Below are 108,545 nucleotides of genomic sequence, written 5' to 3' on the forward strand. Positions count from 1 at the left end.
ATGGGTGCGCTCTACCAGAGTGGCGGGTTCAGCGCTTCGCTGGACTACTACAATTTCGACTTCAGCGACCCGATCATCGTCGAGGAGCAGGCCAACATTGTCGCTGCCGCGCTTGCCGCCCTTGCAACGCCGACGACAGATGATGACGCGGTCCTGAGCCGGATCACCTTCGACGGAACGCCCGCGCCGAATACGATCTCGCGCATCCGCACCAATGTGGTGAACGGTCCCGATATCGAGACCTCGGGCATCGACCTGAGAGTCGAGAATGTCTGGGATAACTTCATGGGCGGAGAGTTCGCACTCGGCCTCGATGCTACCTATGTCATCGAGTATGTAGTTGATCCCTACTTCGTCGAGGGCGTGGCGATTGGCGGGGGCGATTATGTCGACCAGTTCAACCGGTCGAACTTCACTCGTTCGATGCCGCAGTGGAAAGCGAACGTCTTCGCCAATCTTGCCCTCGGCAACCACAACCTGCGCGGCGTTGTGCGCCATGTTGACAGTTATGCTGACGAGCGTCCGGCCGCCGCACGTGGCGGAGTGTATCCGGAGATCGACAGCCAGACGACTCTGGACCTGTTCTATAACTGGGAAGCTCCGCTTGGCCTTGATCTCGGCCTCTCGGTGGTCAACGTGTTCGACGAAGATCCGCCGGCTGCGGCCTTCGACACGAACTATGATCCCTACACGCACAACCCGTTTGGCCGCACCATCAAGATCAGCGTGAGGAAGGCATTTGGCCCGGGAAGCTGATCGGCGATACGCCTGACTGACAGTAGTGGCCCCCGGAAACGGGGGCCGCTTTCTTTGCTATCAAAGAAAAGGGCGGCCCGGAGGCCGCCCTTCTGGATTGCTCGTCTTCGGGCCAGATGGCCTCCAGACCTAGTAGACGTAGGTCAGTTCCAGGCCGAGCAGGCGACCTTTCTTCAGCGGCGAGAAGGTGCCGCCCGACGGAAGCGTCTGATAGGGGTTGTTCACGCCGGTCGAATTCGGGCCGGGGAAGGGCAGTTGCGTATCATTCCCGAGCTGCACTTCATCCAGCAGGTTCTTGCCGTAGATTGAAGCCGAGAGGCCTTCTATCGGCGTTTCCCATGTAACGTTGACATCGATCATGTCTGCTTCCTGGATCCAGCCGAAGTTGCTGTCAGTGTAAGCGATCCGGTCTCGGTGCTGGTAGTTGGCCTGGGCGACGATTGCGCCGGAAGCGCCAAGGTCGAAGTCCTTGATGAGGCCGAAGCCGTAGGTCATAGGCGGCACGCGCGGGAGGTCGAGATTGATGTCATCCTGATCGACAATGCCATCGGCGTTGAGGTCGAAGAACACGTCGTCATACCCTGCATCCATGAAACCTACATTGAACGAAGCGAGCAGCGTTTCGGTCAGGGCAACGCGGCCATCGAACTCGATGCCGTAGATCGTGGCATCGGCCGTGTTCACGATGTTCTGAACAACACCTGATGCGCCTGCCGTGTTGACCTCACGCTGCATGTTGCCGACTTCAGTCATGAAGGCAGCGCCGTTGACCTGGACGCGGCCATCTTCGCTCTGGGCCTTGAAGCCGATTTCGTATGAGTCCACTTCTTCTTCATCGAAGCCGAAGCTGCCGGTCTGCGCCACGAACTGGTTGAAGATCGGCAGGTCGGTGATGCGGAAGTTGTAGCCGCCCGAACGGAAGCCCTTGGTATAGTGGGCGTAGGATTGAACATTGTCGTTCCAGAAATACTGGATGCCAACCTTGGGGGTCCAGTTCTTCCATTCATCAGGTCGCTGAACCCATTAGGCTCCTGCACGGCGCCGCCTGTGATGAGGCTGATCAGGGAGTTGAAGCCATCAGGCGAACAGGTGCCCTGAACGACACTACAGGGCATGCGGGGACGGATGTAGATAACATCGCCAGCTTTCTCTTCGACCGAATAGCGCACGCCCAGAGTGGCGATCAGCTTGTCCGTGAGCGAATAGTCAATGTTTGCGAAGGCGCCCCAGACTGTATGGTCCAGCGTGCCGCCGCCATAGAAGCCCCACGGAATGCTGGCCGGCAGCGTCGGCGGCCGCGTGGTGGGAAGGTTTCGGATCTCTGTATAGTCGAGCGTCTGCTCGAAATAGTAGAGGCCGGTGGTCAGGTCGAGCTTGTCGAACGTGCCTGCATAGCGCAGCTCGTTGGAGAACTGCTCCTGATCAAACTCTGCATTGGAGTGGAACAGGGTGAAGGGTGTTGCGTCAATATCGGCGCTCGAGGTGGACTCGTAATTGCGATAGCCGAAGATATTGGTGATCACGCCATTGCCGAAGCCGACATCAAGGTCGGTGCGCAGCGAGCCGAGGATAGTTTCAGATTCGCCGAATCCTGGATTGTTGATCGACATGTCGAAGTTATCGCGGTCAAAAAACGCATGGTTCTTGCCAGAAGGTCCGTCGGAGCGGGAGTCTGTGTATTCCAGCTTGCCGAGGAAAGTCAGTGCATCGGTCGGCATGAACTCGAGCGCGCCGCGATAGGTGACCGACTGAAGCTCGCCGTGATTGTCGCCGTTGAACTCATTTTTGAAGTATCCAGCGTCCGTGTTGTAGGAAACACCGAACTTGCCGTTCAGCAGGTTCTCGATCAGCGGGCCGGAAACGATCGCCTGAACGTTGGCATTTGCACCGCCGCGATCGCTGTCGACCGGGCCATCAACGCTGGTGCGAGCCTTGAAGCTGAACTCGTCGGTCGGGTTGGCCGTGTTGACCACGATCGCGCCGCCGGTTGTGTTACGGCCGAAGAGCAGGCCTTGCGGGCCGCGCAGGACTTCGATGCTGTCGAGGTCGAACAAGTCGACGACAACGCCGCTGTTCACGCCCAGATAAACGCCGTCGACGAACACGCCGACTGCCGGGTCGATCGACGGGATCGACGAGTTCACGCCAAGGCCGCGGATTGCGAAGTTCGCGGTGCCGCGCGCAGTACCCACATCATCCAGGGACACGTTCGGCGACGAATAGCTCAGGCTTTCGAGTGTAGTGACATTGAGGGCGTCGAGCGTGTCGGCATTGTAGGCAGTCATTGCGACAGCAACAGTCTGCACGTCTTCAACGTCAGCTTTCTTGGTCGCCGTTACGGTGACCGTACCGAGCACGCGCTCAATAGCGGATTCGCGCGACGCGGTTTCTTCAGCAGCTGTGCCTTCCTGCGCGTAGGCAGGCGCGATCAGGACGAGGGCTGCAGATGCAGACGTCATCAGCATTTTATTGAACGTCATTTCTGGGAGTTTCCTCTAATACTTATGAGTGTCAGCGGTGTCTGACACTTGCGGACTAAATAGACGGTTATCCAACATTTGAAATATTTGCTGCGGCGCAGCAAATATGTTTGCTTGCTGGGTGTTGCCCTGCGGTCACGCAAACTTAAAGTACCTTTTAGGAACTAAATTTAGTTGCTAAAAGGCACTTATGGCATTTCCCGTTATTCTACCGGCATCTCGTATCGCAGAACGGGCTGTTGCTGAAATGTGAGTAAGGTTCATAAATCCGTGTACCATCGATGCATACTCGACCTCACTGACCTGGACGCCTACGGCACGGAGTTTTGCCGCATAGGCGAGCCCTTCATCATGCAGAGGATCCCAGCCGCACACCACAACATGGGCCGGAGGCAGCGGCTTTAACTCCTCTGCTGAAGCAAAAAGCGGCGATATCCTCGGGTCCATATAAGTTTTCGGATCAGGCAGGTAATGCCCCCGGAAGAACTCGAACAGGCTCGCAGAAATGAAGAACCCACTTTCTTGCGGTGACATCTTCTTTCTGCGAATATCCGCGAACTGCAGGAGTGGATAGAGGAGCAGCTGAAAGGCAGGCATAGGTCCGCCGCTGCGGCTCATCTCCTGGCAGAGAAAAGCGGCGAGGTTTCCTCCTGCGCTGTCTCCTGCAACGGCGATCCGCCGGGGTCGATTCCGATCTTCCCACCCTGTTCGCTCAACCAGCCCCAGGCGGCGAGCGCATCCTCATGCGCGCAGGGAAAACGGGTCTCCGGCGCCAAGCGATAATCGATTGCCAGAACCCTGCAGCGCGATCCTTCGGCAAGACGCCGGCAGATCATGTCATGGCTGTCAAGGTCGCCCAGGACAAACCCTCCGCCATGAAAAAAGAGGATGCCTGGACCGGGCGGCACGCCCGCACCCAGCGGGACATATAGGCGCGCCTTGAGTGGGCCAGCCGGGCCCGGGACAGTCAGGATACGAACGTCGGCAAGCTCCGGCGCGTCAGGCTCGGCCGAATAGTCCATACGAAAAAACTGCTGACGTAGCCTCTCAATAGGCAGGCGGAGATCAAGGGGCTGCATCTCGGGGAGATGCAGTTTTTCCCTGAAGCTGCGGAAGGCATCGTCGAACGTCATGGCCACACATCTGCTGGTCAATTCCGGCGATGTGATGGCGTCTCAGCGGCGTTACAAGCTCCAGCCTGCCGGCTGTTTCTCAAAGTTGAAGAACGCCCGCCCCCGGAGGCTCTGAATAGAGCGCCTGAACAAGATTCGTGCGGCGGGAAATTACCAGTCTCTGGTTGACATATCCCTTATCGGTAATTTCGCCTGCATCAATGCTGGGTGCCTCGGTCATGACCATCACGCGCTTGATGCGGCGGGAGGAGCCAGGCTCGCCGGAATTGAAAGCAGCTGCCTTGCGCGCAAGATCGGCCACGAGGGCAGCAAACCCCTTGGCAGGATCACCGGCCGCCTTAACGTACTGCTCTGCGGTTACCGGAGACGGCCATACCAGAGCTGCAGCAAAATCCTTGTCCTGGCCGCAAATGACGGCGTCGAAGATAAGGGGAGAGCAGGCCGCCACGAAGTCCGGCCTCAATGTCCCGACCGACACCCAGGTGCCTGACGAAAGTTTGAAGTCCTCGCCGACCCGGCCATCGAAGATGAGGCCTTTGTTGGGATCGGATTCGTCGACGAACTTGACGGCATCTCCCAGGCAGTAAAATCCTTCCTCGTCGAAAACCTCAGCGTTCTTTTTAGGATCGTTGAGGTATCCTGGCATGACGCTGGGGCCCTTCACACGGACTTCCAGCTTTTCGCCATTCGGCACTAGTTTGAGTGTAGTGCCGGGAAGGGGCAGCCCGACAAGGCCGACACGCTCGGCCTCCCAGTGGACTACTGTAATGCCCTGCGTTTCTGTAGCGCCATACATGGTGATGATCGGTATCCGGCGGCCGGTGGCTTTGATCGATAGCGCCTGCAGGCGGTCATAGAGATCATCGGACAGCGTGGCGCCGCCATAACCGATCGAGCGCATATTCTTGAAGAACGCCTTGAGCAAAAACTCGTCCTGTTCCATCGCTTCGGCCAGCATGGCGAGGGCGATGGGGGCAGTCCCGAAGGTGGAGGGGTTGCATTCATGAATGTTGCGGATCGTTTCATGGAATAGGGCAGGGGTTGGCTTGCCGCCATCGATCCAGAAAGTGGCGCCGTTCCAAAGCGCGCCATTGAAGTTCACATTGGAGCCGGATATGTGGTTCCAGGGAAGCCAGTCCAGGACATTGGCGACCGTATCCGGATCATAATCAGGATCGCGGGCATCATCCCGAAGCCCCTCCTGGCCCGCGATCATTGCGCACATTGACCCTTGCGTCTGGGGGACAGGTTTGGGCATCCCTGTGGAGCCGGAAGTAAAGAGATATTTGGCGGTTGATGCGTCCGACAACTTTGACATTGCCACACCAACTGCCGCCGTAGGCTCTTTTGATACCAGCTCGTCGAAATTGAGAACGGAATTGTCCCCGCCTGTTTCAGCGCTCACTATCGTTGCTGCGCCAGCTCCCAGAGCCGTTATGGCTTTCTGGAATGGGGGGAGATGTTCTGCAAAGATGATGGCCGGTTTGACCGTATTGTAGCAATGCTTGAGTTTGTCGAAGTCGTTCGACATGGTCGCATAAGGAACAGAGATTGGCGCGGCTGGCGCGCCGATCTTCTGCGCAGCCAGTATGATCAGGGCAGCCCTAATGGAGTTGCCTGACAAGATCATGACCGGCGCATCCGGCCCCGCACCAAGATCAAGAAAGGCCTGGGCCAGAGAGTCGGTGAGGCGGTTTGCCTCGCCATAGGTTACCTCAACCCATTGATCCGTATACGGATCCCGTTCCTTGATAAAAACCCTTTCAGGGTGGCGGACGGCTCGTTCCACAAGGGCGTGCGGAATGGTTGAAGGTCGCAAGCCCGGAGCCTGGCGGGACTTAACGTATATGGCTTCGCCTTTGCGGACCACTTCCACATCCGGTGCCTTTTGCGGCAGGGGGCGAAACGGGGAAGGGGTTGACCTTCAGCCATGGCAAATTCCTCAGATGTCTGGTGTCGCTGCATCAAGGATAGCGGGCATGCTCCGCCGCGCAACAGGTGACGCAGCGCCAAGACAGCTTCAGCTGCGCTCGATCTCGGCTTTCACGGCGCTGGAAACGCAATCAAGCGCCCTTTCCATCAGCGCTTTATCAAGTGCTTCGGCCATAACGCGTATCAGGGGCTCGGTTCCTGACTTGCGTACAACCATCCGTCCACGTTCACCAAGCATCTCGCCGGCCTGTGCAAGCGCTTCCTTCACCCTATCACTTTCGACAGGGTTCGGGCCCGAATATCTTATGTTAATGAGTTTTTGAGGCGCAGGTTCAAAAACCCGCAACATCTCCGATGCCGTTCCGCCGCGCGTTGCAAGGACTGACAGTACATGCAGGGCGGCCAAAAGGCCGTCTCCCGTTGTGGATACGTCTGAAAGTATGATGTGTCCGGACTGCTCTCCCCCGAGATTAAATCCGTATGCGCGCATATGCTCGCCAACATATCGGTCACCAACCTTGGTGCGGGCGAGGATCAGTCCTTCGGCCTTGAGAAACTCCGATAGCCCCATGTTGGACATCACGGTTGCCACCATGCCTCCCCCCCTGAGGCGGCCGCTGCGATGCATCTCTCCGGCGATCAGCCCCATCACCTGATCGCCGTCAGCCTCATTTCCTCTTTCATCGATGACGATCAGACGATCGGCATCTCCATCGAGTGCTATGCCGATGTCAGCGCTTGATTTCAGTACAGCAGCTTTCAATGCATCAGTCGCCGTTGATCCGTAGCCGGCGTTGATGTTGACACCGTCAGGCGATGCACCGATCACGGTTAGCTGGACACCGAGCTTCCGAAGCGCAGCGGGGGCAGCTTCAAAGCCGGCTCCATGAGCGCAATCGAGCACGACTTTGAGGCCCGAAAAATCGCGTTTGCCGGGAAGTGTTTCGAGGCAGCGCCGGACATACCGCGTCGTCGTGTCGTCCACTGTGCGGGGTAACGTTATGTCGGTGGGGGAGGCGTACTCTCCTTCAAAGGCCGTCGCCATGCTGGCCTCGAGGGCTTCCTCAACATCATCCTCAAACTTCACGCCCTCGGGACTGAAGAGTTTGAGACCATTATCCTCAAACTTGTTGTGGCTGGCAGAGACCATCACGCCTAGGGCGGCACCTGTCTCGCGCGCCATTAATGCTACAGCCGGAGTGGGAACTATTCCCAGCCTGACCGGCGTAAATCCCATCGAGGAGAAGCCTGCGATCAGGGCAGCCTCGATCATTTCACCAGAGCGGCGCGTATCGCGGCCAATCACAACTTCCCGTCCGGCTTTGGATCCAAATGTCCGGGCAGCTGCGATGGCAAGGCGCAGCGCCGTCTCGGCGGTCATCGGGTTCTGGTTGACCCGGCCCCGGATGCCGTCTGTTCCGAAATATTGCCGCGCCATGTTCTCCTCCGGGATCAGCCGGTCATACCGGCGTCACGTCTCCAAAGACCACAAAATGAGGGTTGTCGTATCCCCGCTCCCTCTTTCCGTAGAGCAGGGAGTTGCCATCCATCGTCAGTACACGGCCACCTGCAGCTTCAACAACTGCCTGTCCTGCCGCCGTATCCCACTCCATCGTCCGGCCATGACGTGGATATACGTCTGCCTCTCCCGCCGCGACCAGGCAGAACTTCAAAGAGGAGCCTGCGCCTTTGATTTCTGCAATGGGGTATCGCGCCAACCATTCCTCCGTTTCCGGACTGCGGTGGGACTTTGATGCGACGGCTGTCAGGCCCTCTGACGGTGAGGGACGCACTTTCAGGGGAGAGCGCTTTGCCGGAACAGGACCGTCAGGCGCTGCTTCGGCCTGCCAGGCGGAGCTTGGGCTTTCTGCAACGAACAGGCGATTTAGCGCAGGCGCGTAGACGACCCCCATGACAGGCCGGCCATTCTCAATGATGGCGATATTCACGGTGAATTCGCCGTTCCTGGCGACAAACTCCTTGGTGCCGTCCAGCGGATCGACAAGCGCAAATCGTGTTCCGTGCTGCGGAATGTGACCCCCGGCAACAGCCTCTTCTGCGATCACTTTCAGGTCAGGTTCAGCTTCAGCGAGGCCCTTGAGAATGATCGCTTCAGCAAGGCCGTCTGCTTCGGTCAGGATTGATTTGTCGTCCTTGTGGCTGACACTGAAATCCGTGCGGTAGACCCGCATGATTTCCTTGCCCGCGGCGAGTGCGATTGTAGCGAGTGTGTCGGCGCTGACGGTCATCTGAAACTGCCCGCCTTCAGCGCATTACGTCGATGAGTTCGACTTCAAACTGAAGTGCCGTGTTGGGCGGGATGGGGCCACCTGGCGTGCCTTCTTCGCCGTACCCGAGCTCGGAAGGAATATACAGCATCCAGCGATCACCCGGCTTCATCAGTGCGAGGGCTTCGACCCAGCCGCTGATCATTGCGTTGGAAGGAAAGACTTCCGGATCGCCGCGCTCGTAGGAGGAGTCGAAAAGTTCACCTGTATCTGCAATGCGGCCCTCATAATGGACGACGACCAGTTGACCACCTACGGGAGGCCCACCAGAAGCGTCTCCACTTTGCAGAACCACATACTGCAGTCCGGACTCGGTCTTCACGACGTCGGAAAGTTCCGGATTCCAGGGATAGTATTTGGCCCAGGCGGCTGCGTCGGACTTCTTCGGCTCTACGATGTCGAGCAGCGACACAAAGAATACAAGATCATCACCGGCCTTTATCACGTTGCCGCGCGCCTGATTGCCATAGGCAAGCTGGTTGGGGATGTAGAAGACGTATTCGTCGCCCTTGCTCATTTCCTGAAGGCCGATGGTCCAGCCGGGAATGACCTGATTGAGCCTGAATTCCGACGCGCTGCCGCGATCGAAGGAGGAGTCAAACTTCTCGCCGGTCGGCAACCGGCCGTCATAGTGAACCCGAACCCGATCAGTCGGGGAGGGCTGCTTGCCGCCCTTGGGGCCTTCCTTAACGACGATGTACTGGACGCCGCTTTCAGTTGTCTGAATGCCTTTAGCGTCCGGGTTCCAGGGAAGGTATTCATCAACGGGAGAAGTCATGGTGGTCTCGTCTGAAGCGCCGTCAGCGCCGGGGGATGTAGGTGCGCAAGCAACCAGCGAAACACTGAAAACTGCGGCGGCGAATAGGGCACGGAACATGGAGCAAATCTCCTGAATGGGCAAAACCGTCGCCTGCTCTTTAGGCGGCTTTCTAGGGATAGTCACGCGCCCCTGACGCTCAGAGCGCCCTCGGCGGATAACCCGCCTGCGCCAGGGCATCGATGACTTCCTGAGTGTGCTGGCTGTCACGCGTTTCCATCAGAATGTCGAACTCAGCGCCTTTGGCGGGCACATCCAGCGCAATCCGGTTATGGGCGACCTCCATGATGTTTGCGCCATTGTCACCGATGATCTTCGAGACAAGCGCAAGCAGACCAGGGCGATCATCTCCGACAATGCGGATGCGGGCCAGGCGATTTTCGCGTACGAGTGCCCGTGTCAGGACCGAAGCGAGAAGGCGCGTGTCGATATTGCCACCACAGAGTACGAGGCCTACCTTGCGGCCATAGAAGCGCGAGGGGTGCGCCAAAAGCGCGGCAAGTCCGGCAGCGCCAGCGCCCTCTGCAACGGTTTTCTCGACTTCCACAAAGAGTGTGATGGCTCTCTCGAGATGTTCTTCCTCGACCAGTACGATGTCATCCACGAGTTCCTGCGCGATGCGGCGGGTGATCTGGCCAACTTCCTTTACCGCAATGCCTTCAGCGATGGTGGCGCCGCCCATCTTGGGAGATTTGCCTCTCAGCGCTGCGTGCATGCAGGGATACATCGCCGCCTCAACACCAATAATTTTAATGTCCGGCTTCAGGGCTTTGGCGGCAATGGCAATCCCGCTGATCAGGCCACCGCCGCCGATTGGCACGACGAGGGTATCCAGGTCCGGGTTGTCTGCAAGCATTTCGAGCGCGATCGTGCCCTGGCCCGCAATGATGTCAGTGTCGTCAAAGGGATGAATGAAGGTCAGGCCCTCCTTCTCGCCGAGCTTTAGGGCGTAGTCTTTTGCCTCGTCAAAGATCAGGCCTTCCAGAATGACGCGTGCGCCGTGGTCGCGCGTGTGCTCGACCTTGTTGAAGGGGGTTGTCTCCGCCATGACAATGGTTGCCGGGATGCCGAGGCGACGCGCGTGATAAGCAACGCCCTGCGCATGGTTGCCCGCGGAAGCTGCGATCACACCGGCTTTCTTTTCCTTCTCCGAGAGTTTAACCAGCTTGTTCAGGGCGCCGCGCTCCTTGAAGGCCGCTGTAAACTGGCGGTTTTCATGCTTCACCCAGACCTCGGCGCCTGTGATCGCCGAGAGGGTCTTTGAATGAGACAGCTCTGTGCGCTCGATCTGACCATCTAGAACATCTGCTGCTGCCTGGATGTCGGCCAGCGTCACGGGCAGGGGAGAAGTCAGGGAATCGGGCATGGGAAAGGGTTCCGGCGAAAGCGGGCGCACCCTATGCGGGCAGGGTTTAATTGACAAGCAATCCTGCAGCGCCAGGCGCGGGATCATGTTCCGCCACCCAATGGTCCGGAGCGACCTGAACCAACTGGGGCTGGTACTGGTCGGCTTCCGGATCATCCGTCAGTTTGGACTTGAGGAACCGGAGGGCTGCGCGGCTGTCCAAAGGACTTGGCAGGTCGCCCGTCAACCGAACGCGCTCCCGGGCGCGCTCGCCCCGGGGATCAGCATTGGGAACTGCTGCGATAAGGCCCTGAGTATAGGGATGGCGGGCGTCCTCATATATTTCGTTGCGACCTGCAAGTTCGACGATGCGGCCAAGATAGAGCACCATAACCCGGTGGCTGATCTGGCGGACGACAGCCAGATCGTGACTGATGAAAATCATCGCAAGACCGAACTCTTTCTGGAGCTCGATCAGAAGGTCTACTACCTGGGCCTGTACAGACACGTCCAACGCCGAGACCGCTTCGTCGCAGATGACGAGTTTTGGCTTCAGGATCATTGCGCGCGCAATGCCGACACGCTGGTTCTGTCCACCCGACAGCTCGTGCGGGTAGCGGTTGATCAGGTTCGGATCGAGCCCGACGCGTGGAAGAATTTCCCTAACTTTTGCCTCGCGCTCAGACCTGGATAGCCCAGGCTCGTGAACCAGAAGCGGCTCTGCCACCGAGGCACCGATCGTCATGCGTGGATCAAGACTGGCGAGCGGATCCTGAAACACGATCTGGAGGTCATCCCTCAGACTGTCCATCTCACCGCGGCTCGCCTTGGCGATGTCGCGCCCAAGCCAGGCGACTTTTCCGGCAGTCGGCGGAATCAACCGCAGAACACCGCGCGCGAGCGTAGACTTGCCGCAGCCCGATTCTCCGACGACGCCCAGTGTCTCCCCAGGCTTCAGGTCAAAGCTGACACCGTTCACAGCTTTCAGAGGCTTCTGCCTGCCAAACAGGCCGCCTTTCACCTGGATTGGGAAATGAACCTTCATGTCTTCAACGCGCAGGACAGGCTCGATGCCGGGTCCGGGCTGACTGGAAAGGGGAGGTCGGCCGGGAGGGTCTGGAAGGTCCAGGCGAGGCACGGCGGCCAGAAGCATTTTCGTATAATCGTGCTTGGGCGCGTAGAAAATCTCGTCGGTCGTGCCCTGTTCGACGATCTCGCCATGACGCATGACAACAACGCGGTCACACATCCGCGCGACAACACCCATATTGTGCGTGATCAGAACAATTCCCGTGCCGGTTTCGCGCTTCAACTCGTCCATGAGTTCTAGCACCTGTGCCTGGACTGTAACATCCAGCGCGGTGGTCGGTTCGTCAGCGATCAGAAGTTTCGGCCCGCACAGCATGGCAATGGCGATCATGACCCGCTGGCGCATGCCACCTGAAAGCTCATGCGGGAATTGCTCCATCCGGCGCTCTGCTTCCGGAATGCGGACGTGTTCCAGCCATTCCACGCACTGCTTGTTGGCTTCGGTGCCCTTGAGCCCCTTATGTAGCGCCAGAATTTCCCGCATCTGGGCACCGACTGTCATGTGGGGGGTCAGGCTGGTCAGCGGGTCCTGGAAGATCATCGACATTTCCGCGCCGCGGATCTTGCGTAGTTCAGTCGTCGAGGCCGTCAGCATTTCTGTGGCGCCAAAGCGCATGCTGCCCGTCGCCTTTCCGTTTCCGGCCAGCAGACCCATTGCAGCGAGTGCGGATTGGCTCTTTCCCGAGCCGCTTTCCCCTACAATGCCAACACACTCACCAGAAGAAACTGCAAAGGAGATTCCCTTCACAGCGTTTACTGTGCCGTCCGGCGTCTCGAATTCGACCTTGAGGTCTGTCACAGTCATAAGCGTCATGGCGTTGACGAGTAACGGTGTAACGCTGGGGCGCAAGAGGCAGGTGCAGATTTCAGGCACAGAAAAATGCCGCGTCCCTCCAGGAACGCGGCGTTCTGCCTCGGCAATGCCAGTCTGGTGTAAGTCTTGAGTCTGGCGCTGCCTCTGCCTGATATTGGCTGGATCAGAATTTGTAGCCGAGACCAATCCCTATGATTAGCGGGTCTATGTCCACGTCAGCGTTCACGCTTGCGCCGAGAGCCGTTGTGAAGTCGACCGTAACATCGGTGTTGATCCAGACTTTCTTGATATCTGCGTTCAGGGCCCAGCCACCTTCCTTGCCGTCAAGGTCATAATCGAAGCCAGCCTGCAGGGCAGGACCGAAGCTGGAGTCATAGTCTACCCCGTCAGCAACTGGGCCAGCATCTTCGTTGAAGAAGAGCGTCGCGTTCACGCCCGCTCCAACATAAGGTTTGAAACGGGTCCCATTCTGAAAGTGATATTGAAGCGTGAGGGTGGGTGGCAGCAACCACACGTCTCCAAGATCGATATTCGCATTAGTCAGCGCGCCTGGGACCGTGACATCTGTCGCCTTTACGTCATGGGGCGTAACCGCGAGTATCAACTCGGCCGCAATGTTCTTGTTGAAGAAATAGGTGATATCGATTTCGGGGACATATTGGTCGCCGATATCAACACCGCCCTGCAGACCGGTACCGCCAACGGACAAGGCGCCAGCTTCGTCGGGAAGGACACCAAGGACGCGCGCGCGCACCATCCAGGGATTTTCTTCGGCAGTGGCTGTGCCTGCAAATCCCATTATTGCTGTACCCGTCATAAGGACGACTGCGAGGAGCTTTTTCATGTTTGAAACCCGCTGGTTCTGTGAGTGATGCTGTCTGGTTAGTGCTCTGGAATTAAAGGCGAAATACACCAGTTTGCCGCGCGGCTGCGGGCCGCGCGGCACAAGCGCTCAACTAGGTACTCGTCCGTATTGAGATGGAATTTCCAAACTGCAAAATTGCAATTGCTTGCGCCCGCAAAGACGGGTGCCTCCGCTAAGGCTGCGGCACTGTGCCCTAGGGAAAGGCTTGCCTTGATGCGGCGCAGTTGGGAACATGCCTCTGTCCCTGCGCTCTGGAGTTCCCTATGCCGGTCATGAATTTTCTCACCCAATGCGTTTTCGATGCAGGCGCGTTGAAGCAGCTTTCTAAACTTGCCAAGGCACGAGGCATTACGCGTCCTTTCATCGTGACGGATGCCGGCATCAAGGCGTCCGGTATCCTTGCAAAGGTTGAGGACGCGCTCGGGGTTGCGCCGGCAGGCGTTTTTGCCGAGACGGTTCCCAATCCAACAGAGACACAAACCAGGCTTGCGACATCGCTTTACAAAGAGTCGGGCGCAGACGGCATTATCGCTGTCGGCGGAGGCTCTTCGATGGACCATGCGAAGGCCATTGGCCTCATGGCGAGCCATTCCGAACCGCTCGAAACCTATGCTGCAATTGTTGGGGGCGCCAAGCTGGTCGGCAAGATACCGCCGCTGATTGCCATTCCGACCACTGCGGGTACCGGCTCGGAAGTGTCAGTGGGCATGGTGATCATCATGGAAAATGGCAGGAAGGAGACCTTCGCGTCCCCAAATCTCATTCCACTTGTCGCGCTGTGCGATCCCGATCTGACGCTTGGCCTGCCACCGGGACTGACGGCTGCGACCGGCATGGATGCATTGACCCATTGCATCGAAGCGGTCCTCACCCCTGCCATAAACCCGCCCGCAGAGGGCATCGGGTATGACGGCGCGCATCGCGCGTTCGGGATGGGCATGCTCAAGCGGGCCGTTAAGGACGGGTCTGATGAAGAAGCGCGCTGGCACATGATGATGGCGAGCTATGAAGGCGCGCTTGCCTTTGTGAAGGGGCTCGGCGGAGTACACGCACTCAGCCATGCTGCCGGCCGGCTTCAGGACAAGAAGCTGCACCACGGGACACTGAACGCCGTGTTCCTTCCGCACATCCTTCGGTTTCACAATGGCGCCGCAGATGAGAAATACGTCCGCTTGCGGCAGGCAATGGGCCTGAAGCCTGGCGCCGATCTTGCTGACGCAATCCAGGATTTGAACGATGCCATCGGGATTCCAAGGAACCTCAGCGCGATGGGGCTTAGCGGATCAGACGGCCCGGGGATCGTCGAGTACGCGCTCAATGATCTCGCGCATGCTGGAAACCCCCGCCCGATGAGCGCAGATGATTACGCCAGGGTTTATGAAACCGCACTGAACTGAGTGGCGACATGCCGCGCCGGTTTGCCGCCATACTGAAGATGGCTGCCCTCCATCATGGCGGAGAGGCGGCGGCGCTGGAAAAATCCCGGAACACGCATCGGGCTCAGGACCTTGAGCGTGTTCCGGGTGACCGGCTTCTATCCGTGATGACGCGGTGCGTGTTCAATGCCGGGTTCAACTGGAAGGTCGTCGAGGCGAAGTGGGACGGGTTCGAGGCGGCGTTCGAAGGGTTTGATCCGGCGAGGCTCACATTCCTGGGCGATGAGATAATGGATCGTCTGATTACGGATGAGCGCATCGTCCGAAACGGGCAAAAGATCCGGGCAACACTCGAAAATGCGCGGTTCGTTGCCGAACTTGAAAGCAAGGAAGGCGAGTTTGGACGATTCCTTGCCAGTTGGCCAGGCGAAGACCAGACAGGCCTTCTGAATGTTCTGAACAAACGCGGCTCACGCCTCGGCGGCGCAACGGGTCAGTATTTCCTGCGCTTTGCGGGATGGGATGCCTGGATCGCGTCGTCCCATGTCTGCGCAGCTTTGGTGCGGGAGGGTGTTCTTGAAAAACCTGAAGCTACGGGAAAACGGGACCTGCAAAAGCTTCAGGATGCCATCAACGAGTACCACGACAACAGCGGCTTACCCCGTGCACAGATAAGCCGCCTTCTCGCAATGAGTGTCGGGTAACCGAGATTACTCGGCTTTCAGGGCGGGCAGGCCCAACGCCGCTTCGACATCAGCCCAGTTCACAATCTTGAAGTTCTGGTCCTGTCCGGAGCGGGGATTGCCATCATCCTGTACAATCAGGACACCTCTTGGAAATCCGGGCAGGACGCCGGAGAAAACATCGAGGCCATCCGTATGGGTGACTTCATCGATGCCGAGTGGTTCGTTGGCAGCGATCGAGAAACTGCCGCGGGGGGCGTGGGGTGCCTGGCGATCGTATACAACAAAACGATCCTCCGATTGGGCGGACGCAACGACCCAGCCTTGCCCCTCTGCGCCTTTCCAGATCGAAACGCCTTCTACGTCCGCGACCAGTCCGGTGGGTCCGCCGACAGTATCGACAAGGGCTGGAACCGGCGCATTTTCCTGGTAAGCGACTGTCCAGAGGCCTCGGTTTTCCTCGCCGACGAACATTATACTGTTTGTTTCATCAAACACGCACCCTTCAAGTTGAGCTTTCCAGTTTGATGGTTTTCAGGAGTTCGCCGGAAATGCCGGAATGCTCTACGGTCAGATCCCAGATCTGCAGCGTTCCATTCTTGTAGGTGACGCCCGCGAGGTCGCGGCCATCCTCGCGTGCCTGACAGATGCCGTAAGGCTCGACTGTACCTGTTGGAACATCTCCGCCATGACTGACCAGGCCTGATACGCGATCAATCAGAAATACAGAAATCGCGTTGACCTGATCATTGCTTGCAACGGCGACATCAAATGGACGATCCGCCAACTGACGAACATCTATGTTGTTGATGAGGCCGATCGGGAGGTTTTGAACTTCCGATCCGTCCAGCGCAAAGACGACAAGTCCGACTTGTTTGTTGGTGCCCAGAACAAGGGTCTTGCCAGGGTCTGACGGATGAAGCCAGAGCGCAGGATCGTCGGCTGCATCTCCCTGAGCGCCTGCAGGGGCGGTTTCCACGCTCGCCATGACAAATTTCTGGCCGTCAATCACCGGAGGCGGCGCGGACACGCACGCGGCAGCAGATAAGGCAAAGGTAGATACGAATGCGTTCCGGAAGAAGGGCACGGGGAAGCTCCTGTAAATCCGGGAGGTTTGAGCAATAGATCCCACTTTGTCTCTTCTGCATGACAAAATCGCGACGGCCCAGTGCTCAGGAAACTGTCGTATCCCAATAAGCGGCCCATCTTGCCGTAAGCGCTCCAGGCTTCTCGGCCGTCAGCAGGCCGGAAAAGCGCTGCGCTTTCATAAGCAACCGTTTCTGATGGCGCAGGGCCGACCGGCGGGCCAGTTTAAGCACATCCTTGTCGATAAGATCTGCCGGAGTTGCCTCCAGGGCCTCCAACAAAAGGCCGCAATCGCGCCAGTCACCCAGGCTTTCGGAAAGCCGGCTTGCCATCCTGGCATGAGCATCCAGGGCATCCGGGCAAATTCGGTTGAGCAAAAGGGTCTGGTGCCAATGGGTCTTGGCACTCTTGCGCCAGTTATGAGTTGCCTCTTCTTCGCCGGTTTCGATGGCTGCAGCGAAATCCCCGCGCAGCCGCTTGTAACTCCGCTTCAGCCCTGGCCTGATGGCGTCAAACCCCTCTGCTGAAATTCTCCAGTGCGCGGCTCTTTTTGCTGCCGACCGCATATCGCGCCCGAACGCTTTGAGAAGTTTGGTGTGTGCCTTCGCATCTGCGGTGTTGGCAAAGTCCGGTTTGAGGACACCTTCAATGGCGAGGAAAGCTTCTGCCGGAAGTTTCAATCGCGTCAGACTGTCAAGGATCGCGCCTGAGTCTCGCGCCTCGGAGAGGCTTCGTGCAGCGTCCCGGAGAAGGTTGTTCTCTGCAGCGGCGCCTTCAAAGACGGGTGTAATCAGGCGCAACAGCGAGCGGAGTCGCTTCGCCGACTTGCGGACCTCGTGGACCTGTCTGGGAACTGGAAGATCGGCTTGAGCCAGGATTGACGCGATGCGTCCGAATTCCTCTGCAGCGATCCGCCGGATGTCAGCCTCAACCGTTTCGTTGCCCGGCTTAAGTCTGTACGTCATGTCGTCGAACCCGCTCCTCTTTCATATCCGGCGGCGCAAACTCCCACATCTGTTGCCAAGCCGCCAATCCGATCGCTTTAAGGGCGAGTGCGCAGCTACAGGAAACTGGCGAAATAGGTACATGTCTTCGCCGCGAATCCGGCGATAAGAGGCAATGATCGAAAGTTTCCAGGCCCTCTTCAACGGCATCGCCCTTATCACCTGCGCCATGGCGATCGGAGCCTCCTGGGTCGCATCCATCGCGTCTCCAAATTGCAGCTTCGACAAGCTGACGGGCGCAAGAGCCGATTCCCATGTCAGGGAGCTTCTTTACCGTACAGCTTCACCAATTGCCGGCTTGATGCTGGTTTCCGGCGCGCTCTTCCTCTTGGCGACCAGCTGGGTGTCTGGCACGATTGCCCTGATTTCTGCTTTCGGCTTCTTTTCAACCCGTCTGATGCTTGCGCCAAAGGAAGGGAAGAACCCTCAAGGCGTGCGCACTCGCCGAAAGGAGCAGCGGGGCAGCTCTGTCATGCTGTCGCTCATGTTCACTATGGCCGCCGTAGCCGCTGCAGTACTGGGATTGTTTGGCCTCTAGGCCATAACGAGCCAGAGACAGCCCATTTCGTGAAGCTTTCGGAAGCTCTCAGACGATCTCTGGGCGGCCGATCGGGCAAGCCGGCCGGCAGTTTTCCGGTTCGCAGCAAGCATCATAACGCAGATTACCAGCCCAAGACCGGCCATCCACCAACCCACGACAAGCGCTGTGATGACCCCAGTCAGGCAGGCTAGGTATGCCATTGCATCCAGAACCCTAAGGCGGATGTGTAACCAGCGCCCGAAAGGTTTGAGTAGTTCCGGATTACGGTGAAGCGTTTCTGCATCGATTGCAAAGCGCGTCCCCGGCGTATTCTCGAATACGAGGGCGCGCGTCATACGCCCGGCATCATGTGGATTTGGCTGGCAGCTGAGAAACATTGGCCTGGCTCCTAGAAGAACTCACCTGATTGGCGAATAGTTACCTGCCGGATGTTAACCCGGTGCGGGTCCGGGCACGGAAGTTTCAGGGTTTTTCAAGACTTTCAGTTAACCGTGAGCTTTCCCCAACGGCATATTCCGGCTGGCGAAAACAATTGCCGGAGCGTTTTTTGAGGCGTACGCTGCACTGCAGCAAAAAGGGTATGAAAAGAAGATGCTCTATTCCCTTGTCGAATTGAACCGGGTTGCGATGGCGCCGATGCGGCTCGCCGCGCGCGCTGGTTTGGCGGCGCTGAATTCACCTTTCAATCCGATGGGTCAAACCAGCTACGGCAAGTCGCTTGCCGCGATGGCTGATGTGTTCGAGAGCGCAACGCGCTACTATGGCAAGCCGGAATGGCGCATAAATTCGGTTCGGATCAACAGTATTGATGTCCCAGTAGAGCCACAGGTTGCCTGGCGGTCGCCGTGGTGCGGACTTGTTCACTTCAAGAAGGACGCAGACCGGTTGGCACAAGCGCGCCGCAAAGGCGCGGCCCCTCTGCCGCGTATGTTGATCGTAGCGCCGCTGTCTGGACATTACGCGACGCTCCTGCGAGGCACCGTCGAGGGCTTTCTCGAAACCCATGACGTCTACATAACTGACTGGACGGATGCGCGCATGGCGCCGGTGTGGCTCGGCCGGTTCGACCTCGACGACTATATCGACCACATTCGCAAGATTCTGACCCGTCTCGGGGGCGGGGCGCATGTTCTTGCAGTCTGCCAGCCCGGGCCGCCCGTACTGGCGGCCATTTCCATGATGGCGGAAGATCAGGACCCGGCGCTTCCCGCGACAATGACCTTCATGGGTTCACCTATCGATGCCCGCCGATCGCCGACCATCCCGAACAAGCTTGCTGAAGAGCGGCCGTTTGAATGGTTCGAGCAGAACATGATTTACACCGTGCCCGGCCCTTATCCGGGTATGCTGCGGCGTGTTTATCCCGGTTTTGTGCAGCTTTCATCATTCATGAATATGAACTGGGAGCGCCATGTTGATGCGCACTGGAAGTTCTTTAATCATCTGGTCGGCGGGGACGGCGACAATGCGGGCCGCCACCGGGAGTTTTATGATGAGTACCTTTCCGTACTTGATCTGACGGAAGAATTTTACCTGCAGACGATCCAGCGCGTCTTCCAGGAGCACCATCTTTCCCGCGGCATCTACAGCTATCGCGGCGAGCGGTTGGTAAAGCCAGGCGCTATCCGGAATGTGGCGTTGATGACAGTTGAGGGTGAGAAGGACGACATTTCCGGGATCGGCCAGACACAGGCTGCCCATGATATCTGTACAAACATTCCGGAAGATATGCGTACGGATTACATTCAGCCGGGTGTCGGCCATTATGGCGTGTTCAACGGCTCACGCTTTGAGACAGAGATTGCGCCCCGCGTTACGCAGTTCACGCGCCGGTTTACCAGCCGGGACAAGGAAGAGGCGGCGCTTTCCGGAGAGAGGGTGTCCTAGTGGCCTTGCTCCGGGATGTGGAACATCAGTTCCGGGGTTAGGCAGCTGGCGAGAGGTTCGCCCGGCGCTGTTCGGGTCAGCCCTTCGGGCTTCCTGAGGTAGTCGCGCATTGCTTCGCTCGCGGCCCTGTCGAAGCTTTCTATCGCAGCAGGCTGCGCCGTTTCGCGCAGGATTTTTGCGCTCCGGCAGGTGCGTTGCTCAAGGATTGTCAGCGCTGCTGTTTCACGCCCTGTTCGCAAGGCCCGCAGTGAAGCGCGCATCTGGTCCGGCCGAAGCACCGCTGCAGCCGGCATCCCCGGCCCATCAGGAACGGCCAGCCATAAGGCATTGACAGTGGCGCCGCCGTCTTGCTGAAGAAAGCGGACTGCCACAATCACCCCGCCCCGGGATTTCCGGATGTCAAAGTTCGCCCGGCCCTCCGCTGCCAGCTTCTCCATCCATGCTCCAACGGCAAGATTGCGGACTTCTATGGCTTCGCGAGGATCACCCGCTGCCATCAAAGCGACGGATTGATCAAGACGCTGCACAGGTGAGAGCCAGGCGCCGCGCGATACGGCGCCTTCGAAATGACCCACCGCTTCAGATGGGCGGCCTGCATCCATTGCGCCGCGCGCGGCAATCAGGTGGGCCTCTCGGGTTTCAAATCGCTCCGGGCAGTGAGAAATGAAAGTTTCGGCAGTTCGCTGCATGTAGGCGGGGGTGGCTTCTTCAGCGGGTTGCGCCACGGCTGTCTGGAAGCGGGCAACCTCTCCGAGGCCGCAACCCTGATCTGCCATCGCGGTCATCGGCGCGATCAGCGCGGCAAGAACAAGTCTCGTCATCCTGAGGAGTGTCATCCGGTTCACCATACAAGCCGACGTCCACACCGGAGCGGCTGTTTAGGTTGAAACGGTGCAAGCCCTGTGCCGGTTCCCTCAGTCTGGTGGGTGAATGCCGGACGGATCTTTCAGGACATGAATATGCTCGTGCTCGTGCTCGTGCTCACCTGCGGCGCCATGAATATGGCCATGGATCGGCAAGAGCAGCAGCAGAAAGGCAATCAGGACACCGGCACCAAGGGCGGCGAGACCGCGAAGGGGTGGTTCCTCTTTCAGGGGCTGCATCAACGGGCCCGTGGCGACGTAGATCAGAAGCCCCGCCGACAAGGCGTAGAGAGCCGCTACAACGCCTGGTCCAAGGCCTGTCAGGAAAACGCCGCTCACCAGCGCGCCCAACGGCGTCGTGGCGCCGGCCGCGAGGAAGGCCCAGATCAAGGCTTCCCGGACCCGGAAACCGTGCCGGGAAAGTATGGCAAAAGCGATCACGCCTTCGGCAAACTCATGCATGATCAGCGAGGTCGATGCGTAGACGCCAGCTTCAAAGCTTGCTGCGAAGGTGACGGAATAAATGACCCCGTCCAGGAAAGAATGAAGACCCACCGCCAATAACGGTGTCAGCGCCAGGGCCCGGCCACCCGATTTTTCGGGAAAAGCAATGTTGATCCCTGATGTCAGCATCAGTCCGCCGAGGAAGCCGCAAAGCATGAAGAACGGCGCGCGGGCATTCATCTGGAGTGCTTCGGGCGCAATATGCAGCAGTGTCAGCGAGATCAGCATTCCGCCTGCCGCCAGCGAAAACAGACCGGACTGACGCGCGGTCCATTCGCTGCGTACCGCTACTGCGATCAAGCCGAACGACGTCACAAGGGCTGCAAGAAGCCCGAACAGGATCGGCGCCTGAAGAGAAAGGGGCATTCGGGGCCAGTGTCCGGTTTGCTGCGCCTGGATCGGGGCAGGGGGTGGTTTGAGGGCTGCACGACGTGCGCGCAGGCACCTTGCGAAATGTGTTATAATGTTTCACTCTGCGGCTTGCCAGAGATTTTTACGGTCACCTCAGTTGTTGCGCTTAATGCACGGACCAGTTGCCAAATATCAGGAGACCCATCGTGACTGATTTTCTTCGCTCCTCCCGCTTTCTGCTTGCCGGTGCAATGCTAGGCATTGTTGCCTCCTGCGGCCCGGGCGCTTCGGCGCCGGCAAGTGATGCAGGGGTTGAGCCTCAAGAAGTGGTTCCTTCTGCTGCAGCGGATGGAAGCGCTCCGGCAGATCAGGCCGACGGGGGATCAGAAAGTGAAGTACATGCGCATGAAGACGGTGAAGGGCATGAGCATGATTATGACGAAGTGCACGAACATGCGGGCGGCACAGCGCATGTTCACGGCATCGCTGACCTGGCTTTTGTCGTCGAGAACGGCAGGCTGACGGCAGAGATGATCTCACCCCTGGCCAATTTTGGCCTCTCAGAAGCCGATGGCGTGTTCACTCAGGACGTCATCTCAGCGCTGCCCTCCCTTATCGAACTTTCCGGGGGAAACTGTTCGGCTGAAGCACCGGTCGGCGAAGTTGATACCTCAAGTGGTCACACTGATGGGCAGGTTGAGTTTTCTTGGGTTTGCGAGAACCCGAACGCCGTGACGGCCGCCCGTTTTACCGGATTTGGGACCTTCCCGGGATTTGAAACAATCAACGCTGTCTTTGTTGGGGATACAGTCCAGAAAGCCGCAGAGCTGACGCCTTCCTCTCCGGAACTTTCCCTGAAATAAGAATGCTATGGCTGATCATGTGATCGATATCGAAGGGCTGCGCTTTGCCTGGAAGAGCGGCCCGCAAGTGCTCGACATTGAAACTTTCCGTGTCGGGGCTGGAGAGCGGGTGTTCCTGCGGGGTCCGTCGGGATCTGGCAAGTCGACCCTTCTTGGCCTGATCGCAGGCGTGCTTGAGCCGCAAGCTGGACGCATCTCCGTCATGGGGCAGGATATGGGCGCGCTTGCTGCCGCAAAGCGGGACCGGCTACGGGCGGACCGGATGGGCGTCATCTTCCAGATGTTCAATCTGGTCCCCTATCTTTCCGTGACCGGGAACGTCCTCTTGCCGCTCCGTTTCTCCCCTGCACGGCGGAAGGCGGCTGGTACTGATCCGCAGGCGGAGGCTCGCCGGTTGCTCGCCCGCCTTGGCCTGCAGGATGAAAGCCTGCTGGATCGGCGTGTTTCGGACCTTTCCGTCGGACAGCAGCAGCGCGTTGCCGCCGCCCGGGCCCTCATCGGCAGCCCCAGCCTGGTGATTGCGGACGAACCAACCTCCGCTCTTGACGCAGATGCGCGCGACCGGTTCATCAATCTCCTTTCCGAAGAAGTTGAACGCTCCGGAGCCAGCCTCCTTTTCGTCAGCCATGACGCGTCTCTCGCCGGCCTATTCACCCGCGCGGTCGATCTCATGGCTATGAACAAGGCCGGAGCGCCGGCATGACCGCCTTGTTTTCACTCGCCTGGGCGAGCCTGCTTAACCGGAAAGGCTCTGTAATTCTGACCATCGTGGCTGTTGCCCTGTCGGTGGCGCTTTTCCTGGGCGTGGAAAAGGCAAGGAGCGGCGCACGCGAAGGCTTTGAGAATACGATTTCCGGTACAGACCTTATCGTTGGCGCGCCAACAGGCACCGTCAATCTGCTGCTCTATTCCGTCTTCCGCATGGGCTCGGCAACGGCGGAAGTATCCTGGCCGACTTATCGTCAGATTCTGGAACGCCCGGATGTGGCCTGGGCGGTCCCGATTGCCTTGGGTGACAGCCATCGCGGCTTCCGGGTCATGGGCACAACGGTGGATTATTTCGATCATTACAAATACGGCGGCGGGCAGCCGCTCGCGCTTTCCGAGGGCTTGGTTTTCGATGATCTGTTCGATGCCGTCATTGGCGCCGATGTCGCACGGGATCTTGGCTATGCGCTGGATTCTCAGCTTGTGCTGACCCACGGCCTTGGCGCGGCAGATCTCGGCTCGGGCCATGAGAACCGCCCTTTCCGTGTATCGGGTATCCTGAAACCGACCGGCACGCCCGTGGATCGCACGGTGCATGTGTCGCTGGAGGCGATCACCGCAATTCATGTCGGCTGGGAGACGGGTGCCAAGAACCCCCTTGCCGATTCCATTCCGACCGAGGTGATCCGGTCATTCGATCTGACGCCGAAAACGGTGACTGCCATATTCGTTGGTCTGGAACGCAAGGGAACAATCCTGACGACGCGCCGGCAGATCAACACCAATCGGGGCGAACCGCTCATGGCGATCATTCCCGGTGAGGCGCTGCGCGAGCTTTGGGGCGTTACTTCGATTGCCGAGCGCGCGCTATTGGCGGTTTCCGGCTTCGTGATTGCGGTCGGTCTTGTTTCAATTCTGACATCGATACTGACGAGCCTGAATGAGCGGCGGCGGGAAATGTCCATCCTGCGGGCAACCGGCGCGCGGCCCGGTCATATCTTTTCCCTGCTTGTCCTGGAGTCCGGCCTGATCGGTTTCATGGGCGCGGTCATCGGGATTGTCATCGTTCATGGTCTGTTTGCGCTGGTCGCTCCGGCGCTTCAGGCGCGTTACGGCGTGGCATTCGGTGGGGGAGGGCCGGGTCTGCTGGACCTCTACGTGCTGGGTGCTGTGACACTGGCATCGCTGTTGATCGGGGCTGTTCCGGCACTCGCGGCCATGCGTCGCTCGCTGGCGGATGGCCTGAGCGTCCGAATGTAACAGCATTGTGCTCTGGAACTGGGCGCACGCCCGTTTTAAACAGAGTGCATGAAAACGACATCTCTCCCGGGTTTTGCCCTCGCAAGTTTCGCTTTTGCTTTGGCCGCTGCCTGTGGCGGCGCCTCTACATCCGGTACGGCTGAGGCCGCTCCGGCCAAGCCGGCAAAGGAGGCAGCCGCTGAAACCAAGGCAGATGGCCCCAAAGTTGGTGACAAGATTGGACAGAGCGCGGCGGAGCGCGCTGCGGCCCGCGCCGAAGCGGCCAAGAAGCGCGCAGAAGACCAAGCCCGCAAGGACGCAGAACTGGCTGCGCGCGGGGTTGAGCGGATCGGTTGGGAAGACCTGATGCCTGAAGGCGAGGAAGAACGCCTAGCCCAGATGTATCAGGCCCAGATGGCAATGCTCTATTCCGGCGCAGGCGTGGCTGAAGGTTCTGCGGCAGACATGGCTGTCCAGATTGGCACCTTCAACACGGTGAAGGAGCTCAACGGCAAGAAGATCCGGATACCCGGTTATACCGTACCTTTCGAATATGGCGCAGACGCCCAGATCAAGGAATTCCTGCTGGTGCCTTACTTCGGCGCCTGTATCCACGCGCCGCCGCCGCCGCCCAACCAGACTGTGTTCGTCATGTCTGACAAGCCGATCAAGATGCAGGACCTTGCCCAGGCTGTCTGGATCGAAGGCACGATCCACACACAGACACAGGAGAGCGAGCTGGCTGACGCTGCCTACACGATCACCCTGACGGGAATCGAAGAATACACCTACTGAGGCAGGACAACCTGAAGCTGGACGCCGTTCAGGTCATCGCCTGGGATTTCGATGGCGTCCTGAACCGCAATATCCAGGATGGCGTCTTTGCCTGGTCCCGCCAGTTCGAACAGGATATTGGCCTCTCGCTGAAATCGTTCTCCAGCTATCTCTTTGGCGGACGTTTCCAGAAAGCCATGGTTGGGCAGGCATGCCTTGTGGAGCTCGTTACACACTGGGCCGAGGCGAATGACGCTGCAGGCCGTGTAAGCGAAATCCTCGACTACTGGTTTACGCGGGATGCGCTTCCGGATGAGAGAACTCTGGCATACTTTGAGCCTTTGAAGGCGCGGGGCCTGCGTCATTTGATGGCGACGAACAATGAAGCCCATCGCGGGGCCTTCATTGAGGACGCGATGAGTTTCTCAGATCGGGTGGAGCGTATCTTCGCCGCGGGCCGGATTGGCATTGCAAAACCGGATACGGCCTACTTCGCCCACATCGAGGCACAGCTTGATGTCGCGCCAGAGGCCCTGCTTCTTGTTGATGATCTGGAAGAAAACGTGCTGTCCGCCAGGAGCCGGGGTTGGCAGGCCTTTCACTTCCAGAAAGGCGCTCACGACCTGCTGGAGCAGGCTCTGGGCCTTCAAGAGTAGTCCCTTGATCCAATGAGAGCGATAAAAGCAAGAAGGGCGGCCCGACAGGCCGCCCTTCCGCACTCTACGCGGTACTCTACTGTCCACAAAGTAGCAGCGGACTGCTTAATACTTTGCGAACCTAATGCCGCAGGCGGATCCTACTGGCTTTTGGCCAGAAGGTTGCGGATTTCTTCCAGAAGCACTTCCTGGCGCGGCGGGGCCGGCGGCGGAGCAGCTTCTTCCTTCTTTTTGAGTGTGTTCATGCCCTTGATCACAAAGAACAGGGCGAGCGCCATGATGATGAAAGAGATCACGGCATTGATGAACTTGCCATAGGCAATCACCGGGGCGCCGGCTTCGGTCGCTGCCACGAGTGATACATATTCCGTCCCGTTCAACGAGATGAATAGGTCTGCAAAGTCGACCCCACCCATGAGCATGCCCAGCGGCGGCATCATGATGTCGTTGACCAGGGATGTTACGATTGTACCGAAAGCGCCGCCGAGGATGAAGCCGACCGCAAGATCGACAAGGTTTCCCTTAAGCGCGAATTCTTTGAATTCTTTAAGCATTATTGCCCCTTCCTGTTGGCGAGACGCCTTCAGATGTCCGATTATAGTTCGCTTTGTTTGATCACCGCGTCAAGCTGCAGCATGGGTCGCGTGAAGCGTTGAGAGACTTATCTAGCCTCGGGATCGCTTCCGCCATTTACGCGCGCGCGCAATTCCTTGCCTGCCTTGAAGAAGGGGACTGCCTTGGCGGGAACCTTGACGGGTTCACCTGTCCGCGGATTGCGCCCTTTGCGGGCGTCGCGCTTGCGAACAGAAAAGGCTCCGAAGCCGCGCAACTCCACCCGGTCTCCCCGGGCTAGGGCATCGCCGATCTCGCCAAGGATGACGTTAATGACCTTTTCAACGTCTTCGTGACGAAGGTGCGCGTTCTCAGCCGCGAGTTTCTCTATGAGTTGGGACTTCAGCATCGCATTGATAATAAACGCATTTGCGGCGAGAGCGCTAGGCCCTCGCCGCAAACATTTCGGGAAATTTAGGTTGCCGGCCAGCTTTTAGGCTGCCCGGCCCCAATTCATGTGACCATCAGGCCAGGGAATCAGCCTGTTCTTTCCAGCCATCGCGCTCGAAACGGCCCTGGATAGCCAGTTCCTCTTCGAGGTCAGCGATCTGCTCATCGGAGAGCGCAGCGACCTGCCAGAAATGGTAGACGCCTGCTTCATTGAGCTTTTTCTCGAACGCCGGGCCGAGACCCTTCAGCTTCTTGAGGTCGTCTGCATCGCCCTGCGGCGCTGCCAGGCGGCCACGGTCGTCGAGAGAGCCTGCATCGGCATCAGCTTTTGGCTTGCCTTTCGACGAAGCCAGGGCTGCGCCCAAGATGTCGCCCAGAGAGGCGCCGGCGTCTGCCGAACCGTACTGTGCCACGGCTTCGGCTTCTTCGGCGATCTCCAGAGCCTTGATCGAAAGCGAAACGCGGCGTGTTGCGCGGTCCACCGTGATGATCTTGGCGTCGACCTTGTCACCGACAGCAAAGCGCTCGGGGCGCTGGTCTGCCCGGTCACGCGAGAGGTCGGAGCGGCGGATGAAGGATTTCACAGCCGGGGTGCCGAATTCGACTTCGATACCGCCGGAGGTGATTTCCGTCACGGTGCAGGTCACGGTTGCGCCGCGCTTGAGGCCGCCACCGCCAGCGGACTCACCACCGCTGCTGCTGCTGACGGCCGATTCGATCGGATCACCCGAAAGCTGCTTGATGCCAAGCGAGATGCGCTCTTTGTCGACGTCGACATCGAGGACCTTCGCTTTGACACGGTCGCCCTTGGTGAAGGCTTCGATCGCCTGGTCGCCGGATTTGTCCCAGGCGATGTCGTTGATGTGCACCATGCCGTCGAGGTCCGGGCCGAGGCCGATGAAGAGTCCGAACTCGGTGATCCCGCGGACTTCGCCTTCGATTTCGGTACCGACAGGGTTTTCAGCGAGGAAGGCGCTCCATGGATTGTCCATGGTCTGCTTGAGGCCGAGCGATATGCGGCGCTTCTCGCTGTCGACGTCCAGCACTTCCACATCGACTTCCTGGGAGGTCGAGAGGATCTTGCCGGGATGGACGTTCTTCTTGGTCCAGCTCATTTCGGAGACGTGGATCAGGCCTTCGACACCATCTTCCAGCTCCACGAAGGCGCCGTAGTCGGTGATGTTGGTGACGGTGCCCTTGAGGCGGCCGCCGACCGGGTAGCGGGACGAGATATTGTCCCACGGATCGGTGCCGAGCTGCTTCATGCCGAGCGAGATACGCTGGGTTTCAGGGTTGATCTTGATGATCTGGACTTCGACTTCCTGGCCCACTTCAACCACCTGGGAGGGGTGGTTGATGCGCTTGTAGGACATGTCGGTGACGTGCAGCAGGCCATCAATGCCGCCGAGGTCAACGAACGCACCGTAATCGGTGATGTTCTTGACGATACCTTTGCGGACGTCGCCTTCAGCCATGTCGGAGACGATCTCGGCGCGCTGTTCGGCGCGGCTCTCTTCCAGGATCGCGCGGCGCGAGACAACGATGTTGCCGCGAACACGGTCGAGCTTGAGGACAGCGAACGGCTGGACTTCGCCCATGAGCGGACCGACATCGCGCACTGGGCGGATATCGACCTGGCTGCCGGGAAGGAAGGCGTTGACGCCGCCGAGGTCGACGGTGAAGCCACCTTTGACGCGGCCGGAGATGGCGCCCTTGACTGGCTCGCCTTTGGAGAAGCTGCGCTCCAGCTTGACCCAGCGCTCTTCGCGGCGGGCCTTGTCGCGCGACAAGACGGCTTCGCCGAGCGCGTTCTCGATCCGGTCGAGGTAAACGTCGATCAGGTCGCCGGGGGCGGGCTGCTTGTCTTCAAGCATGAATTCTTTGGTGGGGATGCGGCCTTCGGTTTTGAGGCCGATGTCAACGACGACAGCGTCGTTGTCGATGCGCAGGACAGTGGCCGGGATAACCTGGCCTTCCTGCATGGCAGAAGCGGCTGCCGACGTCTCGAACATCGAGGCGAAGTCGGCGGAGGAGGGGTTCATTTCGTTGGTCATGGGGTCTCCGGAGAGGGCCAAATGGTTCAGTGGCAGGCTGGCACCATTGCCCCCTGCGCACATCCGACCCGTCGCGTGGTCTTTCAATATCTGAAGCGGGCACCGTCTGTTTGGATTGAAGCGAACCCTTACGGGCGCCCCTCAGGCGGTCGTTCCCTTGGCGAGTGCGGCCTCTACGGCAGCCATCGCCCTTTCCACAGCCGCGTCTATAGTGAGATCAGTCGTATCGATCAAGATGGCATCATCCGCCATGGCGGCAGGGGCATCGGCGCGCCCCTGATCGCGGGCGTCCCGGATCTTCAACTGGTTGATCACCTGATCAAGGGTCACTGTCTCGCCGTTGCCAATGAGTTCCCTCCACCGGCGCTCGCCCCTCTGGCTTACGTCGGCGTCCACCCAGAGCTTCACGTCGGCATCCGGGGCAATGACAGTGCCGATGTCGCGCCCGTCCAGCAGGGCGCCGCCTTCACGTGTGGCAAAGGCCCGCTGTAGCTCAAACAGTGCCTGACGCACCGAAGGGATCGCCGCAACGACGCTGGCGGCTTTACCGGCCTCGGCCGATCTCAGCTCGTGCTCAATGAAATCGGTGAGGTCCAGCATCCGGGCAATGTCTGACAGCGGCCCGGCGTCGTCCAGCGGGACGTCCTGTTTCCGGGCCGCGACGGCGACGGCCCTGTAAAGCCGTCCTGTGTCCATATGGGGCAGGCCGTAATGCGCAGCCAGGCGCCGCGCGATGGTGCCCTTGCCGGAAGCTGTGGTGCCGTCGATTGCTATGATCATGAAGCCGGGGAGTGATCCACCCCCGGCTTCAAGTCAAGTATGGCTCAGGCCGTGGCCTCTTCCGCCACAAAGCCCTTCCAGGTCTTCATGTAATTGACGAAGATCGGCCCTAGCCCTTCGGCTACCAGATGGGCTTCGGGGACAGGCAGGGCGATGGGCTCGAAACAAGGGTTTGCCTCGATCTTTTTCGGAAAGTCGTGATGCAGGATCGCGCCGCGTCCGATCACCACATAATCGAGTCCGGCTTCCATGGCCCGCAGGCAGCTTTCGCCCGTGGTCAGTTTGCCTGCTGCGCCTAGGCGGCAATTGCCGCGTGGCAGGCCAGTGAACCAGTCAACCAGCGAACGGCCCTTGAAGCTCGGGTCTTCCGGTTCCTTGAACGTGTCCCACAGCGACATGTCGAGATAGTCGATCTCGCCCCCGGTCATGAGCTCGCTGGCAAGGCGCCGGATTTCGCCGATGTCCATGCCGAAACGCTCTGGCGAAAGGCGCACGCCGAGGGAGAAGTCTTTCCCGCATGTCGCCCGCACGCCCGCGATGATGTCGCGTAGCAGTTTCGTGCGGCCTTCATAGTCGCCGCCATACTCATCTTCGCGCTTGTTGATGTCGGCGCTGATGAACTGGCAAAGCAGGTAGCCGTGTGCGCCGTGCAGTTCGACGCCATGAAAACCAGCCTGTTCGCTGCGACGGGCGCCGGCGATGAAATCATCGGCAACCTGCTTGATTTCATCCAGCGTCATGGCCCGGGCGCCGGTTTCTGCGTCGGCCGAGGGGCAGAGCGGCGCGCGTCCGCCGATCAGCTCCTTGGGTGTGCGCATGCCGGCATGATGAAGCTGCACGACCGAATGGGTGTCGTTGGCGTTCAGCTCCTTGGCGAGGCGGAAGAGGCCGGGCAGGTGTTTGTCATCGAAGACGCCAAGCTGGCCGGGAAAGCCCTGGCCGTCTGCCTGCACATGCGCGGCGCAGGTCATCGTCAGGCCAAAGCCGCCCTCGGCGCGTTTCACCAGCCAGTGAAACTCGTCATCGCTGAGCGTGCCATCGGCACGGCTCTGCATGTTGGTGAGCGGGGCGAGCATGAACCGGTTCTTCATGGCCGGGCCGCGGGTGAAGGGCAGGGGATCAAACAGCGTTGTCATCCTGCGAGTGTGGCGCGGAAATCCGGTTCGTCAATTTTGCCCCTGCGGCAGGGTCAGCTTCGGATGTCCGCGCCCAGCGTTGCCATATGCCCCATGAACTCGGGATAGCTTGTGTCGATCATGCTCACGTCGTCGACGCTGACAGGCTTCTGCGCGGAGGTGCCCATGACCAGCGCGCTCATGGCGATGCGGTGGTCGTGGCGAGTTTCGACGAGTCCGCCGCCCGGCACCAGGCCGGCGCAGCCCTGCACAGTGAAGCCGTCCTCGGTCTCTTCGACCCCCACGCCGTTGACACGCAGCATGGCGACAACTGCGCCGATCCGGTCGCTTTCCTTGACGCGCAGCTCCTCGGCGCCCGTTACCTGGGTCTCACCGGTCGCAAACGCCGCCAGCACGGCGAGAATCGGGAACTCGTCGATCATCGAGGCGACAAGCCGCTCGGGCACGGCAATGCCCTTCAGCCCCGCATAGCCGGCATGCAGGTCGATCAGGCGCTCGCCGGCCGCTTCGCCGCGCTCTTCGGCGCCAAGACCGGCGCCCATCATGTCGGCCACATCATAGAAACCGGAACGGGTGGGGTTGGACATGACCCCTTCCACCGTCACGTCGCCCTGCGGCGAGAGAAGCCCCGCGGCAATTAGGAAGGCAGCGGAGGATGGGTCGCCCGGAATCTCTGCGTCGAGACCCTGCAGGCGCTGGCCGCCCTTCAGCGCGATCTCATGCGCGCCGCTCGGTTCCATCTTGAAGGACAAGGTGGCGCCGAAGCCTTGCAGCATGCGCTCGGTATGGTCGCGGGTGGCCTTTGCCTCAACCACGACCGTTTCGCCCTCGGCATTTAGACCGGCAAGCAAAACGGCAGATTTCACCTGCGCGCTTGCCTGGGGCGGGGCATAGCGGATTGCCTTGAGGGTTTTCGATCCGGTGAGCGTGAACGGCAGCTTGCCATCCTGCCCGGCAGTATCCTTCAGTCCCATCTGGCGCAGCGGGTTCAGAACCCGGTTCATCGGGCGCGAGCAGAGCGAAGCATCACCCGTCAGGGATGCAGTGAGGTCATGTCCGGCCATTACGCCCATCAACAGGCGTGAACCGGTGCCGGAATTTCCAAAGTCCAGCACGCCCTTGGGCGAAGCTAGGCCCTTGCTGCCAACACCGGTCACTTCCCAGGCCCCGTGGCCGGTGCGCGTGACCATCGCGCCCATTGCCTGCATGGCCTGGCCGGTGCGCAACACGTCGTCGCCTTCAAGCAGCCCGGTAAAGCGGCTTTCGCCATCAGCGAGGCCGCCAAAGATCAGGGCGCGGTGGCTGCAGGATTTGTCTCCGGGCGCGCGAATGGCGCCGGCGAGGCGTTTGACCGGGTGGCTGGTCCATACCATTGGGGAAGGTCTCGTCGGAAAGGCAGGTTGCAGATGACAATTGGGGCTTTGACAGCGCGGGGCGTTCATGGCAAGCGCGCCGCCAACTTCCAATCGGCTTTTTGCCCCAAGAGGAGCGCGCAAGCCCCATGTCCAAGGACAAGCTCGGAACCAAGCAGGTCTGTCCCTCCTGCGAGTCTCGGTTTTACGATCTGAACAAACGCCCGGCCGTCTGCCCGAAGTGTGGCAACGAGTTCGATCCTGAAGATGAAGTAATCCGCACGACCATCACCAAGGTGAAGGCGAAAGCGGCCCGAGCGGCTGTAAAGGCAGCTGACGAGGACGAAGAAGACAACGAGGAAGAGGAAGACGCCGTCATCCGGGATGACGACGAAGACGACGTCGTCGAAGCCGACGATGAAGTCGAGGAAGATGAAGAAGACGCCAAGGAACTTGGCGGCGAAGAAGACGATATCGTTCTGGAAGGTGCGGATGAAGACGAAGAAGAGGGCAAGGTGCCTTCCGGTTTCTCTGAAGACGGCGTCGACGAAGATGACGAGGACGATATCATCATCGCGGATGATGATGAGGACGAGTTCGAAATCGACGAAGACGAGGACGGCGACGACGACCTCGAAATCGCGGATGATGAAGAAGACGATCGGTGAAATAGGGACTTGAAAGCGGATCAGCGCTCGTTTAGTGCATCCGCTTCCCGGTCCGGGGCCATAGCTCAGTTGGGAGAGCGCTTGCATGGCATGCAAGAGGTCAGGGGTTCGACTCCCCTTGGCTCCACCAGGACCCTCTTTCCAGATACACTGAAAAGTGAACACAGAGGCCGTCCCGCAAGGGCGGCTTTTTGCTGACCAGACCCCCCCAAGGAGGTGCCATTTCCGGCCATTTCGGGACAATCCTGACCGTTTTGCGGTCAGGCTGGGCACATTTCGGGCAATCCGTGGCCGGGTAACGCCCGTTAAACCCTTGCCGCTATGATGCCGCATCATGGTGCTTGAACCGGCCACAATGCAGGCCCACCTTTCCTGCATGGCAAGGTGGCCAGCGAGCCCTCTGCCAGCTGCCCCAGGTGGGGCGCGGAAAGGAGTGGACTGATGACGACCGAAATCAAGACAGACCTGTTTGAGAAAGAAGCTCTCGTCTATATCCGCCACATGGATGTCGGCGAGGTAAGCGGGCTTCTTCCGCCTGATGCGCTTGCAGACGTCGATGACCCTGAAGACCTCTTCATGGTGTTCTCCGCTGACGGCCAGCGCCTCGCGATTGTGGAGGGGCGCGACGCGGCCTTTGCGGCCTGCCACGCCAACGATCTCCAGCCACTCAGCGTCCACTGAGGCAGGTTCAGGCCGGGCGCGGACAGGTCCGCCGCGCCCGCTCTTGCTTTTCCCCGGATTGAAGTTGACACTTGCGTCATAACAACCCCGGGGAGGGAAGACATGTCCACATATCTGTGCGCCCTGGGGGGCGCTGCGACCCTGCTGGCGCTTGGCGCCTGTTCTCCTTCCACGCCTGATCCTTCGGCAGCAGTCATTGAAGCACCCGCGCCGCTGTCTGCGGAAGGCGATTTCGGCGCGACCCTTCAGGCCGCGCTGATTGCGGCAAAGCCGGGTGAAACGATCCTCCTTCCCGAAGGCACGTTCCAGCTGACAGACGGACTGTCGCTGGATGTGCATGGGGTCACCCTGCGCGGGGCAGGGCAGGACAGGACGATCCTGGATTTCGCCAGTCAGGAAGGCGCTGGCGAGGGCCTGCTGGTGACGTCCGACGATGTGCTGCTCATGGACTTCGCCGTGCGCAACACCAAGGGTGACGGCATCAAGTCCAAAGGCGCTGACCAGATCATTTATCGCTATCTCACCGTCGAATGGACGGGCGGGCCAGACGAGGCCAACGGCGCTTACGGGGTCTATCCCGTCGAATCCAAAAACGTGCTGGTGGAGAATGTCACCGTGCGGGCGGCATCGGACGCCGGTATCTATGTCGGCCAGTCGGAGAACATCATCGTCCGCAATTCCGTTGTCGAATACAATGTGGCTGGCATCGAGATAGAGAATTCTATGAACGCTGATGTCTATGGCAACATTGCCCGCAACAATACCGGCGGCATCCTGGTGTTCGATCTGCCCGACCTGCCGGTTTCAGGGGGCAATTCCACCCGTATCTTCGACAATGAGATCATCGAGAACAACACGCGCAATTTCGCGCCTGCCGGAAACATCGTGGCGAGCGTTCCGTCGGGCACGGGTGTCATCGTGATGGCCAACCGGAACGTGCATGTGTTCGACAACAACTTTGATAACAACCGCTCGGCGCATGTGCTGGTCATGTCCTACTCCCTGCCGTTCACGGATGAGCGCTATAATCCGCTGCCGCGCGATCTTGTCTTGCGCGACAATACTTACGGCGCAGGCGGAAATGACCCACAGGGCGACCTTGCGCCCCTGGCTGCGGCGCTCGGCGGCCAGCTGCCCGCTATTGTCTGGGACGGGGTGGACCGCTGGGGTGAGGGCGAGGCCCAGCCTGTGAACCTGGCCGTTCAGGAGGCGCCAGAAGTGGGCTTCATCAGCTTTGGGCTCGGCCAGTATCCTATAGAACCAGCTGCCATGGCGCCCTCTACGGACCGCCCCGCCGGAACTCCGGCGGCAGAGCCTGCCGCGATTGTTCTGCCGCACGCGGACCGCTGAGGCAGTTCATTCATGAGTCGGCTAGCCCATCTCGCGGCGTGTCTTCTGCTTGCCGCGTGTTCGGCTGCAGGGAGGGACGTTCAGCGACCTGATCTGAAAGTGATCCTGGCGGAGACGCCACCGCCGGTTCTATCGGACTACGGATTGTTTGCAGATGTCGCAAGCGCTGTGCCGGCTGAAGGCGTTATGCCTTATGATCTGATCAACCCGCTGTTCACCGACCACGCGGCCAAGCACCGGCTGATCTTTGTGCCTGAGGGAAAAGCGGCGCAATTTGACGACACAGATGTTTTTAGCTTTCCGGTCGGGTCGGTCCTTGTAAAGACGTTTGCGTTTGCGCCGGACATGCGCTCGCCTGATGAAGGCGCCTGGCGCGCAGAGACGCGCCTGCTGATCCACAAGGCAGACGGCTGGGCGGCCTATCCCTATGTCTGGAACGAGGATCAGACCGACGCGGTCTACGCGCCGGCGGGCCAGCGCCTGGCGATCGAAACGGTCAGCCCCTCGGGCGAGCCCCTGAAGCTTCGCTACAGCGTGCCTAATCAGAACCAGTGTAAGACCTGCCATCAGGCCGGCGATGACATTGCCCCCATCGGTCCCAAGGCCCGCCATCTGGCGCATGAAGGCCAGCTCACGCGCTGGGTGAGCGCGGGCACTCTGGAAGGCGTGCCGGACAGCGTGGAGGCGGAGCCCTATGCGTTTGACCCGTCAAAGCCGCTGGGCGCCCGGGCTCGGGCCTGGCTCGATGTAAACTGCGCGCATTGTCACAAGGCGGACGGATCTGCGTCCAATTCTGGTCTCTGGTTGTCGGCGACCGAAGAGAGCGGCGCGCGGATCGGCCTGCTCAAGCACCCGGTCGCTGCCGGGCGGGGCTCTGGCGGACTTGCGCAGGTGATCGTGCCGGGAGACCCCGATGCCTCGATCCTTCTCTACCGCATGGCTTCGACCGAGCCCGGCGTAGCCATGCCGGAGCTGGGTCGCAGCGTGAATGATCCTGAAAGCCTCGCCTTGATCCGGGAGTGGATTGGCGCGATGGAGACACCTTAAAGAGGCAGAGTTGCTGGTATCTTGCTATGGCCTACTTCTGGTGACGCGCGCTTTTGTGCTCAGGAGAATGCGCCCCATGAAAGTTGCCGCCCTGTTTGTCGCTGCGTGCGCCACTTCACCGGAAACGGCCCCTGTGCTTGCCCGGGCACAGCAGGCAGACATGGGGGTGAGCCTTGAACCTTCTGACCTGAACGGCACCTGGGACGTGACGCTGTTCTGGTCCCCTACCTAACCGCCCAGCGCGACTGTCATGGTCCTCAATGTCGACGAGGCAGGCGTACTTTCAGGCTCTTTCTGAGACTCCGAATTTCTTCAAGCTCAGTGTTCTTTGCGCGGAGAGACATTGGCTTTCGGATCTGTGACAACTGATGGATCGGAACCCTACAGCCATTCGGGGCGCTTGATTGAAGGCAAAATCGAAGGCCAGACCTTGTCCAAGGGCCGTGACTTCCTCATGGTCTGGGTCGCCGCCCGGCGCCAAGGCCCCGCGCCGGGCTGAGAGGATCTGAAATGACGCCCAGTATACTGGTCGACGGCGATGCCTGTCCGGTGAAGGACGAGATCTATATGGTGGCGCTGCGCCACCAGTTGCCGGTGATTATTGTCTCCAACTCCTATTTTCGGATACCCGAACACAAGCTGATCTCCCGAAAGATTGTCAGCGATGGGTTTGACGCCGCCGACGACTGGATCGCGGAGCAGGCAAGCGCGTCTTCGATCGTGGTGACAGCGGATATTCCGCTGGCCGACCGGTGCCTGAAGGCCGGGGCGCGGGTGCTGGGTCCTTCGGGCAAGCCGTTTACGGATGACTCTATCGGCACCGCGCTGGCAACCCGGTCGATCATGGCAGACCGCCGCGTGGGCGTTGCCGGGATCGGGGCGGGCGGGCCAGCCCCGTTCAGCAAGGCCGACCGGTCGCGGTTTCTCTCGGCCCTGGATGCGGCCATCACGGCGGTCAGGCGGGCGCCGGGCTAGGCGACTTTGACTTGCGCTTAACCCGCGCCGTGCTAAGGGCCGGATGATGAACCAGATCACCCTCCATAAGGGCGACCTTCCTGAAGGTCTCGACCTTGGCCCCGTGGTGGCCGTTGACACCGAGGCGATGGGCCTCAATGCCATGCGCGACAATCTCACGCTCGTGCAGGTTTCCTCCGGCGACGGCACGGCCCATCTCGTCCAGCTTACCCGTGACTATGACTGCCCCAATCTCAAGGCGCTGCTGACCGACCCCAAAGTGCTAAAAATCTTCCACTTCGCCCGGTTTGACGTGGTGATGATGAAGCGCTGGATGGAGATCACCTGCGCGCCGATCTGGTGTACCAAGATCGCCTCGCGCCTGGCGCGCACCTATACCGACCGGCATGGCCTGAAGGATGTGGCGCGCGAAGTGGCCGGCGTGGACATGTCCAAAGCCCAGCAGAGCTCTGACTGGGGCCAGGACAAGCTGACGGACGCCCAGATCCAGTATGCCGCCAGCGATGTGCTTTACCTGCACCAGATCAAGGCAGGTCTTGAGGCCATGCTGGAACGGGAAGGACGTCTTGAACTCGCCCAGGCCTGCTTCAGCTTCCTGCCAGTCCGGGCCGATCTCGATCTGGCCGGATGGCCGGACGAGGATATTTTTGCTCACAGCTGAGCAAGGCGCCTGCGGGAACCTGCCTTCTCGTGCTTTCGCCGCAGGCACATCACGGTTAAGACTGGTGTCGTTTCGCCGATCTGCCGGATTTTACCGCCTCCATGGAAGCTGCCCGCCACAATGACCCGATCTCGCTCTGGGCGCCCCGCCGGCAGTTAACGCTGGCGCAGGCGCGGCGCCGGTCGCAGCGCGTGCGGTATTTGAGGATACTGTTTGTGGGCGCGGCCGCTGTCGCGATCGGGCTGTTCCTGGGATATATCCTGCGCAGCGCCATCACCCAGGAAACCCGCGCCCAGCCGGTCGACGACAGCCAGGCCGTGACGATGATCAATCCGCGCTTTACCGGGCGGGACGCGGCCGGCGAGATTTTCACGATTACTGCCGAGGCGGCCACGCGGCGCCGCGCGCGCGACGGGGCGGTTGACCTCATCGGGCCAATCCTGCGCGACGCCAATGGCACGGAAGTTCAGGCGCCTTCAGGCTTTTATGACCGCGATACCGGCGTTCTGGAGCTCTATGAAGACGTCCGCATTTCGGACGCAGCCGGTTACATGTTCAACTCGCAGGGCGCCCGGGTACATGTCGCCGAAGACCGGGTTGAGGGGCTATCGCCCCTGCAGGGCAGCGGTCCCCTTGGCGATATCAAGGCGGACTCCTATGAAATCCTTGATGGCGGTGACCGCATCGTCTTCAAAGGCAATGTGCAGACAGTGATCTATCCCAGCAAGCCCGAGGAATCGGCAGGAACGCGTGAAGGTGAAGAAGATGGCACTCCTTAAGGCAGCCGGCGCGGGTCTTTTTCTCGGCCTGATGATGGGCCTGCCCGCTCAGGCGCAGATTTCGTCGGATGGCGGGCCGATCTACATCAACTCCGAGCGGACCGAGAGCCTTGAGCGCGAGCGCAAGGTACTGCTGGTGGGCAATGTTGACATCCGCCAGGGGACAGCGCGCCTGCGGGCAGACACCGTAACGATCGTATTCAGCGGCCAGCCAGAAGGGCAGGCGGCCCCCGCTGCGCAGGGCGTTGCAGGCGGTTTCGGGCAAGTCCAGTCGATCCTCGCCGAAGGCAATGTCTACTATGTGACCCCGGAGCTGAAGGCGAAGGGCGATCGCGGCAACTATGAACTGGCGACCGACACGATCACTATGACCGGAAATGTCGCCCTGATGCGGGAGCGGGATGTTGCCGAGGGCCAGACGCTCCGGATGGAGGTCGGCAACCGGCGCACGACGCTGGAAGGCGGCGGCGGGCGGACCCGCATGGTCATCGATCCGGAAAACCAGTCTCAGTCGAATCCGTGAAATTTGAGGAAATCCTGAAGCCGATCTTAAGCATGGTGAGTTAGGGTAAATGAGGGCGGCAGTTCCGCTCCGCGTAAAGGAATTGACCAGATCATGAGCGAACCGGCCGAAGGCCTCGTCGTAAACAACCTCGCCAAAGCCTTTGGCAAGCGTCAGGTTGTGCGCGATGTATCGCTGTCCCTTGCGCGGGGAGAAGTTGTCGGCCTGCTTGGACCCAACGGGGCCGGCAAGACCACCTGTTTCTACATGATCATGGGGCTGATAGGGGCCGATTCCGGCTCGATTTCCATCGATGGTGAGGATGTGACCCGCCTGCCGATGTATCAGCGCGCCCGTCTGGGCGTGGGATATCTCCCGCAGGAAGCGTCGATCTTCCGGGGAATGACTGTAGAAGAGAATGTGCTGGCAGTTGCCGAACTGGTCGAGAAAGACCGGGCGGCGCGCATGGCACAGGTCGATGGCCTGCTCAGCGAGTTGCATGTCGAACATCTGCGCAACCAGCCTGCCACCTCCCTGTCGGGCGGTGAACGGCGGCGCGTGGAGATCGCCCGCGCGCTCGCATCGCGTCCAAGCTTTATGCTACTGGACGAACCGTTCACCGGCATCGACCCGCTCGCCATTTCCGACATTTCCGAACTTGTCCGCTATCTGAAGCAGCGTGGCCTGGGTGTTCTGATCACAGATCACCAGGTGCGCGAGACGCTGCAGATCGTGGACCGGGCCTATGTCATGTACGATGGCGAAGTCCTCTTCACCGGCACACCGGAAGATGTGCTGAAGAACGAGGATGTGCGCAGGGTCTATCTGGGTGAGCAGTTCGCCGCTTGATCTCAGGGGGCGCGGCTTATGGCCATGAAACAATCACTCGACATGCGCCAGGGCCAGTCCCTGGTAATGACGCCGCAGCTTCAGCAGGCTATCAAGCTCCTGCAGCTGTCGAACCAGGAACTCTCCGAATTCATCGAGGCTGAGCTTGAGCGCAATCCGCTGCTCGTGAAGATCGAAGATGAGAGCGCCGCGTCCACGTCCACGGAAGGAACCGACCCCAAGACCCGTGAGCAGCTGACGCTTGACGACAGCTCCGGCCTCGGAGAAGCGCGCGACCAGCTAGACGCGCCAGGTGAAGACGTGTTCGAGCCGGGCACCGGTTCTGATGCCGGCCTCTCGGCCGAAGGGCGCGGGCCCTCGGCAACCACTGACTGGTCCTCTGCCTCCAGCGGGGGATCGTCGGAAGAATACGACTATGCCGCAAACGTTTCCGGCGACATCACGCTGCACGAGCATCTGCATGCGCAGCTGAACTTTGCCGGCCTTGCGCCGGCCGACCGGCTGATCGGGGCGCGCCTGATCGACGAGATGGACGAGACCGGATACCTGCGCGCGCCTCTGGAAGATGTGGCCAAGGCGCTGGGCGCCGACATCGCCAATGTTGAAGCCGTACTGACCGTCTGCCAGGGGTTTGACCCGACCGGCGTAATGGCCCGCTCAGTGCCCGAATGCCTTGCGCTGCAGCTGAAGGAGCGCGGTCGCCTTGATCCGGCGATGCAGGCGATGCTGGACAATCTGCACCTAGTTGCCAAGCATGACATGAAGGCGCTGATGGATGTGTGCGGCGTAGATCGCGCCGACATCCAGGATATGCTGCTGGAGCTGCGTCAGCTTTCGCCCAAGCCGGGCGCAGGATTTTCCAGCGACACCACCGTTGCCGTGGCGCCCGATGTTTATGTCCGTGAACTGCCAAATGGAATGTTTGCGGTTGAGCTGAATTCCGACAATCTCCCCCGAGTGCTGATGGACAAGGCTTACTACGCCGAGGTCACCGCCCTGCCGATGCGCGACAAGGAGAAGGAATTCATTTCCGAGTGCGCAGCGTCCGCCAGCTGGCTGGTGAAATCGCTCGACCAGCGCGCCCGTACGATCCTCAAGGTGGCGAGCGAGATCGTCCGCCAGCAGGATGGTTTTTTTGCCCATGGCGTTGCCCATCTTCGCCCGCTGAACCTGAAACAGGTGGCCGATGCGATCGAGATGCACGAATCCACCGTTAGCCGCGTGACAACGAACAAATACATGAACACGCCGCGCGGCCTGTTCGAGTTCAAGTATTTCTTCTCTGCGTCCATCCCGGCGACCGGGGGCGGGGAGGCCCATTCGGCCGAAGCCGTCCGTCATCGGATCAAGCGGCTGATCGATGAGGAAACGCCCGAAGACGTTCTCTCTGACGACCAGATCGTGGAAATCCTCACCGGGTTCGGCATCGAGATTGCCCGCCGCACGGTGGCAAAGTATCGCGAGAGCCTGCATATTCCCTCCAGCGTCCAGCGCCGGCGGATGGGCAAGGCGGGCTGATGCTGGCTCAGGGTCATGTTGCAACCATAACAGGATGCAGCCCCTGTCCGGATTTTCATGACAGAGACTTTAATTACAATCCCCTCACATAAGCGCTGCGGGGGTTGAGCCGCCGCCGAGCATTTGTTTGGCTGGCCGTCTCGGTGACCTGAGAGGAGACCCAGTCATGCCCATGAATAAACTCCGTACACGCGCAGCATCGGTCCTGCTTGCCCTGTCCGTCCTGGCCGGCGCCGGCGCAGCAATGGCCCAGGCGGCGGACCCTCCGGCCGTGGCAATTGCGCCGGTAAGCGATGCAGAGGCCACCAAATTCGTCGCCGCCAACAAGAAGGTCACCGCGGTTGCCAACTCCATGACGGTCGAGCTGCAGGGCGCTGCGAGCGAGGAAGACGCCGCCGCCATCCAGGCCAAGGCGGAGAAGCAGATCGTGGCGGCCATCCAGAAGGAAGGCATCACACCGACCCGCTATACCGAGATCATCCGCCTTGCCGAAACCGACGCTGCGACGCTTGCAAAGCTTCGGGCGAAGTTCGGCGGCTAAAGGCCGCCTGATCGCCAGACTTTCAAGGGGCCGCTCCAGCCGGGGGAGCCCGTGTTCGCGGTCCATGTCTGATGTGTCGTTTGACTGTGTGTCCTGCGGCGCCGGCTGTTTCAGCCGGAACCCCCGCTATCTCGAACTCCTCCCCTGGGACGCCGCGCGCGCCCTGTCACCGGAAAGCCTCTTCACCGAAGAGGGCCGCACTTTCGTCCGCTTCGACTGCGACCACTGCATCCACCTGGACCTGTCAAACGGCAAGGCCGCCTGCAGCGTCTATGAAGACCGCCCCGAGGCCTGCCGCGCCTTCCGTACCGGGAGCTTTTAATGCGCGAAAGCGAGACGGGCAAACGGTGTAATAGGGGCTTTGGTGCGAGAAGCCTCGTAGGGCGGGTTGGCCGAAGGCGTGCACCGCCAAGTGGTGCTAGCGACGGGGCAGCACGCTGGGTATCGCTCCGCTCAACCCACCTATGCTCGCTGGCCCAAGAGGGCGCGGTAGCGGAAGCGCAGCATTTCAAAGAAAATTTCCTTTCGCAGAAAAAAGGCGGCAGCTGCCTGCCGCCTTTCCGGTGTTGTGCCAGCCTATTCTGCGTTGGCTGCGTTATACTTGCAGTCGGAACTGTACTGGCCCGACGGCGTTGTAAGCTCGCTTCCGGTGCAGCCGGCCTCGAAGCTGGTTTTCAACGCCTTGCTGGGGAAAGCTGCACCTTCGGGCAGCTGGCCCTTGTCTTGATAATGATAGAGCGTGATGTTGCCGTCCGCGTCTGTCTTCCGGGTCAGCGTCCACTTGCAATCGGTGTCGAGCGAGTAGTTGCCGTCTGCGTCGCGCACCAGGCAGCCGGTGCCTGAATCCACGGTTGCTGCCGTGACCGGTTTGTCCGGTTTGGCCGCAGCTGAGCCTGCAAATGAAAGCCCAAGGCCGCCCGCAAGGCAGAGTCCCTGCAGTATCTTGAATTTTATCATGGTCGTCCCTCCTTAAACACCAGCGTACTTTTCCCCCTCAAGGTCGCTGGTATGCTAAACAGGGACGCCGGAATTCCGCCTAGGTCAATAGTGTGGCCATGTCAGGCCTGATCCACCTTGATGTAGATTTCCGCGCCGAGGGCTGAAAACTCCCTACTTTTCTCTTCCATCCCCTTGCGCGCTTCGGCGGCCTGTTTCTCCAGGTCAAGCCGTTCGTTCTCGGACATTCCGGCGGCGTAGTCGCGGACTTCGGCGGTGATCTTCATCGAGCAGAATTTCGGGCCGCACATGGAGCAGAAATGGGCGACCTTATGGGCGTCCTTTGGCAGGGTTTGGTCGTGGAAGTCGCGGGCTGTTTCGGGGTCGAGCGCGAGGTTGAACTGGTCTTCCCAGCGGAACTCGAACCGCGCGCGGGAGAGGGCATCGTCACGCAGCTGCGCCGCCGGGTGGCCCTTGGCGAGGTCTGCGGCATGGGCGGCGATACGGTAGGTGATGACGCCAACCTTCACATCATTCCGGTCGGGCAGGCCAAGATGCTCCTTGGGCGTCACATAGCAGAGCATGGACGTGCCAAACCAGCCGATCATCGCTGCACCGATGCCAGAGGTGATGTGGTCATAGCCTGGGGCAATGTCGGTGACGAGGGGGCCGAGCGTGTAGAAGGGGGCCTCGCCGCAGGCCTTTAGCTGCTTGTCCATGTTGATCTTGATCTTGTGCATCGGCACATGGCCGGGCCCTTCGATCATCACCTGGCAGCCCTTGGCCCAGGCAACCTTCGTCAGTTCACCGAGGGTTTCGAGCTCTGCAAACTGGGCGGCGTCATTGGCGTCGGCGATGGCGCCGGGGCGCAGGCCATCTCCCAATGAGAAGGAGACATCATAGGCGCGCATGATGTCGCAGATGTCCGCGAAATGGGTGTAGAGGAAGCTCTCCTTGTGATGGGCGAGCATCCATTTCGCCATGATCGAGCCGCCGCGCGAGACAATGCCGCAGACACGCTTTGCCGTGAGGTGGATATAGGCAAGGCGCACGCCGGCATGGATGGTGAAATAGTCGACACCCTGTTCGCACTGCTCGATCAGCGTGTCTCGGTAGACTTCCCAGGTGAGGTCTTCGGCGACGCCGTTGACTTTCTCCAGCGCCTGATAGATCGGCACGGTGCCGATCGGAACCGGGCTGTTGCGGATTATCCATTCGCGGGTGTTGTGGATGTTGCGCCCCGTAGAGAGGTCCATCACATTGTCGGCGCCCCAGCGGGTCGCCCAGACCATTTTCTCTACCTCTTCCTCGATGGAGGAAGCAACGGCCGAGTTGCCGATATTGGCATTGATCTTCACAAGGAAGTTGCGCCCGATGATCTGGGGCTCAAGCTCGGCATGGTTGATGTTAGCCGGGATTATGGCGCGGCCACGGGCGATCTCGTCACGGACGAATTCGGGAGTGATGAATTCCGGAATGTCGGCGCCGAAGGAATTGCCCTGGTCGATCTGTGCGCGGGCGTTTTCCAGCGCCTGGCTGCGGCCGAGATTCTCGCGCTCGGCCACATAGATCATCTCCTTGGTGATGATGCCGGCCTTGGCGAATTCATATTGCGTCACCTTCTGGCCGGGCAGTCCGCGCAGGGGCCTGTGCTTCACGGGGAATTCGCGGGCAAGATATTTGCCGGTGGCGCCGCCATTGTCTTCGGGCTTTACGTCCCGGCCTTCATATTCCTCAAGGCCGCCGCGTTCGAGCAGCCAGTCGCGACGGTGGCGGGGGAGGCCTTTCTCCACATCGATCTCTGCGGTGGGATCGGAATAGGGGCCGGACGTGTCATAGACGCGGACAGGCGGTTCGTTTGCCGACGGATGAAGGTCGATCTCGCGGTGGGGCACGGCGAGGGCGGGGTCGCGAGCCGGGCGGGAGTAGACCTTACGGCTGGCGGGCAGCGCGCCGGTGGTGACTTTAGGGGCGTCGAAATCGCCGGGCTTGGTGGGCTTGTTCATATGGGTCTCCATTGACTGCAGAAGACCCGGGATAATCTAGCGTTCGGTTCCGTCCCTCGCGCCGGCATGACCCGGATCAGGTTCAAAGGGTAACTCTCAGCCCGGCCCCATGCCGGACACCCCTCGGATTTGGGACAACATAAGCGCGTTGGCCCGCGCAGGAAAGGGGGCTGCAATGGAACCTGCCCGCTGCCTGCGCATTATGGGAATGACACGTTCTGGAAAAGGGGCCCGTGAACCATGAAATTCCTGCATGCCATTATAACGATCATCCTCGCCGTCTTCTTTGTCCTGATGGTGACCTTCCGCCTGGTCGATGGCTCATTTGAAGCGGCCGGTGAGCGGATGGACCGCCTTACGGGCGTTACGGCTTCGGAAATGAGCGATGTGGCTGACAGCGTGGCAGAAACTACCGGCGCGGTCGTGGACGACATTGCTGACGGTCCCGACGAATAAGCCTGTCTGGACTCCGGCCAAAAGAAAGGCAATCGCCTAAGTGTATTGACCTTCGCGTCGCCTGATATCAGTTAGGCGGATGTCTAAATGTTCTGCCCCAGACAATCAGGAACTTGATCGCGGCTTTCAGGCGCTCGCGGACGCCACGCGGCGCGCCGTGATCGCGCGCCTGACGGCGGGCGAGGCGAGTGTGGCCGAGCTGGCGGGGCCGTTCGACATGGCCCTGTCGAGTTTCCTGCAGCACGTTCGCGTGCTCGAAGCGGCCGGCCTGATCACCACAGTCAAGAAGGGCAGGGTGCGCATGTGCCGGCTGGAGGCAGAGCGCCTCGCCGTGCTTGAGGGCTGGATCTCCAGATACGAAGCCGCCTGGCACTCCCGCCTCGACCGGCTTGGCCAAATGCTCGAAACCAAGGGAGATACCCAATGAGCCACAAGACTATGGTTCACCGGACCACAACGCTCGAGCGGACCTATGCCGCCAGCCCGCAGCGTACATTCCATGCCTGGGAAAATCCGGAGATGCGGCGCATCTGGGGCTCGCCTTCAGATCAGGTCGAAATCCGCAACGACGCGGCAGACTTCCGAGTCGGCGGGGAAGATATCCAGACCTGTCTGGTGGAAGGTCATCCTGTTGCCACCGTGCACGGACGGTACCATGACATCGTGCCTGATGCTCGGATCGTCTACACAGAAGTGATCCGCGATGACGCGCAGCTTCAGGGCATGAGCCTCGTTTCTGCAGAATTCATAGCCGAGGGTACGGGCACACGCCTTGTCGTGACCTTGCAGACCATCGCAGTCGACGGGTCCGAGCTCCTCGCCGAAGTCGAAATTGGCTGGATCAGCGCGCTCGACCGTCTTGGGGCCTTGTTTGTAGAGGCTTAACGGCCGCTCACTTCTGGCTGTTGAAGAAGGCCAGAAGGGCCTCTTCAATCCGGTAGTCCGTTTTTGGACGGGCAGGCCATTCATGGCCGCCGCTGCTGGCGGTCGTGGCGATGAGGACAGATCCACCGGCGCATTGGCGTGTGGTGACACCGACGCCCTCGGGCGCTGACGCGGCTGAGCCCGGCCCGCAGGATTTCAGTTCTGCCAGTTTTGCTTCGGCTTTTGCGAAACCCAGATGCGGCTGTGTCCGCCAGCGCTCAGCCTTGTCATCGGGATTTCCGGAATAACTCAATACGTCGTCGTCCGCGGCGTGATACATGAAGATAGAGGTGCGGTCTGGTACACCCGGTTGATCGGCGAAAATCGCGCCGCTGATCGGGGCGATGCCGCGTGGGGTAACCTTCATGGCGCCTGCGAGCCGGTAGGATAGCATGGCTCCATTGGAATGACCGGCAAGAAACACCCGGGAGCGGTCGATCCCCAGCCGCTGGTCGAGCGCTTCGATGGCTGCGTCGGCATAGTCGGCTTCATTGATTTTCTTGCGCTGGGCATAGGCACAACAATGGGCCGCGTTCCAGGTGCGCAGATTATCGCCGCCGCGCCGGGAGGAGCCGTTCATATAGGCAACGGCGTAACCGGCGGAATTCATCGTCCGCGTGAGCTCGCGCGACTTTCCGGCCATCCAATCTGCGCCCCCGCCGCCGCCATGGAAGACCAGCACCACTGGGACAGGGCCATCCGCTTTTGCAGGCGCGTAAAGGATCAGCTCGCGGGTATCGCGTCCGGCCTGTACAGAGAGGGTTTCACCCCGGGCAGGGGCGGCTGGGGCAGCTGACGCGCAGCCGGTTGTCTGAACAAAGGCGCACGCGAGGCTGGCAAAGAACAGGCGCATCAGGAACTCCGCAGTCAGCGACCAGCCCATTCAACGCAGGCCGGGAGACAATTCCGTCGCGCCGATTAAAAACTCCTCGTATCAGCCGATCCGGGCTTTGGTCTCCGCGCTCCAGCCCACAAGAACTTCCTCGCCCGCTTCGATGACCGGGCGTTTGATCAAGGTCGGGTTGCCGAGCAGCAGGCCTTCCAGGCTGACGCCGGAGGCCCGTGCCTTGTCTGCGTCCGACAGGCTCCGCCAGGTAGTCGAGCTGCGATTGACCAGCTTTTCGCCGACCGCGGCGATCCAGCGGGGGAGTTTTGAGGCCAGATCGGCCTCGGCCCGGATATCGACGAAGTCGGCGGGTTTGCCCTCAGCTTCGAGTTCCCGGAGGGCCTTCTTGCAGGTGTCGCAATTCTTCAGGCCGTACAAAGTTGGTGTCATCGGGGGCTCTCCGTTTCAGGTTGTCCGGGTCTGCCGGCGAGATATGGCGCGCCCGCCGCGTGTGCAACCTGCTAACCCGACCTGTGAGGCTGGCTGAGGGATCAGCCGGGATCATCCGCAAAGACTTCGCCATCCAGTTCATCCAGCCGCCGCTGGAGATTTACGCGCACATCCTGGACGGCCTCGTTGTAGACCGCCGGACCGATCAGGGCTGTCATCCGGTCGACCAATTCGCCTGCCTGAAAGTCGCTGAGCAGGATGTCGAAATCGCGTTCGGACATCTTGCGGAGCTCCCCGATCAGGCGCTGGCGGCGTTCCGGGGAAAGGGAAAGCTTTTTCATTCCCGCACGACGCCGACGATCGGGCCCATATCGAGGCCGGTTTCGCTGCGCTCCAGTGCCGGGACATAGACCTTGGACACGGCGCCATCGAGATAAAGCGCGTTGGGCGTGCCAAGATCATCGCGGAACAGCCGGGCGAAGGAATGGAAGTTGACCGGCACATCGCTGATGGCGAAATAGACCTGACGGCCGTCTTCGCTGACCCCCACACCATTGCGGCGGCGCAGGCTGGTGCCGTCCGGATTGAGGGCCGGGTGAAGAGCGCCGTCGATAACCAGCATTGGCCCTGACTGGGTAGCAAAGCGGGGCGGTGCCGCCTTGAAGCGCTGGTCAAAGGCGAGCGTTTCGGAAACGCCCACTTCTCCGCCTTCGATCCAGAAAACCCCGTTGGGTAGCATGCCGAAATTGCCCGGGCCGGCAGAGCGGACGAGGCCCATCTCGGCCTGACCCTCTTCAATATAGAGGCCCACCGGGCGGCGGTCCTCATGATACATCCCGGCATTCATCGCGAAGACGAGATTGCCGCCCTGGGAGGCAACATGGTTGGCTAGGCGGTCAAACTGGCCGAACGGTACCCCTGCCTCGTCCCTCAGGAACAGGCGGACATCTTCCCGGGAGGTGTCGAAGCTGCAGACCAGGTAGGGCAGGTTCTCGAAGGTACGGCTCTGGCAAGGGCCCTCTTCAGGGCCGCTGCAAGCCCAGAGGGCTGCGCTGCATAGGGCAATTAGGCGGGTGCTTAGGCGCATGGTCCACAGGTTAGTCATCGGCCCGGGATTCGCAACTGCGCCATATGCAACGGCGAAAGCGGTTCCTTTACCCGATCGGGTTAACGTACCCCAAAAGGGGAAGCTCATGAGCCAATTTCCAGCAGCCGGCACCTTGCCGACCGGATCCGTCCTCAACCGGCTGGGCGGCATGCCCTATGCGGTGACCGTGTTCCTGTCGGCCGCGCTGGTATTTCTTGTGCAGCCGATGTTTGCGCGGATGGCAACGCCCCTGCTGGGCGGCTCGCCCAATGTGTGGAACGTGTCGCTGGTCTGTTTCCAGGCCGCGCTGCTGGCCGGCTATGCCTATGCCCATCTGCTGACGCATCTGGTGAAGGGCCTGCGCACGCAGGTGATCGCACATGGCGCGCTGCTGGTGGTGGCAGCCCTCGTCCTGCCATTCGAGCTGACGACGTTTTTCGGCAGCCCGGATCCGGCCCGCCCGGCGCTTTGGCTGATAGCCGTTTTTGCCGTGTCGATTGCCCCGCCTTTTGCCATCATTTCGGCGACTGCGCCGCTGATCCAGGCCTGGTATGCCCGCACTGGCCGGGCGGACGCGCATGATCCCTATCACCTCTATGCTGCGAGCAATGCCGGGTCCCTCCTGGGGCTTGCCGCCTATCCGTTGCTGCTCGAACCGCTCGCGCCGTTGGCCGGGCAGGCGATGGCCTGGTCTGGCGGCTATATGGTCCTCCTGGTGATGCTGATCGGATGCGGCCTTCTCACGATGCGCTCGCCGTCGGCTGCTGGCCTTCACGCGCCAGCTGCACCCGTTTCGGCAAGCGCGGCCCAAGGGGCAAGCCTCTGGCGCCAGCGTCTCTGGTGGCTGGTGCTGGCTTTCGTGCCTTCCAGCCTGCTGGTGGGGGTTACGACCCATATTGCCACCGACGTCGCCAGTGCGCCCTTCCTCTGGGCGCCGCCGCTGATGCTTTACATCGGCAGCTTCATCGTCGTCTTCTCCAAACGCCCGGTGATTGGCCGCGCGCTCGCGGCGACCATCCTGCCGGTATTCGTTGGCCTCGCCCTTTTTACGCTGACAAAAGTCTCCGGCGTTCCCACCTTGCTCAGCTTCTTCGTGCATCTTGGCGCGCTTTTCTTTGCGGCCGTTGCGTGCCACGGGCTGCTGGCCGATGACCGGCCGGAAACCGGACGGCTGACGGAGTTTTATCTCCTCATGTCGCTCGGCGGTGTGCTCGGCGGGGCGTTCAATGCGCTTATTGTCCCGGTGATCTTCACCAGCGTTGCCGAATATCCGCTGATGCTGATAGCGGCCCTGCTGCTGCTGCCGCAGCGTTACTGGCTGGGTCCGACATGGATGATCGTGCTGGCGGGGGTTGCGGCCGGGGCAGGGTTCATTGCCCTCTTTGTCTATCAGGTGCCTGCCCTTGCGGCGCAGGATAAGCGGGCCTTCTTCATCCTGCTGACTATTGCGCTCGTAGCGCTTTATTTCGTGCGCAGCTCACGGCTTGCAGGTGCGGCAGCCGCCGCTTCGCTCTGGGTGGTTGGCCTTGCTGCCAGCCCGACAGCAGGGGCTTATTCCGAGCGCGGATTTTTTGGTGTAGTGAAGGTACACGAACAGGAAGGCTACCGGGTGATGGTGCATGGCACGACGCTGCACGGCGCGCAGGCCATCGGCGAGGATGCCTGGCGCCCCTCCACTTATTATGCGCCCGAGACGCCCATCGGACAGGTCTTTGCTGCGCACAACCGCCCAGGCAGGGTCGGTGCGCTGGGCCTCGGCGCCGGATCGGTCGCCTGCTATGCTTGGCCAGGCCAGCAATACACCTTCTACGAGATCGACCCCATCGTGGCGCGCCTCGCCGGTGACGGGGAGACGTTCACATTCCTCTCTGAATGTACTCCGGATGCGGATATTGTCTTGGGCGATGGCCGCCTGACCCTGGCTGAAGAGCCCGAAGCGGTGTTCGACATTCTTCTGATCGACGCCTTCTCCTCGGACTCGGTTCCGGCCCATCTGATGACGCGCGAAGCGGTAGCGCTCTATCTCTCGCGTGTGAAGGAAGACGGCGTTGTACTGATGCATGTATCCAATCGCTACATGGCGCTGGAAACGGTGGTTGGCCGGGTGGCGGGCGAGCTCGGCATGCCGGCCCGGACGCAGTACTTCACCTATCCTGGTGGGGGTTACCGCGTTCAGTCAAGCACGGTGGTGGCGCTTGCCCACAACGACCTTGCGCTGGCATCTCTGGACGCGACTGGCGCCTGGTCAGTGCTCGAAAGTGATGGCCGGCGTGCGTGGACGGATGATTATTCCAACATCCCCGGCGCGATCTGGGACCGGCTGGTCGGCAAGAAACGCTAGAGGGCAGAGACTGCTTCAAGTCTGGCCTTTGGAGTCCTCTGCCGCCAGCTGCTGCTTGCGCAGCTCGCTGGCGCGGACCTTGACGCTTTCCGAGCGCAGCTGCCCGCAGGCGGCAAGAATGTCGCGTCCGCGCGGGGTCCGGATCGGGGAGGCAAAACCTGCCCGGTTCAGCACTTCGGCAAAGGCCTCGATCGTTTCCCAGTCGGAACACTCATAGGGCGAGCCCGGCCAGGGATTGAACGGTATGAGGTTGATCTTGGAGGGCACGCCCTTCATGAGCTTCACAAGATCGCGCGCTTCGGCCAGCGTGTCATTGACGCCCTTGAGCATGACATATTCGAAGGTCACTCGCTTGGAGTTGCCAAGATCAGGATAGGCGCGGATCGCCTCGAACAGCGTCTGGATGTCATACTTCCGGTTGAGCGGAACAAGCTCATTGCGCAAGTCGTCATTCGTTGCGTGCAACGAGATGGCGAGCATCGCGCCGGTGCGTGCGCCGAGTTCGGGGATCTTCGGAGCAACTCCGGCGGTCGATACGGTGATCCGGCGCCGGCCGATGGAGATGCCATCACCGTCGGAGATCGTGTCGATCGCCTCGGCGACATTGTCGAGATTGTAGAGCGGCTCGCCCATGCCCATGAAGACGATATTGGTCAGGCGGCGCTCTTCGATGGAGCTTGGCCATTCAGACAGCGCGTCGCGGGCAATGATCACCTGCTGGACGATTTCCTGCGCGGTGAGGTTGCGCACCAGTGCCTGCGTGCCGGTATGGCAGAAGGTGCAGTTGAGGGTGCAGCCGACCTGGCTAGAGACGCACAGCGCGCCAGCCTTGCCGACATCGGGGATATAGACGCTTTCGCCCTCGATGCCGGGGGCATACCGCGTGAGCCATTTCTGGGTGCCGTCGCGGCTGACCTGGTGATCGGCGGTTTCCGGGCGCTCGACCTCGAACCTCTCGGCGAGCTGGGCGCGCAGGTCCTTGGCGATGTCGGTCATCGCGGCAAAGTCGGTGGCCCCGAAATGGTGAATCCAGCGGCGGATTTGGCGCGCGCGCATGTTCGCCGCCTTAGGCTCGAGGCCAAGGGCTTCCATTTCTTTCTTGAGCGCTGGAACCGACAGCCCGGTCAGGCGTTTCTTGCCTGGCAAAGCATTATTCCGGCGGCTGAGGTCGAGGGTCACAGTCATGGGCGGGCCTATAGCATGAGCAGCTGGACAAATAAAACGGCGCAAACATGGACAGACTTTAACGCGCCAGTCTTCGAAAATCCCTTCATTTCAGGGGCGAAATCCAAAAACAGCGGCCCGGTTGGTTTCCATTCAGGTTGGTCATGCGACAGGCGGCTGTGAAACAACTTCATGCAAAGGGAGTCATTCTCATGAAGAAATCAGTGCTTATTGCGGCCGCGCTAATGCTGCCGATCCTGCAAGCTTGTGAAACCGGTCCGAGCCAGCGCGTGCTGACCACTGGCGCAGCAGGCGCAATCCTTGGCGCAGGCGCAGGCATGATGGCCGGCGGAGACGACAAGCGCAACGCCGCCATCGGCGCAGCTGTCGGCGCCATCGCCGGCGCCTCGGTTGGCGTCTACATGGACAAGCAGGAAGAGAAACTGCGCCAGCAGACGGCAGGCACCGGCATCGAAGTCGAGCGTCAGGGCGACCAGATCGCGCTGACCATGCCGTCGGGCATTTCCTTCCAGCAGGGCAGTGCCCAGATCCAGCCCGCTTTCTTCCAGACGCTGAACCAAGTCGCCGCAACGCTGAACGAGTATCCCTCGACCGCCGTTGACATTCGTGGTCACGCTTCTTCGGAAGGTGCCCGCGACTTCAACCAGCGCCTGTCCCAGCAGCGCGCTGATGCGGTCCGCAGCTACCTCACCAATCAGGGTGTCCAGTCTGTCCGCATGACGGCTGTTGGCATGGGCATCGACTATCCGGTGGCTGACAACTCGACCGAAGCAGGCCGGTCGCAGAACCGCCGGGTCGAGATTATCCTGACCCCGGTTACGCAATAATCCCTTTTGCCCGGAAGGGCAGAGATGACCTGACGGGCGGCGGCCGCGAGGCTGCCGCCCGCTTCCGTTGAGACGAAGGCCCGATTTCTGCTGCAATTCCCGCAGGAGTAGGTGGCATCGCTCCGCGAATACCTGATCGTGGCGAAATGACGATCCGCGATACACAGCCGCCCTCGCGCAAAGGTCCCTTCGGGAAGAGCGCACCTTATTGCGGCCTCTGGTCAGAATTCATGCGCGGGGTATCGTGGCTGTATCTGAAGGCGACGGGCTGGCGTATCGGCTCCGACTGGCCGGACATTCCAAAGTCGGTGATCGTCGCGGCGCCGCACACATCCAACTGGGACGGACTGACAATGCTGGCGGTGGCAGGCTGGTACCGCGTGAAACTCAGCTGGATGGGCAAGGCGGCGCTGGTGAAAGGCCCGTTCGGATGGCTGGTGCGCCGGGCAGGCTGCGTGCCGGTGGAACGGTCAAGTTCGCATGATGTAGTCGAGCAGATACGCGTGGCATTTGCTGAGCGCCCGGTAATGCATCTGGCTGTGGCGCCGGAAGGTACCCGCCAGGCCAATGCGGACTGGAAGACGGGCTTCTATCACATTGCCCGCTCGGCCGGTGTGCCCCTGATCATGTCAGTTCTCGACTACAAGACACATGTTGTGCGCCTCGATGGGCCAATGGAGGTGACCGGCGATATGGCCGCCGATATGGCGAAAGTTCTGGACAGTTACCGCGCGGCGGAAGGGAAGTTTCCGGATCAGTTTGTTTTGCCGCGCGGAGAATCCTAGCGACAAGTCTCTGCAGCCTTCTCGATGGCATCGGCCGAGCCGCTGAGCGAGAATTTGTAGGTGACATTGGTGCCGCGGGCAGACCGGCCTGTCACGGTCAGATTGGAGCCCTTTTTGAGGGCATCGACGATCCGGGGGTCATCGGCGTCATCGGCAAACGCTTCCTGCCCATGGGTGAACATCTGCCAGGAGGAGCGCCCGACCGCCGTTTTGGGCGCTCTGCTGGAGCTCAGATCATAGGTGACGCGAAAGCTCGGCTGGTTCTTTGCCTGGCCGGACTTCCAGCTGGTAACGTAGTACCACACATCGCCGTGCTTGACCGAGGAAGGCGCCTTGGAGGTCGCCTGGGTTGCCGCGTAGCAGATAAGATCGCCGCCCTTTTCATCCGTGAAAACAGCCCAGTCCTTGAACCGGCCGACCGCAGTCGGCTCGGCAATGGCGGCGCCTGCCAGCACACCAGAAACGATCACGAGACCGAGAGGGCGGAAAAGACTTGCCATTTCTTGTTGCATGTTGGATAAAATACTCACACATTACCTCCGACGCTCCCAGACCCATACACCGGGGGCAGGCCCAAGCAAAACACCTCACGCGAGCATTACAGGGAAATTACAAGCGCCATGGTTGCCTTTAGCTTCATGAAGACAGACACTGCGCGTCCGTTCCCCGGAAAGGCCAAACGCGTGTTCGACCATACCGTGCGCATAGCAGACCCTGTCCAGCGGGAGCATCATGCCGATCTGATGACAGCGATTGCCGACCGCCGGTGCCGCAAGGCATTTGCCGAGATGTTCAGTTTCTATGCGCCGCGCGTGAAGGCGTTCATGCTTCGGCTGGGCGCCGCAGACTCCGAAGGCGAGGAACTGGCACAGGAAGTGATGATCACCGTCTGGCAGAAAGCTGGCATGTATGACCGGCAACAAGCTTCTGTTTCGACATGGATTTTCCGGATAGCGCGCAACCGCCGGATCGATGCGCAGCGCCGTCAGCGCCGGCCGGAACTGAACGGCGATGATCCGATGCTGCAACCTCCTGAAATCGAAATGCCGGATGAAACCGTCTCGCGCAATCAGCTCGACACTGTTGTGCGTGAGCGCCTGACGTGCTTGCCGCAGGATCAGCGGATCCTGATCCAGGCGGCCTTCTATGATGGGCTCTCCCATTCCGAGATTGCGCGGATGTTCAATCTGCCTTTGGGCACGGTGAAATCCCGGATCCGTCTTGCATTCATGCGGCTCAAGAGTGAGCTCCAAGGGGGTATATGACCAGCGTTACTGCAATCTCCGGCTGATCTGGCTTGACGAGGCCGCAAACCGGACAATCTCCTGCAGGGACAATGGGACTTCCTGACGACATGACTTCTGCCCGGCAAAACACTTTCAGCGAGCTTTACAGTGCCTATGCGGCCGGGTGTATAGACCCGGCTTTTGCATTGATGCTGGAAACGCAGAGCCTGATGCGCGCCGATGTGCGCGCCTCCGTGGCCTTGAGCGAAATGATAGCGGGCCATTTTCTCGAGGCGGCGCCCGCCGCCCGCATGAGCGAGGGCGCGCTCGACCGGACCCTAGCCGCTATTGACGCTCTTGAAGCGCCTCAGGCGATGCAGCGCGCGGCCGGTGAGGCTGCCGGCGATGCCTTGAGCGAAATCCTCAGACTGCCAGAGCCTGTTCGCGGCGCCGCGATTGACGCCGCCGGAAAAGAGGGTTGGCAGATGATGGGCCTTGGCCTGAAGCGGCTTAAGCTTGATGTCGGATCTGCGATGGAGGTCGAGCTTTACCGGATTGCGGCCGGATCGAAGATCCCGCGGCATTCGCATGGTGGCAATGAATACACCATGGTGCTTTGCGGCGGCTTTACCGATGAACGCGGCAATTATGGGCCGGGCGACGTCTGTGTGAACGGGCCAGCCGATACGCACCAGCCCGTCGCGGATGACGATGAGGTCTGCTACGCGCTCGCCGTGCGGGATGGCGGGCTGCGGTTTACCGGCGTCCTGGGAATGGTTCAGAAACTGGTCGGCACACGCTGACCTGCCGGGTCAGCTGCCGGGTTTCATTCTGTCCGGACCCGGAACATGTTTCCGCCGCCGCGAACCGTCCGGCCCGCCCGGCATGATCGGCCTAGGGCCATAGCCCCCCATCGAGAGGTGGCGATCATACATTACCAGCGCGCCTGCCAGGCTGACATTAATACAGAAGCGCGTGGGGATCTTGACTACATGGGCGCAGCGCTCGATGGCGACGGCCGAGAGGTTTCCCTTCTCCGGGCCAAGGATATAGGCCGCCTGGGGAGGATGCCGGAAAACCGGCAGTTCCACGGCTTCATCGGTCAGCTCGACGCCGACCAGCTGGCAACCCTTGGGAAGCTGCATCTCGTCTATGGAATCCCATTGGTAGTAGGGGATCTGGCCGGCTGATTTAGACGTGTCGGCGGCGTAGGCTTCCTTGAGGTTTCGTTCGGCATCGATGGAGAAGACAAAGCTCGCGCCGAAGGCATGGCCCGTGCGCATGAGGGCGCCGAGGTTCATCGGTTTGGATATGCGCTCTGAGCCGATGGCGAAGAAGCCGCGCATCAGTAGGCTCCCAGACCGAAGCGGCCAATGGCGACGACGATCAACAGCGCCAGGGGGCCGGCCAGCGAGACCTGGCGGGCGAGCTTCATCTGCGTGACCGGATTGGGATATTCCGTTTCGAGATGTTTCTCGGCGTCGGTTGTGGCTGGGCCACGCCCGAGCGAGAGGATCGCAGCGCGGTAGTCGACATCATTCGGGCCACCGCCGAACTTGGCTGCGAGCGCGCGGCGCAGGGCCATCGATATGATCATCCGCATCTGCGCGGCGAGCGCGATGGCGAAGACGAGGATGACGGAGAGGGTCCAGAACAGGATCGTCACAGGAAGGTTGCCACTTCAAATCGGCCTTTCCAGTCGGCGAGGCCACGTTTCAGTCCGCTGGAATTGAAACCAGCTGCGAGATCGCCATTGGCGGAGACGCCAATCATGCCGCCACTGCCGCCGAGGCGTTTGACATCATCGAGGGCGCCCTTGAGGGCGGGGCCGAGCGTGTCGCCACCATAGCGGATGCGGGCGGAGACGTCGGCGGCGGCGTTGGCGCGGATGAAGTATTCGCCAAGGCCGGTGCAGGAGATGGCACAGCGTTCGTCTGCCCAGGTGCCTGCGCCGATGATCGGCGTGTCACCGATCCGGCCCTGGGTCTTGGAGAGGACGCCTCCGGTGGAGGTGGCGGCGGCCATGTCGCCATAGATGTCGAGCGCGACGGCGCCGACGGTGCCCATCTGGACGCTGCCATCCTGGACGGTGTCTTCATCCACGGCACCGTAATAGCTTGCCGGATCGCTGACGCGGGCGAGGCCAGCGGCGCTGGCGATGGCCTCTGCGCCCTTGCTGACGATCAGCACGTTGGGGGTTTTTTCCAGCACAACGCGGGCGGCCCGGATGGGGCTTTCAAAGCCCTGCAGCGCGCCGACGGCGCCGGCATTGCGCGTGCGCCCGTCCATTATGGCGGCGTCGAGTTCCCATTCGCCGGCGGTATTGGGGCTGGCGCCTTTGCCGGCGACATAGAGACCGGAGGCTTCCAGGTCGATGACCATCGATTCGACCACATCGAGCGCGGCTTCGCCCGCCGCGAGCGCCTGCGCCCCGCGTTTCAGGAGGCTCGCAATGTTGGCTTCTTCGGGGGCATAGTCGCGGCCCGGGATGGGTCCGGCGCCGCCATGGATGGCGATGGCCCAGATTTTCGACATCGCAATGGTTCCTTTCCCCTCGCGTAAGGCTTGGCGCCTGCTCGCGGCATGGCTACCGTCTGGAGGTCGAAACAACAAGCTTTGAAGGGAGAGGCCTATGAAAGCCGTATTGTCTAAAGTGGTCGGTGGACCAGAGACGCTCGTTATCGAGGATGTGGCTGTGCCCACCCCTGGCAAAGGTCAGGTTCTGGTGCAGGTGAAGGCCTGCGGGGTGAACTATCCTGATGTACTGATCATCCAGGACATGTACCAGTTCAAGCCGCCGCGCCCGTTCTCACCGGGCGGGGAAGTGGCCGGGATTGTCTCGGCCGTGGGCGAGGGCGTCGCCCATGTGAAGCCGGGCGACCGGGTTCTGGCCTCCACCGGCAATGGCGGGATGGCAGAATATTGCCTCGCCGCAGCCCATGGCGTGATGCCAATCCCCGAGGGGATGCCGTTTGAAGAGGCCGCGGCTTTCCTGATGACATATGGCACCTCCTATTATGCCATCAAGGACCGGGGCGATCCCAAGCCCGGCGAAAAGCTGCTGGTGCTCGGCGCGGCCGGCGGGGTCGGCATTGCGGCGGTTGAGCTTGGCAAGGCGATGGGACTGGAAGTGATCGCGGCGGCCTCAAGCCGGGAGAAGGTGGATTTCTGCCTTTCAAAGGGCGCTGATCACGGCCTCGTTTATGAACGCGAGCTCGACCGGGACGGCCAGAAGAAATTCTCCGAGGACATCAAGGCCATTTCCGGGGGCGGGGTCGACATCATCTATGACGGGGTGGGCGGCAATTATGCTGAGCCGGCCGTGCGCGCGATGAACTGGGAAGGGCGCTTCCTGGTGATCGGCTTCCCGGCAGGCATTCCGAAACTGCCGCTGAACCTGACGCTGCTGAAAAGCTGCGATGTGCGCGGGGTTTTCTGGGGCGCGGCAGTGGCGCGGGACCCGAAGGCCCACCAGCAGAATGTCAAGGAACTGTTTGACCTCTACAAGGCCGGGAAGATCCGCCCGCATGTTTCGGGCACCTATCCGATGGAGCAGGCAGCCAATGCGATCCGTGAACTGCAGGACCGCAAGGCACAAGGCAAGGTCGTCGTGACGATGTAGCCAGCAGCTTTGCCCGGCGCAACCCCTGGGCTGTCCGGCAAAAGCGCTGATCCCCTGTGATCCGGGGACGGCAAATGAGCCTAAGACGTGTCGGGGTGGGCTGTTGCAGCCTGCCCCGATTGCGTTTGGGGCATCGCGGATGGGATTGCGCGCACCGACGTGGGCGCTGGCGGAGAGATTTATTCGATGCAGGTGGCGGCGAGCGCAGCACCCGTCTGGCCTGAGGTGTAGCGATAGCCGAAGCGCTCTTTGGACACAGGCGCGGCGTCGCTGAGGGTAAAGTCCGTTGGCAGATGGATCAGACGGACGCGGCCGAACTTCGAGATGCTGAACCAGAAGGGCACGTCGCGACCATATTCGACCCCCAGATAGTCACGCAGGGCGATCAGCTGCAGAAAGATCAGCGGCCGGAGGAGGCGCTGGAGCAAAGTGAGGCCGGGCAGCGGGGTTGAGAGGGCGTAGTCCATTGCGGGAGGATAGACGGAGCGGGAAGCCGGGCGGATTGGGCGGGGGGATATGGTCCGTGATCTGTTGGCGCGCTGGGGGTTTCAAGTGCTTTGGGGTTTTGGATAAGGGTGGAGCTGTCCATCTTTCGCAGGAAGAGCCTCAGAGGCGAAAGTTTCGGACAATCTCGGCCCTTGGGGCAATCCGGGACAGTTGCGTGCCGCTTTGCGGCCAGCGGCGACCTGATCTAGAAAAGGGGCCCAGAGTGGAGAGCCATGATGAGTCAGTTGCGCAGCCTTTACCCCGAGATCGAACCTTTCGAGACCGGTTTCCTGGATACCGGGGAGGGTCACCTTGTCTATTGGGAGCGGGTGGGGACGAAGGGGGCCAAGCCGGCCGTGTTCCTGCATGGCGGGCCGGGCGGCGGGTTTTCAGAGAGGCACCGGCGGCTGTTTGATCCGGCGCGTTATGATTTGATACTGTTTGACCAGCGCGGGTGCGGGCGCTCCACGCCGTTCGCGAGCCTTGAGAACAATACGACCTGGCATCTTGTGGCGGACATCGAGCAGCTGCGCGAGACGATGGGCGTGGAGAAATGGCTCGTCTTTGGCGGCTCTTGGGGATCGACGTTGGCGCTGGCCTATGCGCAGACGCACACTCAGCGCGTGAGCGAGCTGGTGGTGCGGGGCATCTACATGTTGAGCAAGGCAGAGCTCGACTGGTACTATCAGTTTGGCGTCTCGGAGATGTTTCCGGAGAAATGGGAGGGCTTCCTCGCGCCGATCCCGGAAGCTGAACGCGGCGACATGGTGGCGGCCTATCGAAGGCGCCTTGTGGGCGAGGACCGGGAAGAGCAGTTACGCTGCGCCAAAGCCTGGAGCCTCTGGGAAGGCGAGACGATTACGCTGCTGCCTGAACCGGAAACCTCCGGGGCGTTTCATGTCGCCGATTATGCGCTCGCCTTTGCGCGTATCGAGAACCATTACTTCACCCATGCCGGATGGCTGGAGGAGGGGCAGCTGTTGCGGGACGCGAGGCTGCTGGCAGATATTCCGGGCACGATCGTTCATGGCCGCTACGACATGCCCTGCCCGATGCGCTATGCCTGGCTCTTGCACAAGGCCTGGCCAAAGGCGGATTTCCACATGATCGAGGGAGCGGGACATGCCTATTCGGAGCCCGGCATCCTAGACCGGCTGATCCGGGCGACGGATAATTATGCCGGGAAGGGGTGAGGCAGATACCTGACCCCGAAACGAAAAGCCCCGCCGGAGCGATCCGGCGGGGCTTTGTCTTCAGACGGATGACCGCAGATTACTTGCGCTCGTCGACTTCTTCAAAGTCGGCATCGACGACATCATCATTGCCGGACTGGGGCGCATCATCGCCGTCAGTCGCGCCAGCGCCCGAGGCGGCATAGATGGCTTCGCCAAGTTTCATCGCTGCATTCATCAGGGCCTGATGCTTGGCGGTGATATCGGCAGTGTTGTCGCCGGCAGCGGCCTCTTTCAGGTCTGCGATGGCCTTTTCGATCTCGCCCTTGACCGCGTCGGAGACTTTCGAGCCATGCTCGATCATCTGCTTCTCGGTCTGGTGGACGAGGGCTTCGGCATGGTTTTTCGCCTCGACGAGTTCGCGGCGAGCCTTGTCCGTGCTGGCGTTGGATTCAGCTTCTGCCATCATCTTCTTAATGTCGGCTTCGGAGAGGCCGCCATCTGCCTGGATGGTGATCTGCTGTTCCTTGCCGGTGGCCTTGTCCTTGGCCGAGACCGAGACGATGCCGTTGGCGTCTATGTCAAAGGTGACTTCGATCTGCGGAAGGCCGCGCGGGGCCGGGGCAATGCCTTCGAGGTTGAACTGGCCGAGCTGCTTGTTGTCAGAGGCCATTTCGCGCTCGCCCTGGGCGACCTTGATGGTGACCGCAGGCTGATTGTCTTCGGCGGTGGAGAATACCTGGGACTTCTTCGTCGGGATGGTCGTGTTGCGCTCGATCAGGCGGGTGAAGATGCCGCCGAGGGTTTCGATGCCGAGCGAGAGCGGGGTCACGTCGAGGAGGACCACGTCCTTCACGTCGCCCTGCAGGATGCCGCCCTGGATCGCGGCGCCGATGGCGACGACTTCATCCGGGTTGACGCCCTTGTGGGGTTCCTTGCCGAAGAATTTCTTCACCGCTTCCTGCACGGCGGGCATGCGGGTCATGCCGCCGACGAGCACGACTTCGTCAATGTCGGCCGCGGTCTTGCCGGCGTCTTTCAGGGCCTTTCGGCAAGGCTCGATGGTGCGGTCGACCAGATCCTGGACGAGGCTTTCGAACTTGGCGCGGGTCAGCTTGATGTTGAGGTGTTTCGGGCCGGTCGAGTCAGCGGTGATGAAGGGTAGGTTCACTTCGTATTGCGAGGTGGACGACAGCTCTTTCTTGGCTTTCTCAGCTTCTTCCTTGAGGCGCTGGAGGGCGAGCTTGTCGGCCTTCAGGTCGATCCCCTGATCTTTCTTGAATTCGGCTGCGAGGAAGTCGACGATCCGAATGTCGAAGTCTTCGCCGCCAAGGAAGGTGTCGCCATTGGTCGAGAGGACTTCAAACACGCCGTCGCCGATTTCCAGCAGCGAGACGTCGAACGTGCCGCCGCCAAGGTCGTAGACGGCGATGGTCTTGTTGCCGGACTTGTCGAGGCCATAGGCGAGGGCTGCGGCCGTCGGCTCGTTAATGATGCGCAGCACTTCAAGGCCGGCGATCTTGCCTGCGTCCTTGGTGGCTTGGCGCTGGGCGTCGTTGAAGTAGGCCGGCACGGTGATCACAGCCTGGGTAACCTTGGCGCCAAGATAGGCTTCCGCGGTCTCCTTCATCTTGGTGAGGATGAAGGCGGAGATTTCCTGCGGTGCGTAGTCCTTGTCGCGGCCTTTGACCCAGGCGTCGCCGGCCGGGCCTTTTACGATGGCGAAGGGGGAGAGCTCCTTGTCCTTCTGCGCGGTCGGGTCATCGAAGGTGCGCCCGATGAGGCGCTTGATGGCGTAGAAGGTGAAGTCCGGGTTGGTGACGGCCTGGCGGCGGGCGGGCATGCCGATGAGGCGTTCGCCGCTTTCGTTAAAGGCGACGACAGACGGGGTCGTGCGGTTGCCTTCCGAATTCTCGATGACCTTTGCCTCGCCGCCTTCCATAACGGCGACGCACGAGTTGGTGGTGCCAAGGTCGATGCCGATGATCTTGCTCATGTATGTCTCTCTCTTTTGTCAGCCGCCACTGGCTTCGTTTGGGTTCGGTCTGCTCAGCAGCCCCGCGCCGCCAGATGGCTCTATCAAGGGTTCGTTTTTGAGCAGCGAGTTGGGGTGTTCATTCCGCTCGCTTCTTTGGCCGTCGATATGGGGAACTCTGTGTCAGGCTCAAGAGGCCAATACAGATTTGCCCCATAGGCGCGCTCTATGACGCGGGCAACCTGTATCTATTTGAAAACGGTTCTCAAAAAGAGCATTCTGGGGCGATGAGATTGAGGTTTCCGCCCATGCCGCGCCCCGCCCTGAAGACGCTGACCTATAGCGTGATGCACTTTGCTGTCGCCATGACGGTGGTGTTTGCGTTGACGCGCAGCTGGCAGGCGGCCCTCGCCATCGGCCTGATCGAGCCGCTGGTGCAGACGGTGGCCTATACGCTGCATGAGCGCGTTTGGGAGAGGCGGGGCATCCGGGCGGCGGCGGCCTAGCAGGCCCCGCTGCAACGGCAAGACTGGCCAGTGATCCGCGGCTGGGGCAGGGTGGCGTCTCAGGAAAGCTGGGAGGATTTCATGCGCCTTATTGCTGCAGCTGCCGGTCTGGCAGCGCTTTCGATTGCCGTTTCTGCCTGTGGCGGCCCGGAGGCGCCCGCGGATGCGCCCGATGCGGTGGAAGCGGCTGTCGCTGAAGAGGTGGCGGCAGAGCCCGAGACAGCGGCTTCCGATACGCCGCGGCTCGAGCAACTATGGGTGGCGACGGGTTTTGACGCGCCTGAGGGCGCCGCCGTGGGGCCAGATGGCAATTACTTCATCTCGAATGTGGCCGGTGAGGGCAGCGCCCGGGACGGCAATGGCTTCATCTCCAAGGTCGGGACTGACGGGACGGTGCTGATGCAGCGCTGGGCCGAGGGTCTGGACGCGCCCAAGGGCATGGCTGTGCTGGGCGACACGCTTTACGTGGCCGACAATGACCAGGTCGTGACATTTGATGCCCACAACGGGACAAAACAGGACACGATTGCCATCGACGGCGCCCAGTTCCTCAACGACATGACGGTCTGGAACGGGGAGGTGCTGGTGTCTGATTCCGGCACCAGCAGCATCCACCGGCTGACGCCCGAGGGGCCGCGCCTGCTGGGATATTCGACCGATTGGGCCGGGATCAACGGCATCCTCGGGGATGGTGACCGGCTGCTGATCACGACGATGACCGAAGGCTATCTGATCGACCTGCACGGGACCGAGACAGAAAACATCATCGCGCGCGGGATGATCGACGCAGACGGCGTGGGCCTGGTGCCGGGCGGGGGGTATCTCGTGTCGAGCTGGCCTGGGCAGATCCATTATGTCAGCGAAGACGGGCAGGTGACGACCCTGCAGGACACAAAAGCGGATGGCGTGCTGCAGAATGATCTCTCGGTGTTCGGGGATGTGGTGATCGTGCCCAACTGGATGCCGGGGACGGTGACGGCGTGGCGGGTGGCGCGCGACTGAGGCTTGCGCCCTGCGACGCCCTGTCCGGGCGGAAAAGGATTGCCGTAAGGGAATGCGTGCCCATTTCAGGCATGGAGGTAAGTCCATGTCCCACGATAAGCTGTCTGGCCCCATTTCGAGAGATACCGTGCCGCTGGAATGGCGCCACAAGCCGGGCGATATGTCAGACCGGGTGGCGTATGCCCTTACGCGGATGCTGCGCGCTTTTGCGGATCTGTTTTTCCGCAAGCGGTATGGCCATCGGGCGGTGGTGCTGGAAACGGTTGCGGCTGTACCGGGCATGGTGGGCGGGATGCTGAACCATCTCAAAAGCCTGCGACGGATGAAGGATGATGCCGGCTGGATCAGCACTTTGCTGGAGGAAGCCGAAAATGAGCGTATGCACCTTATGACGTTCATTGCGGTGGCAAAGCCCAACTGGTTCGAGCGGCTTCTGATCATCACGGCGCAGGGCATCTTCTTCAACGCCTTTTTCGTGCTCTATATCGTGCACTCCCGGACGGCTCACCGGCTGGTCGGGTATTTCGAGGAAGAAGCGGTTGTCAGCTACACCCAATACCTGGCCGAGATTGATGCTGGCCGGCTGCCCAACCCTGAAGCGCCCGAGATTGCCGTCGACTACTGGAAGCTGCCGAAGGACGCGCGCCTGCGGGACGTGGTGATCGCCGTGAGGGCGGACGAAGCCAACCACCGGGACGTCAATCACGCGTTTGCAAATGAACTCAAAGGCGGCGACGCCCCGGGCGAGAAGCTCGCCGAGGGCGCCGACCCAAGCGAGCTTGCGCGCTAGTTCGCCGGTCTTAGTTCGCAGGGCCGAGGCTGACCGCGACCATGGCGGCGCGCAGAGTGCGCTCGCCGATGCGCCAGCCTGGCTGGAAGAGCTGGGCGATAGTGCCGCTGGGATGCTCCGACGGGATCTGGGCCACGGCCTGATGCACGTTGGGATCAAACGGCGCGCCCGGATCGGCCGCCACCGGCACGACGCCGTGGCGGGAAAGGGCAGTGTTGAGTTCCTTGGCTGTCATTTCGATGCCGCCGAGGAGGTTCTTCCCGGCATCCGTAAGGTTTTCACGCTCACCATCGGGTAGGGCGTCGAGGGCGCGGGAGAGGTTGTCCGAAACGCTCAGAAGATCGGCGGCGAACCTCTCGATGGCGTAGACGCGCGCTTCGCTGACCTGGCGGTCGGCGCGCTTGCGAGTGTTGTCGAGGTCTGCCAGCAGGCGCAGGATCTGGCCGTTCATGTCGGCCTTTTCCGCTTCGATGCGGACAATCAGCTCTTCGACCGAAAGCGTGGCTTCGGTCTGGGCTTCGGGGTTAACGGCTGCGTCGAGTTCAGCGGCCTCACCCGGTTTGGTTTCGTCGCTCATCATTTCCCATCCTTTCCGCGCCGGTGAGAGAGGATATCCCCGACCACTTTGGCGGTATAATCAACCATCGGGATCACCCTTGCATAATTGAGCCGCGTTGGCCCGATCACGCCGAGTGCCCCGATCACATGTTTCGTGCCGCCCATATAGGGTGCCACAATCACACTTGAACCGGACAGCGGAAAAAGCCTGTTTTCCGATCCGATGAACAAGCGCACGCCGCCCGCTTCGCGCGTTGTGTCGAGAATTTCAAGCAGGCTTTGCTGGCGTTCCAGCTCGTTGAACAATTGCCGCACCCGGTCGAGATCCTGGGCGGCCTTGGCGTCTTCAAGAAGATTGGCGCGCCCGCGCACGATCAGGCTGCGCCCCCGGCCGGGCGCGTCCCCGCCCCATTCGGCAAGGCCGGCCTCGACCAAGGCAGAGGTGGCCGCGTCCAGCATCGCGCGGCGCTCCTGCAGCTCGGCGCGCACTTCGGTGGAGGCTTCGGCCAGTGTGCGGCCTTTTAGCCGCGTGGAGAGGTAGTTGCCTGCCTCGATAAGTGAGGTGGCGGGCAGGCCGTCGGGCACCTTGAGGATGCGGTTTTCCACATCGCCATCTTCGGTGACGAGGACGCAGAGGGCGTCTCCGCCTGCCAGCGGCACGAACTCGACATGCCGGACGGCCGCGTCGCGCGCTGGAGAGGCGACGAGGCCCGCCCCGCCCGCCAGGCCGGAGAGTATGTCGGAGGCTTCGCCGAGCACGGCTTCAAGGTCTGTGCCTGCTGAGGCTAGGCGGTCGTCGATCTGTTTCTTGTCTTCCCGCGAGGGGTCGCCGTATTCGAGAAAGCCATCGACGAAGAGGCGCAGGCCCTTATGGGTGGGCGCGCGGCCAGCCGAGATGTGCGGGGCGTCGAGTAGGCCAAGCTCGGTGAGGTCGGCCATGACATTGCGGATGGAGGCGGGGGAGAGGGCAATGCCCGCCTTTGACAGGGTGCGAGATCCGACGGGCTCTCCGGTGGCCAGGTAGCCCTCGACGATCTCCCGGAAGATGTCCCGGGAGCGTTGGTCGAGACGCTGCATGAGGCTGAGGATGTCCGATTGATCCGCCATGCATCTGGATTAAGCGCGGTAGATGCGCGGTACAATAGCGTTGATGGCGCGCGCCCTAGATGGTGAGGCCCGTTCCGGCCTCCCGGTCGCTGGCTTTACGCCAGGCGAAGTAGGAGTAGATAGCAGAGATCAAGGCCGCGGACACAATCAGAACCGTGAGTTGAAGGGCCAGCCAGATGCCGCTGAAGAGGAAGGCGCCCACCATACCGAGCGCGCCCGCCGCCATGAACAGCGGCCCAGCGAGGCGGTGGGTCTTCTCCCAGGCGATATCTGACGACAGGGTCCAGGGTGTGCGGACGCCGAATATGAAGCTGGAGCGTGTCTTGGGCAGGTAGTTGCCGATGACGATGAAGAGGGCGCCGCAGGCGGCGATCACCAGCCGCACCATTGTGCCGGAATAGACCGTCTCGGAGCCGGTCCCCAGCATGCCGAGCGCAATGCCGCCCTGCAGGAAGGTATAGAGCAACAGGACGCCGATCCAGGTGGCCAGGTAGGCCCGCCGCCCGGTTTCGATATTGCGCTTGCGCGGATCGATCTGCGGGACGAGGGCGAGGAGGAGACCAGTCAGGAGCACCGTGCCCGGAAGGATGAGCAGGTAGACCCAGGCGTCGCTCTTCTCGGCGAACTGGTCTGGCTGGCCGTCCGGGCCCCAGTGAATCGGAATGCTGCCGGTTTCCGGCAAGGCGGTCCAGGCCGTGTAAGCGATGCCGGACGTGAGCAGAAAGGCGATGGCCGAAGCAATTAGTCCGGTGCGGATATAGGGTTTCATTCGGCTGCCTCCTTAAGGTCGTCATCGCCATTGTCGCGGCCGAGCAGCCCGAGCAGGGCGGTGGCCGCGTCTTCCAGAACGCTTGTGTTCACGCGGTAGAGGATCTGGTTTCCCTGCCGCTCGGCGGTAATCAGCTCGGCCTCCTTCAGCACCGCCAGATGGCGGCTCATGGTCGGCCAGCTTGCCTCGAACTCTGCGGCAAGGTCTCCGGCGAGGCGGGGACCCTTGCGCAGCAGGGCGAGAAGCTGCCGGCGGGCCGGATGGGCCAGGGCTTTGAAGACGCTGTTTTCCATGCCTGCTAATTAGCAATTATGCTAATCTCTGGTCAAGCGCTGTTTTCGGTTTTGGCTAAATAGTTTTGTTAAGCGCCCCGGGCCGGGCCCGCGCGAGGTCAGTTCAGGCCTTCGATCTGGCCCTGATCGTTAAGGTGTATGTGTTCGGCGGCGGGGCGGCGGGGCAGGCCGGGCATCGTCATGATGTCGCCGCAGATGGCGACGACGAAGCCCGCCCCGGCAGCGAGGCGCACTTCGCGCAGGCGCACGACATGGCCTTCGGGGGCGCCCAGCAGGGCGGGGTCTGTCGAGAAGCTGTACTGGGTCTTGGCCATGCAGACGGGCAGGTGGCCGAAGCCGGCCTTTTCCCAGGCGGCGAGCTGGTTTTTGACGGCGCGGGTGGCCTCCACGCGGCCTGCACGGTAGATCGATTTTGCGACGGTCTCGATCTTTTCCAGCAGCGGCATGTCATCAGGGTAGAGCGGCTTGAAGGCGGCTTCGCCCTTTTCGATGAGGGCAACGACGCCGCGCGCGAGGTCTTCGGTACCTTTTCCGCCTTCGGCCCAATGGGTGCAGAGCGCGACCGGTACGGAGAGTTTCTCGCAACTGACCTGAAGCGCGTGGACTTCGCCTTCGGTGTCGGTGGTGAAGCGGTTGATAGCGACGATGACCGGCAGGCCGAAGCTGCGCAGGTTATCGATATGGCGGGCGAGATTGGCGAGGCCTTTTTCGAGCGATTCATAGCTGACCCGGCCAAGCTCGGCCTTGGCGAGGCCGCCATGCATTTTCAGGGCACGGATGGTAGCGACCAGTACCACGGCGTCTGGCGCAAGGCCCGCCTGGCGGCATTTGATGTTGAGGAATTTTTCGGCGCCAAGGTCTGCGCCAAAGCCGGCTTCGGTGACGACATAGTCGGCCATCTTGAGGGCCGCGCTTGTGGCCATGACAGAGTTGCAGCCATGGGCGATGTTGGCGAAGGGGCCGCCATGCACGAGGCAGGGATTATTTTCGAGCGTCTGGACAAGGTTTGGCAGCATCGCGTCGCGCAGGAGCGCCATCATTGCGCCGGTGGCCTTGATGTCGGCGGCGGTGACAGCTTCCTTCTCGCTTGTGTAGCCGACGATGATTCGGGATAGGCGGGCTTCGAGGTCTGCTGCGTCGGTTGCGAGGCAGAGGATGGCCATCACTTCGGAGGCGACGGTGATGTCGAAGCCGGTTTCGGACGGGCTGCCATTGCTGGGGCCGCCGAGGCCGGAGACAATATTCCTCAGGCTACGGTCGTTCATGTCCATCACGCGGCGCCAGCTGGTGCGAACGGCCTCAAGCTTTGGCTCGCCGCCCCAGTGGATGTGGTTGTCGACAAGGGCGGAGAGGAGATTGTGCGCTGAGGTGATGGCGTGGAAGTCGCCGGTGAAATGCAGGTTGATGTCTTCCATCGGGACGATCTGGGCGAGGCCTCCGCCGGTGGCGCCGCCTTTCATGCCGAAGCAGGGGCCCAGCGATGGCTCGCGCAGGCAAAGGAGGGTGTCTGCGCCGATGCGGTTCATCGCGTCAGCCAGGCCAATGGAGGTGGTGGTCTTGCCTTCGCCGGCGGGGGTCGGGTTTATGGCGGTGACGAGGATCAGCTTGCCGGAAGGCTTGTTCGCAAGGCTGGCGAGATGGGCGGCAGAGATCTTCGCCTTGTCATGGCCGTAGGGGATGAGGTTTTCCGGCGCGACACCAATCTTTGCGGCGACCTCCTGGACCGGGATTTTCTTCGCGCTACGCGCAATCTCGATATCGCTCGCCATTGTTGAATTCCTCCCACACGCAGCCCCGATGTAGACAGGCGCTGCAAAACCCGCAAATCAGACCTTCAGCTAGAAGGATTCCCCGAGATGCCAAATCTTGTCCGCCCGACGGGCCGTGCTTTTGACGAGCTGCGCCCGGTTTCGCTCGAAACCAATGTAACCCGCTATGCCGAAGGTTCGTGCCTCGCCAAGTTCGGCCATACGCATGTGCTGTGCACTGCGAGCTGGGAAAAGGGCGTGCCTGGCTGGATGAAGGGCAAGGGCGAAGGCTGGGTGACGGGCGAGTACGGCATGCTGCCGCGCGCGACGCATACGCGCGGGCGCCGCGAAGCGGCGGCTGGCAAACAGTCTGGCCGCACGCAGGAAATCCAGCGCTTGATCGGGCGCTCGCTGCGCTCGGTTGTCGACCTCAAGGCGCTCGGCGAAAACACGATTACGATCGACTGTGATGTGGTGCAGGCCGATGGCGGCACGCGCACGGCCTCAATCACCGGCGGCTTTGTGGCCCTCGCCATGGCCTGTCGTTACCTTCAGACCGAAGGCGTGATCAAGGCGAGCCCGATCCAGAAACAGGCCGCGGCGATCTCCGTAGGTCTCTTCCAGAACCATCCGGTTCTGGATGTCGATTATCCGGAAGATTCCGACGGCGAAGCCGACATGAATGTCGTGATGAGTTCCGATGGCGGGTTCATCGAGGTGCAGGGCACGGGCGAGTCGCGGCCGATGAGCCGGGCCGAGCTCGACGAGATGATGCGCCTCGCGGAGAAGGGCTGCACCGAGCTGTTTGCAGCGCAGCGGGCCGCGCTGGGGCTCTGAGGCCTATTCAGCGGCGACTTGTCTCTCGTCTTCTTCGCCTTCGGTGTCGAAGACGAGGAGGTCGCCAGGCTGGCATTTGAGTTCACGGCACAGCGCTTCAAGGGTGGAGAAGCGGATCGCCTTGGCCTTGCCGGTTTTCAGGATCGACAGGTTGGCGAGGGTTACGCCCACACGTTCCGAGAGCTCGGTCAGCGACATGCGCCGCTCCAGAAGCACACGGTCGAGGGTCACGCGAATGGTCATGGCCTTCAGTGCTCCTCAGATCGTCATTTTTTCTTCGTCACGAAGGCGAGTGCCTTCACGGAAGACTTGGGAAAGGATGAACAGCGCCGCCACGGAAATCCACAGTATGAGCTGGGTAGAGAGCTTGGGGGGCGCGTCTCCGACAAGGCTCGGCATGGCGCGGACAACAAGAAGGGTGGCAATCCGGATGATCTCCATTGCCGCAATCGCAATACCGATGCGCGAAAGCCGCCCGGCATTCTCCGGCACGAAGGGATCGCCCTCCACCAGGGTCAGCAGGATGCGGCGCATCTGGATACAGATGAAGATCACGCCCGGCACGATGACGCAGAGCAGGCCCAGCGCGATGACGAAGCTGCCCGGCGACACGCCGTCTGCGAGCGCTTCGATCCCGGGAAGGGAGGCTTCGCCATTCGAGAGACTGGCGATAAGGCCGAGGCTGAGTACGGGAATGCCGATAATGCCGAATGCCCCGGCAATCCACATTGCGACGGTGACCAGTATGGTCATCGCCTCTGCCATCGAATTCCGGCCTGTCTTTGTCATACCCGGCCTTTTCACCCCGTTCGGTTGATGGTTTATGAAACAGAACTTTGCCAGTGCGCTGTCCCGTTATTACCGAATAACGATATATGTATTCCCGCATAAAGCAAGAATGGAGCCACATTACTGTGAATAATGCTACGGCTATGCCCCGCCTTGTGCCCGGAAAACTCGTGGCAGCTACACACAACAGAGGCAAGGTGTCCGAACTGAAAGATCTGTTCGTGCCCCATGGTTTTGAGGTGGTTTCGGCCATTGAGCTTGATCTGGCCGAGCCGGAAGAAACCGAGGATAGCTTTGCAGGCAACGCTTTGTTGAAGGCGCGGGCCGCGGCTCTGGCGACGGGATTGCCGGCGCTGTCAGATGATTCGGGGCTGGCAGTGACCGCTCTGGGCGGGCAACCTGGCATCTATTCGGCCCGCTGGGCTGGGGAGCCGCGGGATTTCTACAAGGCAATGGAAAAAGTCGAGGCGGAGCTCCAGGCATCAGGCTCGGCTGACCGGTCGGCCAAATTCGTCTGCGCGCTGGCGGTCGCCTGGCCGGACGGGAAGGAAGCTGTCTATGAGGGCGAGGTTTACGGGAACCTTGTCTGGCCGCCGCGTGGCGAGAAGGGTTTTGGCTATGACCCCGTATTCGTGGCCGAGGGCGAGACAATGACATTTGGTGAAATGGCGCCTGAGCGCAAACATGCGATGAGCCACCGGGCCCGCGCGGTCGAGAAGCTGCGCGCGGCGCTGCTCGCATGACCCAGGTATTTGCGCCCTTCGGTCCGCATTTCGGCTTCGGCCTTTACATACACTGGCCCTATTGCACACGGATCTGTCCGTATTGTGATTTCAACGTCTACGCCGCCAAGGACCGGGCGACCGAGCCGCTGGTCACCGCGATTGCCGATGACATCCGCAGCCACCGGCGCAAGCTGCCCCAGCACCGGGCGCTGGACACGGTCTATTTTGGCGGGGGCACGCCCGCCTTGTTGAAACCGGAGCAGGTGGCGGTAATCCTGAAGGCTGCCTCAGATACGTTTAGCATCAAGGCCGGCGCGGAAATAACGCTGGAGGCCAATCCCAACGATATTCTGAGGGCGGATCTTCTGGCCCTGCGGGCGGCGGGCGTGACGCGCCTGTCGATCGGTGTCCAGTCGATGCGGGATTCGGCTCTGGCATTCCTGGGGCGAGACCATACCGCCGAGGCAGGCGGCGAGGCGGTCAAGCGCGCGCTGAAAGTGTTCGAGTCCGTTTCGATGGACCTGATCTATGCGCGGCCCGGCCAGTCTCCGGCAAACTGGGAGGCAGAGCTTGCCGATGCGCTGGCGCTCGAGGCGCCCCACCTCTCGCTCTATGAACTGACATTTGAGCCCGCGACCGCTTTTGGTATGGCCGCGGCGCGCGGTGATATTGTTCCGATGCCGGATGATGCGCAGGCCGACCTTTACGAGCTGACCCAGCAGATGACGGCGCGGGCCGGGCTTCCGGCATATGAAGTGTCCAATCACGCGGCTTCACCCGCACATCAGTCGCGGCACAACCTCATCTACTGGCGGGGCGGGGACTGGATCGGGGCAGGCCCCGGCGCGCATGGGCGGGTGTCTGTGGCGGGAAACCGCTATGCCACCGAGGCCGAGAAGCGGCCGGAAGCCTATATGGCCGGCGTGCAGATGCTGCAGGAAGGCTGGGCGGACGCGGCGAAACTGCCGCCGCTGGACATAGCCCGGGAACTCCTGGCGATGGGCCTGCGCGCAGCCGAAGGCGTGGACCTGCGCCGGGTGGAGCTTGTTTCCGGCAAGCGGGTGCCGCGCGACAAGATCGACGTGTTCACCGAACAGGGCTGGGTGAAACTTCAGGGATCTGAGCTTTCGTTGACCGAGAGCGGGCGGCTGCTGGCCGACGCGCTGACGGCGCAGCTCGCGCCCTGAGGCGATCTCAGGCGCGCGGATGGGCGGCGGCGTGAACCTCGCGCAGGCGCGAGGAGTCGATGCCGGTATAGACCTGCGTGGTTGAGAGCGACGCATGACCCAGCAGGGTCTGGATGGCGCGCAGGTCTGCCCCGTTTGCCAGAAGATGGGTGGCAAAGGCATGGCGCAGGGCGTGGGGCGTGGCCGTTTCCGGCAGGCCGAGATAGCCGCGCATCCGCTGCATTGCGCCCTGGATGAGGCGCGGATTGAGCGGCCCGCCCTTGGCGCCCCGGAAGAGGGGCTTGTCGCGGGTCAGGGCCCAGGGGCAGATGTCCGTATACATATGAATGGCGTCGCGCACGGCCGGGATCAGCGGCACGATGCGCACCTTGCCGCCCTTGCCCTTGATGCGCAGGCGTTCGGGCGCGGGCACATCGGCGCCGGTCAGGCTGAGAGCTTCGGAGATACGCAGGCCCGCGCCATAGAGGAGGGAGAGAACAGCTGCGTCGCGCGCGCCGATCCAGGGCTCCTGGTCAGGCTCGCTTTCGGCTTCGGAGATGAGATCGCGGGCCGCATCTATGGATACCGGGCGCGGCAGGCGCTGGGGCCTTCGGGGGCCCTGCAGGTATCCTACCTCAGCATTATTGATGCCATGGGCCCGGTCGAGCCAGCGATAGAGCGCCTTGATGGAGGAGAGGATGCGGGCGACGGTCGCGTCCGACAGGCCCTCGCGGCGCCGTTCGGCGAGATAGGCGCGGATGTCGCGCGCGCGAACGTCGGCCAGCATGGAGGGGGAGGGCTCGCCGCCCATATGCACGCGCAGGAACGCCAGGAAGAAAGAGAGGTCGCTGCCATAAGCCTCGACGGTCTTGACCGCCATGCGGCGCTCGCGCGTTAGGTGATCCAGAAAGGCGGGCAAGACATCCATCGCGCCAGACTGCCATAGCGCTGTTAAGGAGGACTGAAGACAGCGGCCGCGATCTAGGGCTCGGTGCCTTCCCAGTCGATGACCCAGTCGATCTCGTCTTCCTCGAAGACGGTTTCTTCCGAGACGGTCTGTCCGCGTACGGAATGGCCGAGTTCATGGATCCGTTCGCGGTCGCCGCAGACGAGGTGGTGCCATTGGGGTAGGGGTTTGCCTTCGTCGATCAGGCGATAGGCGCAGGTGCGGGGCAGCCAGTCGACCTGCTCGACGATTACGGGGGTGAGCTGGACACAATCTGGCACGTGCTGGCGGCGGTTTGTGTAGTCGGAGCATTGGCAGGTGGCGCCGTCCAGCAGCTTGCAGTGGAGGCGGGTATAGGCCAGCGCCCCGGTGTCCTCGTCCTCAAGCTTCACGATGCAGCATTTGCCACAGCCATCGCAAAGGCTTTCCCATTCCTCCGGGGTCATCTCCTCCAGGGTCTTGCTCTTCCAGAAGGGTTTCTCCCTTGGCATCCCGTCAGGCTTTCAGGGCCGCCCAATCAGGCGTCTTGTCGATGAGGGCGCTGGCATACCAGCAGGAGGAGGCTACTTTTTCCCCGTCTGTCTTGATGTCGTCCATGATGGCGGTGACGAGCTTCTTGCCGATGCCGCGCCCGCCGATGGCGTCAGGCACGATCGTGTGGGTGATGTGGCGCACGCCCGGCTGGCGGCGCTCATAGGTGAGGTAGCCTTCCACCCCGTCGATAATCAGGCTGTAGCGCTGGCGGGCGGCGTCGCGGGTGATGGCTGGTCTCATGCGAAGATGTCCGTCTGTTTGCTGGCGAGCTGTTTACGGATCCAGCCCGGCAGGAGGAAGAAGGCAATTCCAGTTAGCCAGATTGGCATTGCCACGATCCCGGCCCCGATAATTGCGCCGAATGTGTGGGCGGCATCATTGCCGGCGCTGGCATCCGGTGAAACGCCAACTACTGCCGCCGCCACGATCAGGGCGCCTGCTATGATCCAGATAACCCCAAGTATCCTTAGTAGAATGCCCATGGTTCAATCCTCCCCCCTAACCCTGCCTCAGGCCAGTACGTCCTGCCATTCGGGATGTTTCTCGATCTGTGCCTTGGCGAAAGGGCAGAGCGGGATGATCTTAATGCCGGCGGTGCGGGCGTCTTCGACAGCGCGTTTTACCAGCGCCTGGCCAGCGCCTTTGCCGCGCAGGGCATCCGGCACGCCGGTATGGTCGATGATGATGCGGGTGGCCCCAGCCTTGGAATAGGTCATTTCGGCGGTGTGGCCGTCAATAGTGACCAAGTATCGCCCGCCTGTTGCCCCGTCTTCGCGTTTTAAATCCATGACGCTCATTGGCGGGCTCCTGTTCCAGGGGGTTAAGAGGCGAAAGTGGGGCAGGCGCCTCGAAAGCGCAATGGGATGGCCGGTTTGCATTTTTGCGCCGCCGGGCTAGGGCAGGGCGTATGACGCGGCTCTTGACCCATCCGGAGATCGAGTGGCGGGAGGATGGTACTCCCGTTGCCGCCGCGTTTGGCGATGTTTATTTCTCGGTTCATGACGGCCTTGCCGAGACGCGGGCAGTTTTCTTCAGGGGCTGCGGCCTGCCGGAAGCCTGGGCCGGGCGGCGCCAGTTCACGGTGGCCGAGACGGGCTTTGGCACAGGCCTCAACTTCCTTGCCCTCTGGCAGCTCTGGCGGGAGCACCGCCCGCATCCCGATGCGCGGCTCAGCTTTGTCAGTTTCGAGGCCTTTCCCCTGAAAGCCGAAGATGCGGCCCTTGCGTTTGCCGCCTGGCCGGAACTTCATCCGTTGGCAGAGCAGCTGCTTGCGCGCTGGCCGGGGCCGGTAAAGGGCGTGCGACATCTCTGCTTTGACGGGACCGGCGTCGAGCTGATCCTGCATCTGGGTGATATCGCTGAGACCCTGCCCACCAGCCGCTTCCGGGCCGATGCCTGGTTTCTCGATGGGTTCAGCCCGGCGAAGAATGCCGGGATGTGGGCCGGGGATATCTATCCGTTGATTGCTGCGCGGTCTGCTCCCGGCGCGCGGGCGGCGACTTTCACGGTAGCGGGCGAAGTTCGGCGCGGGCTGGCAGAGGCCGGGTTTGACGTGCGCAAGGCTGAAGGTCATGGACGCAAGCGCCAGAGGCTGGAAGCTGTCCTGCCGGGCGCAGATGAACCTTTGCCGGTACGGGTGAGGCGGGTGGCGATCCTCGGGGCCGGTATCGCGGGCGCGACCATCGCGTATCGCCTCGTTCAGGCGGGCATCGAGGCGGTGGTCTTCGATCCGGCGCCGGAAGCGGCGAGCGGGGCAAGTGGCAATCCGCTCGCCCTGATGATGCCGCGGCTTGATGCGGGCGAGACGGCCGAGGCGCGCCTGTTGATCGATGCCTATCTGGCGGCGCGGGAATTTTACAAGGGGCGGCCGGGCGCCGAGCTGACTGACGTTCGCCAGGTTCCGCGCAATGAAATCGAAGTGAAGCGGTTCGAGAAGCTTCTGGATGATCCGCCTTTCCCGCTGGAAGACCTTGAGGCGATTGCGGGCGGCGGACTCCTGCACAAGCGTGCCAAGATCCTCCGTCCCCGGCAGATCGTGGGGGCGCTGCTGGAGGGATGCGAGCTGCGTACCGGCGCGTTACCGAATGTGGACCTCGCGGCGCGCACGGTGAACGGCGAAGTGTTCGATGCCATCGTGCTGGCCAGCGGTATGGGCATCCGCCGCTTCCTGCCCGCGCTTGAGCTGACCGGCCGGCAGGGGCAGGTGGAGCATGTTTCAGGGGCTGTCGAGGCGCCGCCTTCCGCGCTCACCTCGGGCACGTATGCCATTGCCCTGGGTGGTGAGCGCCTCTGGGGGGCAACGTTTGAGCCTGCCGGGGAGGGCGACAGAGCGGCTGTCAGCAAGGCTGCGCGGGCGGAGAACCTTGCGGGTGTTGAGGCGCTCTCGCCCTGGTGGGTGCGCCAGGCGCGGGACGTGGCTGCGGTGTCACGCGCGTCGGTACGGGCGACGACGCCGGACCGGCTGCCACTCATCGGGCCCGCGCCTGACGCAGACGCGATTGCGGTTTTGCGGGGAGGCAAGGTGGAGCGCGAAGCGTGGCCCGTGATGCTAGGCGTACATGTTGCGGGCGGCTATGGCAGCCGGGGCTTTACCTGGGCGCCCTGGGCGGCTGGATTGATTGTGGCGGAGCTGTGCGGAAGCCCGCCGCCGGCTGACCTGCCATCCATCCAGGCTGTGAGCCCGTCCCGGCAGATCCTCCGGCGTCTGAGGAAGCAGCGCTAGGCGTCAAGGCGCCTGAACGAAGAAGACGCGCACGCCGCCGTTTTCGTGGCGCTCCAGGCTCATGGAGACGCCGGCGACTTCCAGTTTTGCCTGGCCGGCGACGGCGCTGAGGATGACGGTGGCCGCCAGGATTGCGACGGCCAGTCCGCCGAGTAGCCAGTTATTGTGCACGATATGCCCCTGTTTCATTGGTCCGGTCCCTTGGGCGGAGTTGGCGTGGGTGGGCTGTATGCCCGGTCAGTTACCTTTTTCGAGGTCACGGAATTCCTGGCGCAGGCGCCATTCATCCGACGTCACGGTCCGTTCGATGTTCTTCAGGCGCTCATCGAGATCCATGAAGGTGTACTTGATGGTGCCGAAGGTGGCGCGCGGGCGGTCCTGTACGCCGCGCCAGAAGGCATCCTCATCTGGGCTAATCGGCCCGTAGCCCAGCGGCGTGCGGGGCGTGATCATCCAGATGACCACATAGGTCACCACTGCGACGGGGCCGAGGCCGAACAGTGTCAGCAGAACAAACAGTATACGGACAAGAAGCGGGTCCCAGCCGAAGCGGTCAGCAAGGCCGCCGCAGACTCCGCCCATCACGCTGTCCTGGCGCGAGCGGTAGAAACGTTTCGGGTTGGGGGAGTTGTAGGGGTCGTAGGGGCGGGACATTTCCTGTCTCCTTAATCGTCAAGATGGGAGTGGGTGGGGCGCGGCGGGCGGCGATGGGTGTCGGTGTCCCGGGCGGCGAGGAGCGATTCGAGGGTCTCGATACGGTGCTCCATTGCCTTTGCGGAGCGCCAGAGGTCCTCGAGCATCCGCTCATCGTCCGGCTGGAGGGTCTTCTGGCGCCGCCAGAGCGTGATGTAGTGAAACACCATCCCCGGCAGCACCACGAAGAGAGCCAGGATCGCGACGAGAGGGATAATCATCTCGTCCATGATCACTCCTTGCCGGCGGCAGAAGCCGCAGAGCGTTCCTCACGCGCCTGGGCGATGAGCCCGGGCGTGCAGATCACAGCGAGAAAACCGAAGAGGCAGACCAGAGAGAAAATCATGGATCAGCCCTCCGACTTCTTGGCCGCTGGCTTGCCCTTGCGGGCCTTCAGCGCGGCGAGTTCTTTCTCGATCGACTCGTTTTGCTCGAGCTCGGCGAATTCCTGCTCCAGGCTCGGCTCACGTCCACGGATGGTATCGGCGTAGGCCTCCATCTCGTCGACCTTGCGCTCCAGCTGGTTGTAGCGAAGGATCGCTTCATCGGCGCGGCCATCATACATCTGGCTGCGCATGCGGATGCGCTGTTCGGCGGCTTCGCGGCGCATGACGAGGGCGCGGTGCTTTGCCTTGGCTTCGTCGAGTTTTGCCGAGAGCTTCGTGAGGTCTTCCTGGCGGCGCTCGAAGGCTTCCTCGGCGATCTTCATCGCGTGATGGCGGCGCTCGACTTCGGTTTCGCATTTCTGCTTGGCGATGAGCGCGCCGCGGGCGAGGTCTTCGCGGCCCTTGTCGATTGCGAGCTCGGCCTTGGCAGCCCAGTCATCGCGGGTGGCCGTGAAGTGGGCGATTTCGCGCTCCATTTCTTTCTTGTCGGCCATTGCGCGGGCAGCGGCGGTGCGCACTTCGACCAGCGTGTCTTCCATTTCCTGGATGATCAGGCGGGCGATTTTTTCGGGGTTTTCGGCGCCATCAAGCATCGCATTGAGGTTGGAGTTGATGATGTCGCCAAGACGGGAGAAGAGACCCATGGGTTAATCCTTTCGTGACTGGAGATCAGAAGAAGAGGCCGCCGAGCAGCACGCCGGCAGCGAAGAACATCCACGTCTCCGCCCGGCGCGAAGCGAGCCAGCGGCCAAAGCGGCCGGCGTCCGTGCGGGGTGTGTAGGGATCGTCCTGGTAGCTCATTTCTGTGTCGTCCTTGGTTTGAGTGGGTTGGCAACGCCCGTCGCCCTGATGGCATCTTCATTTCAAGAGCTGTGCCAGTTCAAAATTAATTTCATTAAGCCTTGTTTTTAAAGAGTAAAAAAGTTTTTCAGGGCTCCGAGTTAAGAATGTATCGGTAAGAAAAGCCAAAGGAATGGTAGAAATAGCCATTCATATTGGCTAAATAGACCAAATGGAAGAACGCACAACGCACCTGATTGGCGAATCTGCCCCCTGGCTCAGCGCGCTGGAGCAGGCCAGCCGGCTCGCCCCGCTTGACAGGCCTGTCCTCGTGATCGGGGAGCGGGGCACCGGCAAGGAGCTGGTGGGGGAGCGCCTGCACTTCCTGTCCAAGCGCTGGGAGGGCCCGTTTGTGAAGGTCAATTGCGCGGCGCTTTCGGAAACCCTTCTGGATTCAGAGCTATTTGGCCATGAGCGGGGCGCCTTTACCGGCGCGACCGATATGCGGCGCGGCCGGTTCGAGCTGGCGGACGGGGGCACAATCTTTCTGGACGAGATCGCGACAGCGTCCCAGCAGGTGCAGGAGAAGCTGCTCAGGGTCGTGGAATACGGGGAATTTCAAAGGGTTGGCGGGTCCAAGGTGCTTACCGCCAATGTCCGGATCGTGGCGGCGACCAATGCGGATCTGCCCGCGCTCGCGGATGCGGGCAAGTTCCGCTGGGACCTGCTTGACCGGCTGTCCTTTGAGGTGGTGACGCTGCCGCCGCTGAGGGTGCGGCATGGGGACAAGACCCTGCTGGCGCAGTTCTTTGCGCGGCGGATGGCCGTTGAAATGGCTCAGGATTTTCCCGGATTTGGCCCCTCTGCGCTGGAGGCTATCGAGGCCTGGCACTGGCCTGGTAACATACGCGAGCTGCGCAATTTCGCCGAGCGCTTGGCCCACCGCGCCATCGTGTCTGCGCCGCACGAACCGGTGCGATTCGAGCCCTCGGCGCTCGACCCGTTTGCCTCTCCCTGGCGGCCAAAAAACACTCCAAAAAACTCCAACCCAGTTGGAGTTTTCAGGGTGCCTCGACCCATTCAAGCGCGGCCGAGCTTCAGCCGGCCGACCGGCCGCAAAGCCCGGCGCGCGGCTTTGAAGATGCCGTCCGCCTCTTCGAGATGCAGCTGATCGATGGCGCGCTCGCCGATACCGGGGGGCATCAGGGCAAGGCGGCAGACGCCCTCGGCCTGACCTATCACCAGTTGCGCGGGCTGCTCAAAAAGCATGGCTATGCCAAGCGTGCGGAGTGAGCCGGTGCCCGCCATCCGGCGGGCACCCTCAGGGTTAATCCCTAAATCGCGGGGGGCATGAACACATTAGATTTCAGACAGATGCGGCGGCGCTGCACGGAAGGGAGTCGCCACTGGTGGCTTCCTGATGCATACTTATCTTCAGGATAGCTCTTATGGTCACACGCAAAGGAGACGCCCATGCAGATTCAGATCACCGGCCGGCATATGGAATTGGGTGAGGCACTGCGAGGGCGGATCGAAGAAGGGCTTGAAGCGGCGGTATCCAAATACTTCAGCCGGACGGGCGATGCCAACGTCTTCGTGTCCCAGCAGGGACCGTTCGTGGAAGTCGACTGCAATGTTCACCTGCTATCGGGGATCGTCCTGCAATCGTCAGGCAAGGCGAACGACCCCTATGCCGCGCTCGAGGTGAGCCTCGAAAAGATGGAGAAGCGGGTGCGCCGCTACAAGCGCCGCCTGAAGGATCACCACACCAACGGCCAGCCGTTGCTTCCGGCAGAAATGGCAGCCGAAATCCTGATCCAGGCAACCGATGATGAAGCCGAGGATTCGGTGGATACGGGAATGGAGATCGGGGAGGCGCCCCTCACGGTTGCAGAAACCAAGGTCCAGATCCGGACAATGAGCGTTTCTGAGGCAGTCATGCAGCTGGAATTGCAGGATGTCCCGGCACTCATGTTCAGAAATGCTAGCCATGATGGCCTGAATATGGTCTACCGCCGCCCCGATGGGCATATTGGCTGGGTTGACCCCGCCAACACGCCCCGGAATTAGCGCGACGTGCTACGGAAAGTAGTTTGATGGCCACCGATTTGAGTGCCCTGCTGCAAGGCGGGGTGATCATTCCCTTTCACGAGGCGACCAGCCGCAAGCAGGCGATCCATGTCCTGTGCGAGGCGCTCAGCGAAGCGACGGGGATCGGTCCGCGCGCGATCGAGGACGCTGTGATGGAGCGCGAACGTCTCGGCTCGACCGGGGTGGGCGAAGGCGTTGCCATTCCGCATGCGCGGCTCGCGGGACTTTCCGCGCCGGTCGGCGGGTTCCTGCGCCTCGTGCATGGCGTCGACTTTGAAGCCATTGATGACCGGCCGTGCGACCTGATCTTCATGCTGCTGGCGCCCGATGGCGCGGGCGCCGATCATCTGCGCGCGCTCGCCCAGGTGAGCCGCTTCTTCCGCCAGCCGGCCGTGCGCGACGGCCTGCGCAAGGCGCGCAACGAAAACGAGATCAAGTCGCTGATCTGCAAGGATCCGGTGACCGGGGGCTGATCATCTGGTTCAGTTTAATCCGGATACGAAAAACCCCGCCTCGATGAGACGGGGTTTTTTGTTTGGGCGCTTAGGGCCGGCAATCAGCCTTCGGCTGGCGAGGGCTCGGCAAAGCCACGATTGCGCAGCAGCGGCTCGATGCCGGGGTCCGATCCGCGGAAGTTGCGGTAAAGCTCGTCGGTCTCGCGCAGGCCGCCGGATTCGAACACCCACTGTTTCAGCTTCGCGGCAACTTCCGGATTGAAGATGTCGCCCGATTGCTTGAAGGCGTCAAAGCCGTCCGCATCCAGAATTTCTGCCCACAGGTAGGAGTAGTAACCGGCCGAATAGCCGCCGGCGAAGATGTGGGAGAAGTAGGTCGAGCGGTAACGCGGTTCGATGATTTCCGGGATGTTGTACTGGGCGAGGACGGACTTTTCGAACTCACGGGAATCGGTGATCGCATTGGCTTCTTCCGAAGACAGCATGTGCCAGTGCAGGTCGATCAGCGAAGCGGCAATGTACTCAGTTGTCTTGAAGCCCTGATTGAAGGTCGAGGCATTGTTCATCTTGTTGATGAGGTCCTGCGGTATGACTTCGCCGGTCTCGTGGTGACGGGCATACATTGCGAGGACCTGGGGCTGGCTCCACCAATGTTCGAGCACCTGGGCGGGGAACTCGACATAGTCGGGCCCGCCATAGACGCCTGAGAAGCTCGGATAGCGGATCTGGGTCAGGAGGCCGTGCAGGCCATGGCCGAATTCGTGGAAAAGGGTTTCCACTTCGGTGGGCGAAAGGAGGGTGGGCTGGCCGTCGGCCGGGGTCACCAGGTTCATGTTATTGGTGATGATCGGGCGGACGGTCTCACCGTCAATCTCCGAGGAAGAGCGGTAGGTGCTCATCCAGGCGCCGCCACGCTTGGAGTCGCGGGCATACATGTCGACCATGAAGAGGCCGAGATGTTCACCGGTCTCGGTGTCCTTGAGGTCATAGGCCTTAACGACCGGATTCCATCCGTCCACGGCCACTTCCTCGATCGAGATGTTGAAGAGGCGCGAGGCCACTTCAAAGGCGCCGTCAAAGGTGGCGCTGAGCTCGAAATAAGGGCGAAGCTGGTTTTCGTCGAAGGCGTATTTGTCGGCGCGGACTTTCTCCGAATAGAACCACCAGTCATGGCCGAGGATTTCGTGGCCTGCGATCTTTTCCATGTCGGCCTGCTCTTCGGCGGCGCGGCTGAGGCCAGGCTCGAGCACCTTGCCGAGGAATTCCAGGGCAGCTTCCGGCGTGTGGGCCATGCGCTGTTCGAGCACATAATGGGCGTGGCTCTTGTAGCCCATCAGCTCGGCGCGTTTTGCGCGCAGCTGGGCGATTTTGAGAGCGACCGGGCTGTTGTCATACTCGCCGGAGGAGGCGACCGTGCGATAGCCGTCAAACAGCTGGCTGCGCAGCTCGCGGTCTTCGGCGCTGGACATGAACCCCTCGAAGAAGGAGCGGCTGAGGCCGACTTCCCACTTGTCTTGGCCATCCACCTTAAGGGCGTTCTTGAAATCTTCGGTCAGGCCGCCGAGGCGGGCCGGATCGGTGATTTCGAGCTTGAAGGCGTTGGTGGCGTTGAGAAGGTTCTGGCCATATTCTGTGGTCAGGGCCGAGAGTTGTGCGTTGATCTGGCCGACTTCTGCCTGGACTTCCGGGGAAAGCCCGGCGCCGGAGCGGACGAAATTGCGGTGGGTGAGTTCCAGGAGGCGGGCTTCCTGCTCGTCAAGACCGAGGCGGTCGCGCTGGTCGTAGATGGCCTGGATGCGGGCGAAGAGTTTCGGGTTGAAGGTGACCGCGTCCTGCTCGCGGGTGAGCATCGGATAAAGCTCGCCTTCAAGGGCATTGAGCGCATCATTGGTGTCGGTGTTGGTAATGTTGCCGAAGACGCGCATCACCTTGTCGAGCGACTGGCCGGAGGTTTCCAGCGCCAGGATCGTGTTCTCGAAGGTGGGCTCTTCAGGATTGTTGACGATGGCGTCGATTTCGGCGCGCATCTCGAGGATGCCCTTCTTGGCGGCGGGCATATAGTGCGCGTCAGTGATCTGTGCGAACGGCGGCACGCCATAGGCACCGGTCCAGTCCGCGCGGAAGGGGTTTCCTTCCAGTTCGGCGTCGGTGACCGTGATTTCCGGCAGTTCGATCTGGCCGGCAACTTCTGCTTCTGGCTTGGCCGCTTCGGGCGCGCCGCAGGCGGCCGTTGCTGCAAGAACAAGAGCGGCGGCGCCGCCCTTCAGGGCTTCTGACATTTTCATCCTGCTTCCTCTGGCAATGAAGATTGCGGGCGGTTTAGACGCCGGGGGCGCAGATTTCCAGAGAAACGGGCAGAAGAGGGCGGTTTCGCCCCCGATTTTGACCCGAACGCCATGGAATTACGCTCAGCGGGGGAGCGCGGCGACGACGCGGTGATATTCCTCCAGCGTTTCCTCGAAGATCTGCGCGACGGGCTTTACGTCCTTGATGCGGCCGGCGACCTGGCCGGTGAGGGCGATGCCCGCTTCGAGGTTTCCGCCGAAATAGACGTCCTGGGTTCCGGCAAATTCGCCGAAGATGTTGGGGCTGCCGTCCTTTTCGAGGCGGGTGGTGCGCTCGGTGCGCAAGGCGCGCAGGGCGGGGCCGGGGCCTGCGCGGTTGAGGAAGACCGTGTCGGTGGCGTCGGCGTTGACGATGGCGTCCTTCCAGTTGGCGTGGACGGGGCTTTCGGCGCTGGAGAGGATGCGCGTGCCCATCAGCACCCCTTCGGCGCCAAGGGAGAAGGCTGCTGCCATGCTGCGCCCGTCAGTGATGCCACCTGCGGCGACGACGGGCACGCTGACCGCCTCGCAGACCTGTGGGATCAGCACCATCGATGCGACGTCCTTGGCGTTCTTGAAGCCGCCCCCTTCGCCGCCCTCCACGATCAATCCGTCAACGCCTGCCTCGATGGCGCGCAGGGCGCCTGCGAGGGAAGGGACGACGTGAAAGACTGTGAGGCCGGCTTCCTTCAGGGTGGAGGTGTATTTCATCGGGTCACCAGCCGAGGTGGTGACGAATTTGATTCCCTGATCGATGATGAAGGGAATGATGTTCGGATCCCGCACGAAGGCCTGGGCGACGTTCACGCCGAAGGGTTTGGCCGTGAGGGTTTTCATCTTCCTGATCTCTTGGCGGATGGCGTCGAGTTCACCTGAGGAAGTTTCGATGATGCCCATGCCACCCGCATTGGAGACTGCCGAAGAAAGCTGGGACCGCGCGATCCAGCCCATCGCGGCCTGGATGATCGGCTTCTCGATGCCGAGCATGTCTGTGATGCGGGTTTTTACGGGCTTGGCGGCCATGGGGTTCCTCCGGGGCGTTTCTTGTCTGGCGGGAATAGAGCGGCTTGACGCAGCGGGAGGCAAGAGGCCCTGCGGTTCAGCCGCCGCGCGGCATCGGCGTGCCGTAGAGGCCGGCGAAATGCCGCGCGATGAGGCGGGCGGAGGGAAGGAAGGCGTAACCGCCTGCCTCGTCATAGGTGACGTCCGGTGTGCGGGGCGAGCCTTCGGCGAGCACCAAGGTGGGCGCATTGTGCTTGCCCGGCCCCAGTAGGCTGACAATCTGGCCGCGCGGATGATCAATGCCAACATAGACCACGTCCACCGTTTCCTTCAGCGCCGGATACCAGGCGAGGAGGCCCCAGATTTCGGCGCATTCGGGGCAGAATTCGCGCCGGCCATTGGACTCGAAACCGGGCGGCAAACAGAATAGCGTATCACGGGGCATAGGAAGCGTCCTGTCAGGGGCTAAAAAAGCCAAACAAGCCTTGACCGGCCTGCGTGGCAAGCCAGATCAGCGCGCCGAAATAGCCCAGGCTGGCAAGGATCAGCAGGTAACCGGCGATCACCACCAACCCGTCGCGCTGGGACATGCCGATGGACATCAGCAAGATCGCATAGGCGGGCAGCGTGTTGGAGAAGGGGACAAAGCCGAAGGGCGCCATCAGGAGCAGGGCGGCGAAGATCAGCGCGATGCCATTGATGCGGGCAGGCAGGCCCGACGCTGTGAGCGCCTTCAGACGCGGGCTGATGAAACGCTCGATCCGGGCGACGAGGCCGAGGCCGCGTTGCAGCGAGGCCTTGAGCTTTTCGGCGTCAAACCCCTTGCGGGCAAGGCGGCGGGGCAGCCAGGGCATGCGGTTGGCCGTGATGCCTGCGGCAATCAGGATGATCGCCGGGCCGAAGACCGAGCTGAGCCCGGGGATCGACACGGGCAGCAGGAAGGGAATGGTGAGGAGGGCACAGAGGAAGAGGAGGCCCTGCTCGCCGATGAGCTCTAACAGGCGGCGCAGAGTGATCGTCGGCGTGTCGATCGCGCCGAGCATCTTCTCCAGGGTCACATGGAGCGGGTCTTTGGTATCCTGGAAATCTGGAGTCACGGGCTGTCTCAACGCGGGGCAGCACCCCATGGTTGCGTCACATGGTGCCTGATTGAGGGAAAAAAAGGGCGGCCGGGGCCTTGCCGCGAATTTAGGAGCTTGCCCGGCAGGCGGGTGCAATTAGGGTGGCGCCAAAATGAGGCCGGAGGAAACATGAGCGCGCAATATGACATAACGGCAGAAAAATGGGACCGTTTCACCTTCGAGCGGAAGGGCCGTGTACTGACGGCTTACATCACCTCCGATCATCCGGTGAACGGGGTGGACGAGGCGATGCATACAGAGCTCGCGCTCGTTTTTAACTGCCTGCAGCGCGACAGTGAAAGCGACCTAATCATCCTTTCGGCCAAGGGGCGGGCCTTCTGTGCAGGCGGGGATTTCGACTGGTTTGAGGAACAGATTGCCCATCCCGAACGCTTCCGCGCCATCGGCTGGGATGCCAAGCAGATCGTGGTGACGCTGCTGCAGATGGAAAAGCCGATCATTTGCCGGATGAACGGCGCCGCCGCCGGCCTTGGCGCCACGATTGCGCTCCTCTGTGATGTGATCATCGCCGATGAGACAGCGAAGATCGGCGATCCGCATGTGAAGGTCGGCCTGGTGGCCGGGGATGGCGGCGCGCTGATCTGGCCGCAGCTGATCGGCTTTGCCAAGGCCAAGGAGCTTCTGATGACGGGCGATCTGCTGAGCACGCAGGAAGCCAAGGCCCTCGGCCTCATCAACTATGCCGTGCCGGCCGCCGAGCTCGACGCGAAGGTGGACGAGATCGTGGGCAAGATCATGGCGAACCCGAAATGGGCCGTGCGCTGGACCAAGACGACCGCCAACATTCCGCTGCGCGCGCTGGCCGCGCAGTTGATGGACGCTTCCATAGGCTGGGAGAGCGTTTCCAATTATCTTGGGGACCGGAAAGAGGCGGTGGCGGCGTTTAAGGAACGCCGGTCAGCGAAGCTGACTGGGGAGTGAGACGCCATGAACTGGGGCGTTGAGGATTTCGTGGCGGCTGGGGTGCTGCTGGCGGGGGTGGCGGGGTGTTTCCTGCTGGCGCGGCGCTGGTGGTCTTCGCCCGCCTATCTGGCGGGGCTGGCAATTGCCGTCGGCGCGGGCCTTGTCACGATCTGGGTGTCGCTGGCTGTCGGGATCATCGGTGCGGAAGGCAATCCGGCAAACCTCATCTATGCGGCCGTGATCCTGGTAGCGGCTGGGGGCGCAGCGCTTTCCCGGCTGGAGGCGGGCGGCATGAGCCGGGCGATGCTCGCGGCTGCGGGCGTTCAGGCGGCTGCTTGCTGCCTGGCCATGGCGGTAACGGCCGAGCAGGGCGCCGGCTTTGGGACGGTTGCCGCGTTCAACATCCTGCTGCTGATGGTCTTTCTGGTGTCGGCCGGTCTCTTTGGCTTTCAGGCAAGGCAGGCACGCCCCGCCTGACGGGCATTTGACGGCAGGCCCAGCCCGTACTAAATGCCCAATTGTGGTGATTTGGCCGGCCGGCTTGCAGCCACGTTAAACAAGTCGCTAAAGGGCCGAGATGCAGGAAAGCCGGAGTTCCGGGCCTGCCTTTCCCCCTCGATTGCGGCATTGTTTATTGGACCTGAAGCGGGCCGAAGAGGACGTTTGAGCCATGCCGATCCGGATCCCGATACGCTGCCCGCGCGTGAAACCCTTCTCAAAGAGGGCGTCGCGGTAATGCGCGAGACAGACGCCGTCCGGCAGGATATCCGCCCGCTGCAGATCGGCCTTCTGAACCTCATGCCCAACAAGATCCGCACCGAGACGCAGATCGCCCGTTTGATCGGCGCCTCGCCGCTGCAGGTTGAGCTGACGCTGGTGCGCGTAGGCGGCCACACGCCCAAGAATACTTCGCAGGAACACCTCATCAGCTTTTACCAGACCTGGGAAGAAATCCGGGAGCGGAAGTTTGACGGCTTTATCGTTACCGGCGCGCCGATTGAGCAGATGCCGTTCGAAGAGGTGAATTACTGGGAAGAGCTGACGCAGATTTTTGGCTGGACACAGATGAATGTGCATTCGCCTTTCTATATCTGCTGGGGCGCGATGGCGGCGGCTTATCATTTTCATGGGCTGCCTAAGTATCCGCTCGAAGCCAAGGCGTTTGGCGTGTTCCGTCACCGCAATCTTGATCTGGCTTCTCCCTATCTTTCGGGCTTCTCCGATGACTTTGCCATTCCGGTATCGCGCTGGACAGAGGTGCGCCGCGCCGATGTGCTGGAGCGCCCGGCACTCCGCCTGCTGATCGACAGTGATGATACCGGGCCCTGCCTGCTTGAAGACCGCAAGCGGCGCAGCCTCTACATGTTCAACCATGTGGAGTATGACTCCTTCTCCCTCAAGGAGGAGTTCGAGCGCGACCGGGAGGCGGGCAAGCAGATTCAGGTGCCGTTCGGCTACTTCCCGGAAGATGACCCCACGCGCCAGCCGCTCAACCGCTGGCGCAGCCACGCGCATCTCCTGTTTGGTAACTGGATCAACCAGACCTACCAGTCCACGCCGTTCAGTCTTGACGAAATCGGCGGTTAGCCCAGAAGTGCGGCATGACCTATTTTGCCGCAGAACCTGACCATGTGACCGAAATCCGCCGCCAGCTTTCCCGTTGGGTGGGCGATAAGATGCCGCGCGAGAAGCGCCGGGAGTGGGACCGGGAGGCGACCTGGGACCGGGCACTGTTCCGCGAAATCGCGGAGATGGGGCTGATCGGCCTCACCATTCCCGAAGAGTATGGCGGGCAGGGGGAGGACATCTACGCTGCCGCCGCCGTGATCGAGGAGTTATGCCAGGGCGGTCCGAGCATGGCCGGGCCTTACATTCATGCCGCCTTCTATGGCGGGCTCAACATTTCGGAGAACGGCTCGAAAGCGCAGAAGGAAGAGCTGCTGCCGAAACTCGCACGCGGGGAAATCTTCCTTGCCTATGGCCTGTCTGAGCCGAATGTCGGCGGCGACCTCCCGAGCGTTGAAACGCGCGTGGAGCGGGACGGAAACGAGATCGTCATCAAGGGCGCCAAGCGCTGGTGCACGGGCGCAGACTGGGCGGACTATATCTACTGCCTTTGCCGGTCGGGCGAGCCGGGCGCGCGGCATGGCAATCTTACTTTCGTCCTAATACCTACAAACTCAAAGGGTGTTACGATGACGCCGATCGAGCATGCCAACCTGCGTTACACCCATTCTATGGATGTGTTTCTCGATGATGTCCGCCTGCCGGAGAGCGCGGTCGTCGGCGGGCCGGAAAAATGGAACAAGGGCTGGGACGCGCTCGCCGGGCGCGCGCTGGACGTGGAGAAGATCGAGATCACCGCGGTTGCCTTTGGCCTTGCCCGCGCCGCCCTTGAGGAGGCCTGGCAGTACGCGCAGGAGCGGGTGCAGTTTGGCAAAACCATCTCCAAGCACCAGGCAATTGCCCACAAGCTGGTGACCGCGCGCACGAAACTCACCGCCTGCAGCCACATGCTTTATCATGCCGCCTGGCTTGCCAGCACGGGCCAGCCCTGCTCGGCAGAGACGGCGATGGCAAAGCTCTATGTGGCAGATACGGGCGTCGAGATCGCGCTCGCCTGCCAGCAGGTGATTGGCGCCTATGGTCTGTCGGACGCCTATGACATCGAGCGCAACCTTCGGGATCTTCTGGGCATGCCGATCGTGGGCGGATCATCTGACATGCAGAAGAACAACCTTGCGCGCATGTGGCGGCTCTGATGGACGCGCCCGCCGCGCCGGAACTTTCCTATGCAGCGTATTTCCATGACCCGCTGAAGCGGGCGCTGGTGCGCGGGGTGGAACGTGCGACGGGGCAGCCAAAACTCGCGCGCCTATACGATCGTTACCGCGCCGGGGAGCTCGGCGAGACAGGCTTCTTCGAGGCGGCTATCCGTCTGCTGGACCTGACGGTGTTGCATGATGCGGCCCGGTTGGCTGCGCTGCCCGCTGAGGGCCCGCTGGTGATTGTTGCGAACCACCCTTTCGGCGTGCTGGACGGCCTCGTCATCAGCTGGCTTGTCGGGCAGCGGCGGCAGGATTTCCGGGTGCTGACCAATTCTGTGCTCGATGCTGTGCCCGAGGCAAAGCCGTGGCTGCTGCCGGTGGACTTTGCCGGCACGCGCGAAGCGGTGGCGGCCAATATTGCGATGCGCAAGGCGGCGCTGGGGCATGTGAAGGCGGGCGGCTGCGTGATCGTGTTTCCGGCGGGCGGGGTGTCGACGACGCCGGGCCCGTTTGCACCCCTCGCCGTGGACGATGACTGGAAGCCGTTCACGGCCAAGCTGATCACGCATGGCCGCGCGGCGGTGACGCCAGTTTTCTTTGAGGGCCAGAATTCGCGCCTCTTCCAGATTGCCTCCCACCTGTCGCTGGAGCTGCGCCTGGCGCTGGTCTTCCGGGAAGTGCGCCGCCGGATGGGCAAGACGCTCACTGTGGGGATCGGCGAGACGCTGAGCCCGGACATGCTGGAAGCAGCTGGCAAACGCCGCGATCTCATGGAATTCCTGCGCGAGCGAACCTATGAGCTTGCACCCGGGGGGCGGGCTTTGCGATACCATGCAGCCACGGCCCGTTTCATGGCGAACAAGCCGAAAGTGTTCCGCTGACTAGAGAGAGCAGGGCATGAGTGAGGAATTGGGCAGCGCGGCCGATACGGCGCTCGAGCATGCCGGCGCCGATGCGGCGGCGGGCGTTGCTGGCCCCCGCACCAGCGCGCGCGACAGCGTATGCCGCAATTGCGGCGCAGCGCTCGCGGGCGATTTCTGCCATGATTGCGGACAGAGCGCCCAAAGCCTGCGCCAGCCTTTCTAGGCGTTGCTCGGGGAAACCATCGAAACGCTGTTTGCGCTTGATGGCCGGGTGGCGCGGACACTGCCGAGCCTGCTGCTCCATCCCGGCCGCATGACGCGGGCTTATCTTGACGGCCAGAGGGCGCGTTTCATTCCGCCCTTGCGGCTCTATGTGCTCGCCTCGCTGATCTTCTTTGTCGTACTGCCGCTGGCACTGGGCCGGGGGCTGAGTGTGGTTCCCGGCAGCGGGCAGAATTTCGGGGAAGCGCGCGCGGAGATCGAGCGCGCCTATGCCGAAGGCGAAATGACGAATGAAGAGTATCGCGGCGCGCTCGACGGTATAAATGAGGTCGAGGCGCTGTGGCAGAGCGGGCCGGACGTGTTCATCCCGGAAGCGCCAGCGTCGCCAGGAGAAGAGGGCGTTGCCACGCCGGCTGATCCGGGGGGTGAATGGGTCGGCTTCATGCCGAAAGATGCCCTCGACGCCGTTCGCGATGCGGGGTCGCAGGGCAATGACGATGCCGCGCGCTTTGCGCAGGTGATGGACAATCCCGACCATCTGGCTGAGCAGACGCAGGAGTGGATCCCGCGCCTGATGTTCATCCTGCTGCCGGTCTATGCCTGCCTGCTTGCGCTGCTCTATCTCTGGCGCAGCCAGTTCCTGTTCTTCGATCACCTGATCGTGTCGCTGCACTTCCACTCGGCGCTGTACTTTTCCATGGTGATCGGTGTGCTTGTCTCGCTGCTCATCGGGGCCCTGTCGGTATGATCCCGCCCGCGCAGCTCCGCGCCGAGGCGCTCAAGCTGCCCAAGGCGCTGGAACGGCCGCATTTCGACTGGGCAAGTTTCCGGGTCGATGCACCGAAGGGGAAGGTCTTCTGCACGTTGCCGCCCCATCATGAGTTCACCAATGTGTTCCTGACGCCGGAAGAGCAAAGGATGATCTGCGAGGCAGAACCTGCCATCTTCTTTCCCGTACCCAACAAATGGGGGGAGAAGGGGGCAACCTCGATCCGGCTTTTCGCGTGTGACCTTGCCACCCTGCGCTCGGCGCTGGTGATGTCCTGGCGCCATGCTGCCCCGCCCAAGCTGCACGGCCTGCTTGCCGGGTAAAACGGCGCGCTTGCCTTCCATGGCCGGATTGGCCGATGATCCCGGCAAAAGAAGACACATAAGGGAGGGGAAGCCATGCCAACCAGCAAGGGCCTGAACATTTGGCGCAGCCTGGCGCTCACTGGTCTGTTTCTGACCGCCTGCGCGGCGCCTCAGGCGGGCGAGGATGCCGGCTCAGGCGCGGGCACCACGATTTTCCTCAATGCCGAGATCATCACGGTCGACGATGCCCTTCCGGACGCCGAGGCCGTGGCGGTCAAGGACGGCCTAATCCTTGCGGTTGGCACGCTGGAGGAGGTCACCGGCCTCGCCGGAGAGGGGGCCGCCGTCCGCGATCTTGGCGGGGCGACCCTGGCGCCGGGTTTCATCGACACGCACGGCCACTTTGCCCTGATGTCCCAGGCCGCCAGCATGGCGAATATCCAGCCACCGCCAGCCGGGCCGGTGCGCACGATTACCGAATTGCAGGCGGCGCTTGCCGATTGGAGCGGCGCGCATCCCGATGCTCCCTGGATTGCCGGCTGGGGGTATGACGATTCCCTGCTGGCTGAGCAGCGCCACCCCACACGGCAGGATCTTGACGCCGTCTCGTCCGAAAAGCCGGTCATGCTGATGCATACGTCCGCGCATTTTGCGGTGTGCAACACGCCCTGCCTGGAACTTCTCGGTATCACGGCCGTGACGCCTGATCCCTCCGGCGGGGTCATCCGCCGGGAGGCCGACGGGCACACCCCCAATGGCGTGCTGGAAGAGACAGCGCTTTATCTCCTCTATCCGCATCTGCCCCAGCCGGGGGAAAGCCAGCGCATCGAAGGCATCCTGAAGATCCAGGACCTTTATGCCAGCTATGGCATCACGACAGTGCAGGAGGGCGCCGCTCAGCCCCATAACATTGCAGACCTCAGAAAGGTGGCTGAGACGGGGCGGCTATATCTTGATGTCGTCGCCTATCAGCTGTTTCCGGACGGGGCGGTCATCGCCGAGGATTTTGCGGCCTCAAGGCAGTATGAAAACAGATTCCGTGTGGGGGGAATCAAGCTGCTGCTCGATGGGTCGCTGCAGGGTAAGACTGGCTGGTTGACGCGGCCCTATGTCAGCCCTCCTGCGAGTCAGCAGAATGGGTATTCGGGTTACCGCATTCATGCCGATGAAAGCGTTGCGAGCCTGTTCGAGCAGGCCTGGAGCCGGAACATCCAGATCATCGCCCATGCCAATGGCGACCGCGCCATCGACCAGTATCTGGACATGATCGCGCCGGTGATCGCGGCTGATCCGGAGGCAGACCAGCGCCCGGTCATCATCCATGCCCAGGCCGCCCGCGCCGATCAGCTGGAAGAAATGGCGGCGGGAATGATTATCCCGTCCTTCTTTTCGGCACATCCTTTCTATTGGGGCGACTGGCACCGGGACGCCGTACTCGGCCCGGAGCGCGCTGCATTCATCAGCCCGCTGGTTGCCGCCAAGGCGCTCGGCATTCCGTATACGATCCACAATGACCCGCCGGTGGTGCCGCCTGATGTGATCCAGCTGCTCTGGGTGTCCGTAAACCGTGAAACCCGGTCCGGGCAGGTGCTGGGGGAAGATCAGCGCGCCGCGCCGATAGACGCGCTGCGCGCGGTGACGCTCAGCGCGGCGCGGCAGTATTTCGAGGAAAGTGAGAAGGGCTCGATCACGCCCGGCAAGAAGGCCGATTTCGTGGTCCTGTCGGATAATCCGCTGACGGTTGATCCTGCTGAGATGCAAGACATCCGGATACTCGAAACCATCAAGGAAGGCGTCACGATCTACGCCGCCGGAACGCCTGAGGACGAATGATGATGCAAACCCCTCTGACTTTGCTTGAGCCCCTTTTGCCGGAACTTGCCGCGCGGGCCGCCGAGATGGAGACCGCCCGGCGCCTTCCGGCGGATCTTGCGCAGAAGCTGGCGGCGGCAGGCGTATTCCGGATGGTGACGCCCAAGGCCTTCGGCGGGCTGGAACTCAGCCCACGCGAGATTGTCGAGGTGACCGAAACTGCCGCGGCTGCCAATGCCAGCGCAGGCTGGTGCGTGATGATTGCCGCTACGACAGCGCTTAACGCGGCCTATATGGACCCTGAATTTGCCCTGGCGATCTATGGCGATCCGCTGACGATCACGGGCGGCGTCTTTGCGCCAATGGGGAAGGCGGTGGTGGAAGGAGACATCTACCGCGTTTCCGGGCGGTGGCAGTGGGGCTCGGGCTCGGCCAACTGCACCTGGCTTTGCGGGGGCTGTACGGTCTGGGAAAACGGCGAGATGAAGCGATTGCCCAGCGGCGCGCCCGACACGCGGATGATGATCTTTCCCACCTCGGAAGCCGTGCTGCATGATACCTGGCATGTGATGGGCCTGAAGGGCACCGGCTCGGGTGATATCGAGGTGAGGGATATTTTGGTGCCGCGCGGCAGGTCGGTGTCGCTGGTGGCGGATACGCCGCGCGAGACTGGGGCCCTTTTCAAGTTTCCGGCCTTTGGCCTTCTGGCGCTCGGCGTCTCGGCGGTGGCGCTTGGCAATGCACGCGGCGCGCTCGACGCATTCCATGATCTCGCCACCGTCAAGAAGAGCCAGGGGTCGTCCAAGACGCTGAGCGAACGCCAGACGATGCAGGCAGAGTATGCCCGCTGCGAAGCGCAATGGCGGGCCGCAAGGGCCTATCTCTTCGCCGAGATAGACCGTGTCTGGACAATCGCGCAGGGCGAGGGCTCCATACCGATGGAGGCCCGCGCAGACCTGCGCCTTGCCTGCACCCACATGACCCGCTCCGGCGCCGACATCTGCCGCACGCTGTATGATCTGGGGGGCGGCGCGGCGCTGTTCGAGGCGAGTGACCTGCAACGCCGGTTCCGCGATGCCCATGCCATCACGCAGCACATCGTGACTGCGCCTTCCACCCTGGAACTCACCGGGCGCATCCTCTTCGGCCTGCCGACAGATGGCGGCATGGTGTGAGCGTTCTGGCGGCGCGCCAGCTTCTGTGGCATGATCGAAAAAAGTGCCGGGAAGATACGGGAGGATCTGCCGATGCGCTCTATGCAGCCTGCAGGCTGGTTTGCGCGCTTTGCCGCCGCTGCGCTGGCCTTTGCTTGCCTTGGCCTGCCGGGCGACGCTTCGGCGGGTCGCCTTAGTTTCCCTCTCGATCTCGATGAAGCAGGCTATTTCATCACGCCCATCCGCGTCAATGGCGGGCAGGAGCTGCCCGCGATCATCGACACGGCGGCCACAATCGCCATGATCGAAAGCCGCGCGGCGGAGCGCTCAGGCGTCGCCGCGCCCTCCCCGGAAGAAGCCAAGGTTCAGGTGTTCGGTCTGCTCGGTGAGCGGACTTTCTCGCTCGTCAATCTCGCTAGCATCAGCAGTGACGCTGCGCGCCTCTTGGACGTGCGTACCGCGTATAATGACCGTGAGCAGATGCCGGGCGGGCCTCTGGTTATTCCGGCAGTCGCCTTTGGCGGGGATGTACTGGACTTCGATTTTCCGGCTCGCCGGTTCTCTGTTTATGACGGGCGCCCCAAGGGAGATGCTGGTGGCACTGGACGCGGCCCGCTGCGGATCGAAGGTGGGCTGATGTTTGCCGACATCACCATCAATGGTGTCAAGGGCACGGCGCTGATCGACACAGGCTCGCCCTTCAGCTTCATCAATTCAAAAATGGCGCAGGTCGCAAAGACACAGCGGGACGAGGAAAAATCCACCCTGCTGCAGGGCGCAACCGGGGGGCAGATGGCTGTGTCGGTGGCGGGGGTGAGACGGTTCTCAATGGCCCGCTTCAGCGTACGCAGGATCAACATGGTGGTCGCCGATCCGGCGATGTTCGACAATCTTGGCCTGCGCGATGAGCCGGCCATGCTGCTGGGGCTTGATCTTCTGTCGCTCTTCCGTGTCCAGATTGACCGGCGGCGTGGATACATCTTCCTGACCTCCAGGGATGATGGCCTTGAAATGGCGATCAACTTCGATGCCCGGGGCAGCCGCATACAGCCCTAAAGCCAAGGGGTTGCCTTCCGGCGCAGCTTTCGGAATGGTCCGGACTGAAGCGGGACAGGCCGGGGACAGATGGCGCGGGAACTCAGCATCGGGATCGCCGGGGCCGGCATCGGCGGGCTTGCCGCCGCAGCGATGCTGGCGCGCGAGGGGCACCGCGTCACACTGTTTGACCAGTTTGCCGCAGCCGGGCCTGTCGGCTCCGGCCTGATGCTGCAGGAAACAGGGCTCGCCGTGCTCGGCGCTATGGGCCTGCGTATGCAGTCAGAGGCGCTCGGCACGCCGATTGCGCGCCTTCACGGCATTTCGGTGGATACCGGCCGGGCTGTGCTGGATGTCCGCTACGGCGCCCTGCGGCCGGGGCTTGCCGGTCTCGGCATCCAGCGGGCTGTGCTGTTTGACGTCCTGCAGGCCGCCGCCATTGCAGCGGGCGCGCGGCTCGTGCCCGCAACCCGGATTGTCTCAGCCGATGCCGGGGCCGGGACATTGACGGACGCTGAAGGCGGGTTGCACGGATCCTATGATCTGATCATCGACGCACTGGGTGTACGCTCGCCTCTGTCGTCTGCGCCGAAGGATGAGCTCACCTATGGCGCGCTCTGGGCGACGCTGCCCTGGCCTGTGAGCAGCACATTTGATAAATCTGCGCTTGAGCAACGCTACGAAGTCGCGCGCAAGATGGCGGGCGTCATGCCTTCGGGCCGCGCAGCGCCGGGCGCGCCAGACAGCCTCACCTATTTCTGGTCCATCCGTGCTGACCAGTATGACGCCTTCCGCGCCGCGCCGCTTATCCATTGGAAGGATGCCGCTCACCGCCTCTGGCCGGAAACAGCAGTCCTGCTCGATCAGCTTGCGCATCATGAGCAGTTGACCTTCGCCCGCTATCGCCACCGGACGCACGCGGTCCCTGTAAAGGACCGGCTCGTTCATATCGGCGATGCCTGGCATGCAGCTAGCCCGCAGCTGGGGCAGGGGGCAAACATGGCGCTGCTCGATGCTTATGGCCTCGCCCAGTCGCTGAAACAGGAGGCCGATGTGCCCGCAGCCCTGCGCCTTTTCCTGAAGATCCGCGCGGGCCATGTACGTCTCTACCAGCTGATGACCTGGGCCTTCACGCCGGTTTACCAGTCAGACGGTGCGATGATCCCGTGGTTACGCGACCGGCTGGCGGCCCCGTTGCTACGCCTATGGCCCGCGCCGCCCTTGCTGGCAGGGCTCGTAGCGGGTGCCTTTGGCGCGCCGCTGAAGAGGATGGGGCTAAAGGCGGAGCGCTAACGCTGACAACTCGGACAGTAAAACGTCGAGCGCCCCGATTGCACGATCCGTTTGATCTCGCCCCCGCAGCGTTTGCAGGGCTGGCCCGCGCGGTCATAGACGTCAAAGCGGTGCTGGAAATAGCCGAGCGCGCCATCGGTGGCGGCAAAGTCGGAGATCGACGATCCGCCCGCCTCAATCGCCTCGGCAATCACGTCGTTGATCGCCGGGGCGAGGCGCGCCGCGCGCTGGCCGGGAATGGTCTTGGAGAGTCGCTTGGGCGAGATACCCGACCGGAACAGTGCCTCGCAGACATAGATATTGCCAAGTCCCGCAATCACCTTCTGGTCCAGCAGGGCGGCCTTGATCGGGGCGGCTTTCCTGCGCAGTGCCTCGTCTAGATAGGCCTGGGAGAAACGGTTGGAGAGGGGTTCCGGCCCCATCGTCATTAGCCGCGGGTATGCCAGGAAAGTCGCGGCTGGCCAGAGCTCCATGAAGCCGAACCGGCGGGGGTCGTTATAGGTGACGGTTGCGCCGCCCTCGATATGGAACACGACATGGTCATGCGCCGCGATCCCGCCGGTGTTGTGGTAGAAGTCCCCCGGCATCTGCCCGCCAATCGTAAAGCGTCCGGTCATGCCCAGATGCATCACCAGCACTTCCCCGGTAGAGAGGTGCGCGGCGAGGAATTTCGCCTGCCGGGCGAGCCGGTCGATCCGCGCGCCGGAGAGCCGCTCGGCAAACCGCTCGGGCAGGGGAAAGCGCAGGTCCGCGCGGCGTTGTTCAAGCCTCAGGATGCGCCGTCCCTCCATGACGGGGGCAAGTCCGCGGCGAACTGTCTCGACTTCAGGTAATTCAGGCATCGTTATCGCATATACGCTAAGGCATTCGCAGGTAAGATAGGTTCCCATGACTGGTCAGGACAGCAAAGATCGCATCGTCTCCTTCGGCTTCGAAGAGGTGACGGAAACCGAGAAGGTCGCCCGGGTTAAGGGCGTCTTCCGCTCGGTGGCATCCCGCTATGATTTGATGAACGATCTGATGAGCGGCGGCGTCCACCGGCTGTGGAAGCATGACGCGATGAATCGTATCAATCCCCAGCCGGGTGAGCGCCATCTGGATGTCGCCGGAGGCACGGGCGAACTGGGCCGGGCGTTTCTCGATCTGGCAGACAAAGCCGGTAAGCGGCGCGGGGATGCGCGCCAAGCGACGGCTATTGTGTCAGACATCAACGACGCCATGCTCGAGGCGGGCAAGGCGCGGAGCGACAACGCCAGATGGGGCGACCGGCTGAGCTGGGTCTGCGCGGATGGCCAGTGCCTGCCTTATCCGGACAAGAGCTTTGACGTCGTGACAGTTTCGTTTGGCATTCGCAACTTTGCAGACCGCGTGGCGGGACTCAAGGAGTTCCGCCGTGTCCTGAAAACCGGCGGGCGCCTCGCTGTGCTCGAATTCAGCCATATGACGGCGCCGGTCCTGCAGGAAGCCTATGACCGCTACAGCTTTGCTGTGATCCCGCGGCTTGGTGAACTCATCGCCAGCGACCGGCACAGCTACCAATACCTGATCGAGTCGATCCGGAAATTCCCGGACCAGAACACGTTCAAATCCGAGATCGAGGGTGCTGGCTTCCGCCAGGTCTCGGTTACCAATTACTCCGGCGGCATCGCCGCCCTGCACTTTGGCTGGGCGATCTGATGCGCGCGGGGTCAGTTCCCGTCGATGTCTATGCCGTCTTCACCGATGGAAATTTCGACCTTGTCTTCGCCGCCCGGTCCTTCGGTGAAGTAGTAGATGCCAAAGCCAATGGCACCGGCCAGCAGAATGCCGACGATGAAATACATAAGTTTGTTAGATGAGGGGGATGTAGACATGATTATTCTTCGCCTCCTGGAGATATTCGGTATTCCTCAACGCGCAGCCTGCGCGGTTTGTTCCATACCGGCGGGCGCGCGCTAGATGGGCATGTTCTCTGATTATCGGCGGCTCATCCGTGCGGGCACGTCCCTAGCGCGCCATGATGTGGTGCTGCCGGGCGAATATCAGTCCCGCCTGCCATTGCCCGCCCGCATTGCCGGCGGCGTATTGCGCGTCTTTGGCGGCGGCGCAAAGGGGCGGCCGGGCGAACGCCTTGCCCATGCGCTGGAACGCCTCGGCCCGGCTTATATCAAGCTCGGCCAGTTCCTTGCCACGCGGCCGGACGTATTCGGATCGGAAGTAGCTGGTGACCTCGCCCGCCTGAAGGACAAGCTGCCGCCATTTTCCATGAAGCAGGCCTGCGCTGCGCTCGCCGCCGAATTTGGCGCCGCCGAGGCCGACCGCCTGTTCCCTGGGCTCGGAGAGCCGGTCGCGGCCGCTTCGCTCGCGCAGGTGCACCGGATGGAATTGCCAGATGGCGACCGCGCCGTGAAAATACTCCGTCCCGGGATCGAGCGCCGGCTGACGCTTGAGCTTTCGGCGATGCGTCGCGCCGCCCGCACAATAGAGGGTGTATCGATGGATAGCCGCCGCCTGCGGCCCGTTGCCTTCACCGAGACTATCGCCAGCGCCATGCTGCGCGAGACCGACCTGCGCCTGGAAGCGGGCGGGGCCGACGAGATGCGCAAGATCTACGAGAATACCGGTTTCTTCCGTGTACCCAAAGTCGATTGGGAGCGCACCGGCAAGCGCGTAATGACGGCGGAATGGATCGAGGGCATCCCGCTGACAGCGCCGGGCGTTCTTGATCAACCCGGTATCGACCGCAAGAAACTTGCTAATGATATAACGCAGGGCTTCCTCGCCAGCGCCATCAATTACGGCGTATTCCATGCCGACATGCATGAAGGCAACGCGATCCTCACGCCGGAGGGCACGATTGCGCTGGTGGATTTCGGCATCATCGGCCGCATCGGCGTCATCGAGCGCCGCTTCCTGGCGGAAATTCTTTGGGGCTTCCTGAAGCGGGACTACATGCGTATTGCGCAGGTGCATTTCGAGGCGGGCTATGTGCCGCCAAGTCAGTCGGTGGGCGACTTTTCCCAGGCGCTGCGCTCCATTGGAGAGCCGCTGTTTGGCCGCCCGGCCGAGGAAGTCTCGATGGGCCGAGTGCTGCTCCAACTCTTCGACTATACCCACACTTTCGGCATGGCGCTGCGCCCGGAGCTTGTCCTGCTGCAGAAGACCATGGTGCAGGTCGAAGGCGTCGCCCGAACGATTGATCCCACTCACAACATCTGGAACGCGTCGGAGCCTGTCATCGAGGCGTGGATGCGACGCAATTTCGGGCCGGAAGGTGCGGCGCGCTTCATCACCGAGAATGTCCGTGAAGTGACCAATCGCTTGAAACGCCTGCCCGAAGTGATGGATCGGTTCGAAAAGAGCCTTGAGGCTGAGCCACCCCCCGCGCCGCCGCGTGAGCGGTTTGCGCCCTGGTGGGGCTGGTTCGCTCTGGTGGTTGTCCTTGCCGGGCTCGGCGTCCTCGCGCTCGACGCGCTTTGATCCTCAAGACAGGCGAATTTCTCGCGGCTGTGGCGCCTCACTTCCTGTGAGGTTCCCTTCAGAGGCGTAAGAGCTTCTTCGCGTTAAGACTTCGGTTACCTTCAGCTCTCCGCCACCAGAAGGGAGCCGAATCGATGAAGCTCGCAATTCTCCTCGCCGCCGCTTGCGCCCTGGCTGCGCCAGCGCTGTCCCAGCCCCTCGCCGGGGGCAATTGCAGCAAGGCCGCTCAGCTTGACGCCTCGATCATGGCCAAAGGCGGCGTGATCATCATCACCGGCCCCTGCGCAGAAGCTGGCCCGGCCCGGGAAGTCATTCACATCGCCCGCCTCGGCGAGCCGATGGCCACAACCGTTGTCATCCGCCGCAAGGAAGGCCCGGCGTCCCAGCAAAGCGGCGTGATAAAGGTGTCAGACCGTGGCGGCTTCTCCGGATCGACCCAGGCACGGATCATCCGCGTCGGCAACTGAGGCGCCAATCCTTGCCGGAAGGTTGAGGCCGCGCGCGCATTCGCGGGGATTTGATGGGGGGGCGGCAAGGTTTTTGCGCTAGAAACCTGGCCAGTCACACCCGATATAGCGGACATATGAGCGCCAAACGCATCCTACTCGTCATCGGCGGCGGCATTGCCGCCTATAAAAGCCTTGAGCTCATCCGTGAGCTAGGCCGGCGCGGCATCGGCGCGCGCGTGATCCTGACCAAGGCGGGCACCGAATTTGTCACGCCGCTCTCTGTTGCCGCGCTCTCGGGCGAGAAAGTCTATACAGACCTCTTCAGTCTCACCGACGAAACCGAGATGGGCCATATCGAGCTTTCCCGCTCGGCTGATCTCCTCGTCGTTTGCCCGGCGACGGCTGACCTGATGGCCAAAGCCGTTCACGGCCACGCCAACGATCTTGCGTCTACCGCGCTGCTCGCCACCGACAAGCCCGTGCTGATGGTGCCCGCCATGAATGTGCGCATGTGGCAGCATGCTGCTACCCAGCGCAACATAGCCCAGTTGCGCGCGGACGGCGTAACGGTCATGGAGCCGGACGTCGGCCCGATGGCCTGCGGCGAATTCGGGCCGGGGCGCCTGCCGGATGTGCCACGTATCGTGGCAGAGATCGAGGAGATGCTCCGTCCACGGTCATCTGGCCGCCTTGTGGGGCGTCACGCCCTCGTCACCGCTGGCCCGACACGTGAGCCACTTGACCCAGTTCGCTACATTTCAAATCATTCCTCCGGCAGGCAGGGCTATTCCATCGCCGCTGCGCTTGCCGCTCAAGGCGCCAGGGTTACGCTCGTCTCCGGCCCTGTTTCCCTCAGCGTGCCTGGAGGCGTCACGCTGGTAAAGGTCGAAACAGCTCGCGAGATGCTTAAGGCCTGTGAAGATGCTCTGCCAGCGGACATCTTCGTCTCGGTCGCCGCCGTCGCAGACTGGCGCCCGGTGAAAGCGGCTGACAAAAAGCTGAAGCTGAAAGGGGAGGGCAAGTCTTCCATAATCGAGTTGGCTGAAAACCCCGACATCCTGCGCATGATCAGTCACAAGAAGAAAAAGCGCCCGGCGCTCGTCATCGGCTTTGCCGCCGAGACCCATGAGCTGGACCGCCACGCGCAGGAAAAACTCGTCCGCAAGGGCTGCGACTGGATTGTCGCCAATGATGTCTCCGGCGATGTCATGGGCGGGGCCGAAAACGAGATCACCCTGATCACCCAGGGCGGCCTCGACCGCTGGCCCCGTATGCCCAAGGAAGCGGTCAGCACCCGCCTCGCCGAAAAGATCGCCGACGCCTTCGCCGGCGGTGGGGATGGCCTGGGCCTCGCGGTGGAGTAAGCGGCCCGCTTGACTCCTCGCAAGAGTCTCCCCACGCCTCGGTCCATGACCGACGTGACTGTTGAAGTGCTTCCGCTGCCCCATTTTGCCGGGCTTGATCTTCCCGCCTACGAGACGGCGGGCTCAGCTGGCATGGATGTGCGCGCTGCGGTGCCGGATCGCGAGCCAACCGTGCTCGCGCCCGGTGCCCGCGCCATGGTGCCTACCGGCCTCTCCGTAGCGATCCCTGAAGGCTACGAGATCCAGGTCCGCCCGCGCTCGGGCCTCGCCGCAAAGCATGGCCTCACCTGCCTTAACACGCCCGGTACGATCGACAGCGATTATCGCGGTGAAATCAAGGTAATCCTGATCAATCTGGGCGCCGAGCCCTTCACTATCCAACGCGGCGAGCGCATTGCGCAGCTCGTGCTCGCCCCGGTCACACGCCTCGCCTGGTCGCAGGTAGAGGCCCTCGGGGAGACTGCGCGTGGGGCGGGCGGCTTCGGCTCGACAGGCCGCTAGCGCGCCCGCCACGAGCAGTTCTCCAAAAAAATAATGCTCCCAGCGATCAATTTTTCTTGAACGCGGCGCCATCTTCCCCACATATTGAATATCAATAAAGGAGGGAGTGGTCATGGCAGCAGCTTTTTACTTCTTCGTCGGCGCGCTGGTTTTCTGGCTGGCATTTCGGTCAGGAACGCGGCGCGCCGCCCAGCAGGTGCTGCCCGACGCGCGAGACGCTGAATTCGAGCGTCTGAACGCCCGTGTCCGCACGCTGGAACAGATCATCACGGACCGTGACTGGCGCCTGCGCCGCGATATCGACGGCCTCGGCTGATGCTGGCGGCACTGGCCAAGCCGCGTTATAGAAACTCAACCTGCGCATAAGGAGGCGCCACATGGACCCGTTTACTATGGTTGTCGCCATTGTTGCCATCAGTGTTGGCGCAGGCATCCTGAACACCTGGATCAAGGCGCGGTCTAACGCGCCGGCCGACATGGCCAGCCAGGCCGAGCTTGCATCGATGAAGGCGGATGTCGACCGCCTGAAGGACCGGGTGCGTGTGCTTGAAAAGATTGTGACCGATAAGGAACGCGATCTGGCAGAAGAAATCCGCCGCCTCGCCTGAAGCATTCCGTGGTTTAAACCCCTTCTCGGAAAAAGTTTGCCGCGTTAGCGGGCCCTACATCTTGTTCGGTTAGTGTCCATCCCGAAAACGGGGGAGTAGCGGGCATGACGGCGCAACGTCCAACATTCGGAAAGAAGGTGGCGCCTTCGCAACAGGGCCGGTTTGCTAGAGCTGCCAGCCAGGCAGATCTTTCGATTGCGGCCCGGGCGTTCCTCGAGCAGGACGTCAAGCGCGCGCGTCCGGAGCGTTCCTCGGCAATGCCTTGGGACGGCGCGGATGTTCAGGTTTCCGCCGGCGCCGGCAAGCCGGTCTGGGGGCGCCGGGTCGTCGCCCGCCTGGTGGATGAGCTGCTGATCTGGTTTGCCATCTATCTGGTCTTCAATGCTCAGCTCGGCGCGGCGGTCAGCACCTATATCGTCGCCCCTCAAGGCAGCCCGGAAGAATCGATGGCCGCCGTCACCCTCTTTGGTTACGGCCTGCTCTTTGCCTTCATCCAGTGCGTGTACAACATCGCCATGGAAGCATCCTCGCTGCAGGCAACGCTCGGCAAGATGATGGTCGGCGCAGTCGTCACGGCGAAGGATGGCACCAAGCCCGGCCTCGGCGGCGTCATCATGCGCAACACACTTGGCCGCTTCGTTGTCAACATAATCCCGTTCTATATCGGCTACTTCATCGGCCTGTTCAAACCCGACAAGCGCTGCGTCCATGATATGATGAGCTCTACGATGGTGCGCAAGCGCATGCCCGGCGGCGGCGCGGCGCAGGTCGGTGACGTGTTTGCCTGAGGAAGGCTAGACGAGCACGCCTTCATCCTTGCGGAATTTCGCCAGAAGATAGGCGGGCGTCTCGTCGATCTTGTCCAGCTCGCCAAAGGCGAAGGCGTCGCGGTCGAGCACCAGATCGCGCGGGCGCAGGGGGCGCGAAATTTCGAGGCCTTCCAGCGTGCGGGCACGGGAGAAGGCGACATAGGCCTGTCCGTGGGCAAACATTCCGGAATCAAAGTCGATGAACACTTTGTCGAGGGTCAGGCCCTGCGCCTTGTGGATGGTCACGGCATAGGCAAGGCGCAGCGGCATCTGCTTGAAGGTGCCGACGACTTCGCGCTTCACTTTCTTGGTATCCATCTCGAAATCGTAGCGGTATTTCTCCCACGCCACCTGTTCGATTTCATAGGCGCGCCCGTCAATCTCCACGATCACGGTCCGCGAGCCAAAGCCGGCCACATGTGCCAGAGACCCGTTCACCCAGCGCCCTTCGGGGTCATTACGGATCATCATCACCCGCGCGCCGACCCGGAGTTCAAGGTCAAGCTCGGTGGGATAGCTCTTCTCGTCAAACTGGCCCTGAACGGTAGCGGGAAAAACTTTGCGCTCGCCCTTGAGGCCCGCAAGCCGGGACTGGTTGATGCGGAAGGCATTGGCATTGTTCGGGGTCAGCACGACATGCGTCTCGGACGCCTGCGCGGCTGAACGCCCGGAAACGAGCCCCTGCAGGATAGCTTCATCAGACGGCGTCACGCGGCCTGAGCGTAGCGCGCCGAGCAGCGCAAGGAAGCGTGGCTCTGCCTGCCGGAACACGTGTTTCAGCGCCAGCAGGGAAAACTCCGCTTCCCGGAAGACCGGGGCATTGAAGAAATACGACCCGCCATACCGGTCGGCCAGGATTGGCCCTTCTTGGGAGGAGACCACGGGTGGCAGCTGGTGTAGGTCTCCCGAAAGGATCATCCGTGCACCGCCGAAAGGGCGCTTGGAGCCGCGATTGAGCTTCAGGCTGCGGTCGATGGCGTCCAGCATGTCGGCGCGGACCATGGAAATCTCGTCGATCACCACCGTTTCCACCGCGCGCACCACCCGCGCATTCGGCAGCCGGCGGATGTCCTGCGGTTCCACAAGGCGCGGGGGCAGCTTGAAAAAGGAATGGATCGTCTGCCCGCCGGCATTCATCGCAGCCACGCCGGTCGGCGCAAGCACCACGGCCTTGTCGCCCGCCTCGGCGAGGAATTTGCGCAAGAGCGTGGTTTTGCCCGTGCCCGCGCGGCCTGTCAGGAAGAGGTTCCCCTGCGCGCCCGCCCCCCGCGCTACCCATTCGGCAGGCGCGGCATAGACCGCATCCGGGGTGGCAGAACTCATCCCCTCAGGGGCCGACAAGGCGCATCTGGCGCGCTCGGCCTGATCCGCCGGTGCTGGCCACGACCTGCCAGCCGAGCGCTTCATAGGCCCGGCGGGCCGTCATGTTTTCGGAATCCACGTCGAGGCTCAGCGCGCCGGTCGCGTCCTGCCGGGCAACTTCCAGCAGCCCGCGGGCGACGCCACAGAACCGCCAGTCGCGGTCCACGAACAGATGGTCGACATAATCTGTCGGCACCTGCAGAGTAAGGAAGCCTATGATGCCGGCGTTGGGCTCCTCGGCCACCCAGGCGGGCTGGGTTTCCAGCGCCCGGCGCAAGGCAAGGTGTTGCCCCCGGTGGCGTTCCCGCCAGGGCATATCCGTCAGGCAATCCGTGAAGATGTCACGGCATTCGGGGATGTCCGCTGCTTCCAGCGGCCTGATCATCCATCCGGCTCCGAAGTGAGTATACATGGCCGCCAAAGTAAGAGGCCGGGGCGCCCCCGTCCAGCGCCAAGCGCGGTAAAACACAGCTGTGCACGCCTGCCATGCACTGCCTCGGCTGTCACAACCTGACATGCCGCCGGGGCAGGGGCGGACTTTACATCTGCATCGTCCAGCCTTCAACGCCCATCGCCGCCTGGCGGACGGCTTCCGATAGCGTCGGGTGGGCATGGCTGGTGCGGGCAATGTCTTCCGATGCCGCGCCAAATTCCATCGCCACGCAGACCTCGGCGATCATCTCGCCCACGCCGACGCCGATCATGTGCGCGCCGAGGATCTGGTCTGTATTCTTGTCGGCGAGGATCTTCACAAAACCTCCGGTCTCATGGTTCGTCCGGGCACGGGAGTTTGCCATGAAGGGGAACTTGCCCTTCTTGTACTCGATCCCGGCGGCTTTCAGTTCTTCTTCATTCTTGCCGACCCAGGCGATTTCCGGATTGGTGTAGACCACGCTCGGCACGAGGTCGTAGTTCACATGGCCGGCCTTTCCCGCGATCAGCTCGGCCACGGCCGTCCCATCGTCCTCGGCCTTGTGGGCCAGCATCGGGCCGGGGATGCAGTCGCCCACCGCCCAGACGCCGTCTGCCACCTTGAAATGATCGGTCACTTCGATCACGCCGCGCTTATCGGTCTTGCCGCCCACGGCTTCCAGGCCGAGGCCTTCCGTATACGGCTTGCGGCCGATGGCGACGATCACGACATCGGCGTCCAGCGTCTCGCCCGTGCCGCCCTTGGCAGGTTCAACAGCAACTTTCAGCTTGGTCTTGGTCTTCTCTATGCCGGTCACCTTGGTGCCGAGCTTGAAGGCGAGGCCCTGCTTCTTGAATGTGCGCTCAGCTTCCTTGGCGACTTCTGCGTCGGCGGGCGGCAGGATGCGGTCAAGATACTCCACTACCGTCACTTCCGAGCCGAGACGTGCCCAGACAGAGCCCATCTCCAGGCCAATCACGCCCGCGCCGATCAGCACCAGCTTCTTCGGCACGGCCTTGAGGCTCAACGCGCCGGTGTTGGAGACAACCCGCTCCTCGTCGATCTCGATGCCGGGCAGGGTGGCAGGCTCGGAGCCCGTAGCGATGACGATATTCTTCGTTTCCAGCACGCGGGTGCCGCCATCTGCCAGCGCCACCTCAACCTTGCCTTTGCCAAGGATCTTGCCCTTGCCCTTGATGTATTCGGCCTTGTTCTTCTTGAGCAGGAACTCAACGCCCTTGGTCAGGCCCTCAACCGCTTCGTCCTTCTGGCCCATCATTTGTGCCAGATCGAGCTCGACCTTGCCGGTCTTGATACCAAGAGCTGCAAACTCGTTCTGCGCGGCGCTGAAAAGATGGGACGTGTGCAGCAACGCTTTTGACGGAATGCAGCCGACGTTTAGGCAGGTACCCCCGAGCGTGCCGCGCATCTCGATGCAGGCAACCTTGAGGCCAAGCTGGCCGGCGCGGATGGCGCAGTTGTAGCCGCCGGGGCCGCCGCCGATGATGACGACGTCATAGGTGTCTGCCATGGGAAAATATTCCTTTGAGAAGGCTGGTCCGAATCTGGCGCCAACCTAGGCATTCTCAGCCCAAAATCAATCTGCAAAGGCCGGATACTGGACCTAGCGTCTGCGGATAAACAGCAAAGCGCCCGTCAGCACGATCATTCCTGCCGCGCCGATGACTTCATCCATCCAGAGGCTCGAATCCGTCCCCGCCAGAATGAAGGCAGCTGCCAGCGCCGCAAACAGCAATGTGCCAACCAGCGCGACCACCGCGCCGAAGCGCACACTGGTCGCCGCCAGAAGGCCGCCGATGATCGCGATGCCCGAAGCGACAAACCGCCAGCCATTGAGCAGGTCCACCGACTGGGCCAGCGAACTGCCCCGCGAGGTCATCATCAGAACGCCCTCCAGCCCTTGCCAAAGCAGCCAGCCGGAAAGAGCGGCGAGCGCGAGGCCCGCAATACGGCGAAATGTCAGCATGGTGTTGCCTCCCAACGGGCGATTGTTGACAGGAAGGGTAGGCTGAAGCGTGCGCGTCGGCAACGGGAACTAGCTCTCGTCGTCCTCGTCGAAGTCCAGCTCTCCCCGGCGCCGGGCGATGGCTTCGGCGCGGCGCAGTTTCTTGCGGCGGGCCTGGGCGATGAACATCGCGCGCTGGCGCTGTACCACGACGTCGGACACGAAAACCGGCGGGCGGCGCTTGCGCGGCGTGGCCACCGCCGGCGCGGCCTGATAGTCGGGGGCAGGGACAGCTTCAAGCATCTCGCGTTCCTCAGCGACTTCCTCCGGCGAGCGGTAGCGCAGCTCCCACACCGCGATCAGCAGCAGCAGGGCAGCGCCGGCAAGCCCGGCCATGGCGCCTTCACCCGCGCTCGGGTTCAGCCACCACTCAGGGTCGAAATGCACCAGGAAGATCGTCGGGATCGAGGCGGCCATGCCCATGATGTACCAGAGCACGGCGCCAGGCTTGCGCGCGGCAATCGTCGCGGCGGCGGCATAGTAGCAGACAGCGGCCAGGAGATATGCCCCGCCATGGGCAATGCCCAGCTTGCGCCAGTCGATGTCATTGAGCCCACCCGCGACATCCTCAGTCACGATCCATCCCATGACCATCACGATGGAAGGCCAGCGCACAGCCGTCATCGCGCCGAACGCAAAGGCGATCGCAAGGGCAGTCAGCAGCAGGGAAATGAGGCGCCGTGGCATCCCGCCCCCTTAACATGGGTAAGGTAAGCCCTCGCTGAACGGGGTCTTTGAAATTTCACCGATCGGGCAAAGGCCGGGCTTGGCGAGCAGGGAAGCGGGCTGCTAGGGCTGGCGGGAGACAAAATC

At 61.8% G+C, this 108,545-nt stretch carries 124 protein-coding genes, 1 tRNA gene, 2 pseudogenes and 2 riboswitches (1 of these 129 running past the window's edge); of the genes and pseudogenes, 65 read left to right on the forward strand and 62 right to left on the reverse strand.

Features of this window, described 5'->3' with window-relative positions; genetic code table 11:
• Nucleotides 1-756 carry the 3' end of a TonB-dependent receptor gene (locus KG722_RS04410; RefSeq protein WP_213269891.1) on the forward strand. It extends 2,118 nt beyond the left edge of the window, so only the last 756 of its 2,874 coding nucleotides appear in the window; the start codon falls outside the window, past its left edge; it ends in the stop codon at nt 754-756.
• A 129-nt stretch (nt 757-885) separates the two neighbouring features.
• Here KG722_RS04410 and KG722_RS14970 read toward each other — a convergent pair whose 3' ends face one another.
• The 10 genes and pseudogenes from KG722_RS14970 to KG722_RS04455 form a co-directional block, all read right to left on the reverse strand.
• The gene (locus KG722_RS14970) at nt 886-1,731 is read right to left on the reverse strand and encodes a TonB-dependent receptor (protein WP_366910216.1); all 846 of its coding nucleotides are present in this window, start codon (nt 1,729-1,731) and stop codon (nt 886-888) included.
• A 1,061-nt stretch (nt 1,732-2,792) separates the two neighbouring features.
• Nucleotides 2,793-3,236: pseudogene (locus KG722_RS15380) on the reverse strand (Plug domain-containing protein); the annotation flags it as partial.
• Between the two features lie 177 nt (nt 3,237-3,413).
• A pseudogene (locus KG722_RS15385) lies at nt 3,414-4,369 on the reverse strand (alpha/beta hydrolase).
• A gap of 79 nt (nt 4,370-4,448) precedes the next feature.
• Nucleotides 4,449-6,245 (reverse strand): AMP-binding protein, encoded by a 1,797-nt coding sequence (locus tag KG722_RS04425; protein ID WP_366910038.1) that lies wholly within the window; start codon nt 6,243-6,245, stop codon nt 4,449-4,451.
• Nucleotides 6,246-6,389: 144 nt separating this feature from the next.
• Nucleotides 6,390-7,739, reverse strand: a complete 1,350-nt coding sequence (gene glmM / locus KG722_RS04430) for a phosphoglucosamine mutase (protein WP_213269894.1) — start codon at nt 7,737-7,739, stop codon at nt 6,390-6,392.
• 22 nt (nt 7,740-7,761) lie between these two features.
• Nucleotides 7,762-8,550 (reverse strand): 3'(2'),5'-bisphosphate nucleotidase CysQ, encoded by a 789-nt coding sequence (cysQ, locus tag KG722_RS04435; protein ID WP_213269897.1) that lies wholly within the window; start codon nt 8,548-8,550, stop codon nt 7,762-7,764.
• 16 nt (nt 8,551-8,566) lie between these two features.
• Entirely contained in the window at nt 8,567-9,466 is a 900-nt protein-coding gene (locus KG722_RS04440; RefSeq protein WP_213269899.1) for an FKBP-type peptidyl-prolyl cis-trans isomerase, read from the reverse strand.
• A 79-nt stretch (nt 9,467-9,545) separates the two neighbouring features.
• Entirely contained in the window at nt 9,546-10,748 is a 1,203-nt protein-coding gene (locus tag KG722_RS04445; protein ID WP_366910217.1) for a threonine ammonia-lyase, read from the reverse strand.
• A 70-nt stretch (nt 10,749-10,818) separates the two neighbouring features.
• Nucleotides 10,819-12,690 carry an ABC transporter ATP-binding protein gene (locus KG722_RS04450; protein WP_300998231.1) on the reverse strand — a complete coding sequence of 624 codons (1,872 nt, stop codon included), beginning with the start codon at nt 12,688-12,690 and terminating at the stop codon, nt 10,819-10,821.
• 127 nt (nt 12,691-12,817) lie between these two features.
• Nucleotides 12,818-13,498: an OmpW family outer membrane protein gene (locus tag KG722_RS04455; RefSeq protein ID WP_213269903.1), complete on the reverse strand. Its 681-nt coding sequence runs from the start codon at nt 13,496-13,498 to the stop codon at nt 12,818-12,820.
• A 284-nt stretch (nt 13,499-13,782) separates the two neighbouring features.
• On the opposite strand from KG722_RS04455, the gene KG722_RS04460 reads away from it, so the two are divergent.
• Entirely contained in the window at nt 13,783-14,916 is a 1,134-nt protein-coding gene (locus tag KG722_RS04460) for an iron-containing alcohol dehydrogenase (RefSeq protein WP_213269904.1), read from the forward strand.
• Nucleotides 14,917-14,924: 8 nt separating this feature from the next.
• Nucleotides 14,925-15,599, forward strand: coding sequence for a DNA-3-methyladenine glycosylase I (locus KG722_RS04465; protein WP_213269906.1), 675 nt, complete (start codon nt 14,925-14,927; stop codon nt 15,597-15,599).
• A gap of 6 nt (nt 15,600-15,605) precedes the next feature.
• Here the strand turns inward: KG722_RS04465 and KG722_RS14990 are convergent, their stop codons facing one another.
• The 3 genes from KG722_RS14990 to KG722_RS04475 all read right to left on the reverse strand — a co-directional run bounded on the left by KG722_RS14990 (nt 15,606) and on the right by KG722_RS04475 (nt 17,629).
• A complete protein-coding gene (locus KG722_RS14990) occupies nt 15,606-16,076 on the reverse strand; it encodes a phytase (RefSeq protein ID WP_366910042.1) in 471 nt (156 codons plus the stop codon).
• 7 nt (nt 16,077-16,083) lie between these two features.
• A complete protein-coding gene (locus KG722_RS14995) occupies nt 16,084-16,665 on the reverse strand; it encodes a phytase (RefSeq protein WP_366910043.1) in 582 nt (193 codons plus the stop codon).
• 85 nt (nt 16,666-16,750) lie between these two features.
• Nucleotides 16,751-17,629 (reverse strand): CHAD domain-containing protein, encoded by an 879-nt coding sequence (locus KG722_RS04475; protein WP_213269908.1) that lies wholly within the window; start codon nt 17,627-17,629, stop codon nt 16,751-16,753.
• Between the two features lie 154 nt (nt 17,630-17,783).
• Between KG722_RS04475 and KG722_RS04480 the strand changes: the two genes are divergently transcribed.
• Nucleotides 17,784-18,206 (forward strand): hypothetical protein, encoded by a 423-nt coding sequence (locus tag KG722_RS04480; RefSeq protein ID WP_213269911.1) that lies wholly within the window; start codon nt 17,784-17,786, stop codon nt 18,204-18,206.
• A gap of 594 nt (nt 18,207-18,800) precedes the next feature.
• Nucleotides 18,801-20,096, forward strand: coding sequence for a polyhydroxyalkanoate depolymerase (phaZ, locus tag KG722_RS04485; protein WP_213269914.1), 1,296 nt, complete (start codon nt 18,801-18,803; stop codon nt 20,094-20,096).
• Here phaZ and KG722_RS04490 read toward each other — a convergent pair.
• On the reverse strand, nt 20,093-20,917 hold the full coding sequence (locus KG722_RS04490; RefSeq protein ID WP_213269917.1) for a hypothetical protein: 825 nt from the start codon (nt 20,915-20,917) through the stop codon (nt 20,093-20,095). The two genes, phaZ and KG722_RS04490, sit on opposite strands and share 4 nt — an antisense overlap.
• Before the next feature lie 93 nt (nt 20,918-21,010).
• Nucleotides 21,011-21,829 carry a ZIP family metal transporter gene (locus KG722_RS04495; protein ID WP_213269920.1) on the reverse strand — a complete coding sequence of 273 codons (819 nt, stop codon included), beginning with the start codon at nt 21,827-21,829 and terminating at the stop codon, nt 21,011-21,013.
• A gap of 191 nt (nt 21,830-22,020) precedes the next feature.
• Between KG722_RS04495 and KG722_RS15390 the strand changes: the two genes are divergently transcribed.
• The 5 genes from KG722_RS15390 (at nt 22,021) to KG722_RS15395 (ending at nt 26,054) form a co-directional block, all read left to right on the forward strand.
• Nucleotides 22,021-22,677, forward strand: coding sequence for a DUF2796 domain-containing protein (locus KG722_RS15390; protein ID WP_213269923.1), 657 nt, complete (start codon nt 22,021-22,023; stop codon nt 22,675-22,677).
• Nucleotides 22,678-22,684: 7 nt separating this feature from the next.
• Entirely contained in the window at nt 22,685-23,380 is a 696-nt protein-coding gene (locus tag KG722_RS04505; protein WP_213269935.1) for an ABC transporter ATP-binding protein, read from the forward strand.
• Nucleotides 23,377-24,645, forward strand: a complete 1,269-nt coding sequence (locus KG722_RS04510; protein WP_213269937.1) for an ABC transporter permease — start codon at nt 23,377-23,379, stop codon at nt 24,643-24,645. Before KG722_RS04505 ends, KG722_RS04510 begins: the two co-directional genes overlap by 4 nt.
• A gap of 48 nt (nt 24,646-24,693) precedes the next feature.
• Complete coding sequence (locus KG722_RS04515; protein WP_213269950.1) at nt 24,694-25,419, forward strand: DUF3299 domain-containing protein; 726 nt, start codon at nt 24,694-24,696, stop codon at nt 25,417-25,419.
• A 71-nt stretch (nt 25,420-25,490) separates the two neighbouring features.
• The gene (locus KG722_RS15395) at nt 25,491-26,054 is read left to right on the forward strand and encodes an HAD-IA family hydrolase (protein ID WP_366910218.1); all 564 of its coding nucleotides are present in this window, start codon (nt 25,491-25,493) and stop codon (nt 26,052-26,054) included.
• Nucleotides 26,055-26,194: 140 nt separating this feature from the next.
• On the opposite strand, the gene mscL is transcribed toward KG722_RS15395, so the two are convergent.
• The 6 genes from mscL to aroA form a co-directional block, all read right to left on the reverse strand.
• Nucleotides 26,195-26,608 carry a large conductance mechanosensitive channel protein MscL gene (mscL, locus tag KG722_RS04530; RefSeq protein ID WP_213269958.1) on the reverse strand — a complete coding sequence of 138 codons (414 nt, stop codon included), beginning with the start codon at nt 26,606-26,608 and terminating at the stop codon, nt 26,195-26,197.
• 107 nt (nt 26,609-26,715) lie between these two features.
• On the reverse strand, nt 26,716-27,015 hold the full coding sequence (locus KG722_RS04535) for an integration host factor subunit beta (RefSeq protein WP_213269961.1): 300 nt from the start codon (nt 27,013-27,015) through the stop codon (nt 26,716-26,718).
• Nucleotides 27,016-27,130: 115 nt separating this feature from the next.
• On the reverse strand, nt 27,131-29,110 hold the full coding sequence (rpsA, locus tag KG722_RS04540; RefSeq protein WP_213269963.1) for a 30S ribosomal protein S1: 1,980 nt from the start codon (nt 29,108-29,110) through the stop codon (nt 27,131-27,133).
• A 141-nt stretch (nt 29,111-29,251) separates the two neighbouring features.
• Nucleotides 29,252-29,890, reverse strand: a complete 639-nt coding sequence (gene cmk / locus KG722_RS04545) for a (d)CMP kinase (RefSeq protein ID WP_213269977.1) — start codon at nt 29,888-29,890, stop codon at nt 29,252-29,254.
• Between the two features lie 44 nt (nt 29,891-29,934).
• The gene (locus KG722_RS04550; protein ID WP_213269980.1) at nt 29,935-31,026 is read right to left on the reverse strand and encodes an NADH:flavin oxidoreductase; all 1,092 of its coding nucleotides are present in this window, start codon (nt 31,024-31,026) and stop codon (nt 29,935-29,937) included.
• 53 nt (nt 31,027-31,079) lie between these two features.
• Nucleotides 31,080-32,399 (reverse strand): 3-phosphoshikimate 1-carboxyvinyltransferase, encoded by a 1,320-nt coding sequence (gene aroA, locus KG722_RS04555; RefSeq protein WP_213269983.1) that lies wholly within the window; start codon nt 32,397-32,399, stop codon nt 31,080-31,082.
• A gap of 128 nt (nt 32,400-32,527) precedes the next feature.
• On the opposite strand from aroA, the gene KG722_RS04560 reads away from it, so the two are divergent.
• From KG722_RS04560 to KG722_RS04625, 14 genes are all read left to right on the forward strand, one after another.
• Complete coding sequence (locus KG722_RS04560; protein ID WP_213269986.1) at nt 32,528-33,046, forward strand: TIGR02300 family protein; 519 nt, start codon at nt 32,528-32,530, stop codon at nt 33,044-33,046.
• A gap of 54 nt (nt 33,047-33,100) precedes the next feature.
• Nucleotides 33,101-33,176: transfer RNA gene (locus KG722_RS04565), tRNA-Ala, on the forward strand.
• Between the two features lie 311 nt (nt 33,177-33,487).
• Entirely contained in the window at nt 33,488-33,727 is a 240-nt protein-coding gene (locus tag KG722_RS04570; protein WP_213269989.1) for a DUF1150 family protein, read from the forward strand.
• 102 nt (nt 33,728-33,829) lie between these two features.
• Nucleotides 33,830-35,077 carry a parallel beta-helix domain-containing protein gene (locus tag KG722_RS04575; protein ID WP_213269992.1) on the forward strand — a complete coding sequence of 416 codons (1,248 nt, stop codon included), beginning with the start codon at nt 33,830-33,832 and terminating at the stop codon, nt 35,075-35,077.
• 12 nt (nt 35,078-35,089) lie between these two features.
• Nucleotides 35,090-36,124, forward strand: coding sequence for an SO2930 family diheme c-type cytochrome (locus KG722_RS04580; RefSeq protein WP_213269994.1), 1,035 nt, complete (start codon nt 35,090-35,092; stop codon nt 36,122-36,124).
• 76 nt (nt 36,125-36,200) lie between these two features.
• Complete coding sequence (locus KG722_RS04585) at nt 36,201-36,356, forward strand: hypothetical protein (protein ID WP_213269996.1); 156 nt, start codon at nt 36,201-36,203, stop codon at nt 36,354-36,356.
• 278 nt (nt 36,357-36,634) lie between these two features.
• Nucleotides 36,635-37,099: a YaiI/YqxD family protein gene (locus KG722_RS04590; RefSeq protein WP_213269999.1), complete on the forward strand. Its 465-nt coding sequence runs from the start codon at nt 36,635-36,637 to the stop codon at nt 37,097-37,099.
• Between the two features lie 46 nt (nt 37,100-37,145).
• Complete coding sequence (locus KG722_RS04595; RefSeq protein WP_213270002.1) at nt 37,146-37,760, forward strand: ribonuclease H-like domain-containing protein; 615 nt, start codon at nt 37,146-37,148, stop codon at nt 37,758-37,760.
• Between the two features lie 101 nt (nt 37,761-37,861).
• Nucleotides 37,862-38,539 (forward strand): LPS export ABC transporter periplasmic protein LptC, encoded by a 678-nt coding sequence (lptC, locus tag KG722_RS04600; RefSeq protein WP_213270004.1) that lies wholly within the window; start codon nt 37,862-37,864, stop codon nt 38,537-38,539.
• Nucleotides 38,526-39,062 carry an LptA/OstA family protein gene (locus tag KG722_RS04605; RefSeq protein ID WP_213270007.1) on the forward strand — a complete coding sequence of 179 codons (537 nt, stop codon included), beginning with the start codon at nt 38,526-38,528 and terminating at the stop codon, nt 39,060-39,062. The genes lptC and KG722_RS04605 overlap by 14 nt, the downstream gene beginning before the upstream one ends.
• Nucleotides 39,063-39,155: 93 nt before the next feature.
• Complete coding sequence (lptB, locus tag KG722_RS04610) at nt 39,156-39,890, forward strand: LPS export ABC transporter ATP-binding protein (RefSeq protein WP_213270009.1); 735 nt, start codon at nt 39,156-39,158, stop codon at nt 39,888-39,890.
• An 18-nt stretch (nt 39,891-39,908) separates the two neighbouring features.
• Complete coding sequence (gene rpoN / locus KG722_RS04615) at nt 39,909-41,408, forward strand: RNA polymerase factor sigma-54 (protein ID WP_213270015.1); 1,500 nt, start codon at nt 39,909-39,911, stop codon at nt 41,406-41,408.
• A gap of 166 nt (nt 41,409-41,574) precedes the next feature.
• A complete protein-coding gene (locus KG722_RS04620; protein ID WP_213270017.1) occupies nt 41,575-41,949 on the forward strand; it encodes a DUF4168 domain-containing protein in 375 nt (124 codons plus the stop codon).
• A gap of 64 nt (nt 41,950-42,013) precedes the next feature.
• Nucleotides 42,014-42,271: a YkgJ family cysteine cluster protein gene (locus KG722_RS04625; RefSeq protein WP_213270020.1), complete on the forward strand. Its 258-nt coding sequence runs from the start codon at nt 42,014-42,016 to the stop codon at nt 42,269-42,271.
• Between the two features lie 254 nt (nt 42,272-42,525).
• Here KG722_RS04625 and KG722_RS04630 read toward each other — a convergent pair whose 3' ends face one another.
• The gene (locus tag KG722_RS04630) at nt 42,526-42,906 is read right to left on the reverse strand and encodes a hypothetical protein (RefSeq protein WP_213270023.1); all 381 of its coding nucleotides are present in this window, start codon (nt 42,904-42,906) and stop codon (nt 42,526-42,528) included.
• A 101-nt stretch (nt 42,907-43,007) separates the two neighbouring features.
• Complete coding sequence (thiC, locus tag KG722_RS04635; RefSeq protein WP_213270025.1) at nt 43,008-44,891, reverse strand: phosphomethylpyrimidine synthase ThiC; 1,884 nt, start codon at nt 44,889-44,891, stop codon at nt 43,008-43,010.
• Nucleotides 44,892-44,926: 35 nt separating this feature from the next.
• Nucleotides 44,927-45,025: riboswitch (TPP riboswitch) on the reverse strand.
• 106 nt (nt 45,026-45,131) lie between these two features.
• On the opposite strand from thiC, the gene KG722_RS04640 reads away from it, so the two are divergent.
• The 3 genes from KG722_RS04640 to KG722_RS04650 all read left to right on the forward strand — a co-directional run bounded on the left by KG722_RS04640 (nt 45,132) and on the right by KG722_RS04650 (nt 46,232).
• The gene (locus KG722_RS04640) at nt 45,132-45,347 is read left to right on the forward strand and encodes a hypothetical protein (RefSeq protein WP_213270028.1); all 216 of its coding nucleotides are present in this window, start codon (nt 45,132-45,134) and stop codon (nt 45,345-45,347) included.
• A 79-nt stretch (nt 45,348-45,426) separates the two neighbouring features.
• Nucleotides 45,427-45,774, forward strand: coding sequence for a metalloregulator ArsR/SmtB family transcription factor (locus tag KG722_RS04645; protein ID WP_213270030.1), 348 nt, complete (start codon nt 45,427-45,429; stop codon nt 45,772-45,774).
• On the forward strand, nt 45,771-46,232 hold the full coding sequence (locus KG722_RS04650) for an SRPBCC domain-containing protein (RefSeq protein ID WP_213270033.1): 462 nt from the start codon (nt 45,771-45,773) through the stop codon (nt 46,230-46,232). The genes KG722_RS04645 and KG722_RS04650 overlap by 4 nt, the downstream gene beginning before the upstream one ends.
• A gap of 7 nt (nt 46,233-46,239) precedes the next feature.
• Here KG722_RS04650 and KG722_RS04655 read toward each other — a convergent pair whose 3' ends face one another.
• The 4 genes from KG722_RS04655 to KG722_RS04670 form a co-directional block, all read right to left on the reverse strand.
• Complete coding sequence (locus tag KG722_RS04655; protein ID WP_213270036.1) at nt 46,240-47,124, reverse strand: hypothetical protein; 885 nt, start codon at nt 47,122-47,124, stop codon at nt 46,240-46,242.
• 81 nt (nt 47,125-47,205) lie between these two features.
• Complete coding sequence (locus tag KG722_RS04660) at nt 47,206-47,547, reverse strand: ArsC/Spx/MgsR family protein (RefSeq protein ID WP_213270039.1); 342 nt, start codon at nt 47,545-47,547, stop codon at nt 47,206-47,208.
• A 101-nt stretch (nt 47,548-47,648) separates the two neighbouring features.
• On the reverse strand, nt 47,649-47,888 hold the full coding sequence (locus KG722_RS04665; RefSeq protein ID WP_213270041.1) for a DUF2164 domain-containing protein: 240 nt from the start codon (nt 47,886-47,888) through the stop codon (nt 47,649-47,651).
• Entirely contained in the window at nt 47,885-48,634 is a 750-nt protein-coding gene (locus KG722_RS04670; RefSeq protein ID WP_213270044.1) for a phosphodiester glycosidase family protein, read from the reverse strand. Before KG722_RS04670 ends, KG722_RS04665 begins: the two co-directional genes overlap by 4 nt.
• A 106-nt stretch (nt 48,635-48,740) precedes the next feature.
• On the opposite strand from KG722_RS04670, the gene KG722_RS04675 reads away from it, so the two are divergent.
• Complete coding sequence (locus tag KG722_RS04675) at nt 48,741-50,975, forward strand: fused MFS/spermidine synthase (RefSeq protein ID WP_213270047.1); 2,235 nt, start codon at nt 48,741-48,743, stop codon at nt 50,973-50,975.
• Nucleotides 50,976-50,990: 15 nt separating this feature from the next.
• Here the strand turns inward: KG722_RS04675 and rlmN are convergent, their stop codons facing one another.
• Entirely contained in the window at nt 50,991-52,160 is a 1,170-nt protein-coding gene (rlmN, locus tag KG722_RS04680) for a 23S rRNA (adenine(2503)-C(2))-methyltransferase RlmN (protein WP_213270050.1), read from the reverse strand.
• A gap of 191 nt (nt 52,161-52,351) precedes the next feature.
• Between rlmN and KG722_RS04685 the strand changes: the two genes are divergently transcribed.
• Complete coding sequence (locus tag KG722_RS04685) at nt 52,352-52,987, forward strand: OmpA family protein (RefSeq protein ID WP_213270052.1); 636 nt, start codon at nt 52,352-52,354, stop codon at nt 52,985-52,987.
• Between the two features lie 230 nt (nt 52,988-53,217).
• Nucleotides 53,218-53,772 carry a 1-acyl-sn-glycerol-3-phosphate acyltransferase gene (locus KG722_RS04690; protein ID WP_213270055.1) on the forward strand — a complete coding sequence of 185 codons (555 nt, stop codon included), beginning with the start codon at nt 53,218-53,220 and terminating at the stop codon, nt 53,770-53,772.
• On the opposite strand, the gene KG722_RS04695 is transcribed toward KG722_RS04690, so the two are convergent.
• The gene (locus KG722_RS04695) at nt 53,769-54,272 is read right to left on the reverse strand and encodes an invasion associated locus B family protein (protein ID WP_300998233.1); all 504 of its coding nucleotides are present in this window, start codon (nt 54,270-54,272) and stop codon (nt 53,769-53,771) included. The two genes, KG722_RS04690 and KG722_RS04695, sit on opposite strands and share 4 nt — an antisense overlap.
• A 120-nt stretch (nt 54,273-54,392) precedes the next feature.
• Between KG722_RS04695 and KG722_RS04700 the strand changes: the two genes are divergently transcribed.
• Nucleotides 54,393-55,037 carry a sigma-70 family RNA polymerase sigma factor gene (locus KG722_RS04700; protein ID WP_300998234.1) on the forward strand — a complete coding sequence of 215 codons (645 nt, stop codon included), beginning with the start codon at nt 54,393-54,395 and terminating at the stop codon, nt 55,035-55,037.
• A 71-nt stretch (nt 55,038-55,108) separates the two neighbouring features.
• A complete protein-coding gene (locus KG722_RS04705) occupies nt 55,109-55,801 on the forward strand; it encodes a ChrR family anti-sigma-E factor (RefSeq protein ID WP_213270060.1) in 693 nt (230 codons plus the stop codon).
• A 9-nt stretch (nt 55,802-55,810) separates the two neighbouring features.
• Here KG722_RS04705 and KG722_RS04710 read toward each other — a convergent pair whose 3' ends face one another.
• From KG722_RS04710 to KG722_RS04720, 3 genes are read right to left on the reverse strand one after another with little or no spacing between them, the layout of a single operon-like run.
• Nucleotides 55,811-56,344, reverse strand: coding sequence for an RNA methyltransferase (locus KG722_RS04710; protein WP_213270063.1), 534 nt, complete (start codon nt 56,342-56,344; stop codon nt 55,811-55,813).
• Nucleotides 56,344-56,664: a hypothetical protein gene (locus KG722_RS04715; protein WP_213270066.1), complete on the reverse strand. Its 321-nt coding sequence runs from the start codon at nt 56,662-56,664 to the stop codon at nt 56,344-56,346. Before KG722_RS04715 ends, KG722_RS04710 begins: the two co-directional genes overlap by 1 nt.
• Complete coding sequence (locus tag KG722_RS04720) at nt 56,661-57,533, reverse strand: isoaspartyl peptidase/L-asparaginase (protein WP_213270067.1); 873 nt, start codon at nt 57,531-57,533, stop codon at nt 56,661-56,663. The genes KG722_RS04715 and KG722_RS04720 overlap by 4 nt, the downstream gene beginning before the upstream one ends.
• A 97-nt stretch (nt 57,534-57,630) precedes the next feature.
• Here KG722_RS04720 and KG722_RS04725 point away from each other — a divergent pair, with 97 nt between their 5' ends.
• Nucleotides 57,631-58,620, forward strand: coding sequence for an NADPH:quinone oxidoreductase family protein (locus tag KG722_RS04725; protein WP_213270069.1), 990 nt, complete (start codon nt 57,631-57,633; stop codon nt 58,618-58,620).
• Nucleotides 58,621-58,799: 179 nt separating this feature from the next.
• Here KG722_RS04725 and KG722_RS04730 read toward each other — a convergent pair whose 3' ends face one another.
• Complete coding sequence (locus KG722_RS04730; protein WP_213270071.1) at nt 58,800-59,087, reverse strand: hypothetical protein; 288 nt, start codon at nt 59,085-59,087, stop codon at nt 58,800-58,802.
• Nucleotides 59,088-59,339: 252 nt separating this feature from the next.
• Here KG722_RS04730 and pip point away from each other — a divergent pair, with 252 nt between their 5' ends.
• Nucleotides 59,340-60,299, forward strand: a complete 960-nt coding sequence (gene pip, locus KG722_RS04735) for a prolyl aminopeptidase (RefSeq protein WP_300998235.1) — start codon at nt 59,340-59,342, stop codon at nt 60,297-60,299.
• Nucleotides 60,300-60,378: 79 nt separating this feature from the next.
• On the opposite strand, the gene dnaK is transcribed toward pip, so the two are convergent.
• Entirely contained in the window at nt 60,379-62,274 is a 1,896-nt protein-coding gene (gene dnaK, locus KG722_RS04740; RefSeq protein ID WP_213270073.1) for a molecular chaperone DnaK, read from the reverse strand.
• A 287-nt stretch (nt 62,275-62,561) separates the two neighbouring features.
• On the opposite strand from dnaK, the gene KG722_RS04745 reads away from it, so the two are divergent.
• From KG722_RS04745 to KG722_RS04755, 3 genes are all read left to right on the forward strand, one after another.
• Nucleotides 62,562-62,759, forward strand: coding sequence for a DUF2061 domain-containing protein (locus KG722_RS04745; protein ID WP_213270074.1), 198 nt, complete (start codon nt 62,562-62,564; stop codon nt 62,757-62,759).
• Nucleotides 62,760-62,840: 81 nt separating this feature from the next.
• The gene (locus KG722_RS04750; RefSeq protein WP_213270077.1) at nt 62,841-63,761 is read left to right on the forward strand and encodes a hypothetical protein; all 921 of its coding nucleotides are present in this window, start codon (nt 62,841-62,843) and stop codon (nt 63,759-63,761) included.
• Nucleotides 63,762-63,846: 85 nt separating this feature from the next.
• A complete protein-coding gene (locus tag KG722_RS04755; protein WP_213270080.1) occupies nt 63,847-64,551 on the forward strand; it encodes an alternative oxidase in 705 nt (234 codons plus the stop codon).
• A gap of 10 nt (nt 64,552-64,561) precedes the next feature.
• On the opposite strand, the gene KG722_RS04760 is transcribed toward KG722_RS04755, so the two are convergent.
• The 5 genes from KG722_RS04760 to KG722_RS04780 all read right to left on the reverse strand — a co-directional run bounded on the left by KG722_RS04760 (nt 64,562) and on the right by KG722_RS04780 (nt 69,047).
• Nucleotides 64,562-65,128 carry a nucleotide exchange factor GrpE gene (locus tag KG722_RS04760; protein WP_213270083.1) on the reverse strand — a complete coding sequence of 189 codons (567 nt, stop codon included), beginning with the start codon at nt 65,126-65,128 and terminating at the stop codon, nt 64,562-64,564.
• Nucleotides 65,128-66,216 carry a heat-inducible transcriptional repressor HrcA gene (hrcA, locus tag KG722_RS04765; RefSeq protein ID WP_213270086.1) on the reverse strand — a complete coding sequence of 363 codons (1,089 nt, stop codon included), beginning with the start codon at nt 66,214-66,216 and terminating at the stop codon, nt 65,128-65,130. The genes KG722_RS04760 and hrcA overlap by 1 nt, the downstream gene beginning before the upstream one ends.
• A gap of 55 nt (nt 66,217-66,271) precedes the next feature.
• The gene (locus KG722_RS04770) at nt 66,272-66,985 is read right to left on the reverse strand and encodes an SdpI family protein (protein WP_213270088.1); all 714 of its coding nucleotides are present in this window, start codon (nt 66,983-66,985) and stop codon (nt 66,272-66,274) included.
• On the reverse strand, nt 66,982-67,278 hold the full coding sequence (locus tag KG722_RS04775) for a metalloregulator ArsR/SmtB family transcription factor (RefSeq protein ID WP_035600375.1): 297 nt from the start codon (nt 67,276-67,278) through the stop codon (nt 66,982-66,984). The genes KG722_RS04770 and KG722_RS04775 overlap by 4 nt, the downstream gene beginning before the upstream one ends.
• A 98-nt stretch (nt 67,279-67,376) precedes the next feature.
• Nucleotides 67,377-69,047, reverse strand: a complete 1,671-nt coding sequence (locus KG722_RS04780) for a formate--tetrahydrofolate ligase (RefSeq protein ID WP_213270091.1) — start codon at nt 69,045-69,047, stop codon at nt 67,377-67,379.
• 87 nt (nt 69,048-69,134) lie between these two features.
• Between KG722_RS04780 and rph the strand changes: the two genes are divergently transcribed.
• The gene (gene rph, locus KG722_RS04785) at nt 69,135-69,863 is read left to right on the forward strand and encodes a ribonuclease PH (protein WP_213270095.1); all 729 of its coding nucleotides are present in this window, start codon (nt 69,135-69,137) and stop codon (nt 69,861-69,863) included.
• A 3-nt stretch (nt 69,864-69,866) separates the two neighbouring features.
• Here the strand turns inward: rph and KG722_RS04790 are convergent, their stop codons facing one another.
• A complete protein-coding gene (locus KG722_RS04790) occupies nt 69,867-70,106 on the reverse strand; it encodes a helix-turn-helix transcriptional regulator (RefSeq protein ID WP_011648280.1) in 240 nt (79 codons plus the stop codon).
• 15 nt (nt 70,107-70,121) lie between these two features.
• Nucleotides 70,122-70,652, reverse strand: coding sequence for a DUF2975 domain-containing protein (locus KG722_RS04795; protein WP_300998237.1), 531 nt, complete (start codon nt 70,650-70,652; stop codon nt 70,122-70,124).
• 143 nt (nt 70,653-70,795) lie between these two features.
• Between KG722_RS04795 and rdgB the strand changes: the two genes are divergently transcribed.
• The gene (rdgB, locus tag KG722_RS04800; protein WP_213270098.1) at nt 70,796-71,395 is read left to right on the forward strand and encodes an RdgB/HAM1 family non-canonical purine NTP pyrophosphatase; all 600 of its coding nucleotides are present in this window, start codon (nt 70,796-70,798) and stop codon (nt 71,393-71,395) included.
• A complete protein-coding gene (hemW, locus tag KG722_RS04805; protein WP_213270101.1) occupies nt 71,392-72,564 on the forward strand; it encodes a radical SAM family heme chaperone HemW in 1,173 nt (390 codons plus the stop codon). Before rdgB ends, hemW begins: the two co-directional genes overlap by 4 nt.
• A 7-nt stretch (nt 72,565-72,571) precedes the next feature.
• Here the strand turns inward: hemW and KG722_RS04810 are convergent, their stop codons facing one another.
• The 5 genes from KG722_RS04810 to KG722_RS04830 are packed head-to-tail and all read right to left on the reverse strand — an operon-like array spanning nt 72,572 to nt 74,820.
• Complete coding sequence (locus KG722_RS04810) at nt 72,572-73,471, reverse strand: tyrosine recombinase XerC (protein ID WP_213270104.1); 900 nt, start codon at nt 73,469-73,471, stop codon at nt 72,572-72,574.
• Between the two features lie 53 nt (nt 73,472-73,524).
• Nucleotides 73,525-73,980: a YcgN family cysteine cluster protein gene (locus KG722_RS04815; protein WP_213270107.1), complete on the reverse strand. Its 456-nt coding sequence runs from the start codon at nt 73,978-73,980 to the stop codon at nt 73,525-73,527.
• Between the two features lie 4 nt (nt 73,981-73,984).
• Entirely contained in the window at nt 73,985-74,263 is a 279-nt protein-coding gene (locus KG722_RS04820; RefSeq protein WP_213270110.1) for a GNAT family N-acetyltransferase, read from the reverse strand.
• On the reverse strand, nt 74,260-74,505 hold the full coding sequence (locus tag KG722_RS04825; RefSeq protein WP_213270112.1) for a hypothetical protein: 246 nt from the start codon (nt 74,503-74,505) through the stop codon (nt 74,260-74,262). The genes KG722_RS04820 and KG722_RS04825 overlap by 4 nt, the downstream gene beginning before the upstream one ends.
• A gap of 27 nt (nt 74,506-74,532) precedes the next feature.
• Nucleotides 74,533-74,820, reverse strand: a complete 288-nt coding sequence (locus tag KG722_RS04830; protein WP_213270115.1) for a GNAT family N-acetyltransferase — start codon at nt 74,818-74,820, stop codon at nt 74,533-74,535.
• Nucleotides 74,821-74,930: 110 nt separating this feature from the next.
• On the opposite strand from KG722_RS04830, the gene mnmC reads away from it, so the two are divergent.
• The gene (mnmC, locus tag KG722_RS04835; protein WP_213270117.1) at nt 74,931-76,745 is read left to right on the forward strand and encodes an FAD-dependent 5-carboxymethylaminomethyl-2-thiouridine(34) oxidoreductase MnmC; all 1,815 of its coding nucleotides are present in this window, start codon (nt 74,931-74,933) and stop codon (nt 76,743-76,745) included.
• Nucleotides 76,746-76,748: 3 nt separating this feature from the next.
• Here the strand turns inward: mnmC and KG722_RS04840 are convergent, their stop codons facing one another.
• The 5 genes from KG722_RS04840 to KG722_RS15005 all read right to left on the reverse strand — a co-directional run bounded on the left by KG722_RS04840 (nt 76,749) and on the right by KG722_RS15005 (nt 78,625).
• Entirely contained in the window at nt 76,749-76,934 is a 186-nt protein-coding gene (locus KG722_RS04840) for a hypothetical protein (RefSeq protein WP_213270118.1), read from the reverse strand.
• Between the two features lie 48 nt (nt 76,935-76,982).
• Nucleotides 76,983-77,399, reverse strand: coding sequence for an envelope stress response membrane protein PspC (pspC, locus tag KG722_RS04845; protein WP_213270126.1), 417 nt, complete (start codon nt 77,397-77,399; stop codon nt 76,983-76,985).
• 11 nt (nt 77,400-77,410) lie between these two features.
• A complete protein-coding gene (gene pspB / locus KG722_RS04850; RefSeq protein WP_213270129.1) occupies nt 77,411-77,668 on the reverse strand; it encodes an envelope stress response membrane protein PspB in 258 nt (85 codons plus the stop codon).
• A gap of 119 nt (nt 77,669-77,787) precedes the next feature.
• Nucleotides 77,788-78,468, reverse strand: a complete 681-nt coding sequence (pspA, locus tag KG722_RS04855) for a phage shock protein PspA (protein WP_213270132.1) — start codon at nt 78,466-78,468, stop codon at nt 77,788-77,790.
• 25 nt (nt 78,469-78,493) lie between these two features.
• Nucleotides 78,494-78,625 carry a hypothetical protein gene (locus KG722_RS15005; protein ID WP_255417544.1) on the reverse strand — a complete coding sequence of 44 codons (132 nt, stop codon included), beginning with the start codon at nt 78,623-78,625 and terminating at the stop codon, nt 78,494-78,496.
• A gap of 211 nt (nt 78,626-78,836) precedes the next feature.
• Here KG722_RS15005 and KG722_RS04860 point away from each other — a divergent pair, with 211 nt between their 5' ends.
• The 4 genes from KG722_RS04860 to KG722_RS04875 all read left to right on the forward strand — a co-directional run bounded on the left by KG722_RS04860 (nt 78,837) and on the right by KG722_RS04875 (nt 81,168).
• Entirely contained in the window at nt 78,837-79,775 is a 939-nt protein-coding gene (locus KG722_RS04860) for a sigma 54-interacting transcriptional regulator (protein ID WP_213270149.1), read from the forward strand.
• Nucleotides 79,766-79,897 (forward strand): helix-turn-helix domain-containing protein, encoded by a 132-nt coding sequence (locus KG722_RS04865; protein ID WP_213270152.1) that lies wholly within the window; start codon nt 79,766-79,768, stop codon nt 79,895-79,897. The genes KG722_RS04860 and KG722_RS04865 overlap by 10 nt, the downstream gene beginning before the upstream one ends.
• A 180-nt stretch (nt 79,898-80,077) precedes the next feature.
• Nucleotides 80,078-80,674, forward strand: a complete 597-nt coding sequence (gene raiA / locus KG722_RS04870) for a ribosome-associated translation inhibitor RaiA (protein ID WP_213270154.1) — start codon at nt 80,078-80,080, stop codon at nt 80,672-80,674.
• 26 nt (nt 80,675-80,700) lie between these two features.
• The gene (locus tag KG722_RS04875) at nt 80,701-81,168 is read left to right on the forward strand and encodes a PTS sugar transporter subunit IIA (RefSeq protein ID WP_213270157.1); all 468 of its coding nucleotides are present in this window, start codon (nt 80,701-80,703) and stop codon (nt 81,166-81,168) included.
• An 83-nt stretch (nt 81,169-81,251) separates the two neighbouring features.
• On the opposite strand, the gene KG722_RS04880 is transcribed toward KG722_RS04875, so the two are convergent.
• The 4 genes from KG722_RS04880 to KG722_RS04895 all read right to left on the reverse strand — a co-directional run bounded on the left by KG722_RS04880 (nt 81,252) and on the right by KG722_RS04895 (nt 85,573).
• Entirely contained in the window at nt 81,252-83,429 is a 2,178-nt protein-coding gene (locus tag KG722_RS04880) for a M3 family metallopeptidase (protein WP_213270160.1), read from the reverse strand.
• A gap of 129 nt (nt 83,430-83,558) precedes the next feature.
• The gene (locus tag KG722_RS04885) at nt 83,559-84,497 is read right to left on the reverse strand and encodes a nitronate monooxygenase (protein WP_213270163.1); all 939 of its coding nucleotides are present in this window, start codon (nt 84,495-84,497) and stop codon (nt 83,559-83,561) included.
• Between the two features lie 76 nt (nt 84,498-84,573).
• Nucleotides 84,574-84,921 (reverse strand): DUF3088 family protein, encoded by a 348-nt coding sequence (locus KG722_RS04890; protein WP_213270166.1) that lies wholly within the window; start codon nt 84,919-84,921, stop codon nt 84,574-84,576.
• A 13-nt stretch (nt 84,922-84,934) separates the two neighbouring features.
• Nucleotides 84,935-85,573, reverse strand: a complete 639-nt coding sequence (locus KG722_RS04895) for an exopolysaccharide biosynthesis protein (RefSeq protein WP_366910065.1) — start codon at nt 85,571-85,573, stop codon at nt 84,935-84,937.
• A 153-nt stretch (nt 85,574-85,726) separates the two neighbouring features.
• Here KG722_RS04895 and KG722_RS04900 point away from each other — a divergent pair, with 153 nt between their 5' ends.
• From KG722_RS04900 to KG722_RS04955, 12 genes are all read left to right on the forward strand, one after another.
• Entirely contained in the window at nt 85,727-86,539 is an 813-nt protein-coding gene (locus KG722_RS04900) for an enoyl-CoA hydratase/isomerase family protein (protein ID WP_213270171.1), read from the forward strand.
• Between the two features lie 6 nt (nt 86,540-86,545).
• Nucleotides 86,546-86,998: a hypothetical protein gene (locus tag KG722_RS04905; protein WP_213270174.1), complete on the forward strand. Its 453-nt coding sequence runs from the start codon at nt 86,546-86,548 to the stop codon at nt 86,996-86,998.
• 33 nt (nt 86,999-87,031) lie between these two features.
• Nucleotides 87,032-87,109: riboswitch (SAM riboswitch) on the forward strand.
• A gap of 75 nt (nt 87,110-87,184) precedes the next feature.
• Nucleotides 87,185-88,108: a homoserine O-succinyltransferase gene (gene metA / locus KG722_RS04910; protein WP_300998239.1), complete on the forward strand. Its 924-nt coding sequence runs from the start codon at nt 87,185-87,187 to the stop codon at nt 88,106-88,108.
• Nucleotides 88,109-88,122: 14 nt separating this feature from the next.
• The gene (locus tag KG722_RS04915; RefSeq protein WP_213270177.1) at nt 88,123-89,283 is read left to right on the forward strand and encodes an acyl-CoA dehydrogenase family protein; all 1,161 of its coding nucleotides are present in this window, start codon (nt 88,123-88,125) and stop codon (nt 89,281-89,283) included.
• Complete coding sequence (locus KG722_RS04920) at nt 89,283-90,170, forward strand: lysophospholipid acyltransferase family protein (RefSeq protein ID WP_213270180.1); 888 nt, start codon at nt 89,283-89,285, stop codon at nt 90,168-90,170. The genes KG722_RS04915 and KG722_RS04920 overlap by 1 nt, the downstream gene beginning before the upstream one ends.
• Before the next feature lie 16 nt (nt 90,171-90,186).
• Entirely contained in the window at nt 90,187-90,375 is a 189-nt protein-coding gene (locus KG722_RS04925) for a hypothetical protein (RefSeq protein ID WP_213270183.1), read from the forward strand.
• A 3-nt stretch (nt 90,376-90,378) separates the two neighbouring features.
• A complete protein-coding gene (locus KG722_RS04930) occupies nt 90,379-91,122 on the forward strand; it encodes a DUF3667 domain-containing protein (RefSeq protein WP_213270186.1) in 744 nt (247 codons plus the stop codon).
• Nucleotides 91,119-91,466 carry an MmcQ/YjbR family DNA-binding protein gene (locus KG722_RS04935; protein WP_213270189.1) on the forward strand — a complete coding sequence of 116 codons (348 nt, stop codon included), beginning with the start codon at nt 91,119-91,121 and terminating at the stop codon, nt 91,464-91,466. The genes KG722_RS04930 and KG722_RS04935 overlap by 4 nt, the downstream gene beginning before the upstream one ends.
• Nucleotides 91,467-91,541: 75 nt before the next feature.
• Nucleotides 91,542-93,281, forward strand: a complete 1,740-nt coding sequence (locus KG722_RS04940; protein ID WP_213270192.1) for an amidohydrolase — start codon at nt 91,542-91,544, stop codon at nt 93,279-93,281.
• Nucleotides 93,278-94,435: an acyl-CoA dehydrogenase family protein gene (locus KG722_RS04945; protein WP_300998240.1), complete on the forward strand. Its 1,158-nt coding sequence runs from the start codon at nt 93,278-93,280 to the stop codon at nt 94,433-94,435. Before KG722_RS04940 ends, KG722_RS04945 begins: the two co-directional genes overlap by 4 nt.
• Nucleotides 94,436-94,507: 72 nt before the next feature.
• Nucleotides 94,508-95,470 carry a retropepsin-like aspartic protease gene (locus KG722_RS04950; RefSeq protein ID WP_213270194.1) on the forward strand — a complete coding sequence of 321 codons (963 nt, stop codon included), beginning with the start codon at nt 94,508-94,510 and terminating at the stop codon, nt 95,468-95,470.
• Between the two features lie 69 nt (nt 95,471-95,539).
• Nucleotides 95,540-96,742 (forward strand): NAD(P)/FAD-dependent oxidoreductase, encoded by a 1,203-nt coding sequence (locus KG722_RS04955; protein WP_213270196.1) that lies wholly within the window; start codon nt 95,540-95,542, stop codon nt 96,740-96,742.
• On the opposite strand, the gene mutM is transcribed toward KG722_RS04955, so the two are convergent.
• Nucleotides 96,739-97,584: a bifunctional DNA-formamidopyrimidine glycosylase/DNA-(apurinic or apyrimidinic site) lyase gene (gene mutM, locus KG722_RS04960; RefSeq protein ID WP_300998241.1), complete on the reverse strand. Its 846-nt coding sequence runs from the start codon at nt 97,582-97,584 to the stop codon at nt 96,739-96,741. The genes KG722_RS04955 and mutM overlap by 4 nt on opposite strands.
• 46 nt (nt 97,585-97,630) lie before the next feature.
• Between mutM and KG722_RS04965 the strand changes: the two genes are divergently transcribed.
• Entirely contained in the window at nt 97,631-98,419 is a 789-nt protein-coding gene (locus KG722_RS04965; protein WP_213270200.1) for a class I SAM-dependent methyltransferase, read from the forward strand.
• Nucleotides 98,420-98,430: 11 nt separating this feature from the next.
• Here KG722_RS04965 and KG722_RS04970 read toward each other — a convergent pair whose 3' ends face one another.
• Entirely contained in the window at nt 98,431-98,595 is a 165-nt protein-coding gene (locus KG722_RS04970; RefSeq protein ID WP_213270202.1) for a hypothetical protein, read from the reverse strand.
• Nucleotides 98,596-98,680: 85 nt separating this feature from the next.
• On the opposite strand from KG722_RS04970, the gene KG722_RS04975 reads away from it, so the two are divergent.
• From KG722_RS04975 to KG722_RS05005, 7 genes are all read left to right on the forward strand, one after another.
• Nucleotides 98,681-100,201, forward strand: a complete 1,521-nt coding sequence (locus KG722_RS04975) for an AarF/UbiB family protein (protein ID WP_213270204.1) — start codon at nt 98,681-98,683, stop codon at nt 100,199-100,201.
• Nucleotides 100,202-100,335: 134 nt separating this feature from the next.
• Nucleotides 100,336-100,668 (forward strand): hypothetical protein, encoded by a 333-nt coding sequence (locus KG722_RS04980; RefSeq protein ID WP_213270206.1) that lies wholly within the window; start codon nt 100,336-100,338, stop codon nt 100,666-100,668.
• Nucleotides 100,669-100,784: 116 nt separating this feature from the next.
• Nucleotides 100,785-102,014 carry a bifunctional phosphopantothenoylcysteine decarboxylase/phosphopantothenate--cysteine ligase CoaBC gene (gene coaBC, locus KG722_RS04985; protein WP_213270208.1) on the forward strand — a complete coding sequence of 410 codons (1,230 nt, stop codon included), beginning with the start codon at nt 100,785-100,787 and terminating at the stop codon, nt 102,012-102,014.
• A 45-nt stretch (nt 102,015-102,059) separates the two neighbouring features.
• Nucleotides 102,060-102,515 carry a dUTP diphosphatase gene (gene dut / locus KG722_RS04990; RefSeq protein WP_213270221.1) on the forward strand — a complete coding sequence of 152 codons (456 nt, stop codon included), beginning with the start codon at nt 102,060-102,062 and terminating at the stop codon, nt 102,513-102,515.
• A gap of 112 nt (nt 102,516-102,627) precedes the next feature.
• Nucleotides 102,628-102,831 (forward strand): hypothetical protein, encoded by a 204-nt coding sequence (locus tag KG722_RS04995; protein ID WP_213270223.1) that lies wholly within the window; start codon nt 102,628-102,630, stop codon nt 102,829-102,831.
• Between the two features lie 61 nt (nt 102,832-102,892).
• The gene (locus KG722_RS05000; RefSeq protein ID WP_213270238.1) at nt 102,893-103,123 is read left to right on the forward strand and encodes a hypothetical protein; all 231 of its coding nucleotides are present in this window, start codon (nt 102,893-102,895) and stop codon (nt 103,121-103,123) included.
• Between the two features lie 104 nt (nt 103,124-103,227).
• Entirely contained in the window at nt 103,228-103,911 is a 684-nt protein-coding gene (locus KG722_RS05005; RefSeq protein ID WP_213270239.1) for an RDD family protein, read from the forward strand.
• A gap of 6 nt (nt 103,912-103,917) precedes the next feature.
• On the opposite strand, the gene KG722_RS05010 is transcribed toward KG722_RS05005, so the two are convergent.
• The 5 genes from KG722_RS05010 to KG722_RS05030 all read right to left on the reverse strand — a co-directional run bounded on the left by KG722_RS05010 (nt 103,918) and on the right by KG722_RS05030 (nt 108,419).
• On the reverse strand, nt 103,918-105,255 hold the full coding sequence (locus tag KG722_RS05010) for an AAA family ATPase (RefSeq protein WP_213270242.1): 1,338 nt from the start codon (nt 105,253-105,255) through the stop codon (nt 103,918-103,920).
• Between the two features lie 4 nt (nt 105,256-105,259).
• The gene (locus KG722_RS05015; protein WP_213270245.1) at nt 105,260-105,679 is read right to left on the reverse strand and encodes a GNAT family N-acetyltransferase; all 420 of its coding nucleotides are present in this window, start codon (nt 105,677-105,679) and stop codon (nt 105,260-105,262) included.
• Nucleotides 105,680-105,833: 154 nt separating this feature from the next.
• Complete coding sequence (lpdA, locus tag KG722_RS05020) at nt 105,834-107,237, reverse strand: dihydrolipoyl dehydrogenase (protein WP_213270246.1); 1,404 nt, start codon at nt 107,235-107,237, stop codon at nt 105,834-105,836.
• Between the two features lie 93 nt (nt 107,238-107,330).
• Nucleotides 107,331-107,693: a hypothetical protein gene (locus KG722_RS05025; RefSeq protein ID WP_213270248.1), complete on the reverse strand. Its 363-nt coding sequence runs from the start codon at nt 107,691-107,693 to the stop codon at nt 107,331-107,333.
• A 69-nt stretch (nt 107,694-107,762) separates the two neighbouring features.
• Entirely contained in the window at nt 107,763-108,419 is a 657-nt protein-coding gene (locus KG722_RS05030; RefSeq protein WP_213270250.1) for a hypothetical protein, read from the reverse strand.
• Between the last annotated feature and the right edge of the window lie 126 nt (nt 108,420-108,545).

Origin of the sequence: Hyphomonas sp., from assembly GCF_018402285.1 — a bacterium.
Lineage (GTDB): Bacteria > Pseudomonadota > Alphaproteobacteria > Caulobacterales > Hyphomonadaceae > Hyphomonas.

Coding starts and splice junctions, on each gene's coding strand:
- KG722_RS04670 (WP_213270044.1), bottom strand. CDS start 48,634: ATGCGCCTAAGCACCCGCCTAATTGCCCTATGCAGCGCAGCCCTCTGG.
- KG722_RS04760 (WP_213270083.1), bottom strand. CDS start 65,128: ATGAGCGACGAAACCAAACCGGGTGAGGCCGCTGAACTCGACGCAGCC.
- KG722_RS04875 (WP_213270157.1), top strand. CDS start 80,701: ATGGCCACCGATTTGAGTGCCCTGCTGCAAGGCGGGGTGATCATTCCC.
- KG722_RS04645 (WP_213270030.1), top strand. CDS start 45,427: ATGTCTAAATGTTCTGCCCCAGACAATCAGGAACTTGATCGCGGCTTT.
- KG722_RS04980 (WP_213270206.1), top strand. CDS start 100,336: ATGAAGCTCGCAATTCTCCTCGCCGCCGCTTGCGCCCTGGCTGCGCCA.
- lpdA (WP_213270246.1), bottom strand. CDS start 107,237: ATGGCAGACACCTATGACGTCGTCATCATCGGCGGCGGCCCCGGCGGC.
- KG722_RS04585 (WP_213269996.1), top strand. CDS start 36,201: ATGAAAGTTGCCGCCCTGTTTGTCGCTGCGTGCGCCACTTCACCGGAA.
- KG722_RS04480 (WP_213269911.1), top strand. CDS start 17,784: ATGATCGAAAGTTTCCAGGCCCTCTTCAACGGCATCGCCCTTATCACC.
- KG722_RS04770 (WP_213270088.1), bottom strand. CDS start 66,985: ATGAAACCCTATATCCGCACCGGACTAATTGCTTCGGCCATCGCCTTT.
- KG722_RS04905 (WP_213270174.1), top strand. CDS start 86,546: ATGAACTGGGGCGTTGAGGATTTCGTGGCGGCTGGGGTGCTGCTGGCG.
- cmk (WP_213269977.1), bottom strand. CDS start 29,890: ATGATCATAGCAATCGACGGCACCACAGCTTCCGGCAAGGGCACCATC.
- KG722_RS04510 (WP_213269937.1), top strand. CDS start 23,377: ATGACCGCCTTGTTTTCACTCGCCTGGGCGAGCCTGCTTAACCGGAAA.
- KG722_RS04730 (WP_213270071.1), bottom strand. CDS start 59,087: ATGGACTACGCCCTCTCAACCCCGCTGCCCGGCCTCACTTTGCTCCAG.
- lptB (WP_213270009.1), top strand. CDS start 39,156: ATGAGCGAACCGGCCGAAGGCCTCGTCGTAAACAACCTCGCCAAAGCC.
- KG722_RS04455 (WP_213269903.1), bottom strand. CDS start 13,498: ATGAAAAAGCTCCTCGCAGTCGTCCTTATGACGGGTACAGCAATAATG.
- mscL (WP_213269958.1), bottom strand. CDS start 26,608: ATGCTTAAAGAATTCAAAGAATTCGCGCTTAAGGGAAACCTTGTCGAT.
- KG722_RS04750 (WP_213270077.1), top strand. CDS start 62,841: ATGCGCCTTATTGCTGCAGCTGCCGGTCTGGCAGCGCTTTCGATTGCC.
- KG722_RS04720 (WP_213270067.1), bottom strand. CDS start 57,533: ATGTCGAAAATCTGGGCCATCGCCATCCATGGCGGCGCCGGACCCATC.
- aroA (WP_213269983.1), bottom strand. CDS start 32,399: ATGGTATGGACCAGCCACCCGGTCAAACGCCTCGCCGGCGCCATTCGC.
- rph (WP_213270095.1), top strand. CDS start 69,135: ATGCCAAATCTTGTCCGCCCGACGGGCCGTGCTTTTGACGAGCTGCGC.
- rdgB (WP_213270098.1), top strand. CDS start 70,796: ATGCCCCGCCTTGTGCCCGGAAAACTCGTGGCAGCTACACACAACAGA.
- KG722_RS04820 (WP_213270110.1), bottom strand. CDS start 74,263: ATGAGACCAGCCATCACCCGCGACGCCGCCCGCCAGCGCTACAGCCTG.
- KG722_RS05015 (WP_213270245.1), bottom strand. CDS start 105,679: ATGATCAGGCCGCTGGAAGCAGCGGACATCCCCGAATGCCGTGACATC.
- KG722_RS04465 (WP_213269906.1), top strand. CDS start 14,925: ATGCCGCGCCGGTTTGCCGCCATACTGAAGATGGCTGCCCTCCATCAT.
- lptC (WP_213270004.1), top strand. CDS start 37,862: ATGGAAGCTGCCCGCCACAATGACCCGATCTCGCTCTGGGCGCCCCGC.
- KG722_RS04495 (WP_213269920.1), bottom strand. CDS start 21,829: ATGCCCCTTTCTCTTCAGGCGCCGATCCTGTTCGGGCTTCTTGCAGCC.
- hrcA (WP_213270086.1), bottom strand. CDS start 66,216: ATGGCGGATCAATCGGACATCCTCAGCCTCATGCAGCGTCTCGACCAA.
- KG722_RS04550 (WP_213269980.1), bottom strand. CDS start 31,026: ATGACAACGCTGTTTGATCCCCTGCCCTTCACCCGCGGCCCGGCCATG.
- KG722_RS04650 (WP_213270033.1), top strand. CDS start 45,771: ATGAGCCACAAGACTATGGTTCACCGGACCACAACGCTCGAGCGGACC.
- KG722_RS04440 (WP_213269899.1), bottom strand. CDS start 9,466: ATGTTCCGTGCCCTATTCGCCGCCGCAGTTTTCAGTGTTTCGCTGGTT.
- KG722_RS04945 (WP_300998240.1), top strand. CDS start 93,278: ATGATGATGCAAACCCCTCTGACTTTGCTTGAGCCCCTTTTGCCGGAA.
- KG722_RS04880 (WP_213270160.1), bottom strand. CDS start 83,429: ATGTCAGAAGCCCTGAAGGGCGGCGCCGCCGCTCTTGTTCTTGCAGCA.
- KG722_RS04640 (WP_213270028.1), top strand. CDS start 45,132: ATGAAATTCCTGCATGCCATTATAACGATCATCCTCGCCGTCTTCTTT.
- KG722_RS15005 (WP_255417544.1), bottom strand. CDS start 78,625: ATGAGCTACCAGGACGATCCCTACACACCCCGCACGGACGCCGGCCGC.
- KG722_RS04590 (WP_213269999.1), top strand. CDS start 36,635: ATGACGCCCAGTATACTGGTCGACGGCGATGCCTGTCCGGTGAAGGAC.
- dnaK (WP_213270073.1), bottom strand. CDS start 62,274: ATGAGCAAGATCATCGGCATCGACCTTGGCACCACCAACTCGTGCGTC.
- KG722_RS04505 (WP_213269935.1), top strand. CDS start 22,685: ATGGCTGATCATGTGATCGATATCGAAGGGCTGCGCTTTGCCTGGAAG.
- KG722_RS05005 (WP_213270239.1), top strand. CDS start 103,228: ATGACGGCGCAACGTCCAACATTCGGAAAGAAGGTGGCGCCTTCGCAA.
- KG722_RS04890 (WP_213270166.1), bottom strand. CDS start 84,921: ATGCCCCGTGATACGCTATTCTGTTTGCCGCCCGGTTTCGAGTCCAAT.
- KG722_RS04915 (WP_213270177.1), top strand. CDS start 88,123: ATGACCTATTTTGCCGCAGAACCTGACCATGTGACCGAAATCCGCCGC.
- coaBC (WP_213270208.1), top strand. CDS start 100,785: ATGAGCGCCAAACGCATCCTACTCGTCATCGGCGGCGGCATTGCCGCC.
- KG722_RS04535 (WP_213269961.1), bottom strand. CDS start 27,015: ATGCTGAAGTCCCAACTCATAGAGAAACTCGCGGCTGAGAACGCGCAC.
- KG722_RS04630 (WP_213270023.1), bottom strand. CDS start 42,906: ATGATAAAATTCAAGATACTGCAGGGACTCTGCCTTGCGGGCGGCCTT.
- KG722_RS04955 (WP_213270196.1), top strand. CDS start 95,540: ATGGCGCGGGAACTCAGCATCGGGATCGCCGGGGCCGGCATCGGCGGG.
- KG722_RS04935 (WP_213270189.1), top strand. CDS start 91,119: ATGATCCCGCCCGCGCAGCTCCGCGCCGAGGCGCTCAAGCTGCCCAAG.
- KG722_RS05025 (WP_213270248.1), bottom strand. CDS start 107,693: ATGCTGACATTTCGCCGTATTGCGGGCCTCGCGCTCGCCGCTCTTTCC.
- KG722_RS04700 (WP_300998234.1), top strand. CDS start 54,393: ATGGTTGCCTTTAGCTTCATGAAGACAGACACTGCGCGTCCGTTCCCC.
- KG722_RS04710 (WP_213270063.1), bottom strand. CDS start 56,344: ATGCGCGGCTTCTTCGCCATCGGCTCAGAGCGCATATCCAAACCGATG.
- KG722_RS04690 (WP_213270055.1), top strand. CDS start 53,218: ATGCGCGGGGTATCGTGGCTGTATCTGAAGGCGACGGGCTGGCGTATC.
- KG722_RS04655 (WP_213270036.1), bottom strand. CDS start 47,124: ATGCGCCTGTTCTTTGCCAGCCTCGCGTGCGCCTTTGTTCAGACAACC.
- KG722_RS04490 (WP_213269917.1), bottom strand. CDS start 20,917: ATGACGAGACTTGTTCTTGCCGCGCTGATCGCGCCGATGACCGCGATG.
- KG722_RS04790 (WP_011648280.1), bottom strand. CDS start 70,106: ATGACCATTCGCGTGACCCTCGACCGTGTGCTTCTGGAGCGGCGCATG.
- KG722_RS04695 (WP_300998233.1), bottom strand. CDS start 54,272: ATGGCAAGTCTTTTCCGCCCTCTCGGTCTCGTGATCGTTTCTGGTGTG.
- KG722_RS04950 (WP_213270194.1), top strand. CDS start 94,508: ATGCGCTCTATGCAGCCTGCAGGCTGGTTTGCGCGCTTTGCCGCCGCT.
- pip (WP_300998235.1), top strand. CDS start 59,340: ATGATGAGTCAGTTGCGCAGCCTTTACCCCGAGATCGAACCTTTCGAG.
- pspC (WP_213270126.1), bottom strand. CDS start 77,399: ATGTCCCGCCCCTACGACCCCTACAACTCCCCCAACCCGAAACGTTTC.
- KG722_RS04745 (WP_213270074.1), top strand. CDS start 62,562: ATGCCGCGCCCCGCCCTGAAGACGCTGACCTATAGCGTGATGCACTTT.
- KG722_RS04605 (WP_213270007.1), top strand. CDS start 38,526: ATGGCACTCCTTAAGGCAGCCGGCGCGGGTCTTTTTCTCGGCCTGATG.
- rpoN (WP_213270015.1), top strand. CDS start 39,909: ATGGCCATGAAACAATCACTCGACATGCGCCAGGGCCAGTCCCTGGTA.
- KG722_RS04840 (WP_213270118.1), bottom strand. CDS start 76,934: ATGAAACAGGGGCATATCGTGCACAATAACTGGCTACTCGGCGGACTG.
- KG722_RS04665 (WP_213270041.1), bottom strand. CDS start 47,888: ATGAAAAAGCTTTCCCTTTCCCCGGAACGCCGCCAGCGCCTGATCGGG.
- KG722_RS04860 (WP_213270149.1), top strand. CDS start 78,837: ATGGAAGAACGCACAACGCACCTGATTGGCGAATCTGCCCCCTGGCTC.
- KG722_RS04825 (WP_213270112.1), bottom strand. CDS start 74,505: ATGGGCATTCTACTAAGGATACTTGGGGTTATCTGGATCATAGCAGGC.
- raiA (WP_213270154.1), top strand. CDS start 80,078: ATGCAGATTCAGATCACCGGCCGGCATATGGAATTGGGTGAGGCACTG.
- KG722_RS05010 (WP_213270242.1), bottom strand. CDS start 105,255: ATGAGTTCTGCCACCCCGGATGCGGTCTATGCCGCGCCTGCCGAATGG.
- mutM (WP_300998241.1), bottom strand. CDS start 97,584: ATGCCTGAATTACCTGAAGTCGAGACAGTTCGCCGCGGACTTGCCCCC.
- KG722_RS04795 (WP_300998237.1), bottom strand. CDS start 70,652: ATGACAAAGACAGGCCGGAATTCGATGGCAGAGGCGATGACCATACTG.
- KG722_RS04595 (WP_213270002.1), top strand. CDS start 37,146: ATGAACCAGATCACCCTCCATAAGGGCGACCTTCCTGAAGGTCTCGAC.
- KG722_RS04625 (WP_213270020.1), top strand. CDS start 42,014: ATGTCTGATGTGTCGTTTGACTGTGTGTCCTGCGGCGCCGGCTGTTTC.
- dut (WP_213270221.1), top strand. CDS start 102,060: ATGACCGACGTGACTGTTGAAGTGCTTCCGCTGCCCCATTTTGCCGGG.
- mnmC (WP_213270117.1), top strand. CDS start 74,931: ATGACGCGGCTCTTGACCCATCCGGAGATCGAGTGGCGGGAGGATGGT.
- KG722_RS04560 (WP_213269986.1), top strand. CDS start 32,528: ATGTCCAAGGACAAGCTCGGAACCAAGCAGGTCTGTCCCTCCTGCGAG.
- KG722_RS04815 (WP_213270107.1), bottom strand. CDS start 73,980: ATGCCAAGGGAGAAACCCTTCTGGAAGAGCAAGACCCTGGAGGAGATG.
- KG722_RS04475 (WP_213269908.1), bottom strand. CDS start 17,629: ATGACGTACAGACTTAAGCCGGGCAACGAAACGGTTGAGGCTGACATC.
- KG722_RS04900 (WP_213270171.1), top strand. CDS start 85,727: ATGAGCGCGCAATATGACATAACGGCAGAAAAATGGGACCGTTTCACC.
- KG722_RS04620 (WP_213270017.1), top strand. CDS start 41,575: ATGCCCATGAATAAACTCCGTACACGCGCAGCATCGGTCCTGCTTGCC.
- KG722_RS04575 (WP_213269992.1), top strand. CDS start 33,830: ATGTCCACATATCTGTGCGCCCTGGGGGGCGCTGCGACCCTGCTGGCG.
- KG722_RS04775 (WP_035600375.1), bottom strand. CDS start 67,278: ATGGAAAACAGCGTCTTCAAAGCCCTGGCCCATCCGGCCCGCCGGCAG.
- KG722_RS04570 (WP_213269989.1), top strand. CDS start 33,488: ATGACGACCGAAATCAAGACAGACCTGTTTGAGAAAGAAGCTCTCGTC.
- thiC (WP_213270025.1), bottom strand. CDS start 44,891: ATGAACAAGCCCACCAAGCCCGGCGATTTCGACGCCCCTAAAGTCACC.
- pspA (WP_213270132.1), bottom strand. CDS start 78,468: ATGGGTCTCTTCTCCCGTCTTGGCGACATCATCAACTCCAACCTCAAT.
- KG722_RS04460 (WP_213269904.1), top strand. CDS start 13,783: ATGCCGGTCATGAATTTTCTCACCCAATGCGTTTTCGATGCAGGCGCG.
- cysQ (WP_213269897.1), bottom strand. CDS start 8,550: ATGACCGTCAGCGCCGACACACTCGCTACAATCGCACTCGCCGCGGGC.
- KG722_RS04865 (WP_213270152.1), top strand. CDS start 79,766: ATGCAGCTGATCGATGGCGCGCTCGCCGATACCGGGGGGCATCAGGGC.
- KG722_RS04780 (WP_213270091.1), bottom strand. CDS start 69,047: ATGGCGAGCGATATCGAGATTGCGCGTAGCGCGAAGAAAATCCCGGTC.
- KG722_RS04830 (WP_213270115.1), bottom strand. CDS start 74,820: ATGAGCGTCATGGATTTAAAACGCGAAGACGGGGCAACAGGCGGGCGA.
- KG722_RS04755 (WP_213270080.1), top strand. CDS start 63,847: ATGTCCCACGATAAGCTGTCTGGCCCCATTTCGAGAGATACCGTGCCG.
- hemW (WP_213270101.1), top strand. CDS start 71,392: ATGACCCAGGTATTTGCGCCCTTCGGTCCGCATTTCGGCTTCGGCCTT.
- KG722_RS04705 (WP_213270060.1), top strand. CDS start 55,109: ATGGGACTTCCTGACGACATGACTTCTGCCCGGCAAAACACTTTCAGC.
- KG722_RS04965 (WP_213270200.1), top strand. CDS start 97,631: ATGACTGGTCAGGACAGCAAAGATCGCATCGTCTCCTTCGGCTTCGAA.
- KG722_RS04660 (WP_213270039.1), bottom strand. CDS start 47,547: ATGACACCAACTTTGTACGGCCTGAAGAATTGCGACACCTGCAAGAAG.
- pspB (WP_213270129.1), bottom strand. CDS start 77,668: ATGGACGAGATGATTATCCCTCTCGTCGCGATCCTGGCTCTCTTCGTG.
- KG722_RS04725 (WP_213270069.1), top strand. CDS start 57,631: ATGAAAGCCGTATTGTCTAAAGTGGTCGGTGGACCAGAGACGCTCGTT.
- rlmN (WP_213270050.1), bottom strand. CDS start 52,160: ATGACTGTGACCCTCGACCTCAGCCGCCGGAATAATGCTTTGCCAGGC.
- KG722_RS04810 (WP_213270104.1), bottom strand. CDS start 73,471: ATGGATGTCTTGCCCGCCTTTCTGGATCACCTAACGCGCGAGCGCCGC.
- phaZ (WP_213269914.1), top strand. CDS start 18,801: ATGCTCTATTCCCTTGTCGAATTGAACCGGGTTGCGATGGCGCCGATG.
- KG722_RS04940 (WP_213270192.1), top strand. CDS start 91,542: ATGCCAACCAGCAAGGGCCTGAACATTTGGCGCAGCCTGGCGCTCACT.
- KG722_RS04925 (WP_213270183.1), top strand. CDS start 90,187: ATGAGTGAGGAATTGGGCAGCGCGGCCGATACGGCGCTCGAGCATGCC.
- glmM (WP_213269894.1), bottom strand. CDS start 7,739: ATGGCGCGGCAATATTTCGGAACAGACGGCATCCGGGGCCGGGTCAAC.
- KG722_RS04515 (WP_213269950.1), top strand. CDS start 24,694: ATGAAAACGACATCTCTCCCGGGTTTTGCCCTCGCAAGTTTCGCTTTT.
- KG722_RS04580 (WP_213269994.1), top strand. CDS start 35,090: ATGAGTCGGCTAGCCCATCTCGCGGCGTGTCTTCTGCTTGCCGCGTGT.
- rpsA (WP_213269963.1), bottom strand. CDS start 29,110: ATGACCAACGAAATGAACCCCTCCTCCGCCGACTTCGCCTCGATGTTC.
- KG722_RS04685 (WP_213270052.1), top strand. CDS start 52,352: ATGAAGAAATCAGTGCTTATTGCGGCCGCGCTAATGCTGCCGATCCTG.
- KG722_RS04920 (WP_213270180.1), top strand. CDS start 89,283: ATGGACGCGCCCGCCGCGCCGGAACTTTCCTATGCAGCGTATTTCCAT.
- KG722_RS05030 (WP_213270250.1), bottom strand. CDS start 108,419: ATGCCACGGCGCCTCATTTCCCTGCTGCTGACTGCCCTTGCGATCGCC.
- KG722_RS04970 (WP_213270202.1), bottom strand. CDS start 98,595: ATGTCTACATCCCCCTCATCTAACAAACTTATGTATTTCATCGTCGGC.
- KG722_RS04975 (WP_213270204.1), top strand. CDS start 98,681: ATGGGCATGTTCTCTGATTATCGGCGGCTCATCCGTGCGGGCACGTCC.
- KG722_RS04885 (WP_213270163.1), bottom strand. CDS start 84,497: ATGGCCGCCAAGCCCGTAAAAACCCGCATCACAGACATGCTCGGCATC.
- KG722_RS04675 (WP_213270047.1), top strand. CDS start 48,741: ATGAGCCAATTTCCAGCAGCCGGCACCTTGCCGACCGGATCCGTCCTC.
- KG722_RS05000 (WP_213270238.1), top strand. CDS start 102,893: ATGGACCCGTTTACTATGGTTGTCGCCATTGTTGCCATCAGTGTTGGC.
- KG722_RS04995 (WP_213270223.1), top strand. CDS start 102,628: ATGGCAGCAGCTTTTTACTTCTTCGTCGGCGCGCTGGTTTTCTGGCTG.